Source organism: Rhodococcus sp. OK519, assembly GCF_003051005.1.
Classification (GTDB): Bacteria; Actinomycetota; Actinomycetes; order Mycobacteriales; family Mycobacteriaceae; genus Prescottella.
Genome location: NZ_QAOW01000011.1, coordinates 1 through 91,352, shown reverse-complemented (window position 1 = coordinate 91,352; position 91,352 = coordinate 1). Strand labels below are relative to the sequence as shown.

Sequence of the window (91,352 nt, the reverse complement as noted above, 5' to 3'; positions counted from 1 at the left end):
AGTTCGGCGAGCTTGTCGAGGGCGGCGTTGGCGCCGGCGACGTAGGCGGCGTGGTGCTTGTCGTGGTGGAGTTCCATGATCTTGCCGGAGATGTGGGGCTCGAGGGCGGCGTAGTCGTAGGGCAGATCGGGCAGCGTGTAGACAGACACGTGAATCCCTTCTTCGCGGGCGTGACGCCCTGACGTGTGAGTTCGTGAATCGTGCGCGGGATTAACCCAATCTCATTGGTACACCGTGCGCAAGCAGACCGCTCAGGTGGGAATGCCCTCACAAAAAAGTTAGGGCACCCTGAAACTGGGGGATTCTCGGTGTGCCGGACATTACGGTCGACGGCTGAAATTGGAACGTGACGTGAACGGAACACTAATATCGAGCGGTGCCTTCCGTGACGCCCGCTCCATCCTCGGGGGCCTCGCGGGCGCCACGTGTGGAACTGACAGGGGCGAATCTCCTACGTGCGATCGCGGTGCTCGCCGTCGTCTATTCGCACATTTCCTTCTATCTCATCGACGATCTCGGCGACGGTTGGTGGCTGATCGACGGCGTCTACGCCGTGTTCGTCGAGGGGTTGGGCCTCAATCAGCACCTCTCGTTCGTCGGCGTCGCGATCTTCATGATGCTGACCGGTGCGGTCATCACCCGGTCTGCGATCCGACACTCGCCAGGCCGGTTCCTGCTCGACCGGATCGGTCGACTGCTCCCGGCATTCTGGGTCGCCATCGCGGCCGCGATCCTGCTGGTCCGCGCGGGTGTCAACGGCATGTTCAGCGGACAACCAGGCGTCTCGAATGGGGAGGCCGCGCTCAGTTTCGTGCTCGGCGGGTTCTTCCTCAAGCCCGAGGTCGCGGTCCTGGGGGTCGCTTGGACGCTGGTCGTGCAGATGCTGTTCTACCTGTACTGCGTCGCGATGCGGCCCGTGCTCCGGACGCGTCCCGTCGCCGTCCCGCTCGTCGGCGCGGCGGTCTGCGCGCTGGTGTTGCTCTACAACCTCTATGCGCCGCACCCGTACACGGTGCCGATGCTGTCGAAGGTGGCGGCGACGCTGCCGGCAGTGTTCCTCGGTCAGCTGATGTACCTGTGGTGGGCCCGGCTGTCGAACTGGCGATGGATCATCGTCGGCGTTCTCGCGCAGATCGAGGTGATCCGTCTCGCGACCGAAGTTCGGGTGTACTGGGCGGGCGACCGCTACCTGTGGACGATCACCGCGGTGACGGTGCTGGTGGTGGCGCTCGGACGGTGGCGCGGCAGCCCGACGCGCTGGGCTGTGATCCGCTGGACCGCGACACGTAGCTACGCGATCTATCTCGTCCACACCCTGATCCTGTACCGGGTGTACGAGAACGCGGTGGGGCCGTTGGGCCGGACCGGTGCGGTCGTCGTGTTCCTGGTCGTCACGGCGCTGGTGTCGGAGGTGCTGTACAGGTGGGTCGAGGTGCCCGCCGCACGGTGGCTGACCGGGCGCACCAGGCGCCCCGACTCGAGCGCCGAACAGGCCGACGACCCGGTGGCGACACGCGACCGCGCGTAGCATCGTCCTATGTCTTGGTTCGATGACCTCGTCGCCCGCGCCGGAACGAAATCCGTGATGGTTACACCGGATCAGGCGCTGCCGGGACGCGAGACCCCGATGTCGGTGCCCGACGCCCACTACGTCAACGGACACCCGTTGAAGCCCCCGTTCCCGGACGGCATGCAGTCCGTCGTCGTGGGTATGGGCTGCTTCTGGGGCGCGGAGAAGGAATTCTGGGAGCTGGACGGCGTCCACTCCACCGCCGTCGGCTACGCGGGCGGCTACACGCCCAACCCCACCTACGAAGAGGTCTGCTCGGGCCGCACGGGGCACACCGAGGTGGTGTTGGTGGTGTTCGATCCGGAGAAGATCTCGTACGAGGGCATTCTCAAGCAGTTCTGGGAGAACCACGACCCGACGCAGGGCATGCGTCAGGGCAACGATCACGGCACCCAGTACCGCTCGGTTATCTACACCGATTCGGACGAGCAGGCAGCGGCGGCGCGGGCCACCGCGGAGGCGTTCGGCAAGCGTCTGGCCGCTGCAGGCTACGGCGAGATCACCACGGAAATAGCGCCGCTCGACACCTTCTACTACGCCGAGGATTATCACCAGCAGTACCTGGCAAAGAACCCCGGCGGCTACTGCCCCGTGCACGCGACGGGGGTCAGCTGCCCGGTTGGATTGGGCGCCTGAGCTTTTCGATCAGAGTCGACGAACAGCGAACGGGCACAGAACGCGACGTGGGGCCGGTGCCGAAACGGCACCGGCCCCACGCGTGCAGCGATCAGGCTGCGGTCACCGGCTCTCGGTCAGCAGTGTCCGAAGCGGAGTCCGCTGCGACCTGCTCCGCGATCGCCTTGCGGCGGCGGTGCAGCGACAGGACCACGACGATGGCGAGTAGCGACGACGCAGCCGAGATCAGGTAGGCGATGCCGAAGCTGCCGTCCGTGTAGAAGCCGTAGCCCCCGACGACGGTGGCGACGTTGGAGTTGAGGACCGCGAACGCGATGACCGGTAGGACCGACGCGATCAGGGTCTGCGACGCCTGCACCATGCTCGACATCGATGCCTGGACCGACGGCGGCACCGAGGCGATCACCAGGTTCGGGATGGAGGCTGTGGTGGCGCCCATGCCGAGGCCGAAGAGCAGGATGCCGAAGAGGACCTCGACCTTGCCGACGTGCCAGAAAGAGGTGACCACGGACGCGACCAGCATCAGCGCAGCGCCACCGGCGAGTGTGAGGGTCGGGAACTTGGTGCGGAGGATGCGTCCGACGGCGATGCCGGCGACGACGCTGCCGACGCCCATCGGGATCTGGAGCAGGCCGACACCCTTGGCGTCCACGCCGAAGCCGTAGCCGAGGCCGAGCGCGGACGGCGTCATGCACATCATCGGGATGAGCGTCGCGTACAGCGAGATGGTGCCGTAGGCGAGGCCGGCCGACAGACAGATGCGGAGCATCGGGCCGTGACGGAAGAACCGCAGGTCGACGATCGGGTCGGTGGTGCGCAGTGCGATCGGGACCCAGATCGCAATGAGCGCGAAGCCGCCGAGGATCAGCAGCAGGGTTCCGCCGTCGGTCCATCCCCACGAGGGGCCGAAGCTGATGCCGGCCAGGATCGCGGCGAGGCCGCCACCGAGGAGTGCGCCACCGAGGTAGTCGAGGCGTGCGTTGTTACGGACGGGCGACTCGGGAGTGGTGAGCATGACCAGCGGGGCGAGCACCGCGAGGGAGATCAGCAGGAACCAGAAGAGGGAGCGGAAGCCCCACGCGTCGACCAGCACGCCGGTGATGAACGGTGCCGGGATCGTCATCAGGCCCATGCCGCCGGCCGCGATGCTGACCGCGAGCGCGAGGGTGTTGGGCGGGAAGACGTCTCGCATGAGAGAGAAGCCCAGGAACATGCAGGCGATGAGGACGCCGAACAGGCCGCGGCCGATCACGAGGACCAGGAAATTGGGTGCGGCCGCGGACATCAGGGCGCCGACGGCGGCGATGGCCATACAGATCAGGAACACTTTGCGCTTACCGTGAATGTCGGCGAGCTTGCCGGCCAGCGGGCAGGCTACTGCGGCGGCCAGCAGGTAGGCCGTCGTCACCCAAGCGACCTGGTCCGTCTGGAAATGTTCGCCGATCGGCATCATCGCGACCGCAGCCATCGTCGAACTGAGAGAGACGATCTCGAGGACGAGAGCGATCGAGACCAGCGACAGCACGAGCCGTGGGTTCCAGCCGCTTCCGAAGACGGCCCGCGGGCTGGTGGCCGCGGTGCCGAGAGTTCCTGACATGTAACGCCTTTCTGCGATGTGTGGTCCGAGTCACACGATGTGACGCCCATTACAGATGGTGCGGACGCGATCACAGATAGACCTCCCGTTGAACGGAACACTAGTTTTCGGGGAGGTGACGAAACGGCGAAGTGCACCCGCGGTCGCGCCGGGGGTGCACTTCGATATCGAGCTTCGGGAACGCAAACGCACTGTCGCCGTTGGCATGTCCGATTTGTGAAGTTGTTGGTCGGGCGTTCGTTTGTCGGCTCAGCCGAGCTGCGGGACGACCTCCGACGCGACCAGTTCGATGTGGGCGAGGTCGGCGAGATCGAGCATTTGCAGGTACACCCGCTGCGTGCCGACCTCGCGGTAGCGGCCGATCTTGTCGACGAGTTCGGCCGGGCTTCCCGCCAGTCCGTTCTCCCGAAGTTCGTCGACCTCGCGGCCGATCTTCGCCGCGCGCCGGGCGATCTCCTCGTCGGTCCGGCCGCAGCACAGCACCAGCGCATTGGAGTAGACGAGCGACTCGGGGTCGCGATCCGCGGACCGGCATGCCTCCCGAACGCGTCCGAACTGCGCGACGGTGTCGTCGATCGAGACGAACGGCAGGTTGAACTCGTCGGCGTAGCGGGCCGCCATTGCGGGGGTACGGCGCTTGCCCATGCCGCCCATCACGATCGGCGGGCGCGGCGACTGGACCGGCTTGGGGAGCGCGGGTGAGTCGACGATGGGGAAGTGCGCGCCCTCGTGGGTGAACGTCTGCCCCACCGGCGTCCCCCACAGTCCGGTGATGACCGCAAGCGATTCCTCGAGGCGGTCGAAGCGCTCACCGAGCGGCGGGAACGGGATGCCGTACGCGCTGTGCTCCTCCGCGAACCAGCCGGCGCCGAGTCCGAGTTCGATCCGGCCGCCGCTCATCGCGTCGACCTGCGCGACCGAGATCGCGAGCGGGCCGGGGTAGCGGAACGTCGCCGACGTGACGAGCGTGCCGAGGCGGATCGTCGACGTGTCGCGGGCCAGTCCCGCGAGGGTGATCCACGCGTCGGTGGGGCCGGGCAGGCCGTCGACGTTCATGGCGAGGTAGTGGTCGGACCGGAAGAAGGCGTCGTATCCGAACTGTTCTGCGGCCTTCGCCACCGCGAGGAGATCGTCGTAGGTCGCACCCTGCTGCGGTTCGGTGAAGATTCTCAGGTCCATGCAGTCCACTGTGCCCCACCTGCGAGTGTGACGTGCGTCGGAGTCGGGACGGATTCGTGGGAACCGAATCGCGTGCCCCCGCGTCAGATCAGATGTCGGGATGGGAGCGTCCCGACGAGGGGGGAGGGCCGGGCCGGGACTCAGGGTCCGGGACGTGGGCACGCGTCCCGGTGGGGGAGTTCCGGTCCGTGCCTGCTCGCGGCCGTCCGCAGGGGGGGTGGTCCACACAGGCTGTGGATGGCCGCGAGTCTCTCGGTGCACAAGTTGTCAGCAACTCACTCACAGCACGGCCTTGACCTGTGGATGACGTCCGCGACGACCACCCAAAACTGTGGATGAACCTGTGGAAACTGTGGATAACTCGCCAGTGCAAGTGGCGCAGGTCACATTTGAACACTCATTTCGGTAGTGTGATCTGCGCTACAGTCTCGGTCCGGTCACGAACCACGTTGTCGCGTAACGCCGGACGCGCCTCTTTCGACGGGGGCCGTGCCAGAATCGACGGTGTGACCACTCCGCACGTTCCTACCGTTCACCTGACGGATCTCCCGGTGGAATCCGATGAGACCGTCGTGCTGTTGGACGTGCGTGAGGACGACGAGTGGGCGCTCGGCCATGCGCCCACGGCGCAGCACATTGCGCTCGTCGATCTGCCCGCTCGGATGGACGAGATCGACATCGACGCCGAGGTGTACGTCGTCTGCCGACAGGGCGGGCGCTCGATCGTCGCCGTCGAGTTCCTCAACTCGGTGGGGTTCGACGCCTATCACGTCGACGGCGGCATGGTCGCGTGGCAGGTCGCGGGCCTACCGCTCACCTCGGACGGCGACCCCGGCACGGCGAAGATCTTCTAGATGACCGTCGTCCAGGTGTGCGCTCGGTGCGCGTCGCAGTGGCCGGTGGCCGGTGCACCCGCGCAGTGGTGCCCGCGCTGCCAGGGCGTCCTTCTCTCTCCCGTCGACACCCGCCGTCCGGCGCCGCCGTCGGGACGCAACTTCCGCTGGGTGGCGCGCAGCCCCTATCCGCCCGAGGTTCGGCGCCGCGGTCGCGCCTCGCGCGGGCCCACCCCGCGATACCGGTACATCCCGCGGTGGGGGCTCCTCGATCCGCCGCCCGAGGAGCGCGACGAGCGTGTCGGTCGCACCGAGGTGGTCGCCGATCTCGCCCCGACGCTGCTCGCATGCGCGGCCCTCGTGTTCGGTCTCGCGACCGTGGCCGAGTGCTTCCGGTACGGGCTCCTCGTGTTCAACCGCGTCCGTCTCGTCGACCCGCTCACCCTCGCGATCTCCGACGCGATGGTGTGGTCGACCCAGCTGTCCGCGCCGCTCGTCGCCGTCGCTGCAGCGTTCGCGGTTGCGTGCCGCCTGCGCGTCGAACGGGCCCGCGTGTTCGCCGAACGCGGTCTCGCCGACCCCCGCTCGCTGCGCGAGTTGCTCGTGGGCGTCCTGCTCCCCGGACTCAACCTCGTGATGCCCGGCGTGTACCTCACCGAGATCGTGGACGGTGATCGACGCCTGCGGCGCGCGGTCCGGCTCTGGTGGACGTCCTGGATCGCCGGGGGCATCCTCGTGGTGGCCAACGTGCTGTGGCGTAACCAGGATTCGCTGCAGGCCCGCGCCGACGGCGTGGTGCTGTCGGCGATCACGGCGGCCGTCGGACTCGTCACCGCCCTACTGGCACTGCTCGTGATCCGGCGGTTCGACGGACGCGACCTACTCGGACGGCCACACCGCGTCACGCGGTGGATCAACGCGTCCCGGCCGGAGGAGGCGATGGCGGGATGAGCCCCGATCGTCGTGGACCGCTGGTCGTCGCACACCGCGGCGCCTCCGCCTCCCGTCCCGAACACACCCTCGCCGCCTACGAACTGGCGCTCGCCGAGGGCGCCGACGGCCTCGAATGCGACGTCCGGCTCACCCGTGACGGCCACCTCGTGTGCGTCCACGATCGGCGGGTCGACCGCACGTCGTCCGGGAGCGGCGTGGTCAGCGAGATGACGCTGAGCTCGCTCGGTGAATTCGATTACGGCCACGGCGACGAGCCGGCCGGGCTGCTCACCCTGGCGGACCTCATCACGCTGGTCCTCGACTGGACGTCGCGGCCCACCAAGCTGTTCATCGAGACCAAGCATCCCGTCCGCTACGGCGGTCTGGTCGAGAGCAAGGTGCTCGCGGAACTGGCCCGCTTCGGCCTGGCCGCCCCCGCGTCCGCGGACCACTCGCGGGCGGTCGTGATGTCGTTCGCGGCGAGCGCGGTGTGGCGGATCCGCCGAGCGGCGCCGCTGCTCCCCACGGTCCTGCTGGGCGACGCGTCCCGTTACCTCGGGGGCGGTGCCGCCACCACCGTCGGCGCCACCGCGGTGGGCCCGTCGATCAAGACGCTGCGCGAGCACCCCGAGATCGTCGACAAGGCCGCCGCAGCGGGCCGCGCCACCTACTGCTGGACGGTCGACGACCACGAGGACGTGGCGCTGTGCAGGGAACTCGGGGTCAGCTGGGTGGCCACCAACCATCCGGGGCGCACCAAGAATTGGCTGGGCGGCTGAGGGAACCGGCGTGTCCGTGTAGGTTTTGGCCTCGTGGGTAAGAAGAGCAAGAGAAACAGTGGTCCCAAGCCGGGCAGCGCCCGCGTCGCGAAGCTCGAGCAGCGCCGCCTCGAGCGCGAGGCCGAGGTGTCCGCGCCGACCCGCCCCTTCGCGGGGCTGGCTGCCGAGTGCGACCTCGTCGCCCTGCGCGAGTTCGTGCCGTCCGCACTCGTCGAACTCCCCGTCCGCGATGCCGCCACTCCGGTGACCGCGGCCACCGTGTTGCCCGGTGCCGTCGCCGCGCTGGTGCGCGACGAGGCCGGCAGCCCCGGTCGTTACGTCGGGTTGCAGGTCCAGGCCCACACCGGTGATCCCGGTGCCGACCTCGGCGCCGCGGTGACGTGGGCGCAGGCCGCCGAAGCGGGCACCTCGCTGAGCTTCGCCGACCCCCAGGCCGACAGCCCGCGCCTGGCCGACGTCCTCATCGCCGACGTGCTCCCGAAGATCACCGTGCACCAGACCTTCGACTGGTGGATCCCGGAGGGTGTCCAGCCGGCAGCCGACGTCGCCGCGACCGTCGTGCAGGCGAATCAGGCGATCATGCCGACGGCGCGCCTCGAGGCCGACGGCGTCGTGGCCGCGTGGTGGGTGGACGCCGGTGAGAAGGCGCATCTGCGCTGGGTGCGTCCCGAGGACGAGGACACGCTGATGCTGGCGCTCGCTCGCGTTCACGCCGCGGGTGGTCTGCACCTCGGCGAGGGTTCGCGCTTCGCGGGCTCGTTCCGCACGCACGGCCTGCTCGTCCCGGTCTTCGATCTCGATCCGGAGATGCACGCCAACGAGTGGGCCGCGCCCACCGCAGAGCTGGGCGAGCGCCTCGCTGAGGCGCTGACCGTGGATGCTCCGCTGACCGTGGCCGAGCGCGGTGCCCGCGACGGCCTGCGCAGCCGCCAGGTCACTCTGCGCTGAGTTCATGACGACCGAAGGCCCCCGTCACGCGCTGTGAGTGCGTTCAGGGGGCCTTCGGCTTTTGTCTAGATCGTGCCGCCGGCGGCCGGTGGGGCGCCCGACGCGTCGACGCTGCTCATCTCGCGGGCGACGAAGTCCTCGAGGTCGAACAGGTTGGAGCCGGCGCGGTCGGCGATGGTCAGCAGCGTCGTCATGCGCGCGACCTCCTCGACCTGTTCCTTCAGGAACCACTGCATGAACTGCTCGCCCAGGTAGTCGCCGTCGTCGCGGGCCGTGCGGGCGAGGGCCACGATCTGCTCGGTGACCGCCTGCTCCTGCGCGAGGGCGAGGGCGATGGGCTCCCGGGCATCCTCGAAATGGCTGCGCGCCGGGTCGACCCCGGTGAGTTCGATCGCGATGTCCCGATCCAGGAAGTACTGGATGATCATCATCGCGTGATTGCGTTCCTCGTTGCCCTGCTTGTAGAAGTGCCGGGCCAGCTGGGGTAGATCTGCGTTGTCGAAATAGACTGCGGTCGCCAGGTACTGATGCGATGCGTTGAATTCGTTGCGGATCTGATCGTGGAGAAGTGCGTGGAATTTCGTCCGAAGGGAATCGTCTGCAGCACTCATGGATTCACGATATAGCTGATCAGATCGAACTGTCATCCAAGTGGAACCTAATTAAGCCTAGTATTGCCTCAATTAGCGTTGCCTATATTGGGCAGGTTGTCCGGCAGTTCCGTTTCGCTGCAATTGCCGGGGAAAATCGGCAATTGCAGCGGGCCGATTTCAGGCGTTCGCGCCGGCGATTCGGGGAGCCGTGGAGTCCGCCTTCACCGCGGAGCTCATCTCGCGGGCCACGAAGTCCTCGACGTTGAAGTAGTTGTCCCCGGCGCGATCGACGATGGTCAGCAGCGTCGTCATGCTCGCAACCTCCTCGACCTGTTCCTTGAGGAACCACTGGACGAATTGCTCACCGAGGTAGTCGCCGGTGTCGCGGGCCGTGCGTGCGAGGCGAGTGACCTGCTCGGTCACCTTCTTCTCCTGTGCGAGGGCGAGGGCGACGGGTGCGCGCACCGACTCGAACTCCGTGACGACGGCGTCGACGCCGGGCACTGTCACCGGCAGGTCGTTGTCGATGAGGTACTGGATCATCATCATCGCGTGATCGCGTTCCTCGCCGGCCTGACGATAGAAGCGCCCGGCCAGCTGTGGCAGATCGTGCGAATCGAAGTAGACGGCGACCGCGGTGTACTGCTGCGAGGCGGTGAATTCGTTACGGATCTGGGCCTGCAACAGTTGATGGAACTCGCTCGTGTGCGCCACTTCAGTCATGGCGGAAACATTACCGTCCGCATTGCCGCTGTAGTGACGGCGATGTCACTACAGCGACGAGCATCACGGTGTGCCGGTGAGCAGACTCGACGGAATCTGTCGATCATTTGCAAGCGCGTCGAAGAATTCGGACGCTCTTTCCCGATCCCACAAGAGAACGTCACCCCATCCGCCGACGACGTCGAATCCGCCGACCGGCACGGTCGTGGTCACCATCTTGCCGCGCAGCGCCCACGCGAGCCCGGCGAGATTCCACAGGTGGTCGCCGTCGTCGACCTGCAACGAATCGGCCGTTTTCGTCATCATCGGCCACAGGCGCAACGGGTTGATCAGCGTGGTGGGGGATGTCGTCTTCTCGAGCAGCGCGCTCATGAACGCTCGCTGGTTGTTCATGCGGTCCAGGTCGGCCATCGCCGTCGCCCGGCTACGGACGAAGCCGAGGGCCTCCGGGCCCGACAGATCCTGACAGCCTTCCTGCAGGTTGATGCCCGCGAGCGGGTCGTCGATGGGATAAGGCACGCACATGTTGACGCCGCCGAGGGCGTCGACGATGCCGGCGAATCCACCGAAACCGATCTCGGCGTAGTGGTCGATGCGTAGGCCGGTCGCTTCCTCGACCGTCTGCACCAGCAACTGCTCGCCGTCGGGCTCCGAGAACGCCGCGTTGATCTTGCCGCGGCCCATGCCGGGGATGTTGACGTACGAGTCCCGGGGAATCGAGACCATCGTGGTCGCGCCGCTCTTGGGCACGTGGATCAGCATGATCGTGTCGGTGCGTTTGCCGTCGATGTCGCCGCCGCCGGAGAGTTCGCGATCCTGCTCGGCGGACAGTCCGGCACGGCTGTCCGAGCCGACGAGTAGCCAGTTGGTGCCCGGGGTGTCGGCGACCCGGCCGGGATAGTCGGCGAGGGCGTCGACGCGGTTCAGCTTGGTGTCGAGGAACACCACACCGCCCACGGACGCCACCAGGAGCACGACGAGGGTGAGCGCGACGCGCCGCAGCCAGGTCCCGCGCCGGCGAGGCCGTCGCTGCTTGGGGGGCTCGGCGGGAGCGGCCGGGGGTCTCGGCGGCGGGGGGTTACGTGGCGGCGGCGGGACGCGACGCGGTTCGGCGTATGGCCGCGGCGTCTGCGTGGGCGCGTGCCCAGGGCCGCGGTGCTGGCCGCCCTGACCCTGCGAGTACGCCTCCGGCTCCGGCGCCTGCGACCAGGCGCGGGCTGGTGCCGGGCGCTGGGTGGGGCCACCGGATCGGCCGTCGCGACGGATGACCTGGGTGCCCTCGGGGTTGTGCGGGGGCCGCTGCGGCGGGGGGCCGCCGCGACGGGGCGGCGGTGGAACGTTGCGCGGCGGCTGGGGCCGACCGCGTTGCGGCGGGCCCGGCTGACGTCTGTCGGGGGTCTCGCCGTTCACGACATCCGAGAATACGCACGATAACGGCGAGTGGGGGTCACGGCAGCCACGACAGGTGCCCTCGGAGCAGTGCGTAGCCCACGAACGCGACGGTGTCGATCAGGGCGTGCGCGATCACCAGCGGCCACAGTTTGCCCGTGCGCTGCCAGTAGCGGCCGAAGATCAGACCCATCAGGATGTTGCCGAGACCGCCACCGAGTCCCTGGTAGAGGTGGTAGCTGCCGCGCAACAGCGCCGACGCCAGCAGTGACGAGTTCTCGCTCCAGCCGAGCCGGCGCAGCCGCGAGATCAGGTACGCGACCACCAGAATTTCCTCGGCAGCCGAGTTCGCGATCGCCCACAGCACCAGCACCGGCAGACGCCACCAGTGATCGTCGATGGTGCTCGGCATCACCGTGAGATTCATGTCGAGTGCGACCGCGGTGAGATAGAACGCCAGCCCGGGCAGCCCGATCAGGGCGGCGAGCCCGACACCGGGGAGGATCCCGTCGCGCAGTCCGGTCCGGCCGAGCCCGATCCGGCGGGGTCCGAGGCCGCTGCGCCACAACAGATACAACCCGAGCGCCGCCCACGCCGCGAGCTTGACGACGCCGAGTAGTTGCCGGGCCAGATCGATGAACGACTGCGTCGACCGGGACGGGTTGAGCGCGACCGCCTGCTCGGACAGGCCGCCCGGCTGCAGCGCCGACTCGAGCAGCGACAGCGCGCTGTAGACGCCGTTGAGTCCGAACGTGACCAGCAGGACGATCGTGATCTCGAACCACAGCGCGCGTCGTTCACGGGCGTCGAGCAGTGGCGCGGGCGGTGTCGGCGAGGAGGGGCGCAGCCACGAGTCGACGGTCGTGCGGGTGATCACCCCGCCGACGCTAGCCGCAATCCGCGTCAGAGGTGGTGGGCGAGCGATTCGGCGCGGGCACCGAGGCTGGGCAGCCGCAGGTCCGCGAACGGTGTCAGCGCGTTGCCGAGCCGGTTCGTCACGAACGCCACCGACAGACCGGTCTCCGGGTCCGCGAACGCGCCGGAACCGCCCATGCCGTAGTGCCCGAAGGCGCCCGAGTGCTGTGTGCGGGCTGCGACCAGTGCCGCGTGGTAGCCGAGGCGCCAGTTCATCCGGATGCCGAGCACGTAGTCGCGGGCCCGGGTCTGCACCTCGCTCAACTGGGCGAGCGTGTCGGGTTCGAGGAACCGGAGGCCGTCGACGACGCCGTCGTTCGCGAACGCCGCATACATGCGGGCCAGCGCGCGGGCGCTGAACACCCCGTTCCAGCCGGGCATCACGAAGTCGTGGATCGTCGGATCGCGCACCAGCATGTCGAAGCCCTCGGGCATGCCGGCGTCGGCGATGTCCTTCAGCCGCGGCAGCAGCGACAGCGTCATGGACGTCAGCCCCCACGGCACCCCGTACGGGTTGATGTGCGGAAACACCTTCGCGATGCGGCCCTTCTCGGACTCGGGGACCTGGAACCAGAACTCGGGGATGCCGAGCGGTTCGGCGATCTCGGTGCGCACCAGTTCCGTGAACGACTTGCCTGACGCCCGCGCGGTCAGTTCCGCGATGAGCGAGCCGTAGGTGACCGCGTGATAGCCGGGCATCCTGGTGCGCCGCGGGTCCGGGACGGCGGCGGCGAGGGCGGCGGTGACCCGGTCGTGGTCGAGCAGTGCGAGACGGCCCGGGACCAGGCCGCGGATCCGGTGCAGTCCGGCGCGATGGCTGAGCAGTTCGCGGACGGTGATCGCGTCCTTGCCGGCCTCACCGAACTCGGGCCAGTACGACGCGACGGGGGTGTCGTAATCGATGAGCCCGCGCTGCGCGAGGCGGTGCAGGACGGTGCTGGCGACGCCCTTGCCGGTCGAGAACGACAGCGTGACGGTCTCGGAGTCCCACTTGCGGATCGGCGACGCCCAGCCTGCCCACACGTCGAGGACGGGCCGGCCGTGCAGATACACGGAAAGGGCCCCGCCGCCGTCGCGGGCGCGATGGAACAGGTGGAAGAACTGGGTGGCGAGCGCCTCGAAGCGCGGGTCGACCAGCATCGTCGTCGGTGGTCGATACACCGTCTTGCCGGGCTTCCGGCGGGGCTTCCCGCCCGAGGCACGACGCGGTACTGCGGCAGTCATCTCCAGCGAACTTCCGAAGTCTGTCGAGATCGCCCGATGCGACCTCGGTGCTTACCTGTAGAACAGCCCGAGTGTGACGGTGATTCCGCGATCAGGGCCGCGCGCGCAGTCCGTTCACGAACGGGCAGCCGACGAGGACCCGCAGCGCCCGGCCCAGGGCGAGGGCGTCGTCGACCGGTTCGGTGAAGTCGAGGCGCACGTCGTGGTCGCCGCCGGCACCCTCGATCCGCAGGCGCACCCCGTACCGGTCGATGCCGAGCGGGCGCACCCGGCCGGTGCGCAGCACCGACGGCAGACGCCTGGCCAGCATCTCGACGAGGTCGGCGTGATCCTCATCGAGGTGCTGCAGCCACTCGGTCTCGACGTCCCAGAACGGGTCGGGGGTGGCGCCGAGCAGGTCTTCGACGGCGACGGACTCGGCCCCGCTGCTGTCGGCGACGACGGCCGACGCGAGGTGCAGCTTCAGTAGGGCGGCGCCGTGGCCGAGGTCGAGCAGCGCCGGGTGCGGGTTCTCGGCGGCGACGGCGTCGGCGAGCTGTCGTGCCTGCTCGTCGGGCACTGCGACGAGGTTGCCGCGCAGCCACACGAGCGATCGGACCGGTTCCCGCAGCGTGAGGGGTGCGAGGTCGGTGAGTTCGAGGAGCGCGGGCAGACCACCCGGCCCGGACTGCCAGGCCAGCGCAGTCGCCGCCGAGTCGGACGGGGCGACGAGGACCGCGGTGCCGTCGGCGCGCAGATGATGCAGGGAGGTGACGACCGGGTCGGTGCCGGCGACGGCCAGGACGGCGTCGGTGGCCCGCGCGCTCGCGCTGCGCATCCGTTCGGCGGTGGACGGTCCGGTGGTGCGGGTCATGGCGGCATCCTTCGGTTCGTGTGACGCGGGATGAAGCAGCAAGTGAGGTAAACCTAAGCTAATTCCTTGGGGGCGTCGCGGCAACCCCTCGGCTCGGAATCGAGAGTTTCCGCCGGTCCGGGCTAACGTGGTGGTGTGTCGATCCCTGTATCCCTGTCGATGCCGGCCCTTCCGTCGCGCAACAGCGCGCCGCGGCCGCTTGTCGCGGGGCTGCTCCACCAGCGGCGAGAGGCCGCCGTCCCGACCGTTGTCCGGGACGCCGTCACCACCGGTCACCCCGTCGTGGCCGCGTCGGTGCTGACGGCCGCCGTCGGAACCGACGCCGACGCCGGTGCCGTGATCGTCGAACTCGACGTCGCACCACGGGCGCTGCAGAGCGCGATCGACCACCGTGCCGTCCGCTACCACGTGGACTGCCCGCCCGAACAGATCGAGGACGCCGTCGATCTGCGCCTGTCTGCGCCGGTCGCCGTCTTCGTGACGCCCGACGACTCCGTCGCGACGCTCGCCGAATCGGCGCAGCTTCTTGCCGATGCCGGGCACAGCCCGGGCCTGATCGCGGGACAGCCCGTCGAGGCCGTCGCCGATTTCCTCGCGGTCCTCACCCACACCTCCGTCGGGTTCGTCGCCCGCGCGAACGACGGCGCCGAGGTGCTCGCGCTGCTCGCCGGCACCGTCGCGTCGCTGCGCGGCGACGACGTCCGGGCCGCTCTCGCGGCTCCGGATCTCGCGGCACTGGCCGCGCTCATCCCGGACGCCGCCGAGGCCGTGCGCGGCGTGCTGCTCGGCATCGAGGTCCCCGACCCGCACGAGGTCGACCGCGTGCTCGCCGACGCCGGTCTGCTGTAACGGAACCGGGACCGATCGCGGGAATGCGCCGGGGGCGATTGCGTAACCTCGTAGTCGTGCCACGTATCGCGTACTTCGGACCCACCGGAACCTTCACCGAGATGGCCCTCGCCCGGCTCGAGGCGGCCGGGACGTTCGCCGGTGAGGTGGAACGGATCGCCGCGGTAAGTCAGCCCGCCGCGCTCGAGATGGTGCGGCGCGGTGAAGTCGAGGGTGCCGTCGTCCCGATAGAGAGTTCGGTGGAGGGGTCGATCCGCCCGACCATGGACGCGCTCGCGCTCGGCGACCGGCTGCAGATCATGGCCGAGACCGAACTCGATGTCGCGTTCACGATCGTCGGCCGCCCCGGCGCCACCCTCGGCGACGTCCGCACCGTCCGCGCCTACCCGGTCGCGACCGTCCAGGTGCAGGCCTGGCTCGACCGTAATCTGCCGAACGCCGTGGTGGAACCGGCGGCGTCGAATGCCGGTGCCGCCGAGGATGTCGCCGCCGGTGTCGCGGACGCCGGGGTGTCCACCGCGCTGGCGGGGGAGCGGCTGGGTCTGACCACGCTCGCGTCAGGTGTCGCCGACTACGAGGGCGCCCGCACCCGCTTCGTGCTGGTCACCGCGCCCGGCCCGGCGCCGGCCCGGACCGGCAACGACCGCACCAGCGTGGTGCTGCACCTCGACAACGTCCCCGGCTCCCTCGTGCGGGCGATGACCGAGTTCGCTACCCGCGGCATCGATCTCACCCGCATCGAATCACGTCCCACGCGTAAGGAATTCGGGACCTATCTGTTCCATCTGGATTGCGTCGGCCACATCGACGACGGTCTGGTTGCGGAGGCACTCAAGGCGCTGCACCGCTTCAGTGAGGTCCGCTTCCTGGGGTCGTGGCCGTCGGCGGTGCCGGGAGGTGGCGCGCCGATGCCCGACGCGGACGACGCCGACTGGCTCGAGCGTCTGCGCCGCGGGGAGGCCGGAGCATGAGCGGGCGGCTCATCCTGGTCCGGCACGGTCAGACGGAGGCGAACGTCGAACGCCGACTCGACACCCGGCTGCCGGGTGCGCGTTTGACGGAACTCGGTAGGACGCAGGCACTATCGCTCGGCACCCGATTGGCGGCGCGTCCGCCGACCGCACTGGTGTCGTCGCAGGCGCTGCGGGCGCGGGAGACGGCGGGGTTCGTGGAGACGGAGTCCGGTATCGCACTGCAGGTGCGCGCCGGCCTGCACGAAGCGCAGGCCGGTGAGCTCGAGGACCGCTCCGACCTCGAGTCGCACAAGATGTTCGCAAAGGTGTTCCATACGTGGCACACCGGTGACCTGTCCGCGCGGATCCCGGGCGGCGAGTCGGGCCACGACCTCGTCGAACGCTATGTGCCGGTGATTGATTCGTTGCGCGAGGAGTATCTGACCGATCCCGGGATGGGCGGCGACGTGGTGGTGGTCAGTCACGGCGCGGCGATCCGCCTGGTCGGCGCCTACCTGGCGGGTGTGCCGGGCGCGTTTGCGGCGGACCGGCATCTGGAGAACACCTCGACGGTGGAGCTGGTGCCCACGGACGAAGGCTGGCGGTGCGTCCGGTGGGGCACCTACGATCCGCCGTTCGATGCGACCCCGCAGCGCCCGTGGTTCGAGCCGGAAGCGGCCGGCGCCACCGACGACCCGATGGGCTGACGACTCAGTCCAGTTGGCCGAGCAGGCCGAGGAGCGCCTGACGGAGCCGCCCGGGGTGACCGGGACTGAGCGACGTCCACCGGACGCCGTCGGCGGCGACGCTGGTGGTGCCGACGATCCTCCCGACCACGGTGTCGAACACCGTGACCGGACCGTGCATCAGGTCCGGACGGCCGTCTTCGTGGACGATGCCGACGATCTCGGTGAACGCGGGGCAGTCCGCGAACGCCGGACCGATCACGGCGGCGTCGGCGGTCGGCACCCCGATCCCCGCCAGTTCGGCCGCGGCACGTTCCGGGTCGACGAGACGGTCGAGCGCCGCGCCGAGCAGGTCCGTGGGCCGGTTGACCACCCCGAACGCGAGGGGTTCCGCCGGGCCCAGAGCGTGCACGACCGGGCCGACCACGTCGTGCCGCAGGTACTGCACGGCGATGTCGGCGCCGCCGCGCAGTGCCAGGACCGCACCGTCCTCGTCCCGCGCCAGGCAGAGTCGCGAGACGGTGCCGGCCGTGAACCGGCGTGCCGCGATCTCGCTGCGGGGCCGGGCCAGGACGCGCAGCCACCGCGCCAGTTCGGGGTGCACGGTGGCGACGTCGAGCAGTCCGGCCGCCGTGAGCATGTCGTGTGCCCGGCCGAAGGCGTCGTCGCGCGCGATCGGCGACTCGAAGCGCGGTCCGGCGTCGAGCACCACCGGCAGGACGTCGACGTCCAGTAGATGCACCAGCAGATCGAGTTCGTCGAGGGTGAGTGCCACCGACGGCAGCGCGGTGTCCACGGGGTCGATGCCCAAATCGATCACCGCCCGTCCTCGGACAGGTCGGCGCCGATCACCGACGGGATCACTGTGCGCCCGTCGGTGAAGTGCTCGAAGTTCCTCAGGTAGCCGGGCGTGCTGTGCTCGGTCTCGTCGGCGTCGACCGCCCCGAGTCGGCCGCCCATCGGGGCTGACGTGGCGCCCGCGTTCCGGGTCGCGGCCGCCGCGGCATCGGTGCGCAACGCGTCGGCCGGCGCGACTGCCCCAGTGGCGGCGCCGGCGTTCCCGGAGCCCCCTCTCGCGGCCGAACCGTCGAGTTGTCCGGCCTGGGCCCAGCCGTCGGGCAGGGCGGCACGCGCGCCACCGGTGCCGCCGCCGATCCCCGCGGGCCGGGAAGCGGTCGCGCCGGACGCACCGACGTTGCCGCGGGTGGTGCCGGAGCGCACGTCCGGGGACGATCCGTTGCCGGTGTTCAGGATTGCGGGCGCGCCCCCGCCGAGGCCGCCGAGGACGGTGCCACCGAGGTTCGCGGCGGCCGACGTGGCCGAGGAGACGGTACCGGCGACCGTGCCGATCTGCGAGGCCGCTGTCGTCACCCCGGGACTCTGCGCGAAGGCGGTGGCGACGGCCGCCACCGTCCCGACGGGGTCGGTGCGGAAGTCGTCTTCGAGCCGACGACGTGCGATTTCGCCGCTGTCCCGGGCCTCGAGTCCTGCCGTCGGCCCGTTGGTGAGTGGTGGCGGCTGGGTGAACGATTCGGGGGTTGCGACGACGCTCGATGCCGCCTCGTACGCCTCCATCACCATTCCGGCCCGGAAATCCATCGCCCGGTCGGCGGCCTCGGCTGCGGCGGCGGAGCCGTTGAGCACGCCGCCCGTGCTGTACGCCGCCGTCTTGGCGGTCTTGACCGCGGTGATCTCGGGCAGGCTCGGCATGGTCAGTGCCGCGGTGGTGTACGCGCCGGCCTGGGTGGACGCCTTGCCCGATGTCTCGGCGGCGAGTGCCGCAGACTGCTCGACCCACGCGGTGAACGGGGCGAGCTTGGCGAGTGCGGCCTCGGCCGCCAGGCCCTCCCAACCCGCGCGCAGTTCCGTCATCACGCGGTTGAGCGTGGCGCCCGCGTCGACGAGGCTTCCCGACAGCGCCGCCCAGGCGGGGCTCGCCGCACCCAGCGGGCCGGGGCCGGCCCCGGCCGTGAGCGTGGCCGAGTTGACCGTTGCACCGCGCGGCATCCAGACGACGCCGGTGACACCGATAGTCATGGTGCGTTCCTCCTCGAGATCGACTGTCGGGTGGTCGGGGTGGTCACATGCCGGCGCTGAGTGAGGTGCCGAGCGTCCGGTCCTCGTCCCGGTACGCGGCAGCCTGCGCGCGGAGCATGGCCGCGGCCGCGATCAGTTCCTCGATCCCGCGGCCCGTGGCCGGTCCGAAACTGCCCGCCAACCGGTTGAAGTAGCCGGCGGCCAGCACCGACACCTCCTCGGCGCCGGACGGCGCGACGCTGAGCGCGGGTGAGTGGAGCGCGAGGGAGGTCTGCAGGCGGGTGACGAGAGCATCGATCTCCCCGGCTGCGGCAAGGAGGACGTCCGGGTCGACAAACACGTGGTCCGACATGGCGGTGAACTCCTCGCATCGGGGACGGCGGCAACCGGAACGAGCGGGTCGATTTCGTTCCTCGATGGATTGGACGCCGGAGGAGGCCGGTCGGTTCCATGTGAAACCGACGGAAAGTGCGGGGGCGGTCAGCCCCAGCCGAGTTCGTGCAGGCGGTCCTCATCGATGCCGAAGTAGTGCGCCACCTCGTGAATCACGGTCACCATGACCTCGTGGACCACGTCCTCGTCCGTCTCGCACACGTCGAGGATCGCGTCGCGGTAGATGGTGATCGTGTCGGGCAGTGCGCCGCCGTAGTGGCTGTCCCGCTCGGTCAGCGCGATGCCGTGATAGAGCCCGAGCAGGGTCGGCTCCTCGTCGTTGCGGGGCTCGACCAGTACGACGACGTTGTCGATCGCGCGTGCCAGCTCCGGCGGGATGAGGTCGAGCGCCTCCGAGACCAGTTCCTCGAATCGGTCGGTCGTCATGGTCACCGACACATCAGGCTCCCGGAAGCGGCGCGGCGCCGGGAAGCGGGGTGGGCGCGGAGCGGCCGTCGGGTGCCGTCGGCGGCGGGACCGGGGCCTGACCGTTGATCAGGATCTCGCCCTTGGCGCTGCCGACGATCGTCGCGAAGCCGCTGCCGTCGACCTCCTTGCCGATCGAGCAGTTGATCTTGCGGCTGCCGACGAGCCAGCTGTCGAGGTCCAGGTTGTCCCAGAACAGCGTGAGCGTCTTGTCGCGCAGCACGTCGGGGGAGCCCAGGTAGCCGGTGCTGGCGTCGGTGCATGCCTTCTCGAGGAATCGGTCCTGGTCCTCGACCGACGGCATGCCGCCGGGGAACTGGCTGGCCAGGTCGATGACACCGACCACCTCGAACGCGTGCGGTTGCGTGCAGTCGACGGGATCGGACGGCACGTTCTGGTTGATGCCCACGCAGGTCGCCACGTTCCACGTCTTCGACTGGTCCTGCTGCGCCACGAGCCCCTGGATCGGGAGCAGCGCCCCGGTCACCCCGGAGAACTGCAGGCCGCAGCGGATGGTGCGCTCGCCCGCCGACCAGCCGGCCTCGCCAGGGTTGATCAGCCCGACGCTGAATTTGCCCTTGGGGTCGAACCGCCCGTTCAGATAGGTGTTGACCGCCGGGGCGCACTGCTCGTCGCGTAGTTCGGAGAAGCGCAGGACCCCGGGGAACTTGGCGCCGGGACCGAACTCGGTGCCCGGATACAGGCTCAGGTCGACGTCGGTGGCCACCTCGAACTGGTGCGGCTGTGCGCAGTCCACCTGCCCGAGGTCGCTCGCATCGGCCTCGGACCACGTGAGGCAGTCGCCCGTGGTCGCCGACCCGAAGGCATCGCCCGCGACAGCGCCGGTGGGCTGCGGCCCGACACCGTTGGTGTGCACCGGAAGCTTCTCGCCACGGTCGAAGCCGCCGGCCAGGAAGATGGTGGCGATCGCGGCCAGGACGGCGCCGATCGCGACGAGCGCGAGAGCGCGCCTGGTCACGGGCGCGGACAGGTGTCGGCCCCGCTCCGGGCGTGGAGTCGGCTGCGGTTGCTCGTCGGACATCGCCTACATAATGCCCGCATCGGGCGCGGATGCCGAAGTTTCCGCGTAGGTTCGTGCGGCATGAGTGAGCAATCTCCTGATCGGCGGGACGGTGAGGAGCAGGCGGACGTGCAGGAGTTGGCGGGCCGCATGTTCGACATGGCCCGGTCCGGCGACACGACCACGCTGGCGCAATACGTCGACGCCGGTGTCCCGGTGAACCTGACGAACGGCAGCGGCGACACGCTGGTGATGCTCGCGGCGTACCACGGCCATGCCGGCACGGTCCGTGCGCTGGCCGACCGGGGCGCGGACGTGAATCGGCCCAACGACCGCGGACAGACCCCGCTGGCCGGTGCCGTGTTCAAAGGCGAGGACGAGGTGGTGACCGCGCTGGTCGCGGCCGGAGCCGACGCGGCGGCCGGACAACCGTCGGCGCTCGATGCCGCACGCATGTTCGGACGGGACGATTATCTGCAGATATTGGGGAAGCACCCGGAGTGAGCGCGGCGTAACCAAGTAGGGTTTGTGGTCGTGATTGACCTCAAGTTCCTTCGCGAGAATCCTGACGCCGTCCGCACCTCGCAGCGCACCCGCGGCGAAGACCCCGGTCTGGTCGACGCGCTGCTCGAGGCCGACGCATCCCGCCGCGCCGCGATCCTTGCGGGCGACACGCTGCGCGCCGAACAGAAGGCATTCGGCAAGAAGGTGGGACAGGCGTCCCCGGAGGAGCGCTCGGCGCTGCTCGAGGGCTCCAAGGAGCTGGCTCAGAAGGTCAAGGACGCCGAGGCCACCCAGCACGAGGCGCAGGCCGCGATGGAGGCCGCGCATCGCGCGATCTCGAATATCGTGCAGGACGGCGCCCCCGCCGGCGGTGAGGACGACTTCATCACCCTCGAGACGGTCGGCGAGATCCCGACGTTCGACTTCGAGCCCAAGGACCACCTCGAGCTCGGAGAGTCGCTGGGCTTGATCGACATGGAGCGCGGCGCCAAGGTGTCGGGTTCGCGGTTCTACTTCCTCACCGGCTTCGGCGCGATGCTCCAACTGGGCATGCTGCAGTTGGCGGCGCAGAAGGCGATGGCCAACGGGTTCACGATGATGATCCCGCCGGTGCTCGTCCGGTCCGAGATCATGCAGGGCACCGGCTTCCTCGGCCAGCACGCCGACGAGGTCTACCACCTGGCCGACGACGACCTCTACCTCGTCGGCACCTCCGAGGTGCCGCTGGCCGGCTACCACTCGGGCGAAATCCTGGACCTGGCGAACGGCCCCAAGCGGTACGCCGGCTGGTCGTCGTGCTTCCGCCGCGAGGCCGGCAGCTACGGCAAGGACACCCGCGGCATCATTCGCGTCCACCAGTTCGACAAGGTGGAGATGTTCACGTACTGCAAGCCCGAGGACGCCGACGCCGAGCACCAGCGCCTGCTCGCGTGGGAGCGCGACATGCTGGACGCGATGGGGCTCCCGTACCGCGTCATCGACGTCGCCGGCGGCGACCTCGGTTCGTCTGCGGCCCGCAAGTTCGACTGCGAGGCATGGGTTCCCACGCAGCAGGCGTACCGCGAGCTCACCTCGACGTCGAACTGCACCACTTACCAGGCGCGTCGCCTCCACGTGCGGTACCGCGACGAGAACGGCAAGCCGCAGACCGCCGCGACGCTCAACGGCACCCTCGCGACTACCCGCTGGCTCGTCGCGATCCTCGAAAACCACCAGCAGGCAGACGGATCCGTGCGCGTCCCCGCCGCACTCGTCCCCTTCGTGGGGCGTGAGGTGCTGACGGCGCCGTAGTGCCGGATCACCAACTGAAGGGTCCCTTCGTGCGCTCCCGGCGCATGGAGGGGCCCTTCAGTCGTTCGTGGGTAGTCGTCAGCGCAGGATCAGGCAGGTGGTCGAGGCCGTCGCCAGCAGGCGGTCCTGCTCGTCGCGGACCTCGGCCCGCGCGGTGGCGGTGGTGCGGCCGGTGTGTTCCGAATAGCCGTGCACGCGAATGGGTCCGCCGTCGCCTTTGACTCCGCGGATGTACCGGACGGTGATGTCGAGCGTGGTGTAGCCGACGCCGGCAGGCAGGGTGCTCGACACCGAAAATCCCATCGCGGTGTCGATCATCGTGGCGATCACGCCGCCGTGGACGCTGCCGACGGCGTTGTACTGCCACTCCTGTGGTTCGGCAGTGATCTCGACGAACCCCTCGCGGGCGTCGGTGACGCGGAACCCGAGCGTCGACGCGGTCGGGTGGTGCGGGACGGTGCCGTCGACGAGTCCGCGGACGAACTCGAGACCGCTGAGGTTCCGGTTGGCCTCCGCAATCGGGGTCGGGTCGTTCCAGGTGTAGGTGCGCTGGCGTTCGGTGGACACGCCCCGGACGCTACCGCGCCGGCGGCCGAGGGCGGGGTAGTCGACCGACCGTGAAGAAATAGAATTGAATTCAGAATTCCGTCGACGAAATCTTTGGGCCCAATTGTTTGTTCCGTACATTCCCGCCCGCCTCCGGTCCACGGGCGGAGGGTGTGCGGTCCGCGGACGTGAAGTTCGGGGTCTTTTCGGCCACTCGGCGCCCGATAGGGCTAACTCAAGGGTGAAAGAAGGCATTCTGCATGCAAACGTTCGTTTGGCGTGATATTGGACTGGTGTCCAGTCATGTTCTGGCAGGTAAGCGCACTGGTTTGTGGTTTGGCGGCACCGACTCGGGCCGGGCCTCCTCCTCGTAGGCTACTGGCGAGTAGTCCGGTTAGATCCACAGCTAACCTTCGGCAACATTTGGACGTTTGAATCAAAAAGCGATACAGGGGCGTAATCGCGTCGTTATGGTGTACCGACCTATGCGGATTCCCTCCCCCCTATCCGCAGCTTCTTCAAAGGAAGTGTGTATGCAGAATTCGATACTCAGACGGTGCGCTGCGCCCGTAACAGGCGCAGCGCTCGTGGCAGGCGTGATGTTGGTCGGTGCCCCGGCCAACGCGGTGACCACCACGACGAACTTCACGAGTGCGTGCGTGGCCGGCAGTCTCATCGGCGATCAGGATCAGAACGTCGGTGCGTCGATGACTGTCGACGCACCCAGTCAGGTCGGGCCCGGCGAAGTCTTCACGTACCGGATTCAGCCGAATGCCTCCTCATACCCGGACAAGCAGTCCGGTGCGACCACGACCAACCTGTCCCGGCTGAAGTACGACTACGAGCTTCCGGACAACACCGAGTGGGTGAGTGGCGCGGTGGTGTCTGGTACAGCGATCGGCCTCGACAACGTGGCACCAAACGTTCTGCTTGTGAACGACTCCGGTCAGCCTGACGCGAACGGCCGGGTCATTCGACTGTCCGGAAACAACCAGACCATCGGGAATGGCCCGAGCACCAGCCAGAACTCCGAGGGTGGCATTCGAGTACCGAAGTCCAAGAAGAACCTCGATGGTTCGACCAACGGCAACGGCGAAACATGGTTCCGCCTGCCCGCCGTCGACGTCACGGTCAAGGCGTTGAACGCGGGGGTTGTCACGCCGCGTGTTCGTATCAAGGGCAACGCTGCCAATCACGGCGCTCAGGAGTCGTTCAGCACTTCGTTGGCCAAAGCCAGTTTCCTCGGTACGCAGTGGGCGCCCACCCGATGCACTCCCCGGGACACCAAGACTGCTCCGCTCAACGCAGGCGCCGGGCCGCTCGCGACGATCAATGTCGCGGCCGCGCAAGCATCGACCACCACGACGCTGTCGGCACCGGCGAACGCGGAGACCGGTGCCCAGGTCACGCTGACCGCCACCGTCGCGCCGAGTAATGCGTCCGGTACGGTCCAGTTCAAGGATGGTGCGAACGACATCGGTTCGGCGGTAGCGGTCTCGGGCGGCGCAGCCAGCCTGAACCACACCTTCACCTCGGCCGGTTCGCACTCGGTGACCGCGGTGTTCACCGCTACCGGTAGTTTCACCGGTTCGACATCGGCGGCCTCGACCGTGACCGTGTCGGATCCGACCCCGGTCGACGTGGCGACGACGCTCGGACTGACGGTTCCGCAGAACGCGGAGACCGGCACGGCTGTCGACCTGACTGCCGACGTGACCCCGTCGAACGCGCAGGGCACGGTTCAGTTCAAGGACGGTGGCGACAACATCGGTACCCCGGTGACGGTTGCCGCGGGTGCGGCGACGCTGTCGCACAGCTTCTCTGCTGCCGGTTCTCACGCAATCACCGCCGAGTTCACGGGCGCACCCGGATTCACGGGTTCGACCGCCGGTGCCCAGACCGTGAACGTCACGGTTCCTGTGGTTCCGGATGTGGAAACCGCGACGTCGGTGTCTGTGCCGCCGAGTGCGGCGACGGGCGCCTCGGTCACACTGACGGCCAACGTCACTCCGGCGACCGCGACCGGTACGGTCCAGTTCACGGAGAACGGCAACAACATCGGTTCGCCGGCGGCGGTGTCGAACGGCGTTGCGACGCTGCAGCACACGTTCCAGGCAGCCGGTGTCCAGGCGATCGGTGCCGCATTCACGGGTGACGCCGGCTTCGCGGCCTCCGTTGCCTCGCAGACCCAAAACGTCACTGTGACGGATCCGGATGTAGCGTCCACGACCTCGCTGACCGTTCCGCAGAATGCCGAGACGGGCACTGCGGTAGACCTGACTGCGAATGTCTCGCCGACCGGCGCGACCGGCACGGTGCAGTTCCAGGACAACGGCACCGATATCGGTAATGCCGTAGCAGTGTCGAATGGTGTTGCGACCCTGTCGCATGCCTTCACCGCCGCAGGCTCGCACAGCATCACCGCGACATTCAGCGGCGGCGCCGGGTTTGCCGGTTCGTCGGCCGCGGCTCAGACCGTGACGGTCACCGACCCGATCGTCCAGGACGCGGAGACCACGACGACGGTATCGGTGCCGACCACTGCCGAGACCGGAACTTCGGTGACGCTGTCCGCAGCGGTGGCTCCGGCCCCGACCGGCGGCACGGTGCAGTTCAAGGTTGCCGGTAGCAACGTCGGTACTGCGGTGAACGTTGACGGCGCGGGCCACGCAAGCATGCCGTACACGTTCAACGCAACTGGTGCATACGATGTTTCGGCTGTCTACTCGGGAACTGGCGGGTTCGCGACGTCGACCGCATCCGCGCAGTCGGTCACGGTGTCGGATCCGGCGCCGTCGGATGTGGAGACCACGCTGGGTGTCACCGTCTCGGCGACTGCTGAGACCGGTGCTGACATCGACCTCACGGCAACGGTGAACCCGGCCAATGCTCAGGGCACGGTGCAGTTCTCGGTGGATGGTTCGCCGGTGGGTGCTCCGGTGGCGGTGTCGGGTGGTACCGCGACTCTGTCGCACGCGTTCGCTTCGGCGGGTGCGAAGTCGGTGACCGCGGCGTTCACCGGTGCTACCGGGTTCGCGAACTCGACCGCGGGTGCGCAGTCGGTGACGGTGTCGGATCCGGTTGTGCCGGATACGCAGACGGCGACCACGGTGTCGGTGCCGGCGACTGCGGAGTCGGGTGACTCGGTGACCCTGTCGGCGACGGTGGCTCCGGTTCCGACCGGCGGTACGGTGCAGTTCAAGGTTGCCGGTGCCAATGTCGGTGCTGCGGTGAACGTCGACAGCTCGGGCCACGCGACCATGCCGTACACGTTCGATGCGGCCGGTTCGTACGCGGTGACGGCCGAGTTCTCGGGTACCGCCGGGTTCGCGGCTTCGTCCGCGTCGGCGCAGACGGTGGCGGTGTCGGATCCGGCTCCGCAGGATGTGGAGACGGCTCTGGGGCTGCAGGTTCCGGCTACGGCCGAGACCGGTGTGGCTGCGGATCTGACCGTGACGGTCACGCCGTCGAATGCTGCTGGCACGGTGCAATTCTCGGTGAACGGCAGCCCGATCGAGGCTCCGGTGACGGTGTCCGGTGGTGTGGCGACGCTGTCGCACACCTTCGCCACGGCCGGTGCGAAGTCGGTGACCGCGGCATTCACGGGTGCTGCCGGATTCGCGAATTCGACCGCGACGGCGCAGACCGTCACGGTGTCCGACCCCACCCCGATCGATGTCGTCACGACAACGATGCTGAGTGTCCCCGGCAACGCCAAGACCGGTGAGGCCGAAGACCTGTACGCCACCGTGTACAACTCCACAACCTCAGAGGTCGTCCCGAGCGGTGGCACCGTCGAGTTCTTCGACGGCGCAACCTCGCTCGGAACCGCTCCGGTGATCGACGGTCTCGCCACGCTGTCGCACACCTTCACCACGACGGGCACCCACACCATCACTGCGACCTTCAGTGGCACCACCGGGTTCGCCGGTTCCACCGCTACTGCGAAGCAGGTCTCGGTCACGGTTCCGACACCGGTCGACGTCCAGACGGCCACCGTCCTGACGGTGCCGGCCAATGCGGCGACGGGCACGGCGGTGGAGCTCTCGGCTCAGGTGACCGGTGCCGGCAACGTGCCGGTCAGTGGCACCGTGCAGTTCTTCGACGGGGCCACCCCGATCGGAGATGCGATTCAGGTTGTCAACGGCACGGCAGTGCTGAGCCACACCTTCACCACGGCAGGTGCCCACAGCGTCCATGTGGTGTTCAGCGGCGGCCAGGGCGTGGCGGACTCGACCTCGGGTTCGCAGACGATCCAGGTCTCCGGCGGCAGCTCGGGCGGCATCTTCGGCAGCCTGAGCGGAATCCTGGGGGGCCTGCTCGGCAACCTGAATTTCGGCTCGTAGGTAGTACCTGACGGCTGGGCGGGGTCTCGTCTCTTCACGGAGACGGGGCCTCGCCCGGGGCCGTTTGTCAACGAATCAGGTCGGGTGACCATCCGCGGTCGGGACGGGTGATCAACCAGAAGGCGACACCGATCGCCATCGAGATCACTGTGTGAGGAAAGGAATTCGAATGTCCCGAACAAGGGCACGATTATTCGTGTCGACCGTGGTGGCGGTAGCCATGAAACGCCGAAGAGTGGCAACGCCGCTGTTGGCAGGTATCGCCGCCGTCGGGCTGGCGGTGGGTGGTCTGGCCCCGGCAACCGCGGCCACCTTCCCGACCACGAACACGGCGACGCAGGACCTGATGAACTACACCAAGTCGGTGGTCGGTCCGTCGACGGTTCACCCGGGTGACCTGGTCACCTACAAGACGGTAATCAATCACACGGGCGGCACTCCCGAGAAGTGGACAACGTGGGTGCGCGACACCGCGCCGGCCGGGTTCGTGGCTCAGAGCGCAACGTTGACGTACACCGGTGTCACGAACCGGGCGACGATCAGTGGACTCGGCACCAATGTGGTCGAAGCGAAGTGCAACGGTGGTTGCTCGGCCCTCGGGGGCGGTTTCGTCGTCAAGTCCGGTCAGGGCCTGATCTTCGACGTCACCTACCTGGTGCCGGCCACCCAGCCGTTCGGGGTGTACGACAGCGGCATCAATTACTGCAATTACAAGGTCGGTGGCGGCTGTAATCAGTTTGGCGCCAACCCGTTCGGCGTCAAGGTCGAGGTCGCGGATCCGATCGTGGCCACTTCCACGACGCTGCAAGTTCCGGCTACGGCCACCACGGGGCAGCCTGTGACGTTCACGGCCACCGTGAACCCGTCCGCCGCAAATGGCCAGGTGCAATTCAAGGACGGCGGCACCAACATCGGTTCACCGGTAACCCCGGTCAACGGTGTGGCGACCCATTCGCACATCTTCCCGACGAGCGGCGGGCACACGATCACCGCCGAGTTCGTCGCAGGTAGTGGCTACTCCAGCTCGACGTCCGTCCCGCAGACCGTCACGGTCAGCGATCAGCAGACGGTGACGACCGTGTCGACGCCGGTTTCTGCACTGACGGGTGAGTCGGTCTCGTTGTCTGCCAGTGTGTCTCCGGTTCCAGCGGGTGGCACGGTTCAGTTCACGGTGGCCGGTGGCCTGGTGGGTACTCCGGTGAACGTCGACGGTTCGGGTAACGCGACGATGCCGTACACGTTCAACGCCGCTGGCCCGTTCGAGGTGACGGCGGTGTACTCGGGGGTTGCGGGTTTCGGTGGTTCGACGTCGAGCCCGCAGTCGGTGACGGTTTCGGACCCGGATGTGGTGACTTCGTTGACGCTGGATGTTCCGGCGTCGGCCGTGACAGGTTCGTCGGTCGATCTCGCGGCAACGGTGACTCCGTCGGGCGCGCAGGGTGCGGTGCAGTTCACCGATAACGGTAATCCGATCGGTGGCCCGATTTCGGTGGCGAACGGTGTTGCGACGCTTTCGCACACGTTCGGTTCTTCGGGCGCGCACAGTGTTGGCGCCGAGTTCGTCGCCGGAGCTGGTTACACGACCTCGTCGGCGACTGCGCAGACCGTGACGGTGGCGGATCCGGATGTCGAGACGTCGTTGTCGGTGACGGCGCCGGGCGCGGCCGAGACGGGTGAGTCCCTCACGTTCTCGGCGCAGGTGACGCCGTCGACGGCGCAGGGCGAGGTGCAGTTCAGGGTCAACGGTAACCCGGTGGGTACGCCGCAGGCCGTCTCCGGTGGTGCCGCGAGCCTGCCGTACACGTTCAGCGCGGCTGGCTCCTTCGAGGTGACAGCCGAGTTCGCCGGTGCCGCCGGGTTCACCAACGCGACGGCCGCTGCTCAGACCGTGGCGGTGTCCGTTCCGGATGCGGTCACCTCGTTGACATTGAATGTTCCGGCGACCGCGGTCACCGGAACCTCGGTAAACCTGACGGCGGCGGTGTCACCGGCGGGCGCTCAGGGCTTGGTGCAGTTCACCGACGGCGGGAACCCGATCGGATCGCCGGTTTCGGTGGTGAATGGTGTTGCCACACTGTCGCATACGTTCACGGCCGGTTCACACAGCATCGGCGCGTCGTTCACCGGCGGGCCGGGCTTCACGGATGCGTCGGCCTCGTCGCCGGCGTCGATCGTGGTCAGTGATCCGGATCAGCAGACGACCACCACGGTGACGGTGCCGGGCATGGCGCAGACGGGCACGGCGGTGACGTTGGAGGCAACGGTTGCTCCGGCTCCGTCCGGTGGCACTGTGCAGTTCAAGGTCGGTGGTGTCGATGTCGGTGCGCCGGTGACGGTGTCCAGCGGCACGGCGAGCCTGCCGTGGACGTTCAACGCCGCGGGTTCGTTCGCGGTGACCGCTGAGTTCTCCGGCGCTGCCGGGTTCACGGACTCGTCGGCGTCCGCGCAAAGCGTGGTCGTTTCGGATCCCGATCAGCAGACGTCGTTGACGGTCGAGGTTCCGGGCTCGGCGACGACCGGTTCACCGGTGAACCTGGTTGCGAACCTGACCCCGCAGAGTGCGCAGGGTGAGGTGCAGTTCACTGACAACGGGAACCCGATCGGTTCTCCGGTTTCGGTGGTGAATGGCGTTGCGACGCTGCCGCACACGTTCGCGGCGGGGTCGCACAGCATCGGTGCATCGTTCACGGGTGGTACGGGCTTCGCGGATGCGTCGGCGACCACGCCGGGATCGATCGTGGTCGCCGACCCCGATCAGCAGACGTCGCTGTCGGTGACTGCGCCGGCCACGGCCACGACCGGTGAATCGGTGAGCCTGTCGGCGACGGTGTCGCCGTCGAGTGCGCAGGGCACGGTGCAATTCATGATCGGCGGTGTGGCTGTCGGTTCGCCGCAGACGGTGTCCGGTGGTGTGGCATCGCTGCCGCATACGTTCAACGCCGCGGGCTCGTTCGCGGTGACCGCCGAGTTCTCCGGTGCTGCCGGGTTCACGAACTCGACGGCGTCAGCGCAGACCGTGACAGTGACGGATCCGGCTCCGGTCGATGTCGCGACATCGACGTTGGTCGGTGTTCCGGGCTCGGCGACGACGGGTACGCAGACGACGTTGTCGGTCACGGTGCAGGCGCAGTCGGGCACGGCGGCGCCGACGGGTTCGGCGCAGTTCCGTGAGAACGGCAGCCCGATCGGGTTGCCGGTGACGCTGGTGAACGGTTCAGCTTCGATCGACCACATCTTCACTTCGGTGGGGACGCGCCAGGTGTCCGCGGCGTACACCGCGGATGCCGGGTTCGTGGGGTCGACGTCGATGGATCGTCCGGTGGTGGTGTCGGCGCCGAATCCGTCGGATGTGGTGTCGTCGGTGGTGATCGCGTCGACGCAGACGCCGACGGTAGGCACGCCGTACGTGTTGAAGGCACAGGTGATCGGTGCGGCGACGTTGCCGGGCACGGTGCAGTTCTTCGACGGTGGCATCGAGATCGGTAGCCCGGTTCCGGTGGTCGACGGGTTCGCCGAGCTCACCCACAGCTTCACGCAGAGCGGACCGCGTCAGATTCATGCGGTGTACTCGGGCGGCATCGGCGTAGCGGGCTCGACGTCGGAGACGAAGACCCTCGACGTCGTGCAGTCCGGTGGAGGCGCTGGTGGTGCCGGGTCTCTGGATTTCGGGTCCCTCGGCAGCCTGAGCGGATTCCGTTTCGGATCCTGATGCCTGACGTGTGAAATATGCTGCGGCCCTCCGCGCTAGTGCGCGGGGGGCCACAGTCGTTTCTGGCCAATCCTCCTCGACCTGGACGTTTGTCCTATAGAGTTCGACTCGCATTTCAGACAGACGCGGAGTCGGGCTGCGGTTTGGCTGCAGGGGTTGGCATGGGCCCTGCAGCGCGCCCCGGGCTCTAATCTCATCGGCGCAGTGTCCCAGGTCGAGACCTGATCCGTTGAGTTGGCGGCCGACTGCCGTCGTCGAGAGGGAAGTGCATGGTTGGCAGGGAAATACGCCGAATAGTCGGCGGAGTAAGCGTTTTCGCGCTGGCCGCGGGATTCGCGGCGACAGTGGGCATCGGATCGGCCGGGGCGGCGGAGGGGTCGGTGACTTGGTCCGACGGCAACAGCAAATTCACCCGCACGGTCAGCAATTCGACTCCGTCGGTGGGGGAGACCGTCGCGGTCTCCACAAAGTTCGAGCGCACCGGTGGCGCGGTGGAGTGGATTCAGGCCGTGAAGGACCTCCACCCGGCGTGCCTGACGTATGTCAGTGGCAATACCTCCGGCCCGGAGGTCGCAGCGGACTACACCCGCGTGACGGGTAACTGGCCTGTGTATCCAAACATCAGCCCGAAGTCGCAGACCTTCACGTTCAACTACCTGGTCAACGCGAGTTGTGCCCGCGCGACTCCTCTGATGACCACGATGCACTACGGGGGCAGCCTCGGTAGCGGCACCTACTCGGACAAGGGGCCGACGATCACGGTGGCGAAGGATGCCACCACCACGACGCTGTCCGCGGTGCCGACACCAATGCTGACGGGACAGTCGGTCACTCTGACCGGCTCAGTGACCGGTGCGGGGCAGGGCAGCACGATCGAGTTCTACGACGGGACGACGAAGCTCGGGCAGGGCTTGTCGAATGCGTCGGGGGTTGCGACTTACGCGTGGACGCCGACCACGGCCGGTGCGCGCAGTCTGACGGCGAAGTTCCCGGGCACGGTGATCGCGAACTCGTCGCAGTCGGCGGCGCAGAATGTCCAGGTGAATGCGCCGGTGACCACCGGTGTGTCGGTGTCGGTGCCGGCCACGGCGGTGGCGGGTGCACCGGTGACACTGTCGGCGTCGCTGACCCCGTCGAATGCGGCGGGGACGGTGCAGTTCAAGGACAACGGGGCGAACATCGGTTCGCCGGTGTCGGTGGCGGGCGGCCAGGCGACACTGCCGCACACGTTCACGACCACAGGTGCGCACAGCATCACCGCGGATTTCGTGGCGGGGAGCGGATTCGTGAACTCCTCGGCTTCGGCGCAAACCGTGACGGTGAACGCCTCTACGTCGACGACGCTTCAAGTGCCGGCGTCCGCGTCGACGGGCACGCCGGTGACATTGTCGGCATCGGTGACGCCGGCGAATGCCGCGGGCGCGGTGCAGTTCAAGGACAACGGAACGGCCATCGGATCACCGGTCGCCGTCGCCGCCGGTCAGGCATCGGTACAGCACACGTTCGGTGCTGCAGGCTCGCATGACATCACGGCAGAGTTCATCGCCGGACCCGGATTTGCCTCTTCCGCCGCTGCGCCGCAGTCCGTCGCTGTTTCGAACCCGGATGTGACGACGTCACTTTCGCTGAGTCTTCCGGGCTCGGCGACGACGGGTTCGTCGGTGGACCTGACCGCAACGGTCAGCCCGTCCAATGCTCAGGGCACGGTGCAGTTCACCGATAACGGCTCTCCGATCGGTTCTCCGGTTCCTGTGACCAATGGATCTGCGATGCTCCCGCATACGTTTACGGGTGCGGGTTCGCACAGTGTTGCCGCGAACTTCGTTGCGGGGCCCGGGTTCGTGAACTCGTCGGCGGCAGCGCAGACGGTGACGGTGTCGGATCCTGATGTGACGACGTCGCTTTCGGTGACTGCACCAGGTTCGGCCGAGACGGGTGAGTCGGTGTCTCTGTCGGCGACGGTCAGCCCGTCGAATGCTCAGGGTGCGGTGCAGTTCAAGGTCGGTGGCGTCGCTGTTGGTTCGCCGGTGACGGTGACCGGTGGTGTGGCGTCGGTGCCGCATACGTTCGATGCCGCTGGTTCGTTCGTGGTTACTGCAGAGTTCACCGGCGCTGCCGGGTTCGTGAATTCGTCGGCGACGGCGCAGACGGTGACGGTGTCGGATCCTGATGTGACGACGTCGCTTTCGGTGACTGCGCCGGGTTCGGCCGAGACGGGTGAGTCGGTGTCTCTGTCGGCGACGGTCAGCCCGTCGAATGCTCAGGGTTCGGTGCAGTTCAAGGTGAACGGCAATCCTGTGGGTGCGCCGCAAGCCGTGTCCGGTGGTTCGGCGAGCTTGTCTCACACGTTCAACGCGGCTGGCTCGTTCGCGGTGACGGCTGAGTTCATCGGTGCTGCCGGGTTCACGAACTCGTCTGCGTCGGCGCAGACCGTGGCGGTTACCGATCCGGATGTGTTGACTTCGATGACGGTTCAGGTGCCGGGTTCGGCGACGACTGGTTCGTCGGTGGATCTGTCGGCGACGGTCAGCCCGTCCAATGCGGTCGGCACTGTTCAGTTCACGGACAATGGTGCGCCAATCGGTTCTCCGGTTGCGGTGGTGAATGGTGTTGCGACGCTTCCGCACACCTTCACGGGTACGGGTTCGCACAGCATCGGTGCCTTGTTCACGGGTGGATCCGGCTTCGCTGATGTGTCGGCGAATGCGCCGGGTTCGATCACGGTTGCCGATCCGGATGTCGAGACGTCGCTGTCGGTGACTGCGCCGGCCGCGGCCGCCACGGGTCAGTCGGTGAGTTTGTCGGCGACGGTCACCCCGCCGGGAGCCCAGGGGTCGGTGCAGTTCAAGGTGAACGGCGCTCCGGTGGGTGCGTCTCAGGCGGTCAGTGGCGGCACGGTGACCCTGCCGTACACGTTCAATGCTGCTGACACCTACGCGGTCACGGCCGAGTTCACCGGTGCTGCCGGGTTCACGAATTCGACGGCTTCGGCTCAGAACGTGACGGTTTCCGTTCCGGTTGTTCCGGACGAGAACACCACCACGACGGTGACCGCTCCCACGACCGCGGAGACCGGCCAGCAGGTGACTCTCTCGGCGGCGGTGTCGCCGGTTCCGACCGCCGGCACCGTCCAGTTCAAGGTGGCCGGAGTCGATGTGGGTGTTCCGGTCGCGGTGGACGGCAGCGGTCACGCGGGCATGCAGTACACCTTCAACGTGGCTGGTCCGTTTGCCGTGTCGGCCGTGTACTCCGGCACAACGGGTTTCGCCGGCTCGACGGCGCCAGTCCAGAACGTGACGGTGTCGGATCCAGCGCCGGTCGATGTTGTGACGTCGACGCTGGTCGGTGCTCCGGGTTCGGCGACGACGGGTGTGGAGACGACGTTGTCGGCAACGGTGCAGGCGCAGTCGGGGACGGCGGTGCCGACCGGTTCGGTGCAGTTCCGTGACAACGGCAGCCCGATCGGGTCGCCGGTGGCGCTGGTGAATGGATCTGCCTCCCTCGGCCACACCTTCACGGCGGCGGGGACACACCAAGTGTCCGCGGTGTACACAGCTGATGCCGGGTTCGAAGGGTCGACATCGACGCAGCGTCCGGTGGTGGTGTCCGCTCCGAATCCGTCGGATGTGGTGTCGTCGGTAGTGGTGTCGTCGGCCCAGTCGGCGACCGCAGGGACGTCGTTCACGTTGAAGGCACAGGTGATCGGCGCGCCGTCGTTGCCGGGCACGGTGCAGTTCTTCGATGGCGGTGTCGAGATCGGCGGACCGGTCCCGGTGGTGAACGGCGTGGCCGAGCTGGTCCACACGTTCACGTCGGACGGACCGCACCAGATTCATGCGGTGTACTCGGGTGGTACGGGTGTCGCAGGTTCGACATCGCCGATTCAGGTACTCGACGTCGTCGACTCCGGCGGCGGTACCGGCGGTAGCGGCTCGATGGACTTCGGGTCGCTGGGGAGTCTGAGCGGGTTCCGCCTCGGCGCCTGATTCCGGACGGACGAATGGCCCCTGCCTCTGTGGCAGGGGCCATTCGCCGTTTCGACGTCCCCTGGAAATCAACTGGACATTTGTCCGGCAAAACTGACACACGTTCCAGTTCGGCGGTCTATCGTGACTGACTCGGAGCGCTGTGCCCACAGCGCCTGTCAAACCGTTGTTTCAGGAGTCTGATGAGTTCCTCGTTACGGAGGCGCTGCACTGTGGCGCTCACCGGGTCCGCGTTGATCACCGGATCGCTATTGATCGCTCAGCCGGCGACCGCCGCGACCACCACGACCGATTTCACCACCACGTGTCGCGCCTCGGCGACCATCAACGTCACCAAGACTCCGGCCGCATCGGTCACCGTGAGCGCACCCGACACCGTCGCCCCGGGTGAGACCTTCACCTTCCGGATGCAGACGAATGCGCAATCCTTCCCGGACTCCGATTCCGGTGCGAGCACGACGAACCTGTCGCGCCTCAAGAACGACTTCGAGATCCCTGCGAACGCGACCTTCGTCAGCGCGTCGATCGTTCCGAACACCGCGGTGAACCTGAGCGGCGTCGCTCCGAGTGTCATCCGCGTCAACGACAACGGAGCCGCCGACGCGAACGGCACGCTTCTCAGGATCTCGGGCAACAACGAGGTCATCGGCAACGGTGCGTCGAACAGCACCAACAGCGAGGGCGGCATCTTGGCGCCCAAGCTCGAGAAGAACATCGACGGTAGCAACAACGGCAGCGGCGACTCCTGGTTCCGGCTGCCGGCGATCGACGTGACGATGGTGGCCGGTGGGTCCGGCACCGTCCAGCCCAAAATCCGCACCGGTGGGGCCGCGGGCAGCTTCAACAACGACAAGAACTTCAGCACGCAGCTCGCCAAGGCATCCTTCCTCGGCGTGCAGTGGGCTCCCACACGCTGCAGCCCGCGCAACTCCGAAGGCGCCGGACTGAACGCGGGCGCCAACCCGCTGGCGACCATCCGTATCGCCGTGCCGGACGCCGCCACCACGACGACACTGACGGTTCCGGACACCGCCGCCACCGGCGCGGCCGTTGAGCTCACCGCGGCGGTTGCGCCCGCAGGGGCGTCCGGCACCGTGCAGTTCAAGGACGGCGGGACGAACATCGGCGCGGCCGCGCCCGTGAACAACGGGTCGGCGAGCGTGTCTTATGCGTTCGGATCCTCCGGCGCGCACAGCATCACCGCGGTCTACTCGGGCGCGACCGGCTTCGCGTCGTCGACCTCGGAGGCTCGGACCGTGACGGTGACACCCCCGGTGGTGACCACGACAACCTCGGTTACGGTGCCGCCCAACGCGACCACAGGTCTCGCGGTCGATCTCGTTGCGGCTGTCAGCCCGGCCGGTGCCACAGGAACGGTGCAGTTCAAGGACGGTGCCGCGAATCTCGGTGCGCCCGTGCCGGTTGCCGGGGGACTGGCGACCCTCTCGCACCCCTTCATCACAACAGGTGCGCACAGCATCACCGCCGTCTACTCCGGCGGCACAGGATTCGGTCCGTCGACGTCGAGTGCGCGAACGGTGACGGTCTCGGAGCCCATGCCCGACGCCGTCGCGACCACCACGACGGTCTCGGCTCCCGCTACCGCGGAGGTCGGTACCCCGGTAACGATCTCGGCCACCGTGTCTCCGACGCCTATCGACGGCACCGTGCAGTTCCGGGACGGCGCGACGAATCTCGGTTCGCCCGTGTTGGTTTCCGGCGGAGCTGCAAGCCTGTCCCATACCTTCGCCCGGGGCGGATCGCATCCGATAACCGCGGTGTACAGCGGTGGCGTCGGCTCGCTGGGCTCGACGGCGACCCCGGTGACCGTGGCCGTCACGGCGTCGAGCCTCGGAACCGTCACGTTGCTCAACGTGCCCGGTGAGGCGAAGGCCGGTCAGCCGGTCGACCTGTGGGCGAGCGTGTTCGATCTCGTCGACGGAGTCCAGGTGCCCGACGGCGGCACGGTCCAGTTCCGTGACGGCGGAGCACCGATCGGCAACCCCGCCCCCGTCGTCGAAGGGTTCGCCAAGGTCACGCACACGTTCGGCGCGACCGGTGCCCACTCGATCACGGCCACCTTCAACGGAATGGGCGCATACACGGCGTCGAACGCCGACGCCCAGGGCGTCAACGTGACCCTCGCGTCGGTCGCGGATCTCGCGACGGCCACCGAACTGGTGCTGCCAGGCGGCGGCACCCCGGGAACCCCGGTCACCCTGTCGGCGCGCGTCGTTACCCCGGGGGCACCGCACGGCACCGTGCAGTTCTTCGATGGCGACAAGCCGCTCGGTGCGGCGGTTGACCTCGTCGATGGCCGGGCGAGCCTCACGCACGCCTTCACAGGAACCGGATCGCACACGATCGTCGCGAAGTACAGCGGTGCAGCGGGATTCACCGAATCATCTTCGGTCGCGGATGTGCTCGTGATCGCTGAGCCCGGCGGAACGACAGGCGCCGGCACCGGCAGCCTCTCGTTCGGCTCGTGACGGCGGAGGCCACGATGCGACAGCGAAATGCCGAGTCGGCGAGAGAAGAACGGACGAGCGTCATGACGAGTAGGACGAGGCGACTGACGGCCGCGGCAGGCGTTGCCGCGCTGTCGGTGGCCATCACTGCGACGTTGGGAGCGGGGATCGCGGATGCGGTCGCGGTGAACGAGGGCAAGTACACCTTCACCCGCACCACAGATGTCGATTCCCCACGCGTGGGTGACACGATCACCTACACCACCGTGGTGTCCAAGACCGGCATCGACGGCTACATCAACACGCTCGTCGACGTACACCCGGCGTGCTTCACCTACGTCGATGGTTCCGCCAAGGTGGCCGTCTTCAAGGTCGGCTCCGGGCAGAGCGAGTCGTCGGTGGATCCGGAGACCGGCGCCACCACGACCAAGGTGACTTCCGGGGGCTGGCTGGTCAATTCGAACAACTCGTTGACCTTGAAGGCGAGCTACCGAGTGTCCGACGCCTGCGCCATGGGCGCAGCGAACAGTGGCATGACCGCCAAGGGCACAGTGATGGGTAACGGCTTCCAGTCGTCGACGGACCAGTCCTCGATGGGTCCGTCAGTGATCGTGCGGCAGGCGACGTCGGCGACGGCGGTGACGGCCCCGGCCGGCGCCCTTACAGGTACGCCCGTGAACCTGTCTGCCACAGTCGATCCGGCGTCAGCCACCGGTACCCTTCAGTTCAAGGACGGCGGCACGAACATCGGCGCGCCGGTCTCCCTCGCGTCGGGCACGGCTTCGTTGTCGCACACCTTCAGTGCGCCGGGCACACACAGCATCACCGCGGTGTACTCGGGCGCCACGGCATACGAGGGGTCCACGTCGGGGGCTCAGACGGTGAACGTGTCGGTGCCGGACGTCCCGACCACCACGTTGCTCACGGTTCCCCCGAGCGCCCTCACCGGCACGGCGGTGACGCTGTCCGCAACCGTCACCCCGAACACGGCTTCGGGCACGGTGCAGTTCAAGGACGGAAACACGAACCTCGGTGCGCCGGTGTCTGTCTCGGGCGGCATCGCCACGTTGCCGCACGCGTTCACGACGGCGGGCGTGCACCCGATCTCCGCGGTGTTCGCGGGCGCGGGCTTCGTCTCGTCCACGGCCGGACCGCAGACGATCACGGTGACGGTCCCGGATCTGGTCACGACCACCACGGTCGGCGCGCCGGCCTCGGCGCAGACGGGCGCGCCGGTGACGCTGTCGGCGTCGATCAGCCCGGCCCCGAACGGTGGAACGGTCCAGTTCAAGGACGGTGTCACGCCGATCGGCGGGCCAGTCGAGATGGAGAACGGCGTGGCCACGCTCGAGCACACGTTCGCATCCGTCGGTAACCACTCCCTCACCGCGGTGTACTCGGGCGCAGCAGGATTCGAGCCCTCGACCTCATCAGTCCGGCCCGTGTCCGTCACCGACCCGGTGGTGTCCCCCCGGGGCACCGTGACCCTGCTCAGTGTGCCCGGAGAGGCCAAGACCGGCGGAACCACCGATCTGTGGGTCACCGTTCGGACCCCCGCCGGTGCGCTCGTCGACGGCGGCACCGTCCAGTTCCGTGACGGCGGTCAGGCGATCGGTGACGCGGTCGCAGTGAACGCGGGCGTCGCGCGCCTGCCGCACACGTTCACCGTGGCGGGTGCGCACTCCATTTCGGCGGTCTTCTCCGGAACTCCCGCCCTCGACGGCTCGACGGCAGAAATCCGGATCGTGAACGTGACCGTCCCGGCACCGACCGACGTCGAGACCGCGACGGCGCTGACCGTGCCGGCTTCGGCGGCCAGTGGCGCCACGGTGACGCTGTGGGCATCCGCGGTGTCGTCAGGTCCGGTTCGCGGGACGATCCAGTTCTTCGACGGCGCCACCCCGATCGGTGAGGCCGTGGAACTGGTCGACGGCGCCGCGACTCTGCAGCACTCCTTCACCACATCCGGTGCGCACGCGATCTCTGCGGTGTATTCGGGCGCGGAGGGGCTGAGGGGGTCCACCTCGGAGGCTCGCACCGTCGAGGTCGGTGCCACCGAGTCGACGCCCGGCGGCACGCCGGGGCTCGGCAGCCTCGCCGGGCTTCCCTTCGGTTCCTGACGGACTGGGGCGGATGTGCGAGCGTCCGCCCCTGATCCGTCTGTAGCGAAAACTGTCCGAAGTTGGACGTTTGTTCTATAAAGTCCGAATGAGTTCTGTGTGCCGACCGCGGTACTCAGGGCACTGTCGAACACCGGAGTCGGGCCGGGTTTCGACAGGTACTCAAACGCATGCGTCCTGCTCTGCGTCGGTGGACAATCCGCCCGCGCGCGCTAACGCTCTGGAAGGAGTCGGAATGGCCCGATCGGTCATGCGGCGAGCTGTGTCGAAGGTATTTGTCGGGACGTTGGCCGTTGCCGCGCTCGGTGTCGGTCAGGCGTTGCTGGGTGGTGGTGTCGCCTCCGCCGATCCGATGTCACAAACGGTGACGACGTCGAACATCAGTGCCACCAAGACGGTGGACAACCCCAACCCGTTCCCGGGCGACACCGTGACGACCACCGTCACGTTCAGTGCGAGCGGTAGCCGGTACATGCAGAACTTCACGGACTTCCCACCGGCCGACTACGTACTCCAATCGGTCAGCGGCAAAGTCTGGCGGAGCGGGCCTGTTGCCGGAGGCTTCGGCAAGGGTGGCACCTTCGACGGGACTCCGGCCCAGGACCCGGTCTCGGGCGCTGTCCGGCTCAGCTGGACCGCCAGTGGGAACTGCATCGGTGCGGCCTGCAAGCTGGCACTGCTCGACAAGGGCGCGACCCTGACGTTCACCTACAAGGTTGCGGCGAACGCTCAGCCCGGACCTCGAACCACCGGCATGGAGTTCAACATCTACTCCTTCAATGACACGCAGCGGTGGAATCCGTTGAGCGGGTTGAACCTGTCCGTTCAGCAGGCGTCCACCGCGACCAGCGCCACGGTGACGGTGCCGCCGAGCGCGAAGACGGGCGATTCCGTCCAGCTCTCGGCTTCGGTTTCCCCGGCGAACGCGACCGGCACCGTGCAGTTCAAGGACGGCATCACGAACATCGGTTCGCCCATTCCGGTGGTCAACGGAATCGCCTCGACGTCACACACCTTCGCAACGGCGGGATCCAAGCCGATCACCGCGACGTTCGCGGGTAGTGGCGGATTCTCCAACTCGACCTCGCCCGGACGCATCGTGGAGGTGTCCGTCCGAGGCCAGGACGACGTCGAGTCGAGCACGATCATGACTGCACCGCAGACCGCAACGGTCGGTGTTGCGGTGCGCCTGTCCGCACAGGTCTCGTCGACTGCCCTGACCCTGCCGGGGACGGTGCAGTTCTACGACGGGGGCACGCCGATCGGGCCGCGGCTGCCCGTCGGGAACGGTGTCGTCGCACTCGACTACGTATTCGACGTGTCGGGTGCGCACCAGATCAGCGCTGCCTACACGGGTGGTGCGGGTGTCGACGGCTCGGCGTCCGTTGCACAGACCGTCCAGGTTGCCGATGCCCCGACGCCGCCCGGGGGCGCCGGCAGTCTCGGCAGCTTGGGCAACGGAAGCTCGATGTTCGGTTCCTGACCGACAGTCGAATCGAGGCCCTCACGTGCAGCGTGGGGGCCTCGATTTACGTTTCTGCCGTTTCCGAACCGACCTGGACGCACGTCCGATACAGTAAGTCGCGTTTCGCTCGATGCACGCCGTCGAGGCGAAACGGCCAGGTGACCGGAGTCGGGCCGCACCCTGGGCGTAGAACCCGTGGGGTCGGTGGGCAGGTGAGCCGAAACCGCGGGACCGTGCTCTGGAGGGGGTCGGGACATGGCCCGGTACACGACGCCATCGGCGACACCTTTCGGATCGGCATTCATCGAGGGTCGGCGTCGAGAGGAATTGCATGTCTGACAGGAATATCCGTCGGTTCGTCGGGGGACTCAGCGCGTTCGCAGTGGCAGCAGGATTTGCGGTCACCGCCGGTGTGGGAGTCGCTGGCGCAGCGCCGGGTTCGGTGACGTGGAACGATGGCAGCAGCAAGTACACGCGTACGGTGAGCAATACGACGCCGAGCGAGGGCGACATCGTCACGGTGTCGACGAAGTTCGAGCGTACCGGCGGTGTGGTGGAGTGGATCCAGGCAGTCAAGGATCTGCATCCGTCGTGCCTGACCTATGTCAGCGGTAATACCGGTGGCCCGGAGGTTGCCTCGGATTATGTTCGGGTGACCGGTAATTGGCCGGTGTATCCGAACATCAGCCCGAAGTCGCAGACCTTCGAGTTCAACTATCGGGTCGGTGCCGACTGTGCTCGTGGTGTGCCGCTGTCGACGACGATGCACTACGGCGGTTCGCTGGGTTCGGGAACCTACTCGAACAAGGGTCCGTCGATCACGGTCAGCAAGAACACCACCTCGACGAACCTCGCCCAGATCGCGAGCGCTCAGGTCGGTCAGGCCACGAATCTGGTGGCGACCGTGACAGGCGGAGCACAGGGCGACGCGGTCGAGTTCTTCGACGGCAACACCAAGGTCGGAACGGGCAACCTCGACGCCAACGGCACTGCAACCTACGCCTGGACCCCGTCGACCCGCGGTTCGCACACAGTCATGGCGAAGTTCCCCGGAACGGTGCGGGCGAACGCCTCTCAGTCCGGACAGCAGACCATCGATGTCGCTCAGGTGGATGCAGGGTCGAACACCGCGATCGGCGCTGTCACGGGCGCTCAGGTGGGGCGGGCGTCGACCCTCGAGGCCACCGTTTCGCCGGCGGGTGCGGGCGGCACCGTCCTGTTCAAGGACGGCGCCGAGGTGCTGGCCCAGGTTGCCGTGAACGGTGCCGGCAAGGCCGCCTACCAGTGGACGCCGACAACCGCGGGTAGCCACACGATCGCCGCGGTCTTCTCGGGCCGGGACGGCGTCGTCGGATCGACCGGAACTGCAACGGTGAACGTGGCGGCCAAGCCCATTGACAACAGCGAATCGGCCACCGCGATCGCGAACATTGTCGGAGCAAAGGTCGGTGTAGCGCAGAATATCTCGGCGCAGGTGACTCCGGGGAATGCCGGCGGCACTGTGACATTCAAGGACGGCGACACCGTCATCGGGACGGCCAATCTCGACGGCAACGGCGTCGCATCGCTGAGTTGGACCCCGGCGGTCGAGGGTCAGCGCGTGATCCGGGCCGAGTACTCGGGCGCCGGAACGGTCAATGCCTCGAACGATGATCTGTCGGTTTCCGTGGCTCCCGCCACCAACGGTGGTGACGGAGGAGAAGGCGGCAGCGCCGGCTCGCTCGGCGGCGGATTCGGCTCGCTCGGCGGATAGTCCACGCCAGGATCTCACTCCTCGTCCGGCCTGAGCTCGAGGCCGGACGAGGGGTCTACCAGTCGATTGCAGAAACGGCCGGCAACGCCAGCCGTCGAGAGGGAACCTATGTCTGACAAAAGAGTTCGCTGGATGGCGGCGGGTGCTGCGGCCGCGGTTGCTGCAGGATGCGCGGTTGCGTTTGGTGTCGGTGCCGCGGGTGCGGCGTCGGGGTCCGTGACGTGGGATGACGGCAATAGTCGGTTCACTCGGACGGTGAGCAATACGACGCCGAACGAGGGAGACATCATCACGGTGTCGACCAAGTTCGAGCGCACCAGCACTCCGGTGGAGTGGATCCAGGCGGTGAAGGATCTCCATCCGTCGTGTCTCACATATGTCAGTGGTAATACTTCCAACCCGGAGATAAAGCCGGATTATGTTCGGGTGACGGGCAATTGGGATGTGTACCCGAACATCAATCCGAAGTCGCGGACCTTCGAGTTCAGCTATCGGGTGGGTGCGGATTGCGACCGTGGTGTGCCGTTGGCGACGTCGATGCATTACGGCGGGTCGTTGGGTTCGGGAACCTACTCGGACAAGGGCCCGGCGATCACGGTGAGTAAGAACGTCACGACGACGACGCTCGCTGCAGTCCCCGGCCCGGTGACGTCAGGTCAGTCCGTCACGCTCACTGCGACGGTGACCAAAGGCGCGCAGGGTGACTCGGTTGATTTCTTCGACGGTGCTACCAAGGTCGGCTCTGGTGCGTTGAACGGTTCGGGTGTTGCGACGCTGACATGGACGCCGACGACGTCGGGCGCGCGTTCGTTGCAGGCGAAGTATCTGGGTACGGCGAAGGCGAATCCGTCGGAGTCGTCGCAGCAGCCGGTGTCGGTGGTGGTGCAGACGTCGATGACGGTGTCGGCGCCGGCGACGGCGTTGACGGGTACTGCGGTGACGTTGTCGGCGAATGTGACTCCCTCGAACGCGTCGGGCACGGTGCAGTTCAAGGACAACGGTGCGAACATCGGCTCTCCGGTCGCTGTGACGAATGGTGTCGCGACGACGCAGTACACCTTCACGACGGCCGGTAACCGCAGTATCACGGCCGAATTCACAGGCGCGGGCTTCGCCACCGCGACGTCCGCTCCGCAGCCGGTGGCAGTGAACAATCCGGACGTCCAGACGACCGCCTCGCTCCAGGTACCCTCCACCGCGGAGACCGGAACGCCCGTGATTCTGACGGCCAACCTCACCCCGGCAAACGCGTCCGGGTCCGTGCAGTTCAAGGACGGCGCCAGCAATATCGGCTCGCCGGTGACTGTTGCAAGTGGCAAGGCTCAGCTCAGCCACACCTTCACAGAGGCAGGCAACCACAGCATCTCCGCCGTGTTCACGGGCAGCCCAGGATTCCTCGGATCCACGGCGCCCGCGAAGTCGGTGATCGCGACCGACCCGCAGGTTCCCGATGTCCAGACCGATACTGCCGTAACAGTTCCGGCGACGGCGCAGACCGGGTCGGCAGTGGCACTGTCCGCGGCGGTGAGCCCCGCCGATGTGTCGGGCACCGTGCAGTTCAAGGACGGCAACGACAACATCGGATCGTCGGTCTCCGTCGTGAACGGTGTCGCCGCACTGCAGCACACATTCACCGAGACAGGATCCCATTCGATCACCGCCGTCTTCACGGGCGGTGCCGGGTTCTCCGGTTCGACGTCGACGGCACAATCGGTCCAGGTGTCCGATCCTGCCCCCGGCGATGTGGTGACTTCGACGGCGCTGACCGCTCCGGCAACTGCCACCCAGGGACAGCAGATCAGCCTCTCGGCCCGCGTCACGAGTAGCGGCGCGCTGACTGGAACAGTCCAGTTCTACGACGGCGCCACGCCTGTCGGCGCAGCGGTCGCGCTCGAAAACGGTGTGGCGGTGCTCCCGCACACGTTCAACGCCATTGGTGCGCACCAGATCACGGCGGTCTACTCCGGCGGAACCGGGTCGCAGGCGTCAACGTCGGCACCCCAGACCGTCCAGGTCGCCGCGGGCGGCGGAGATGGCGGGGGAGGAATGGGTTCGCTCGGCTCACTGAGTGGTTTCGGTTCCTGACTCCACACAGTCCGCTCAATCAGTTCCAAACCTCTGCGCCCGGGGTCGGGCCGGCGTGGATGGTGCTATCCGAAGCGATCACTCGAGCCGCCGGGTTCACGAAATCCGCGGGGCCGAAGAGTGCTCTGAAGAAGGGGAAACGAAATGGCCCGATCGAAAACGCGGACAATCGTGGCCGCAGCAGCTGCCGGTGCAGTAGCTGCGGGGTTCGTAGTGACGGTGGGCGTGAGTCCGGCTGGTGCGGCGCAGGGTGTGGTGTCGTGGCAGGACGGGGGCAGTAAGTTCACGCGGACGGTGAGTAATGCGACGCCGAACGAGGGAGACATCATCACGGTGTCGACCAAGTTCGAGCGCACCAGCACTCCGGTGGAGTGGATCCAGGCGGTGAAGGATCTCCATCCGTCGTGTCTGACGTATGTGAGTGGCAATACCGGTGGCCCGGAGGTTGCCTCGGATTATGTTCGGGTTACCGGTAATTGGCCGGTATATCCGAACATCAGTCCGCAATCGCAGACCTTCGAGTTCAACTATCGGGTCGGTGCCGATTGCGCCCGTGGTGTGCCGTTGATGACGACGATGCATTACGGCGGATCGTTGGGTTCGGGAACCTACTCGGACAAGGGGCCGGCCGTCACAGTAGCCAAGAATGCCACGACGACGTCGTTGGCGGCGGTCTCAGGTCCGGTGACGGCGGGGCAGTCCGTGACGCTCACCGCAACGGTGACCGGTGGCGCGCAGGGTGATCCAGTCGACTTCTACGACGGGACCACGAAGCTGGGCTCGGGAGCCCTGAATGCGTCGGGTGTCGCGACGTACGCGTGGACACTCACATCGCCCGGTGTGCATCCGTTGCAGGCGAAGTATCTGGGTACGGCGAAGGCGAATCCGTCGGAGTCGTCGCAGCAGCCGGTGTCGGTGGTGGTGCAGACGTCGATGACGGTGTCGGCGCCGGCGACGGCGGTGACGGGTACGGCGGTGACGTTGTCGGCGAATGTGACGCCCCAGAATGCAGTCGGCGCGGTGCAGTTCAAGGACAACGGTGCGAACATCGGCTCTCCGGTGCAGGTGTCGAATGGTGTGGCAGCGCTGCAGCACACGTTCTCGGCAGCGGGTAGCCACAGCATCACCGCGGACTTCAGCGGTGCGGGCTTCGTGGGCTCGTCGGCTCCGGCACAGACGGTCAACGTCAGTGTCCCGGATCAGGCGACCACGACGACGCTGACGGTCCCGCCGACGGCGCAGACCGGCACTCAGGTGACGCTGTCGGCGAGTGTCGCGCCGAGTCCCGGCGGCGGCACGGTCCAATTCAAGGACAACGGGACGGACCTCGGTGCGCCGGTTTCGCTCTCGGGTGGCACCGCACAACTGCCGCACACGTTCTCGACGGGAGGGCAGCACAGCATCACGGCTGTGTTCTCCGGTGCCCCCGGGTTCGCCACGTCCACTGCGGCGGCGCAGGCGATCACCGTGAGCGTTCCGGATCAGGCGACCACGACGACGCTCACGGTCCCACCGACCGCCGAGCCTGCGCAGCAGGTGACACTGACCGCGAATCTCGATCCGGCGAACGCGTCCGGAACGGTCCAGTTCAAGGACAACGGCAACAACATCGGTTCCGCGGTGCAGGTGTCCAACGGTGCTGCAACCCTGCAGCACTCATTCACCTCGTCCGGCAGTCACAGCGTCACCGCGGTGTTCACAGGCAACGCAGGCTTCGTGAGCTCGACCGCCACCGCGCAGACGGTGACCGTCAGTAACCCGGTGGTTCCGGACGCCGCGACCAGCACCGCGCTCACCGTGCCGGCGACGACAGTGAAGGGAACGAGCATCACCCTCACCGCGACCGTGAATCCGGCCAACGCCGCCGGAACCGTCCAGTTCCTGGACGGACAGACACCGATCGGTGGCCCGGCCACCGTGTCGAACGGATCGGCCACGCTGCAGCATTCGCTCGCAACGTCCGGCAACCACAGCATCAATGCCGTGTTCACCGGCGGCACGGGCTTTCTGGGCTCGACGGCTGCTGCCAAGTCGATCATGGTTACCGACCCGGTGGTCGCGGACATCACCACCACCACGACGCTCACCGTTCCACCGACGGCGCAGACCGGTCAGCAGGTAACCCTGACAGCGACCCTGGATCCGGCCAACGCGGCGGGCACGGTGCAGTTCAAGGTCGGTGCCACCAACGTCGGTTCTCCGGTCACCGTCGCGAGCGGTACGGCGACGACGCAGACGACGTTTGCGGCAGCTGGAAGCCACAGCATCACCGCGGTCTTCACCGGCAGCGCCGGCTTCGAGAACTCGACGTCCACCGCGCAGACGGTGACCGTCAGTAACCCGGTGGTGCAGACGTCGCTGGCGCTGTCGGCGCCGTCGGATGCCCAGACCGAATCCGAAGTCATCCTGTCCGCGACGGTGACGCCTGCGAACGCGTCCGGCACCGTGCAGTTCCTCGTCGACGGTAACAACCTGGGTGGCCCCATCGCAGTCTCGAATGGTGTTGCCACGCTGCCCCACACGTTCGATACGGCCGGTGCGCACACCATCGCTGCCACCTTCACCGGTGCGGCGGGCTTCACGAACTCGACGGCCACGTCACAGACGGTGCAGGTGTCCGTCCCGACCCCGGACGATGTCGTCACGACCACTACCGTGACCGTGCCGCAGACGGCCACCGCCGGACAGACGGTGACGGTGTCGGCGTCGGTGACGGGCGGAACGAATCTGCCCGGCACCGTCCAGTTCTACGACGGTGACACAGCGATCAGCGGCAACATCGGCTTCGTCGACGGCATCGCGACGTTCCAACACACCTTCACCACGGAGGGCGCGCACGCGATCACCGCCCGCTACTCCGGTGGCCAGGGCGCGAAGGCGTCGACCTCGCCGGTGCAGACAATCCAGGTGTCCCCGGCCGACAACGGCGGCGACGGCGGGGGAACCGGCAGCGCCGGCTCGCTCGGCAACTTGTTCGGTTCACTGAGCGGCGTGGGCCGCTCGGGATTCGGTTCCTGACCGAAGTTCCCCAACCCGGCACGACGTGAGGCCCTCGACCCATTCGGTCGGGGGCCTCACGCCTGTTCGGGTCGGATCGATCTGTTTCACGCCATCGTCCCGACTCGCGTCGACACCGTGTGATCGCACATCATTCGTCGGGGCAGTTGGGGTGAGGCGTGGCAGGCGTTCGGAGTCGAGGGAGCGTCGGTCGAGTTCGGCAAACGTGTTCTCCTGAGCACGGTTCCGGCATGCGTCCACCCCCGGGGCTGCATGCATCGGTGCTGCTGTCCGCGGCTGTGACGCCGTCGAACGCGACGGGCACGGTCCAGTTCTATGACGGTGCGACACCGATCGGGACACCTCGGACGGTGTCCGGAGGGCGGTGTTGACCTACGCCTTCCCGACCGCGGGTGTGCGTGACGTCAAGGCCGTCTACTCCGGAGGGCCGGGAGTGACCGAGCCGCACGTGGGCGGGCGGCAAGTGGTCCCGCTCACGTGCGCCGACTACTGTTCTCACCGTGGAACCCTTCTACCGAACGATCATCGGCGTCGCCCGCGCAGTGTTCGCAGGCCAGGGACTGAAGTTCACCGTCACCGGCGAGGAGCACCTGCCCGCGTCCGGAGGTGCGGTGATCGCCATCAACCACACCGGATACATGGACTTCACGTATGCCGGTCTGCCGGCCCGCCCCGCCAAGCGGTACATCCGGTTCATGGCGAAGAACGAGGTCTTCGTCAACAAGATCTCCGGGCCCATGATGCGGGCGATGAAGCACATCCCCGTCGACCGGTCGGCGGGCGCCGACTCGTACCGCGCGGCTGTGCAGGCGCTGCGTGACGGCGAGTTCGTCGGCGTGTTCCCGGAGGCGACGATCAGTCGCAGCTTCGAACTCAAGGAGTTCAAGTCGGGCGCGGCCCGGATGGCCATCGAGTCCGGAACCCCCATCGTGCCGATGGTGATCTGGGGCTCGCAGCGCGTGTGGACCAAGGGATTTCCGAAGCGTCTCGGGCGGACCAACACCCCGATCTCCATTGCCGTCGGTGAGCCGATCGCGCCGTTCGAGCCGGCATCCGAGATGACGGCGTTGCTGCACACACGCATGGAGGAGTTGCTGCGCGGCGTGCAGGCGAACTACGACCACCCGGCGGGCGAGTACTGGGTTCCGGCCCGCCTCGGGGGCGGCGCCCCGACGCTCGAGGAGGCGAACAGGATGGACGCCGAGGAGGCGGAGGCCAAGGCTGCGGCCCGCCGCAGCAAGGACGCCGGCGGAGCGTAGATCGGGGAGCCGACCGGTGAATTAGCGCTCACCGGCGGGTACGGAGCGGCAGATTGTCGCCCGAAAGGGGCAGAATGGCCCGGTGCCCACCGAACTGCCCAGCCTCGTCGCCAGCGATGTCGACGGCACCCTGATCGACGACGACGAAAACGTCACCGCCCGGACCCGAGCGGCGGTGCGGACCGTCGTCGATTCCGGCACGCCCTTCGTCCTCGCTACCGGACGGCCACCCCGCTGGCTCGGCCCGGTCGTCGATGGACTCGGCTTCGCGCCGCTGGCCGTGTGCGCGAACGGGGCGGTGCTCTACGACGCCGACGCGGATCGCGTGATCAGCGCGTCGACGCTGTCGCTGGAGACACTCGCGTGGCTGGCCGATCTCGTCGACTACGAACTACCGGGGGCCGGATTGGCGGCCGAGCGCATCGGCGCCACCGCGCACGACACTGCCACCGCGCAGTTCGTCAGCGCACCCGGCTACGAGCACGCCTGGCTCAATCCTGACCACACGGAGATGGCGCCGGAGGACCTCTTGTCCGCGCCCGCCGTCAAGATGCTGATCCGATTGCCCGGCGCGAGCAGCGCCGAGATGGCCGCGAAGCTGCGTCCACTGGTGGGGGAGCGGGCCGACCTCACGTACTCGACCAACAACGGTCTCATCGAGGTGTCGGCCCCCGGGGTGACCAAGGCGTCCGGCCTGCGGCTGATGGCGGAACATCTCGGCACGCCCCACGAGAGCATCGTCGCATTCGGCGACATGCCCAATGACATTCCGATGCTGGCGATGGCGCGCCACGGCGTCGCGGTCGAGAACGCACATCCCGAGGCGAAGGCGGCGGCCGACGAGGTCACCGCCACGAACTCGGACGACGGTGTCGCCCGGGTGCTCGAAAGGCTCTGGAAGAGCTGAACTTCGGCGAATCCGGAAAGCCGAGAAGACAACGAAAAGGGCCTGCCTTCCACGTCTTCGTGGAGGGCAGGCCCTTTTGGTCGGACGGTCAGTTGATCGCGACCGGAGCCTCGGACACCGCGTCGGCCGGAGCCGGTGCGGGTGCTGCAGCGGGGGCAGTCGCGTCGTTGAGGATCGTGGTGACCTGGCCGGTCGCCTCGTCGAAGATCATCGAGCCGCGCTCGAAGTCGGAACGCTTGCCGCCGTCGACCGTGTACTCGTCGCTGATCGGCAGACCGATGTCACCCATCACGCCGCCGGCCGCAGTCCACGTCTGGAAGATCTTTCCGAGCATCGTGACCACACCACCGAGCGGCGAGGTGAAGATGCCGCCGTTCTGGAAGAACGCGTACACCTGGCCGGTCGCCGTGTTCAGCAGGCCGGTGATCGCGTCACCCACCATGCTGCGGTTACCGCCCATCGAGAGCCACTGGCGGGCGATGGGATTGGAGTCGGCGATCGACAGAATACCGTTGACCACTGCCGGGATCTGCGCGTTCAGGTCGAGCGACGCGGCCGGGTTGCCGCCGCCACCGCCGCCACCACCGTTGCTGGGGTTGGTCGGCGGCGTCGCGCCACCACCATTGCCGCCGCCGACAGGTCCGCCGTAGTTGGCCGCGGCGATGTTGCGGATCTGATCCATCTGGGCGTACGCCGCGCTGCCGGGGCACTCCGTGTATCCGACGTCGCGGTGCGCGAAGATCGTCGGCAGGACGACCCGCTGGCCCTGGGCGTACTTCGAGTACTGCGTGCCCTCGGAGTACATGGTGACCTGGCCCTTGGGGTTCAGGTTCGCCAGCTTCAGGCGCCACCCGAGGTACTTGCCGACAGACTCGATCGCCGCGGCCGGGGCCGGCTCGTTGACGAAGTTGCCCATCATTGCGATGCCGACGGTGTTCTCGTTGAAGCCACCGGCGTGTGCGCCCTGGACGGGGCGGTCGAGTCCGCCGAAGCGACCCTCGAAGATCTGTCCGAAGCGGTCGACGAGCACGTTGTAGCCGACATCGCACCATCCGAGCGACTTCGCGTGGTAGGCGTAGATGCCGCGGACGATGCCCGCCGACTGCTCACGCGAGTAGTTGTTGTTCTCGGCCGTGTGGTGCACCGTTGCGCCGCCGGTCGAGTCGTCGTACGTCGGGTTCTGGCAGCGGATTCCCTCGTCCGCGCCCCATGCTCGGCGGGAGATGATGTTGACGCCGTTCACCGCGGTCGGCGTCGCGATGTCCGCGAGATTCGCATCCTGCGGTCCGCTACCGGGATTGATCAGCACCGCAGCGACGTCGTTGGCGGTCAGCGTTGCCTCGCGCAGCGGCTTCGACAGCGCCGCCGGGGTGTAGCCGAGCGGCTGCGTGGAGTCGGAATCCGTCTGGGGAGCGGGCGTTTCGGTGGCCGGAGCCTCCGGTGCGCGCAGGGCCGGGTCGGTGGGATCTGCGGGGGTCGCCGGCGTCGCCGTGCCTGCGGTGCCGTCCGTGCCTGCTGCGCCGGCCGCGCCTGCTGTGCCTGCTGTGCCTTCTTTGGGTGTCACCAGGATCTGCACAGCGTTCGTCTCGCCCACGAAGACGGGCTCGGTGCCCTGCTTGCCGTTGCTGCTGCCGTCGACGAGATCCGGCGTGATCCACGCGCCCCACGAACCGTCGGCCAGCTGGGCGCGCAACTGCGTCACCGACGACTCCAGATTGGCGGCGGTGACGCCGACCATCGAGAACGGGGTGTCCTGGGTGACCTCCTTGACCGTGGCGCCGAGGGTCTCCGGGGAGGCCGTGCCCGGTGTCGGAACAGGATCGGCGATGTCGCTCGGGACGGCCGACGGGGTCATCGGCGTGAGCGAGGGAAGCTGGAGCGTCCCGCCGCCGGGGAGGGGGATCTGGGTCGGGAGCGGAAGGTCGCCGAGGCGGACGTCCGGCAGGTCGAGCCCGGTCAGTTCCTTCAGGGGGATGACGATGTCCGGGACGGAGGCGAGAACGACCTCCGCGACCTGCGTCGGAATCGACGGAGCCGAATCGCTTGCCGAGAGAACGTCCGAAGGGCCGCTGTTCAGTGCCTGAACAGCGAAGGGGGTGGCGACGGCGACTGCTGCGACTGTGGCCAGGACTATCGAGTTCTTCGGTCGACGGTGCGGCAAGGCGAATCTCCTCGTGGTAATGCGCGGGGTGTCTTCGTGCGCTGCGAGCGACCTCTCGGCCGGCCGATTCCGGGCGGTTCGGTTTCGGACTGAATCCTGGGGCTGCCCCGGGAGGAAGTCCACAGATCATCCGAGGATGTCTGCAACTTGTGATGCAGATGTTACCGCTGTGACTGCAGTTACTTCAGTGTCAGATGTTGCCAACAGCAGTCACAGTTGCCACACTAGTCGCAGAATCCTTAACGCTCAACCTTAGCTTGAGCCTTTTGGTGACTGTGCAGGTCGGGGGCCGCTGCGCTCCCGTTCCATCCCCGCCCCGGACCTCGCGCAGGCCCTGCACGGCCCATTTTCTTCCCGGACTCCAGTGATGAGGAGCGAGCCTATGGCGACCCCCCGCCTTCGCATTTCCGCAGATCGTGTGATGCGTCGCCGCCGCGTCGACGGCCGTCCGAGGCGGTCGCTCTCGCGGCTCGCCGCCTTCGGGTTGGCGCCGGCCCTGGTCGTCGGCGCCGCGGTCGGGTTGGCGGTCGCCGATCGCGGCGCGGATCCGGCAATCGCTCCCGCAGTCGCCGCCGAAACACCGATCACGTTGAGCGGCCACGGCTACGGACACGGGCGCGGCATGGGCCAGTACGGCGCCTACGGCTATGCGAAGAACTTCGGGTGGACGGCGGAACGCATCGTCGGTCACTACTACGGCAACACTCAACTGGGCCAGGTCGCCGACCCCTGGGTGGCGGTACGTCTTCTGGGCCGCGACGACAAGCGGCTCGACGTCTACTCGCAGGCCGGACTCAACGTTGCCGGTCGATACTTCGGGCCCAACTCGGCTGCACACGTCGTCCCGACGTCCGGCGGCGCCGACGTCACCGTCACCGACGGCTGCAACGGCCGCGAGATCTGGCGAGGCTCCACCAGCCATCCGTGGGTGGATCCGGTCAATCTCGGCGGGAATCGTCCGGCCAACGAGCATCTGCGACTGTGCGACGGCAACGTCCCCTTCCGCGGCGCGATGAACGCCACCCGCGACGGCAACGGCGCCTGGCGGACCGTCAATCGGGTGCTGATGGAGGACTATCTCTACGGTGTCGTGCCGGCCGAGTCGGTCCCGTCGTGGGCCGACTCCGGCGGCAAGGAGGCGTTGCGAGCCCAGGCGATCGCGGCACGCTCGTACGCCGCGGCCGAGCGCCGCTACGGGTATGCGCAGACCTGCGACACCCAGTCCTGCCAGGTGTACCGCGGATCGTCGAACGAGGACTGGCGGACCACCGAAGCAGTCCGCTCCACGACCGGAACCGTGCTGAAGCGCGGCAACCAGATCATGGCGGCCGAGTTCTCGTCGTCGTCAGGCGGATTCACCTCCGGCGGCGTCTTCCCGGCCGTGATCGACGAGGGCGACGCCGTGTCACCGAATCGCAATTGGACGCAGACCGTCACCGCCGGTGCCATCGCAAGAGGATATGGAGTGGGAGAGCTCATCTCCTTCGAGGTGATCGGCCGCAACAATCTCGGGGCCGACGGCGGCCGCGTGACCCGCGTCCGCGTCGTCGGAACGTCGCACACCGTGGAAGGGTCGGGCGACGAAGCGCGATGGAAGCTCGGACTCAAGTCCGACTGGTTCACCGTGGGAGGCGCCGGTGTGCCCGGACCGATCCCGGGTCTGCCCATCCCGCCGGGCTCGCTCGAGTCGCTCCCGCTGCCGCCGCTCCCCGAACTGTCGCCGGGTTCGCTGGAGTCGCTCCCGCTGCCTCCGTTGCCTCCGCTCGACCCGGGCTCGGTGGCGTCGCTCCCGCTGCCGCCGCTGCCCCCGCTTCCGCCGGGCTCGGCCGCACCGCTGCCGTTCGCCGCTGCGGCGGGTGACGCGATCGCCGAGCCCATCGCCGAGCCCATCGCCGCGCCCGCGGCGGGCGTCGTGGATGCCGAATCCCCGATCGACGTGAAGTACCGGGAACTCGGCGGACCGTCCGGAAACCTCGGCGAACCCACCGGGCCCGAGCTGATGCTCGTCGACGAGTCGGGCAAGTTCCGGACCTACGCCGGCGGCACGATCGTGTGGACGCCGACGCTCGGCACCCAGGTCGTCGATGCGAGCACCGTGGTGCAGCCGGTGCCGACGGAAGCCGGATAGCGCCGGACGGCACCGGACAGCACCGAATCGGGCAGGACCACCGCCATGCGCGGAGGTCCTGCCCGATTTGTTTTGTATCGCCGGGCGAATTCCGCTTGACCTTGACGCAGCGTCAACCTGCAGGCTGGGTGGACCGACACACCGAGGAGGCGACGTGAACCGGACCGGAGAGTGGTCGATCCAGCAACTCGCGCGGATCACCGGGACCACGAGTCGGACGCTGCGGCACTACGACAGTGTCGGACTGCTCACGCCCAGTCGCATCGGCGCGGGCGGCTACCGCCACTACGACCAGGCCGCGCTCGTGCGGCTGCAGCGGATCCTGTTGCTCCGCGAGCTGGGGCTGGGGCTGACCGCGATCGCGGAGGTCCTGGCCGGCGACGCGGACACCGAGTCCGCGCTCGCCGCCCACCTGGAGTTGCTCGAACAGGAGCGGGAACGGCTGCATCGCCGCATCGCGTCGGTACGCACCACGCTGGACAAGACGAGGAGAGGTGAGTCACTGATGGCCGAGGAGATGTTCGACGGATTCGATCACGCGCGCTACGAGGAGGAGGTGGTCGAGCGATGGGGGAGGGACGCCTACGACCGCGGCGACCGCTGGTGGCGCGGCCTGTCCGCCGCGGACAAGGAAGGCTTCCAGCAACGCGCGCTCGATATCGCGGCCGACTTCGGACGCGCTCACGCCGCGGGACTCGCGCCCGACGCACCCGAGGTGCGGGAGATCACTCGACGCCACTACGAGTGGGTCGTCGCGGGCTGGCAAGGACGCCGGCCCGGCGCCGACGCGTTCGCGGGGCTGGGCGAGATGTACGTGTCGGATCCACGGTTCGCCCAGAACTACGACCGGCACGGGGAGGGCACCGCGGAGTTCGTGCGGGACGCCATGCTGGCGATCGCGATGGACCTGTAGGCGCTGCGTGCCCCTGCGCCTTTTCGGTGGTTCGCGCTACCGGAAAGGCGCACAGGCGGCAGAGTCGCCTACCCTGTTTTCCGTGACTGCCCCCAGCACTGCCTCGAATGCGCCCCAGCCGTCCGCCGGTCAGTACGACCTCATCGTCGTCGGATCCGGATTCTTCGGTCTGACGATCGCCGAGAGGGCTGCGACGCAGCTCGGCAAGCGCGTGCTGGTCGTCGAGCGCCGGCACCACCTGGGAGGCAATGCGTACTCCGAGGCCGAGCCCGAGACCGGCATCGAGATCCACAAGTACGGCGCCCACCTGTTCCATACGTCGAACAAGCGGGTGTGGGATTACGTCACCCAGTTCACCGAGTTCACCAGCTACCAGCACCGCGTCTTCGCGATGCACAAGGGCCAGTCGTACCAGTTCCCGATGGGCCTGGGGCTGGTCTCCCAGTTCTTCGGCCGCTACTTCAGCCCGGAAGAGGCGAAGGCGCTCATCGCCGAGCAGTCCGCCGAGATCGAGTCCAAGGACGCGTCCAACCTCGAGGAGAAGGCGATCTCGCTGATCGGCCGGCCCCTGTACGAGGCGTTCGTCCGGGATTACACCGCCAAGCAGTGGCAGACCGATCCGAAGAACCTGCCCGCCGGGAACATCACCCGCCTGCCCGTCCGGTACACGTTCGACAACCGCTACTTCAACGACACGTACGAGGGTCTGCCCGTCGACGGCTACACCGCGTGGCTCGAGAACATGGCGAAGGACGACAAGATCGAGGTCCGGGTGAACACGGACTGGTTCGATGTGCGCGACGACATCCGCGCCGCGAACCCCGACGCGCCCGTCGTGTACACCGGCCCGCTGGACCGCTACTTCGACTACGCCGAGGGCGAGCTGGGCTGGCGCACCCTCGACTTCGAGACCGAGGTGCTGCCGACCGGCGACTTCCAGGGAACCCCGGTCATGAACTACAACGACGCCGACGTGCCGTTCACCCGCATCCACGAGTTCCGTCATTTCCACCCGGAGCGGGAGTACCCCAAGGACAAGACGGTCGTCATGCGCGAGTTCTCCCGCTTCGCGGAGAGCGACGACGAGCCGTACTACCCGATCAACACGCCCGAGGACCGGGCCAAGCTCGAGGCCTACCGGGCGCGCGCCAAGGCCGAGGCCGCAGACTCGAAGGTGCTCTTCGGCGGGCGTCTCGGCACCTACCAGTACCTCGACATGCACATGGCGATCGCCAGCGCGCTGTCGATGTTCGACAACACACTGCGCCCGCATCTCGAGTCGGGCGAGGCGCTCGCCGGGGACCTCGCGTGACGGCGTTGCTCCAGCGGATCCTGCTGCCCCGTGCCGGTGAGCCGCTCGACGTCCGCAGCCTCTACACCGAGGAGTCGGCCACCAACGCGCGCCGCGCGCACGCGACGTCGCGCACGTCGGTGTCGATCGGCGCCGAGTCCGAGGTCTCGTTCTGCAGCTACTTCAATGCCTTCCCGGCCAGCTACTGGCGTCGGTGGAGCGTCCTCGAATCGGTCCTGCTGCGGCTCGAGCTGAAGGGGCACGGCCGTGTCGACGTCTACCGCTCCAAGGCCGATGGGTCGCGAATCCACGTCGAGGGCAAGGAGTTCCGCGAGGGGGCTCTCGAGTTCGAGATCGATCTCGGGCCCTTCGAGGACGGCGGCTGGCTCTGGTTCGACATCACTACCGACACAGACGTCGAGCTGCTGAGCGCAGGCTGGCACGCGCCGATCGACGCTCCCGGTGAGGCGAATGTCGCGGTCGGTATCCCCACGTTCAACCGGCCCACCGACTGCGTCAAGGCGCTGACGGCGCTCGCGTCGGATCCGCTGGTGATGGACGTCGTGAAGAACGTCATCATCCCCGATCAGGGCACCCGCAAGGTCCGCGACGAGCCCGGCTTCGAAGAGGCCGCCGCCGCGCTGGGCGACAAGCTGACCATCCACGACCAGGGCAACCTCGGTGGCTCCGGCGGCTACAGCCGGATCATGTACGAGGCGCTGAAGACCTTCCAGGCGAGCGACGCGACGCGGAAGAGCGACGCAGCCTGTGACTTCATCCTCTTCATGGACGACGACATCGAGATCGAGCCCGACTCGATCCTGCGTGCACTCGCGATGTCCCGGTTCGCGAAGAGCCCGATGCTCGTCGGCGGTCAGATGCTCAACCTGCAGGACCGCAGTCACCTGCACGTGATGGGTGAGGTGATCAGGCGGGACAACTTCATGTGGACCGCGGCGCCGCACGTCGAGTACGACCACGACTTCTCCAAGAAGCCGCTGCGCGAGTCGAAGCTGCTGCATCGCCGCATCGACGTCGACTACAACGGCTGGTGGATGTGCATGATCCCGCGGCAGGTCGCCGAGGAGATCGGGCAGCCGCTGCCGCTGTTCATCAAGTGGGACGACGCCGAATACGGTCTGCGGGCCAAGGACGCCGGCTACCCGACGGTGACCATGCCGGGCGCGGCAATCTGGCACATGGCGTGGAGCGACAAGGACGACGCCATCGACTGGCAGGCGTACTTCCACCTCCGCAACCGCCTGGTCGTCGCGGCGCTGCACATGCCGGGCAACGGTTCCGGGCTGGTTCTCGACACCGTCAAGGCCACCGTGAAGCACCTGCTGTGCCTCGAGTACTCGACGGTTGCGATCCAGAACCTGGCGATCCAGGACTTCCTGGCCGGCCCCGAGCACGTCGCCGAGTTGCTGCCCACCGCGCTGGGTACCGTCCATGCGCTGCGCAAGGAGTACCCCGACGCCGTCGTGCTGCCGTCGTCGACGAGCCTGCCGCTCCCGTCCCGCGAGGACGTGGGCGCCGTCAGCCTCCCGACCAACAAGGTCGCCGTCGCGACTCGGCTGGTCAAGGGACTGGTCCACAACGTCAAGAAGGCGAAGCCCGCGCACCACGATCAGCCGCAGCTCAACGTCCCGACGCTCGACGCCCGCTGGTTCCTGCTCTCGCAGGTCGACGGTGTCACCGTCACCACCGCGGACGGCCGCGGCGTCGTGTACCGCAAGCGGGACCCGCGGATCGCTGCCCGACTGTTCAAGGAGTCACTGCGCCTGCGCCGCGAACTCGCGGAGCGTTTCCCGGAACTCAAGCGCGAGTACAAGGCAGCCGTGCCTGAACTGACCAGCAAGGAGAGGTGGGAACGTGTCTTCGGCATCTGAGGTCCGGATCCTGCAGACCGTGCAGGCCACGATCGGGTCCAAGCCCCAGGTGGTCCGCGCGGCACGGGGGCTGTCGCACTTCGGTGAGCACGCGCTCGGCTGGGTCGCTGTCGCCGGGGTCGGCGCCGCGCTGGACAAGCCGCGCCGACGCCGCTGGGCAGGCGTCGCGGTGGGCGCGGTGGGCGCTCACGCCGCGTCGATCGTCATCAAGCGTGTCATCCGCCGTCCCCGCCCGAACGACCCGTCCGTACAGGTCAACGTCTCGACGCCGAGCAAACTGAGCTTCCCGTCGTCGCACGCCACCTCCACCACGGCGGCGGCAGTGCTGCTCGGACGGCTCACCGGGCTACCCTTGCCTGCGGTACTGGTCCCGCCGATGCTGCTCTCACGTCTCGTTCTCGGAGTGCACTACCCGACCGACGTGCTCGCAGGATCGGCACTCGGCGCCGTGTCCGCCGCCGCTGTGCTGCGGGCCGAGCAGAAGTTTGGAGTCAAATGAGCGAGGAGCCGGCAGTCGTTACCGGGCCCCCCAAGACCCTGGCCGGCGGCATCGTCAAGGCCGTCCGTCCGCGGCAGTGGGTCAAGAACGTTCTCGTCCTCGCCGCACCGCTCGCGGCAGGGTCGGTCACCGAAACCGATGTGCTGCTTCCCGTCGCGCTCGCGTTCGTCGTGTTCTGCATGGCCGCGTCGGGCATCTATCTCGTCAACGACGCGATGGACGTCGAGGCCGACCGCGCGCACCCGACCAAGCGATTCCGGCCCATCGCGGCCGGCGTGCTGCCGGTCAACATTGCATACGCGATGGCGGTCGTCCTGCTCGCGGGCGCGATCGTGCTGTCGTTCGCCGCGAACTGGCAGTTGGCCGTCGTCATGGCCGTGTACATCGCGATCCAGCTGGCGTACTGCTTCGGGCTCAAGCACCAGGCCGTCCTCGACATCTGCATCGTCTCGTCGGGCTTCCTGCTGCGCGCGATCGCCGGTGGCGTGGCCGCCGAAATTCCGCTGTCGCAGTGGTTCCTGCTGATCATGGCGTTCGGTTCGCTGTTCATGGCGGCCGGCAAGCGCTACGCCGAGCTGCAGTTGGCGGAGCGCACCGGTGCGAAGATCCGCAAGTCGTTGCAGTACTACACCGGCACCTACCTGCGCTTCGTGTGGACGCTGTCCGCGACCGCGGTCGTGATCTGCTACGGCCTGTGGGCGTTCGAACAGGACCGCGCCAACGACACCAACTGGTTCGCCATCTCGATGGTGCCCTTCACGATCGCCATCCTCCGGTACGCGGTGGATGTCGACGGTGGCGAGGCCGGCGAACCGGAAGAGATTGCACTGGGTGACCGGGTGCTCCAGTTCCTCGCGATTGCCTGGATCGGAGTAGTAGGTGTCGCTGTCTACCTCGTCTGAGCCGACTTCTGCCGCCGACGAGACCGACACCGAGCCGCGCCCCCTGGGGGAGTGGATCTCGCGTGCGGTCTTCGTCGGCGGTGTCGCGCTGACAGCTCTCCTCTTCGCGTGGGGAGCGTGGCAGCGACGGTGGATCGCCGACGACGGGCTGATCGTGCTGCGCACGGTCCGCAACCTGCTTGCCGGCAACGGCCCCGTCTTCAACGCGGGCGAACGGGTGGAGGCCAACACCAGCACGCTGTGGACGTACCTCGTCTACACATTCGGCTGGATCACCCAGGCCCGGCTCGAGTACGTCGTGCTCGGTATCGCTCTCGTGCTCTCGACTGCTGCGATCGTGCTCGCGATGATCACCGCGAAGCGGTTGTACGCGGCGCGGATCTCGGCGTCGGGCAGCACGGTGCTGCTTCCCGCGGGCGCGCTGGTCTACATCGCGGTGGCCCCGGCGCGCGACTTCGCGACCTCCGGGCTGGAAACCTGCCTGGTCCTCTTCTGGATCGCGCTGCTGGCGCTGCTGCTGCTGCGGTGGGCGCAGTCGACCGCGCCGTCGACCGCGTCGATCCTCGTCCTGGCCTTCGTCGCGGGACTGGGTCCGCTCGTGCGGCCCGAAATGGCATTGCTGGGTGCCGCTGCGCTGCTGATGCTGGTGCTGGCGGCCGGAATCGGCTGGCGCACCAGGGTCGGCGTCGTCGCTGCCGCCGGCGCGGTTCCCGTGGGGTACCAGATCTTCCGCATGGGCTATTACGGGCTGCCCTACCCCAACACCGCGGTGACGAAGGAAGCCGGCGGCTCGGAGTGGGGCCAGGGCTTCGACTACCTGCAGAATCTGGTCGACCCCTACAAGTTGTGGGTCCCGGTCCTGCTCCTCGTCGTCGCGGCCGTCGTCCTCTGGCGAGTGCGCGGTGCGACTCCGTCCGGTGCGCCCGCCGTCGCCGAGGCCTCGCGCGTGCTCCGATTCCGGATCTGGCTCCGCAGTCCGGCTGCCGTGGTCGTGTTCGTCCTCGGCAGCGGAATCGTCTCGGCCGTGTACTCGATTCGGGTCGGCGGCGACTTCATGCACGGCCGCACGCTGTTGCCTGCGCTGTTCTGTCTGATGCTGCCCGTCGCCGTGGTGCCGGTCCGGTTCCCGGCCCGCCGCGACCGGGGAGACCGCCGCGCGACGATCGTCAGCGCCGTCTCCCTCGCGGCCTGGGTGAGTGTCGTCGGGTGGGCGCTGTGGGCAGCGGGATCGGCCGGCATGCCGAACGGCACCGTCGTCGGACGGAACGGCATCGTCGACGAGCGAGCCTTCTACTCCCTCGAAACCGGTCACGCACACCCCATTCGCGCCGAGGACTACCTCGACTTCCCGCGGGTGCGGTCCATCGCGGAGTCGATCTCCGCCACCCCGAACGGCGGCGTCGTCATCTCCGCGGGTGCGCACGACTTCATGTACGTCGTCCCGCCCCCGGGCCAGGCGCCGGAAGGCGGTGTCGGCCATACCGTCTTCTTCCCGATGCTGGGTATGGCCTCGATGAACACCTCACTGGACGTCCGGGTGCTCGACAACATCGGGTTGGCGAACCCGATTGCCGCGCACACCGATCGGCTCACCGACGGCCGCATCGGCCACGACAAGGACCTGGCGCCCGACTGGGTGGTGGCCGACGCCGGCATGGTGGGACTGCACCCCTGGATTCCACCGTTCATGGACGAGCGCTGGGTGGCCGACGCCCGCACGGCCCTGACGTGTCCGGCGACGCAGGACCTGCTCGCCTCGTACCGTTCCGAGTTGACGTGGGCGAGGTTCAAGCAGAATCTGCGTCGCTCGTTCGAGTTCGCGGATTACCGGATCGACCGCGTTCCGGCGTACGAGATCCAGCGCTGCGGACTCGGTGTTCCGCAGTCCTGATCGTCGGGCGCGACGCGCCTGACGACCGCGGAATTGTCTCTTTTGTGTAACGCAGATTTGCCCGGATTCGATGACCACCCCGTGGCGAGAAGAGCGCAGCAGGTGTCCGCGTTGTCATTTCGAGGGCATTTGTCTATGTGCACGCTGTGACATAAAGTCCTCCGAGCGCAGTGTGACCTGAAACAGGATCGTTATCTCCCGCAAGGGCGTTGCGGCCTCGTTCCCCAACGGAATCCGGTCGGCCCGCTTCCGAGCGGCGCCGCAGGCGAAGACGAGAAGAGAGCAGTATCCATGCGTTTTGATCGACAGAGGCTTACCCGGCGCCTCAAGCAGCGACTGCTCGGCGTTTCCGCCGTCGCGCTGGTGCTGCCGGTGGTCGCCGGAGTCGTCGGTACCTCGGTCGCCTCGGCCGCGCCAGCCGCGCACCGCGCGCCGGCAGGCGGCTACGAGGAAGTCTTCGTCGACTCGAGCATGGGCCCGATCAAGGTCCAGATCCAGTGGGCTGCACGCGGCGGCGACGCGGCGCTCTATCTGCTCGACGGCCTGCGGGCACGCGACGACGCCAACGCCTGGACGTTCGAGACCAACGCGCTCGACCAGTACCGCCTCGACAACCTCACCCTGGTGATGCCGGTCGGTGGCCAGTCGAGCTTCTACACGGACTGGTACGCGCCCAGTAACTTCAACGGTCAGAAGGTCACGTACAAGTGGGAGACGTTCCTGACCAAGGAACTCCCCGCCTACCTCGAGAGCCGCGGCGTCTCGCGCACCAACAACGGCGTCCTCGGACTGTCGATGGGTGGCTCGGCTGCCCTGACTCTCGCCGCCTACCACCGCGACCAGTTCAAGTTCGCCGGCTCGTTCTCGGGCTACCTGCACATCTCGGCACCCGGCATGCGTGAGGCCATCCGCATCGCGATGCTCGACGCCGGTCGCTTCAACGTCGACTCCATGTGGGGACCGCCGTGGAGCCCGAGCTGGCTGCGCAACGACCCGTTCGTCTTCGCGCCCAAGCTCGAGGGCCTGTCGATGTACATCTCCGCCTCCAGCGGCCTCCCGGGTAAGTACGACAACCCGAAGAAGGCGATCGACTACTACAACGCCGCGAACGCGATGGGCCTGGAAGCGTTGTCGCTGGTCAACACCCGCGCCTTCCAGCTCAAGCTCGCCTCGCTGAAGATTCCTGCGACTTACAGCTTCCCGGCCAACGGCACCCACGCGTGGGGCTACTGGTCCGACGAGCTGTGGAAGGCCCGCGGCCAGATCCTCAACACGCTGAACGCGTGGTGACCCACATGATGTGACGTGAGCCGCCTTCCCCACACCGCGTGTGCGGGGAGGGCGTCCTGCGTTCGGGCGCAGTTGTCTTCGCCCGGCCTGTTTCGAAAAATTTCACTTACCGCCCAGCGAGGCAACCCCGGATCGCCGCTTCTGCCATGTAGTAAGGAAGCGACGTTCTCGGCCCCGAGGTGCGCCCGCCACGACGAAGGAGAGTTGTCTCGATGCGATCAGGTCTCGAGCGGTCGTCGCGCCGCGCCGGCACCGAAGGTAGGTGGCGCAGGAGGGCGCTCGGCGTCGCCGCAGCCGCGCTCGTCATGCCGCTCGCGGCAGGCCTGACTTCGGTCGGAACCGCCGGTGCACAGTCCCTCGGCACGCCCGGAGGTAACTCGACTGTTCAGTCGGGGCCCGCGGGAACCATCAGCCAGGTCGATTGGCTCACCGATCGCCGCGTCGCGGTGTGGGTGAACTCGCCGTCGATGGGTATTCCGATCCAGGTTCAGCTGCTGCTGGCACGGGACTGGAACGCCAAGCCCGACGCGAAGTTCCCCGTCGTCTACATGCTCGACGGCATGCGCGCGCGTGACGACGAGAACGGCTGGACGATCGAGACGGACGCCGAGGCGTTCTACGCGGACAAGAACGTCAACGTGGTCATGCCGATCGGCGGCCAGTCCAGCTTCTACGCCGACTGGCTCGACCAGAACAACGGACAGAACTACAAGTGGGAGACCTTCCTCACCAAGGAACTCCCGCCGATCCTCGAGAGCCAGTGGCGGACCACGCAGACGCGTGGCGCCGTCGGCCTGTCGATGGGCGGCACGTCCGCGATGATGCTGGCGGCGCGTAACCCGGGCTTCTTCAAGTTCGCGGGTTCGCTGTCGGGCATCCTCACGACCACCACGCTCGGTATGCCGCAGGCCATCTCGTACGCGATGAGCGACGCGGGCGGCTACGACGCCGACGCCATGTGGGGTAACCCCACCAACGACGCGTGGGCTGCGCACGATCCGTACCTGCTGGCCGACAAGCTCAAGGGCGTGAGCCTCTACATCTCGAGCGGCAGCGGCACCACGGGCCCGTACGATCAGCCGTCGGGCATCCCGGGCATCAGCACCAACTACGCGGGTATGGGTCTCGAGATCCTGTCCCGCCTCACGTCGCAGACGTTCACCACCAAGCTGCGCAAGCTCAACATCCCGGCCACGGTCAACTACCGTCCGTCGGGTACGCACTCGTGGCCGTACTGGGAGTTCGAGCTGCACCAGCTGTGGCCGCAGCTCGCCACCGCGCTCGGTGTCGAGGCTGACAAGCCGGGCTGTGGCGTGGGCGGCGCGATTGCGCCGGTCGCCAACGGCAACAAGTGGATCGGCGACTGCCTCACCGGCGAGTACCCGGTCGCCGGCGGTGTCGCGCAGGACTACCGCTTCGGTCGCATCTTCTTCTCCGGCGGCACCGGTGCACACGCCGTCGCGGGTCGTGTCGGTGGCGCCTACCAGGGCGCGAACGGTCCGGCCGGCGTGCTGGGGTTCCCCACCACAGGTGAGCTCGGAACGCCCGACGGCCGTGGTCGGTTCAACCACTTCCAGAAGGGCTCGGTCTACTGGACCGGTCAGACCGGCGCCCACGCGGTGAGTGGCCCGATCAAGGACGAGTGGGTCAAGCAGGGTTGGGAGACGGGGCCGCTCGGCTACCCGAACGCAGACCAGACCAAGCTGCAGGGCAAGGACGGCCTGGCCCAGGGCTTCGAGATCGGCACGATGTACTGGAGCCAGCCGACCGGCGCGCAGGCAGTTCGCGGTCTGATCATGAAGAAGTACGGCGAACTGGGTTGGGAGAACGGCTGGCTCGGCCTTCCGGTCACCAGCGAGGTTCCCGTCAAGGATCGCGGCGCGTTCAACCGCTTCCAGAACGGCAACATCTACTGGAGCCCCGCGAGCGGTGCCTGGTCGGTGAAGAACGGCCCGATCTTCGACGCCTGGGCTTCGGTGGGCTACGAGAACGGCCGTCTCGGCTACCCGATCGGCGATCAGATCGACGTCCCGGGTGGCACACAGCAGAACTTCCAGCACGGTGTGATCAGCATCAAGGACGGTAAGACGAACATCGGCTGACGATGGTCTGACCACGCGCGGGGCGGTGACCGGATCGAACGATCCGGGCACCGCCCCGCGTCATATGTAGCCTGTTTCAAGACATCGTTTCGACACAGCAAACTCGAGGACTGACATGTCGCACTTCTCCCGTACCCGTTCCGCGCTCGCCCGCACCGTCGCGGTGAGCGCGCTGGCACTCGCGGCCGGTGGGCTCCTGGTCGCCTGTGGCGACGACGATTCGTCGGCTACGGGGAATCCGACGACCACGTCCGCCGCCGCGTCCACCACGACCAAGGCGCCCACCGCCAAGACGGGCGACACGGCGAAGGCGCCCGCGCCGTCGTCGGGTGGTGCGGGCGAGGTCGCCAGCGAGCCCGTCGAGCAGCAGCAGTCGGTCCCGAGCGGCTTCCCGGGCCCCACCGCGGTGCCGATCGATTCCCGCGGTCAGGGGTTCCTCGATGCGCTGAAGAAGGAGGGCATCACGCCCGCCAGCGACGGTCTCATCGCCGTGTCGACCGCCGACTACATCTGCGCCGCCAAGGAGCAGGGCAGCTCGAACGAGGAGATCTCCACGTTCGTCACCGCCGCCGTCGGCAGTGAAGCCACCGCCGCAGGCCAGGAGCTTTCGCCCGAGCAGGCCGGCAAGAACGCCGCGGTCTACATCCGGGTCGCTCAGGCCGAGTACTGCCGGTAGTCGCGCGTGAGTGTGAGCGGCCGCGGAACGCGGAAGTCCGGGAAGAACCGAGGGCGTAGGCGCTTCGGATTCGTCGCTGTCGTTGCGACGATCCTGGTGCTCGTCGTCCTGGCAGTCTGGTACCTGCTGGCCGGGCGGGTGCCCGAGTCGACGCCACCGACGCCACCGGGGCCGACACCACCGAGCGCGCAGCCGGCGGATTGCCCGGACGTCCAGGTGGTCTCCGTGCCCGGGACGTGGGAGTCGAACGCCGCGGACGATCCGTACAGTCCCACGGCCAATCCCGCGTCGCTCATGCTCAACGTCACCAGGCCGCTGCAGGAGCGTTTCTCGCCGGAGCGTGCCGACGTCTACACCGTCCCGTACGTCGCGCAGTTCTCCAACCCGATCGCGCTGCCGCCGGACGGTCAGGAGTCGTACAACAACTCGCGGGCGGCCGGCACCGCGGCGACGATCGACCTCATCGAGCGTCGGCACACGGAGTGCCCGCTCACGACGTATCTGCTGACCGGTTTCTCGCAGGGCGCGGTGATCGCCGGCGATGTCGCGGCGAGGATCGGCGCGGGCGACGGCCCGGTGCCGGCGGACCTGGTGCTGGGCGTCGGCGTCATCGCCGACGGCCGGCGCGATCCGGCTGCCGCACCGACCATCGGTCCGTCGGTCGGCGGCGTCGGTGCCGAACTGTCGCTGGCGGGGCTGAAGCTGCCGGGGATCACGATGACGGGCGTGCGCCCGGGCGGATTCGGGGCGCTCGCCGATCGCACGGTTCAGATCTGTGCGCCCAGCGACGGGATCTGTGACGCGCCGGCAGACGCTCTGAAGGTCGGAAACTGGCTCAGCAGCGCGTCGCGCCTGACCGAGTACTACAACAATCCTGTACACGCGATGTACAACTCGTTCGTCGTCGACGGGAACGGAACCACCGCGACGCAGTGGATGGCGAACTGGGCTGCCGACAAGATCGACGAGGCGCCCACTCCCGCGCACGAGTGACGCGCGTGATCCAGTCGTCCGAACCGACTCCTCGAGGGACCTACGAGCGGTAATGTCCGTCCTCGCGACCCGATCACGGGTTACGGGGGTGGGTCCCTATGCTTGGTGGGTTGTGCCTGTACAGGCCGCCAGGCCGCCAGCGTGAACGAGGAAGAAGGCTTTGATGGGTTCCACCGACGTCTCGGACGTCCGCGTGCCGCGCAGGTTTCGGTTCGCGGCCGGCGGCGAGGGTAATGCCGAAGAGGGTGGTGCTCGTCGATTCGTCAAGCTCGCGCAGAAGGCCGAGGAACTCGGCTACGACAGCTTCATGATCCCGGACCACCTGGGCAATCAGGTGGGACCGATCGCGGCGCTGGGCGCACTCGCGGTGGCCACGGACAAGATCCGGCTGGGAACGGCCGTCCTCGCGAACGGCTTCCGGCATCCCGCGGTGCTCGCGAAGGACGCGGCGACCATCGACGTCCTCTCGGGCGGCCGTCTCGAACTCGGTGTCGGCGCCGGATGGATGAAGGAAGAGTTCGACAAGGGCGGCATCGACTACGAGCGCCCCGGTGTCCGAATTGCGAAACTCGAAGAGTCGCTGCAGATTCTCGACACGCTGCTGCGCGGTCAGGAATGCAACTTCGAGGGCGAGCACTACCGGATCAGCGGGCTCAAGGGCAGTCCGCGACCGCGGCAGGGCCCGCGCCCGCCGATCGCGGTCGGCGCCGGCGGACCCAAGATGCTGGCGCTCGCGGCCAAGTACGCGGACATCATCTCGGTGGCCACGCCGACCAGCAAGGACGGACGACTCCTGCTGTCGGGCATCACGATGGAGAAGACCATCGAGCGGGTCGAGCGCATCCGCGACGCGGCCGGCGACCGGTTCGACGACATCGAACTCAACTGGACCATCACGATGATCCTCGTCACTGACGACCGTGAGCAGGCGGCCGAGATGGCACTGGCTGCACTCGACCAGGGTTTTCCGCCGAACGTCGAGGTAGACGTCAAACTCTCGGTCGAAGAGATCTTGAATTCGCCCTACGTGGCCATCGGGTCGTACGAGGAGATCGCGGATCAGATCCGTAACGTACGGGAGAAGACGTCGATGTCATATGTGGGCGTCTTTCCGACTCAGATGGAAGCATTCGCGCCGGTGATCCCATTGCTCCGAGGCGAGTAGACAGATGCGCATCTGTAACATGTTGCTGGTTTCGAGTCGATGGACCGACTCGTAGGCGTGTCGTCTACGTCCCGAAAGTTGCCAGTAGCTACAAAGGATGAGGGTAGCTATGAGCAACGATCAGAAGCAGGCCAGGACCGACGAAACAGAGAACGAACGATGAATCCGCGCGGCGAAGGAAGTCTGGGGCGCAACCATGTCGGTTGATGGTTGTGTGATCGCTTCGACAGGAGAAGGAATGAACGCGATGTTCGACGACTACCTCGACGAACACGGCCACATCCGGCTCATACCGGGGCACACGCTCATCGACTACGTCGACGAGCACACCCGCAACAACGCGGGCGATCTGGTGTACCGCTATGTCGATTACTCGCGAGAGCGTGACGGCGAGGCCCAGGAGTTGACGTGGGGGCAGTTCGGTCTGCGTCTTCGCGCGGTCGCGGCCCGGCTCCAGCAGGTCACCGAGTACGGCGACCGCGTCGCGATCCTCGCTCCGCAGGGCCTCGACTACGTCACTTCCTTCTTCGCCGCCATCCACGCCGGCCGTATCGCGGTTCCGCTGTTCGATCCGGACGAGCCGGGCCACACCGACCGTCTGCACGCCGTGCTCGGCGACTGCGAGCCGTCCGCGATCCTCACCTCGACATCGTCGGCGGCCGGGGTGCGTCAGTTCTTCCGTTCGCTGCCCGCCGCGAAGCGTCCCCGCATCATCGCGGTCGACGCGATCCCGGACAGCGTCGGCGACACGTGGGTTCGTCCCGCGATCGGCCTCGACGACATCGCGTACCTGCAGTACACGTCGGGCTCCACCCGGACTCCCGCGGGCGTCGAGATCACGCACCGCGGTGTCGCCACCAACGTGCTGCAGATGGTCGACTCCCTCGGGCTCAGCGAGCACTCGCGCGGCGTCACGTGGCTGCCGCTCTACCACGACATGGGTCTGCTGACGGTGATCCTGCCCGCACTGGGCGGGCAGTACATCACGATCATGAGCCCGCGCGCGTTCGTGGCGCGTCCGTACCGCTGGATCAAGGAGCTCGCGGCGATCGCCGACGGCGCCGGCACATATGCGGCCGCCCCCAACTTCGCCTTCGAGCACGCTGCGGTCCGCGGTCTGCCGAAGGAAGGCGAGCACCTCGACCTGAGCAACGTCATCGGCCTGATCAACGGCAGCGAGCCGGTCACGGTGTCGTCGATGCGTAAGTTCAACGAGGCATTCGCGCCGTACGGCCTGCCCAAGACGGCGATCAAGCCGTCGTACGGCATGGCGGAGGCCACGCTGTTCGTCTCGACCACGCATCCGTCGGACGAGGCCAAGGTCATGTACGTCGACCGCGACCAGCTCAACGCCGGGCGCATGGTCCAGGTCGACCAGGACGCGCCGGGCGCCGTCGCCCAGGTGGCCTGTGGCGCCATCGCGCGCAGCCAGTGGGCGACGATCGTCGATCCGGACACCGCGTCGGAGCGTCCCGACGGGTATGTCGGTGAGATCTGGCTGCACGGCGACAACATCGGCCAGGGCTACTGGGGTCGCGAGCGCGAGACCGCCGAGACGTTCCACAACAAGCTCCTCGAGCGGTTGCCGGAGAGCTCGCACGCCGAGGGCGCGCCGGACGACGGCAACTGGCTGCGCACCGGCGACTACGGCGTTTTCGTCGACGGCGAGCTGTACATCACCGGTCGCGTCAAGGACCTGGTGATCGTCGACGGCCGCAACCACTACCCGCAGGACCTCGAGTACTCGGCCCAGGAAGCCAGCGCCGCGCTGCGCCCCGGCTTCGTCGCCGCGTTCGCTGTCCCGGCGAACCAGCTGCCGCCGCAGGTGTTCGAGAACTCGCACTCCGGACTGGTGTTCGACCAGGACGACGCGTCCGAGCAGCTGGTCATCGTCGCGGAGCGCGCGCCGGGTGCCGGCAAGGCCGATCCTCAGCCGATCGCCGACAACGTCCGTGCGGCCATCTCGTCGCGTCACGGCGTCACCGCCCGCGACGTCCTGCTGGTTCCTGCCGGTTCGATTCCCCGTACGTCCAGTGGCAAGCTGGCCCGCCGTGCGTGCAAGGCGGCATACGTCGAGGGGACGCTGCGCGGCGGTCACGTCCAGACCGCTTTCCCCGATAGCGTTTCCGACTAGTCCCTTCCTGACGGATAGCTTGGTGATTTGATGGCTGAACACGAGATGACGGTCGCGCAGCTGCGCGAATGGATGCGTAACTGGATCGCTGCGGCAACCGGGCAACCGGTGTCGGCGATATCGGACGATCGACCCCTGGAGGAGTTCGGACTCTCCTCCCGCGACGCGGTCGCGTTGTCGGGGGAGATCGAGGATCTCGTGGGAGCCACGCTCTCCGCCACGATCGTGTACCAGCATCCCACCATCGCCTCGTTGGCCACCCGCATCATCGAGGGCGAGCCGGAGCTGCCCACGGACGCCGAGGACGCCGGGTACTACCGCGGTGGTGTCCCGGCCGGGCAGTCGCACGACATCGCGATCGTCGGCCTGGCTACCCGGTTCCCGGGCGCCGGTCACACCCCGCAGGACATGTGGAAGCTGCTGATCGAGGGCCGCGATGCGGTCACCGATCTGCCCGAGGGCCGCTGGGCGGAGTTCACGGCCGATCCCTACGTGGCGGCCGCCGTCGAGAAGGCCGCCACCAAGGGTGGCTACCTCGACGACGTGCAGGGCTTCGACGCCGAGTTCTTCGCGATGTCGCCGCTCGAGGTCCAGAACGTGGATCCGCAGCAGCGTCTGGCTCTGGAGCTGACGTGGGAGGCGCTCGAGCACGCGCACATCCCGGCGAGTGACCTCAAGGGTCGCGAGGTCGGTGTGTTCCTCGGCTCGTCGGCCAACGACTACCAGCTGATCGCGGTGAGCGATCCGGCGTCGGCCCACCCGTACGCGCTCACCGGCACATCGACGGCGATCGTCGCGAACCGTGTCTCGTACTTCTACGACTTCCGCGGGCCGTCGATCGCGCTCGACACCGCGTGCTCGTCGTCGCTCGTCGCCGTACATCAGGCGGTGCGCAGCCTGCGTTCGGGCGAATCCGAGATCGCGCTGGCCGGCGGTGTCAACATGCTGCTCGCGCCGCCCGCGACGCTCGGCTTCGACGAGGGTGGTGTCCTCACCGAGGACGGCAAGATCAAGGCCTTCTCGTCCGATGCGAGCGGCATCGTCCGCGCCGAGGGCGGCGGTGTCGTCGTGCTCAAGCGTCTCGAGGACGCCGAGCGTGACGGCGACACGATCCTCGCGGTCGTCGCCGGTACCGCCGTCAACCAGGACGGCCGCTCCAACGGTCTGCTCGCCCCCAACCCGGATGCGCAGGCCGACTGCCTGCGGCACGCGTACCGCGACGCGGGCATCGTTCCGACCGGCGTCGACTACATCGAGGCGCACGGCACCGGCACGATCCTCGGCGACCCGATCGAGGCGGACGCGCTCGGACGCGTCGTCGGCCGCGGTCGCGACGACGACAAGCCGGCGCTGCTCGGCTCCGCGAAGACCAACTTCGGTCACCTCGAGGCCGCCGCAGGCGCTGCGGGCCTGATCAAGGTCGTGCTCGCGATGCAGGAGGACGTCATTCCGGCGTCGCTCAACTACGCGGGCCCCAACCCGTACATCCCGTTCGACAAGGCGCACCTGCAGGTGGTCCCGGAGGCGACGGCGTGGCCGCGCTACACCGGTCAGGCCGTCGCGGGCGTGTCCGGTTTCGGTTTCGGTGGCACCAACGCGCACGTCGTCGTGCGCGAGTACAGCAAGGTCGAGACCCCGGCGGAGACCTCCCCCGAGGTCGACCTGGACAACGAGAACACCACCATCGAGGCCGAGGCCGAGCGGATGCTCGCCGAGGCCGCCGCCTCCGTCGGGCTCGACGAGGCGTCGGACGCCGTCGAGATCGCGGAGACCGCGGTCCTGCTGGCCGTGTCGGCGTCGATGCCGTCCCGCCGTCGTCGCGCCGCCGAGGACCTGGCCAACTGGCTCGAGACCGAGGAGGGCAGCCGCACGCCGCTCGCCGCCGTCGCGCGCACCCTCGCCAAGCGCAACCACGGCCGCTCCCGCGCTGTGGTCATCGCGAAGGACCGCGCCGAGGCCGTCACCGGCCTGCGCGCCGTCGCCGCCGGCAAGCCCGCCCCGGGCGTGCTGACCGCCGACGCCCCCGCCGCGAAGGGCCCGGTCTGGGTGTTCTCGGGCTACGGCTCACAGCACCGCAAGATGGCCAAGCAGCTGTACATCGAAAACTCGGTGTTCCGCGCGGCCGTCGACGAGGTCGACGTGCTGATCGAGGACGAGGCCGGCTACTCCATGAAGGAGAAGTTCCTCGACGACTCGATCGACTACGACGTCGAGACGTCGCAGGTCGGCATCTTCACGATCCAGGTGGCGCTCGCGAAGACGCTGCGCCATCACGGTGCCGATCCCGCGGCGCTGGTCGGACATTCGATGGGCGAGGCCGCCGCCGCGTACGTCTCGGGCGGACTGTCGCTCGAGGATGCCGTCCGCGTCATCTGCTCGCGTTCGCGTCTCATGGGCGAGGCCGAGGGGCTGCTCGAGGGCGACGCCATCCGTCTGATGGCGCTCGTCGAGTACAGCTCCGAGGAGATCGAGAAGGTCCTGCCGGACTTCCCGAACCTCGAGGTGTGCGTCTACGCGGCCCCCACCCACACCGTGATCGGTGGCCCCGAGCCCGAGGTGAACGCGATCGTCGCGCGCGCCGAGTCGGAGGAGAAGCTGGCCCGCGTCCTGCAGACGAAGGGCGCGAGCCACACGTCGCAGGTGGACCCACTGCTCGGTGAGCTGGCGGCCGAACTGGCCGGCATCGAGCCGCACACGCTGAAGGTCGGCCAGTATTCGTCGGTCGATCAGGACGCGTTCTACCCGGCGGGTCACGCCCCGATCCACCCGGTCGATTACTGGACCAAGGGTCTGCGGCACAGCGTGTACTTCACGGGCGCCGTCAAGGCCGCGGTGGACGCCGGCCACACCACGTTCGTCGAACTCGCACCCAACCCGGTGACGCTGATGTCCGTCGCCGCGACCGCGTGGGCCGCCGGGATCGCCGACTCGCAGCTGATCCAGACGCTCAAGCGCAAGGAGGACGAGCCGCTCGGCGTGCTCACCGCCCTCGCGCATCTGTACGTCCACGGGCACGCCGTCGACCTGTCGTCACTCCTGCCGGCCGGCGACTTCGCCGACCTGCCGCGCACCGCGTTCCTGCGCAAGCGGCACTGGATCGACGCGCGCGTCTCGTCGGCGGGCAACACCCGAGTTCCGGGTGCGCACGTCGCGCTGCCCGACGGCCGCCACGCCTGGGAGGTGCAGGCGTCCGCCGTCACCGACCTCGGGGCGCTCGTCACCGCCGCCGCGACGCAGCTGTTCGCGGACGTCGCGCTGACCGGTGCCGTCGCGCACGGCGACGTGCCGTCCGCCGGGACCCTGACCACGACGCTGGTGCCGCACCTCGGTGGCGCGTCGGTGCAGGTGCATGCCAAGGGGCAGGCGAGCGGAGCGACGGGGAATGCGCTCGGCAATGGTTTCGCGTTGCTGTACGACGCCGTCGTGTCGTCGGGTGAGGCGCTGCCGGAGCCGGTTGTCGCCGCACCTGCCGCGCAGTCCCGTGTATCCGACGACATAGCGGACGAACCTGCTGAGGTTTTTGCGGACCGTTGGGATCCGACGAGTTCCCAGTCGCTCGAGGATCGGTTGACGATCGTCGTGGCGGAGTCGATGGGTTATGCGCCGGAGGATCTGCCGGCGGAGATCCCGTTGATCGAGTTGGGTCTGGATTCGCTGATGGCGGTGCGGATCAAGAATCGTGTGGAGTACGAGTTCGACATTCCGCAGCTGCAGTTGGCGGCGGTGAAGGACGCGTGTCTGCAGGACGTCGCGAAGTATCTGCGGTACGCGGTGGAGAACCGCGAGGAGGTCGCGGCGATGGCCGCGCAGCAGCAGGTGGAGAAGGATGCCGGGGAGACCGTTTCGGCGGCGGCCCCGGAGATTCCCGATGCTGCTGTGGTCGAAGATGCCGCGGCTGAGTCCGGCGAGGTCGATGTGCCGCCGCGTGATGCGGCGGAGCGGTTGACGTTCGCGTCGTGGGCCGTGGTGACCGGTAAGGCGGCGAAGGGCATCTTCGGGACGCTGCCGATCCTCGACGACGAGTCGGCGGAGAAGTTGGCGGCGCGTCTGACGGAGCGGTCGGGCGGCGAGATCACTGTCGACGACGTGCTCGACGCGGAGACGATCGAACAGTTGGCCGAGACGGTGCGTCAGCATCTCGAGGACGGGTTGAAGATCGACGGTCTGGTGCGGACGTTGCGTCCGCGGGCCGAGGGCTCGGATGCGGTGCCGGTGTTCGTGTTCCATCCGGCGGGTGGGTCGACGGTGGCGTACGAACCGCTGCTCAAGCGCCTGCCGTCGCACACCCCGATGTTCGGCCTCGAACGTGTCGAGGGCCCCATCGACGACCGCGCCGCGGCGTACGTGCCGCTGATGCGGGAGATCCAGGGCGACGGCCCGTACGTGCTGTGCGGCTGGTCGCTCGGCGGTGTTCTCGCCTACGCGGTGGCCCGCATCCTGCGCGAGCAGGGCGCCGATGTCCGGATCGTCGGATTGCTCGACACCGTCATGGCGGGCGAGCAGGTCGAGGACACCCCGGAGGAGATCCGTAAGCGCTGGCAGCGGTACGCGGCCTTCGCGAAGGAGACCTACGGTGTCGAGGCGCCGCTGCCGTACGACAAGCTCGCGGCGGCCGAGAGCGACGAGGAGCAGATCGGGATCCTCATGGACCTGCTGAAGCTGAGCGGCGCGAAGATCCCGGGCGGCATCATCGAGCACCAGCGCACGTCGTGGCTCGACAACCGGGCCATCCAGACGACGAAGCTCGAGCCGTACGACGGCGACGTCGTGCTGTACATGGCCGACAAGTACCACGAAGGCGCGATCGAACTCGAACCTGCGTTCGCGACCCGTCAGCCCGACGGCGGCTGGGGTGAGGCAGCGCAGAACCTCGAGGTCGTCTACATCGGCGGCGACCACATCCAGATCGTCGACGAGCCCTACATCTCCAAGGTAGGCGCGGACCTGTCGAACAAGCTGACCGAGATCGAGAAGCGGAGCAACTGAGTGAGCACCACCACCGCGGAAAAGCTTGCGGAACTACACGAAAAGCTCGAGCGGTCGAAGGCCCCGGGTAACCCCAAGGCGATCCAGAAGCGCAAGGACAAGGGCCTGCCGACGCCGCGCGAGCGGATCGACATGCTGCTCGATCCGGGGACGTTCGTCGAGATGGGACAGCTCGCTCGCCAACCCGGCGACGAGTCCAACCCGTACGGCGACGGTGTCGTCACCGGTCACGGACTGGTGGACGGCCGTCCGGTCGCGGTGTTCGCACACGACCAGACCGTGTTCGGTGGTGCGGCCGGCGAGATGTTCGGCCGCAAGGTCGCGGCCATCGGGGACTTCGCCATCAAGATCGGTTGCCCGGTCGTCGGCATCAACGAGTCCGCGGGCGCGCGCATCCAGGACGCTGTGACATCGCTCGCGTGGTACGCCGAGATGGGTCGCCGTCAGGAGCCGCTGTCGGGCATGTGCCCGCAGATTTCGATCATCCTCGGCAAGTGCGCGGGCGGTGCGGTGTACGCACCCATCAACACCGACATCGTGATCGCGACCGAAGAGTCGTACATGTTCGTCACCGGCCCGGACGTCATCAAGTCCGTCACCGGTGAGGACGTCAGCCTCGACGAGCTCGGTGGCGCCCGCAACCAGGCCGAGTACGGCAACATCCATCACGTTGCGGCCGACGAGAAGGCGGCGTTCGAGTACGCCCGCCAGTACCTGAGCTACATGCCGTCGAGCTGCACCGAACAGCCCCCGATCATCAACCCGGGTCTCGAACCGGAGATCACCGAGGACGATCTGTCGCTCGACACGTTCATGCCGGATGCCGACAACTCGGGCTACGACATGCACGACGTCCTGCTGAAGATCTTCGACGACGGCGAGTTCCTCGAGGTTCGCGCGGAGTCCGCGCGCAACATCATCACCGGCTACGCGCGCGTCGACGGCCGTCCGGTCGGCGTGGTCGCGAACCAGCCGATGCACCTGTCGGGCGCGCTGGATGCGGCGGCGTCGGACAAGGGCGCGCACTTCGTGCGGGTGTGCAACGCGTACGACATCCCGCTGGTGTTCGTCGTCGACACCCCCGGCTTCCTGGTCGGTGTGGAACAGGAGAAGGTCGGCGTCATCAAGCGCGGTGGCCGCTTCCTGTTCTCGTACGTCGAGGCGACCGTTCCGAAGGTCACCGTCGTCGTGCGCAAGGCGTACGGCGGCGCCTACGCGGTGATGGGTTCCAAGCAGCTCGGCGCCGACGTCAACCTGGCCTGGCCCACTGCCCGCATCGCGGTCATGGGTGCCGAGGGTGCTGTCAACCTCATCGGTCGGCGTCAGATCGAGGCCGCCGGCGACAACGCGCCAGCGGTCCGCGCGCAGCTCATCAACTTCTACAACGAGCACGTCGCGACGCCGTACATCGCGGCCGAGCGTGGCTACGTCGACGCGGTCATCGAGCCGTCGACCACCCGCCTGGAGATCCGCAAGGCGCTCCAGTTGCTCCGCGGCAAGACGATCTTCAAGAACCCGCGAAAGCACCACTTGCTTCCGTTCTGACGCTTTCGTCTCCCAGCTGAAGGGACCCTTTGTGCGCTCACAGCGCATGAATGGGTCCCTTCAGCTGTTCAGTGGGCCGACCGTGGCCGCATTCGGAGCTGTGGACGCGGCCGCTCGCCTGTGGATGGATGCACGCCTGTGGATAAAGCTGAAGGGTCCGTTCATACGCTGGGAGCGCATGAACGGACCCTTCAGCTGAAAGGACCGAACAGACTTACGGCTCGTACACCCGCATGGTGCCGGGCGACCAGAAGCCGGACCGGTTCACCTGTTCCGTCTCGACGGGCACGGTGGTGGCGTCGGGGTAGAACCGGTCGTACCGCTCGAGTGAGCCCCAGTCGCGGCCCCAGTCGTGGTTCAGGTAGGTCGGGACGGTGGTGGCGCTGGCGAGCATCTCGGTCCAGCCGAGCGGGCCGCCGTTTTCGAGGGACTGCCAGGTGTCGGTGGAGCTGACCGCGAGGGGCCGGTCCGGCAGGATCCGGAAGGTGGGCATCTCGGCGACACCGTTGAGGTGGTTGAACGGACGCTGGCAGGGGAACTGCAGTCCGACGGCCCAGTCCAGCAGAACGGGCTGCTCGGTACCGACCACGCTGCCCAGCGACTCGAGCGTGGGCACGCGCGGCGGTGTGAAGGCGAGCCACTGGTCGCCGGTGAGGTTGGGGTCGCTGGCGCTGATCCGCACGACGTCGGTGTCGGCGGGCAGTTCGTCGATGGGGACCCGCAGGTTTCGCCATGACGGGGCGGGGCCGATGTCGCGGGGCACGGCGGTGCCTTGGATGTCGACGGTGCCGTTCGGCTGCCGCTTGCCGTATTCGACGACGAGGGACTGGCCGTAGTTGGTCTGCCCGGTGATCTGGTCGACGGACCAGATGCGGCCGGCGGCCGACAGCACGACGAGCGGGGCGTCGTCGCTGCGTTCGGGCAGCTGGTACCAGCTGGACACGACCGAGGCCTGCTGCTGGATGCCGTCCTGGTAGCTGCCGAGGATGGGCGTGCGGGCCGGATCGAGCCCGAACGGCAGTTTGACAGTGCTGCCGTTGACGCCGAGCGCGCCGACGCCGCCGGTGGTGCCGGAGCCGCCGCCGGTTTCGAAGCTGGGGCCGATGCTCTGACTGTCGGTGTTGCCCATGCCGGCCTTGACCTCGACGAAGTCGGCGGTCAGGTCGTCGGGCACGCCGTTGGGCGTGAAGCCGACGGGCTTGGCGCCTGCGAGCGGATCGTTGGGGTCGGCGAGCGGCTTGGCGGGGTCGGCGATCGGGGTGAGGGCGCCTGCGTTGGGGTCCTTCTCGACCAGCACGTCCTCGGCGAGGCCGCACGTCTTGCCGGCGAGGGCCTCGATATTGGAGCGCCCGAGCGAGTACGCGGGGTACTGCGTCACGGCGCCCTTGAGCATCGACAGGACCTCGAACAGCACCATGACGCCGGCGATGACGGTCAGCGGTGCGGCCGCGAACTTGCGGATCCGTCGACCCTTGGGGGTGCCGGGCTTCGCGGGCGGCGGCGCATAGCCCTCACGCAGGTACTGCCATGCGACGAGCGCGACGGACAGACCGAACAGCACCAGGAAAAGGGTGCTGGATTCGCGCCCGCTGAGCTGGACGGTCTTGTCGAACCACGGCACGCCGTAACTGGAGACGTACCAATAGCCGTTGATACCGGAGAACGACAGCGCCAGGACGAACAGGAGTCCGGCGAGGAACATGCTCCGGTTGCGGCGGGACCGTAGTGCGCTCGCAGATACGACGACGGCGGTCAGGGCGGCCAGGGAACCGGCGATGCCCGCGTAGGCCCCGAAGTGGTGGGTCCACTTCGTGGGGTTGAACATCATGAAGAACATCGTTCCGAAGACGATGCCCATCAGCCGCCACGACGGTCCGGTGGCGACGCCGGGGATCCGCTTGCGACGCAGGAACACGAACAGCACGGTGAACAGGCACAGCAGCATCGTCAGGAACGCGAAACGGCGCGCGAGCGAGCCGTCGGTGGTCTGGACGAACAGGAAGTAGTAGCGCTGGTAGTCCTGGAACCATTCGAGGTTCGGGCCGATGATCGTGCGGACCCGGGTGGCCTCCATGACGGTGGAGAAGGTCTGGTCGGCGAACACGACGACGAGCACTAGGGTCCCGGCCGCGGCGAGCGGCAGCAGCTGCGAGAACGTGCCGACTCTCTTGCGGCGCCGGACGATGAGCCGGGTGATGGGGCGCAGGCCGGCCAGCAGCGCCGCGATACACATCAGACCGGTGGGGGCGGCGGCCAGCGTGAACGCGCCGACGAGGGCGGCGATCGCGGCGGGCAGCAGGCGTCTCGTGCCGATGGCGCGTTCGATCGAGCACCAGGTGAGCAGTGCACCGACCGCGACGATCGGTTCCGGGCGCAGGCCGTTGTTGTAGGGCAGCCAGAAAGCGAGGAACACGAGCCCGCCGGTCCACAGGGCGACCTGGTTGTGGCGCACCGCGCGGCCGAGGCGCGGCATGACCTCGCGGCTGATCACCATCCAGCACAGGATCGCGGCGAGGAGCGCAGGTAGGCGCATCCACGGGCTGGCGGTGGAGATCTTCGCCATGAGCGCGAGGACGTCGTAGTACCAGCCGAACGGCGCCTCGGGGACGCCGAACCAGCGGAAGTAGTTGGCCATGTAGCCGGAGTGCTCCGACGCGCGGGCCATGGTGAGCAGGTAGCCGTCGTCGGCGGTGTTGGCGCCGAAGAAGTGCCAGCCGACGAGGGTGCCGACGACGACGCCGTCGACGCCGGTGATCTTCCACCAGCGGGCGGGCAGGAAGCGGCGGGCGCGGCGGCCGTCGGTGCCGTCGAGTCGGTGCAGCGCGACGAGCGACACGAGGGTGGCCAGGACGGCGCCGATCATCGCGATCAGCTTGACCGGGCTCGGGCTCGACGAGAACCGCGAGTCGATGTCCATCGTGAACTGCAGGCCGGGCACGTTCTTGCCGTCGAGATCGCTGAAGATGCCGACGATCTGCGGACGGTAGTCGAACGGCATCTCGCCCTTGACGGGCTTGCCGTCGTCGTCGGTGAGGCCGACGAACTCGGCGGTGGTGCCGTCGACATCGGACTCGATCGCGATCGCGCTGCAGCCCGACTCGACGTCGGCGCGTGGCGCGGTCGCGATGATGACGTTCCGGTTGAGGACGTCGACGGACTCGCTGGACACGCGCACGAACATCGCGTTGACGGGCGCGTTCTCACCCTGGGCAGGCGCGGTGGAGAGCAGGATGCCGCCGGCCTCGGGCAGTTCGGCGACGGCCCGACACGGGATCGACGCCGACAGCGAGACCGGCACCTGCGACATCAGCGGTGCCTCGACATCGGCGGCGACGCCGTTCTCGGGCCACGACACCGTCGCCGCGGTCTGGGTGACCGGGAGGAACGGCGTCGCGAGGGCCAGCAACACGCCGAGCAGGCCCGTGACGACTGCAATCAACCGAGCGTTGCGGACATCCGCGTTGCTGGGTCGAGAAGCCGGGGGCGGAGCACTGGCCTCGGGTCCGGGCACGGGGGCTGTCACAACGTCGGGCACGTTTGTCGATCGTAGGCGAGATGTTTTCGTTACCCGAACCAGGTCGGTGCCTCTCAGCGACTTCACAGGCTGGTCAGGCGGGTGGCGTCTCCCGGATCGGGCCCGGGGACCACAGCCCCGAGCGTGTGACCTGCTCGACGTCGACCTGCGCGGGCTGCGCCGATTCGACGATCGGGGCGAATCGTTCCAGCGAGCCCCAGTCCCGGCGCCAGTCGTCGTCCAGGTAGGTGGGGATGGTCTGGGCGGTCAGCAGCAGCGAGGTCCAGCCGAGCGGGCCGCCGCCGATCGCGTCCTGCCACGCATTGGTGGCCTGAGCGCCCACCCGGTCGGGGAGGATGCGGTACTCGGGGATCTCGGCGACGCCGTCCTGGTGGGCGAACGGACGCTGGCACGGGAACGCCAGGCCCACAGACCAGTCGATCAGCACCGGGGCGGTGCTTCCGACGACGGACTGCAGCGTCCGCATGTGCGGCACCCGCGGCGGGGTGACGGCGAGCCACTGGTCGGGTGCGAGTCCGGTGTCGGAGGCGACGAGTCGGACGGTGTTCGCCTCGGCGGGCAGCTGGTCGAGCGGCACCCGCAGGTTCCGCCACGACGGTGCCGGACCGATGTCGATCGGGGCGACGCGGCCGAGGACGTCGACGCCGCCGTCGGCGGTGCGGGTGCCGTATTCGACGTCGAGCACCTGCCCCTCGGTGACGACGCCGTCGGGGTCGACGGAGTGGATGCGTCCGGCGGCAGCGATCGTGAGGATCGGGGCGTCGTCGCTGCGCTCGGGCAGCCCGTACCAGCCGGTGACGAGGTCGGACTTCTGCTGAGCCCCGGACTGGTAGCTGCCGAGGACCGGCGTGGTCGCCGGGTCGAGGCCGAACGGCAGGGACACGCTGCTGCCGTTGACGCCGGTGGACGCTTCGGTGCCGCCGCCCGTCCCGGCTCCGGTTCCGGTGGTGCTCTGGCCCGAGTCGGAGTCGGCGTCGACGGAGTTCGCGCCGCCGGTCGCGACGTTCTCCTTGTCCGCAGTGAGGTCGCGGGCCACGCCGTTCGCAGTGAAGCCGGTCGACTCGGTGGCGCCGAACGCGCCTGCGCCGGCGAGATCCTCGGGCGGCGACGCGAGTCGCAGCACTGAGGCGTTGGTGTCGTCCTCCACGAGGACGTAGTCGGCGAGTGCGCACGAGTCGCCGGTAACCGACTGCAGGTTCGCCTTCGCGATCGAGTACGACGGGTACTGCGCGACGGCGCCCTTGAGGAGCGAGAGCACCTCGAACAGCACGACGACGGCCGCGGCCAGGGTGAGTGGGGCGGGCGACCAGCGTCGGATCCGGGCGAGCCTGCTTCCGTTGCCGAGCGCGGCAGTCGAGTTCTCGGAGTTCTTGTCTCTCTCGTACGGCTCGCGGATGTGGTACCAGGCGGCCAACAGCAGCGCGAGGACGGTCAATGCGAGGAACCCGGTGGCGAAGGACTTGCCGCCGATGGACGGCGGCTTGTCCCACCACGGCACGCCGTAGCTGGAGACGTACCACCAGCCGTTGGATCCGGTGAACGACATCGTGAGGATGAACAGGACGGCGGCCGCGAACAGTGTGCGGTTGCGCTTGGAGCGCAGGCTCGCGCCGGCCACCGCGACGGCGGTCAGGGCAGCGGCGGATCCCGCGAGCCCCGCGTACACGCCGAAGTGGTGCGTCCACTTGGTGGGGGTGAAGCTCATCAGCAGCAGCGACGCGAAGATGATGCCGAGGATGCGGCGGGACGGGCCCGTCGCGGTGCCCGGAATCTTTCCGCCGCGGCGCAGCAGCATCATCACGCACACGATCAGGCAGAGCAGCATGACGAAGACGCCGAAGCGTCGGGCCAGCGAGCCGTCGGGGGAGATGTTGAGCAGGGCGTCCCAGCGCACGCGCTCGTCGAACCATGCGACGTTGGGGCCGACGGCGGTGCGCACGCGGGTCGCCTCGAGCACCGAGGCGAGGGTCTGGTCGGCGAACACTGCCACCAGCACGACGGTGCCGGACGCGAGGACCGGTGCGATCAGGCTGAGGAACCAGGTCTTGCGGGCGCGCCGGACGGCGATCTGCACGATCGACCGGGCGCCGGCGATCAGTGCGGCGATCGCGATCAGGCCGGAGGGTCCGGCGGCGAGCGAGAACGCCGCGATCAGCACGGCGACGGCGGCGGGCAGCATGCGTCCGGTCGCGATCGCGCGTTCGATCGAACACCACGTGAGCAGCGCGCCGAGCGCGATGATCGGTTCGGGGCGCAGGCCGTTGTTGAACGGCAGCCAGAACGCCAGGAACACCAGGCCGGCGGTCCACATCGCGATCGCGTTGCGGCGCACCATGCGGCCGAGGCGCGGAATCACCTCGCGGCTGATGATCATCCAGCAGAGGATTCCGGCGATCAGCGCGGGCAGACGCATCCAGATGCTGGTGGTGCTGACCTTCGTGAACAGCACGAGGACGTCGTAGTACCAGCCGAACGGCGCCTCGGGGACGCCGAACCAGCGGAAGTAGTTGGCCATGTAGCCGGCGTGCTCGGAGACGCGGGCCATGTTGAGCAGGTAGCCGTCGTCGGACGTGTTGGCGCCGATGACGTGCCACAGCAGTAGTCCGCCGATGACGACCGCGTCGATGCCGGTGAACCGCCACCAGCGGGCGGGCAGGAAGCGGCGTGCGCGGCGGCCGTCGACGCTGTCGAGTCGATGCAGCGCCACCAGCGAGACCAGCGTCGCGAGCACCGCGCCGATCATCGCGACCAGCTTGATCAGCGTGGGGCTCGACGAGAACCTGGAGTCGATGTCGGCGCGGACGTCGAGGCCCGCGGGCGGGGCGCCCGTCAGATCGGTGAAGACACCCACCACCTGCGGCCGGACGTCGCCGGTCACGGTGGTCGCCTCCTGGTCGGGGAGTCCGGCTACGGCGGCGGTGGTGCCCTGCGGATCGGACGTGACCACGATCTCGGTGCAGCCCTGCAGCGTGTCGACTGGCAGTGACAGCAACTCGGTGTCGCGCAGGATCGCCCGCAGGCGGGCAGGTTCACTGCCCGATGCGGCGTCCACCTTGATGACGAGGCCGTCGGCCTCGGCGCGGCCTGCCGAGGTCGGGGTCGTCGCGACGAGTGCGCCGCCGCTTTCGGGCAACTGGCCGACGGCGGTGCACGGGATGCTCACATGCAGTTGCTGCGGCGTGTACGAGATGAGCGGGGCCTCGACGCTCGTGAGGCTGCCGTTCTGGGGCCAGCTGATCGAGGCGGCGTCCTGCTGCACGGGCAGGAACGGCGTCGCGATCGCCAGGATCGCGCCGAGCAGGCCGGTGACGATCGCGACGAGGCGGGCGTTTCGCACCTCCTTCGCGGGGGCGCTCGAGTCGGCCGAGTTGGGGGCGGTCACGTCGTCTGGCACGAGAGTCGACTCTAGGTGAGCCGGCGGGTCACGTCAGATTCCGCACGTCCCAGACCCACACACCGTCCACCCAGCGGCCGTCGACGCCGAGGAGTCGTTCGAGGGTGGTGTGCAGTGCCTGCTGGTTCTTGCCCGGTGGCAACACCACGACGTCGGCGTTCCAGAACCGCAGGTCCTCGAGCGTGGTGGCGCGGGTGGCGTCGTCGATCGTCGGAGCCACCCCGCTGCCCTGCGTCTTGGCGAGCAGCAGTGCGGTGGGACGGTCGTCGGGTCCGTACTTACCCTTGTCCTCGGGGCCGGCGGGGCCGACGAAGTAGCCGCCGGCAATCGGATACCCGAACCGTTCCTCCGTCTGCCACAGCAGTGCCTTCGCGTCCTCGGGCCGGGGGAGCGGAACGGTGACGACGGACCCGTCGGACACGTAGGAGCGCCAGGTGCCGTCGGCGAAGAACGCCGGCACCGGCGCACGATGGGCGACCTCGAGGGGCGCCGGCGCCAGCGGCAGCAGCGAGACGGCGAGCCAGCCCAGCCACAGCAGGGTGGTGGAGCGTTGCCCGACTCGTCCGGTGGTGATGGCCCGATCGGTGCCGAGGGCGAGCAGGATCGCGATCGCGGGGATGCAGCCCATCGCGAAGCGGGATTCGAGAACCGATTCGAGGAGCGGCAGTTTCGCGAACCATGACCACGGCAGTGTGATCCCGGTGTCGGTGTGCGCGACGGTCAGTTCCACGCCGAGCGAGAGGACACCCATCACGGCGACGGTCGCGGCGGCTGCCCGGGCCATCGGCACGCGCCACAGCCACACCGCGGTCATCGCGACGAGCAGTAGCAGCGGCCACCCGAAGAACGCGTTCTCCTCGGTGGCGTTCATCGACAGCCCGGCCGCGGATCCGGGATCGCCGGCGAGGGACTGGGTCGGGAATCGGGTGAACGCGTTGGCGTCGTTGCCGACCGAGCCGTGCTCGATCGAGTGATAGCTCTGCGGTCCGAGGAACTGCCACCACAGCGGGACCGCGACGATCGCGAGCGCGACGACGCCGGCGACGCACAGGCCCTTGAATCCGCGGCGCACGGCGGCGATCGCCGCGCCGGGTCGCGATGCGCCGTAGGCGATCCCGAAGATCACGAAGGCCATCGAGTAGATCAGCAGGGGTTCCTCGCCGAGGAAAATCTGGTAGGCGACGGCCAATCCGAGGGCGACGCCGTTGCGGATCGGGCGTTCGCCACTGGCCAGACGGATCACCAGCAGTGCGATGAACGGCAACAGGAACAGCGCGACGAAGTTGGGGTGGCCGTTGGTGTGGGAGATCATCGCCGGCGCGAAGCCGCAGAAGACGCCGCCGACCGCTGCCGCGAACCTGGACTGCGCGACGTGGCGGGACAGCACCCAGTACCAGGCGGTCGCGGTCCCGGCCAGGCCCAGCGTCAGCGCGAGCGTGAATGTCACGGTGGGCCCGAAGATCAGAGTGATCGGGGCGAGCGGGATGCTGACGCCGAACATCGCGGTGTTGGCCATCAGGTTCACGCCGAGCGGGTAGTTCTGCAGCGTGCTCGACAGCGGATTGTCGAAGTTGGCGAGCGAGTGCGCGGTGACCGCGAAGAACCACTCCCACATCGTCTGGTCCTGGCCGCTGCGGACCAGGTAGCCGTCGCCGAGGTGCTTCCACTGCCGTCCGAGGACGAACACGGCGAGGGTGAGGAACGAGGCGGCGGCGGCGAGGTCGGTCGGTGCGAGCCGGATCCTTCGTGCCCGGGTGGCGACCGACTGCGCCGCTGTAGTCGTCGTGGATCCGGACGAGGTGGTCCCGTCTGACAGTTGCAGAATCTCGCTCACATCGCCCCTTCCGTGTTGCTGGACGGAGGGGGCGAGGCGCCGCGCAGCCGTCGGTAGGCCGGAGGCGAGAATACCGCAGCTAGCTGGGTCCTAGCTGTGAGAAGCGGTGGCGCCCGGCGGCACACCGGGCATAGGGGACGTCCGGGTCACGATCCGGTCGGCGTTCGCAATAGTGCAACCGGGGGGTTGCGCATGATCGTCGTTGCTGCAATCCTGGAGTTGCAGGTAGAAGTCGAACCGGAGGGACGGAACCCATGGATGTGCTGGACCGAATCGAACGGAAAATCGAGATCGACGCCCCGGCAACGCGGGTGTGGAAGCTGATCAGCGAACCCGGCTGGTACATCAACGACGAGCGGATCGTGGAACACCGGATCGAGCGACGTGGGGAGTTGGACGTCGTGCACGATCCGGCGCACGGCGAGTTCGCGTTCGCGACCGTCGAACTCGACGAACCCCGGTATGCGGCGTTCCGTTGGCTCGTCGAACCCGGCGCCGCGGACGGGCCGTCGACGCTGGTGGAGTTCAGGATCGTCGAGACCTCGCCGGGGAGCGTCGTACTGACGGTCGTCGAGACCGGCTTCGCATCGCTGCCGGAGGGGGAGAAGGAGCGGCGCAGTCGGTACGACAGCCACGTCGAGGGCTGGGGCATCGAGATGAGGCTCGCCAAGCGTCATGTGGAGGCGGCGGTGGATGCGCGCTGACGAATCAGCCGCTGCGCCGGTCGTGTTCGCCGCGCTGGCGGACGACACTCGTTGGGACATCCTGCTGCGACTCGGACGTTCCCCGGCGTCGGCATCCGCGCTGGCGCGGGAGTTGCCCGTGTCGCGGCAGGCGATCGCGAAGCACCTCGCGGTGCTACAGGAGGTGGGACTCGTGGAGGCCCAGCGTGACGGCCGTGAGGTGCGGTTCGTCGCGGTCGGTGCGCGGTTGAACGAAGCTGCCGCTCAGTTGGAGCGCATCGCGTCCGGGTGGGACCGCCGTCTCGAGCGGATCAAGATGCGCGCCGAGACGCCCGATCCGGACTGACCGCGTCGCCGTCGAGGGCGGCGGCGATGTCGTCGAGGGAGATGTCGAGGACGTGCGCGACGGCGGTGATCGTGAAGAACGCCGGTGTCGCGATGCGGCCCGTCTCGATCTTGCGGAGGGTCTCGACGGAGATCCCCGCGTCGAGCGCGACCTGCACCATCTTCGTCTCGCCTCGCGCGGATCGCAGCAGTTCACCGAGTCGTCGCCCACGTTCGAGTTCCTCCGCCGTCAGCGGCACGCGCACCATGATGACTATAGTAATACCGGTATAATTATTTGAACCGGAAGGTGTCAGTCGTGGTCGAACTCAAGACCCAGGTGGAGATCCAGGCGATGCGGGCGGCGGGGCGGGTCGTCGCCGACGCGCTCGCCGCGGTGCGCGCGAATGCGAGCGTGGGGGTGAGTCTGCGCGAACTCGACGCCGTCGCCGCGCGCACCATCGCCGACTCCGGTGCCAGCCCGGTGTTCCTGAACTACCGACCGAGCTCGGCGCCGTACCCGTTCCCGGGCGTCATCTGCGCCTCCGTCAACGACGCCGTCGCGCACGGAATCCCGTCGGACTACCGGTTGCGTGACGGCGATCTGGTGAGCATCGACGGCGGCGCGACGCTCGACGGCTGGTGCGGCGACGCGGCCATCAGTTTCGTCGTCGGCACCGCGGATCCCGCCGACGAGGCGCTCATCTCGGCCACGGACGAGGCGCTCCGACGCGGCATCGCCGCCGCTCAGCCTGGAAACCGTCTCGGCGACATCGGTGCCGCGATCGGCGCCTACACCCGACGCCTCGGCTACGGACTGCTCGCCGATCACGGTGGTCACGGCATCGGCCGCGTCATGCACGAGGATCCGCACGTGGCCAACGAGGCGCGCGCCGGCAAGGGCATGCGGTTGCGTCCCGGACTGGTCCTCGCGATCGAGCCGATGCTCATCGCCGACGGCTCCGACGACTATCGCCACGATCCCGACGGCTGGACCCTGCGATCCTTGTCCGGCGCCCGCGCCGCGCATAGCGAGCACACCGTCGCGATCACCGACGACGGCCCGGTGGTGCTCACGACACGGCACTAGGCTGCACGTATGCCGGATTGGACGCCGATCTCCGACGCGCTGCGCCGCGCCGGGGTGCGGGACGTCCGCGACGACGGCACCACCCGGGCGATGTATTCGTCGGACGCCTCGCTGTACCGGGTGCCGCCCACGACGGTGGTGTTCCCGCGCGCGATCGACGAGGTCGCGACGGTGCTCGACGTGTGCCGCACACGGGGTGTCCCGATCACCGCGCGCGGCGCGGGGACGTCCGTCGCGGGCAATGCGGTGGGGTCGGGTGTGGTCGTCGACTTCAGCCGTCACCTCGGCCGGGTGCTCGAGGTCGACCCCGAGGCGCGCACCGCGGTCGTCGAACCCGGCGTCGTGCACGCCGCGCTCGAGGGCGCGGCGGCCCCGCACGGGCTGCGCTTCGGGCCCGATCCGTCCACGCACAACCGCTGCACCGTCGGCGGCATGATCGGTAACAACGCTTGCGGTGCAAGGACTCTCGGGTACGGCCGGACCTCCGACAATGTCGTGGGGCTCGAGTTGCTCACCGGCGTGGGGGAGGCGCTGTCGTTGCCGGCGGCGACCGACTCCCCGCCGCTCGATCGTCTACGCGCCGTCACCCACACCGGATTGGCCGCCATCCGAACCGAATTCGGCCGCTTCGGCAGGCAGGCATCCGGGTACTCACTCGAGCACCTGCTGCCGGAGAACGGCTTCGACGTCGTGAAGTTCCTCGTCGGCAGCGAGGGCACACTCGGGATCGTCACGCAGGCCACCGTGAATCTGGTGCGGGATCCGGCGCACCGCGTGCTGGTCGCGCTGGGCTACCCCGACATCGCAGCCGCCGGTGACGACTCCAAGGCGGTCCTCGGGTTCCGGCCCACCGCGTGCGAGGGCATCGACTCGCGCCTGGTCGACGTTGTCCGTGAACGGCGTGGGCCGCAGGCCGTGCCCCCGCTGCCGCGCGGGGCGGCGTGGCTGTTCGTCGAGATCGCGGGGGAGTCCCGCGACGACGTGCTCGACCGGGCGCAGGCGCTGGCCAAGGGTTGCGGTGCGATCGACGCGCTCGTCGTCGACGATCCCGCGCGGGCGGCGGCGCTGTGGCGGATCCGGGAGGACGGCGCCGGTCTGGCCGGACGCAGCCCGGCCGGCAAGCCCGCCTACGCGGGGTGGGAGGACGCCGCCGTCCCGCCCGACCGGATGGGCCCCTACCTGCGCGACTTCGACGCACTGCTCACCGAATTCGGTCTCACCGGCCTGCCGTACGGGCATTTCGCCGACGGCTGCCTGCACATTCGCCTGGACCTGCCGCTGGATCGGCCGTCCGGCACCGACGTCTTCCGACGCTTCCTCGTCGCCGCGGCTGAGTTGGTCGCGCGCTATGGCGGCTCGTTGTCGGGGGAGCACGGCGACGGCCGCGCCCGCAGTGAACTGCTACCGCTCATGTACTCGCCCGACGCGCTGCGCCTCTTCGGCGCCGTCAAACACGTCTTCGACCCCGACAACATCCTCAACCCCGGAGTCCTTGTCGACCCCCGCCCGGCCGTCGCCGACCTGCGTGTCCCGCAGACACTGCCGCTGCGCCGGAACCTCGCGCTCGCCTACCGGGACGACGACGGCGACTTCGCCCAGGCCGTGCACCGCTGCACGGGTGTCGGGAAGTGCCGCGCCGACATCACCGGCTCCGGTGGCGTCATGTGCCCGTCTTATATGGCGACGCGGGAAGAGAAGGACTCGACGCGCGGACGCGCCCGCGTCCTGCAGGAGATGGTGAACGGCGGTCTCGTGCGCGAGGGCTGGCGTTCGCCGGAGGTGCACGACGCCCTCGACCTGTGCCTGTCGTGCAAGGGCTGCGCGTCGGACTGCCCGACGGGCGTCGACATGGCCTCCTACAAGGCGGAGGTCCTGCACCAGAGCTACAGGAAGCGGCTGCGCCCGGCCTCTCACTATTCATTGGGGTGGCTGCCGCGCTGGGCCGCGATCGCCGGACGGGCGCCGCGCCTGGTCAACGCGATGACCCGACTTCCGGGTGTCGCCCCGACCGCGTTGACGCTCGGGGGAGCGGACCGACGACGCCACGTCCCGCAGTTCGCGACGACGACCTTTCGACGTTGGTTCGCCGCGACCGCCGCCGAGCGGCGCAACACGGGCGACCCGGTCGTCCTGTTCGTCGACACCTTCACCGACCACTTCACGCCCGAGGTCGCAATGGCGACGGTCCAGGTACTGGAGGACGCCGGATTCCGGCCCCGCCTCACCCCGAAACGGCAGTGCTGCGGTCTGACGTGGATCACCACCGGCCAGCTCGACGCGGCCCGCCGCATCCTCGGTCGCACCGTGACGGCGCTGGCGGAAGAAGGAGTGCCGATCGTCGGGATGGAACCGTCGTGCACGGCGGTACTGCGCGCCGACGCCCTCGAACTGCTCGGCACCGACGACGCCCGGGCCGTCGCCGACTCCACGCGCACCCTCGCCGAACTGCTCACCGGCCGCGACGGCTGGCAGCCCCCGGACCTGTCCGGGACCACCGTCCTCGCGCAGCCCCACTGTCACCACCACGCCGTCATGACGTGGAACGCGGATGCAGAGTTGCTGACGCGTGCGGGGGCACAGGTCCAACGCCTCGGCGGGTGCTGCGGGCTCGCCGGCAACTTCGGCGTGGAGAAGGCGCACTACGACGTGTCCGTCGCCATCGCGGAGCACCAACTCCTGCCGACCATCGAGAGGACGACCCCCGAGACCGTCGTGCTGGCCGACGGCTATTCGTGTCGGACGCAGATCACCGATCTGGCTCGACGTGAGGGCGTTCACCTGGCCCAACTCCTGGCCGATCAGGCAAAACGCGGCTGAGGCACAATCCAGGCATGCTCTCGACACCGGTCCTCGTCACGATCGTCTCCGTGTGCATCGGATTCGTACTGTTCGTCCTGGCTGCGAGCGGGGCGAGGGGACAGTGGGACAAGCGTCTGGTGATCGGCCTGCTGATCGCAGCGGTGCTGTGCCTGACGGCCGTTCCTCTCTCTGTCGCCCTGAGCGCGGCAGTGTGACGCCGATGAGCACCAGCTGGCCGAGTGAATGGCCGACGACGCCTCGTCAGATCGCCGTCGCGACCGATGCCGCGATCACCGCTGCCCGCGCCGCCTCCGGTGAGCAGTTCGCCGAGGAGATCGAGAACCTGACTGCGCTGCCGTTCGAACAGGTGACCCTGGTGCACGCCGGAGTCGTGCGGGCGCTCCTCGAAGACCTCCACCCCGACGGCTTCTCCGGCGACGACATCCAGGACGCGCTCACTCGCGTGGCCGGTGCGGCTCTCGTTTGGCTGCCCGGTCTCGATGTCTCCGCGCTCGCCGCAGTCCTCACGGGTTCCCTGGGACTGACCGAGATGACCGACGACGCCCAGCGGATCGGCCAGGCCGAATACGTCCGCAGCGCGATACTGGTCATCGCCGACCTCCTCTCCGCAGCCGACGTATCGCCACACAGGTATCTGAAGGCTGCGATCGGGGAGATCGCGCGGGCGGAGACCGTCGAGATGCCCTGACGGCCACCTTTCGGCGCCGCCGGAGGACTGGATGTACCGAATGTCGACACTGCATGCGGCCTTCACGGCCTCTGACCAGGCGATTTGGTGTTCTGCGCAAGGTTCGCGTAACTTATTCCAAGTCAGAGCGACACGGACACCGACCCGGACGCGATCTTCACAGGTCAGCGAGGGAAAACGAGGTTGTACGGGGAGCGCCTGATACTCCTGGAAGTTGCTTTTCTTCTCTCGTGTAGGGTTGTGGAGCGCCTTCGGGTGGCCGAGAAAGTGTCGGATTTGCTTCCGGTGTGGGATCGGGTTAGGCTGGAACGGTTGCCCCGGAGCGAGAAATCTTAGGGTTTCGAGTGATGGTGTGCGCGTGTTCTTTGAGAACTCAACAGTGTG

Annotated in this window: 62 protein-coding genes and 1 pseudogene; 43 read left to right on the top strand and 20 right to left on the bottom strand. The window is 68.0% G+C overall.

The window, feature by feature from the left end; translation table 11 throughout:
* Positions 1-149: pseudogene (locus tag C8K36_RS22540) on the bottom strand (superoxide dismutase); the annotation flags it as partial.
* Positions 150-427: 278 nt separating this feature from the next.
* Here C8K36_RS22540 and C8K36_RS22535 point away from each other — a divergent pair.
* Complete coding sequence (locus tag C8K36_RS22535; protein WP_258195557.1) at positions 428-1,528, top strand: acyltransferase family protein; 1,101 nt, start codon at positions 428-430, stop codon at positions 1,526-1,528.
* 9 nt (positions 1,529-1,537) lie between these two features.
* Positions 1,538-2,206, top strand: a complete 669-nt coding sequence (msrA, locus tag C8K36_RS22530; RefSeq protein ID WP_107987185.1) for a peptide-methionine (S)-S-oxide reductase MsrA — start codon at positions 1,538-1,540, stop codon at positions 2,204-2,206.
* A gap of 91 nt (positions 2,207-2,297) precedes the next feature.
* Here the strand turns inward: msrA and C8K36_RS22525 are convergent, their stop codons facing one another.
* Positions 2,298-3,803 carry an MFS transporter gene (locus C8K36_RS22525; protein ID WP_107987183.1) on the bottom strand — a complete coding sequence of 502 codons (1,506 nt, stop codon included), beginning with the start codon at positions 3,801-3,803 and terminating at the stop codon, positions 2,298-2,300.
* A 249-nt stretch (positions 3,804-4,052) separates the two neighbouring features.
* The gene (locus C8K36_RS22520; RefSeq protein WP_107987209.1) at positions 4,053-4,982 is read right to left on the bottom strand and encodes an LLM class F420-dependent oxidoreductase; all 930 of its coding nucleotides are present in this window, start codon (positions 4,980-4,982) and stop codon (positions 4,053-4,055) included.
* A gap of 506 nt (positions 4,983-5,488) precedes the next feature.
* On the opposite strand from C8K36_RS22520, the gene C8K36_RS22515 reads away from it, so the two are divergent.
* Genes C8K36_RS22515 through C8K36_RS22500 form a run of 4 tightly spaced genes read left to right on the top strand, consistent with a single transcriptional unit; the run spans position 5,489 to position 8,475 of the window.
* Complete coding sequence (locus C8K36_RS22515) at positions 5,489-5,836, top strand: rhodanese-like domain-containing protein (protein WP_107987181.1); 348 nt, start codon at positions 5,489-5,491, stop codon at positions 5,834-5,836.
* Entirely contained in the window at positions 5,837-6,766 is a 930-nt protein-coding gene (locus C8K36_RS22510; RefSeq protein ID WP_107987179.1) for a DUF4328 domain-containing protein, read from the top strand.
* Positions 6,763-7,527 (top strand): glycerophosphodiester phosphodiesterase, encoded by a 765-nt coding sequence (locus C8K36_RS22505; protein WP_107987177.1) that lies wholly within the window; start codon positions 6,763-6,765, stop codon positions 7,525-7,527. Before C8K36_RS22510 ends, C8K36_RS22505 begins: the two co-directional genes overlap by 4 nt.
* A 33-nt stretch (positions 7,528-7,560) precedes the next feature.
* Positions 7,561-8,475 (top strand): DUF5926 family protein, encoded by a 915-nt coding sequence (locus tag C8K36_RS22500; RefSeq protein ID WP_107987175.1) that lies wholly within the window; start codon positions 7,561-7,563, stop codon positions 8,473-8,475.
* Between the two features lie 65 nt (positions 8,476-8,540).
* On the opposite strand, the gene C8K36_RS22495 is transcribed toward C8K36_RS22500, so the two are convergent.
* From C8K36_RS22495 to C8K36_RS22470, 6 genes are all read right to left on the bottom strand, one after another.
* Positions 8,541-9,086 (bottom strand): ferritin, encoded by a 546-nt coding sequence (locus C8K36_RS22495; RefSeq protein ID WP_107987173.1) that lies wholly within the window; start codon positions 9,084-9,086, stop codon positions 8,541-8,543.
* 159 nt (positions 9,087-9,245) lie between these two features.
* A complete protein-coding gene (locus C8K36_RS22490; RefSeq protein WP_107987171.1) occupies positions 9,246-9,791 on the bottom strand; it encodes a ferritin in 546 nt (181 codons plus the stop codon).
* 63 nt (positions 9,792-9,854) lie between these two features.
* On the bottom strand, positions 9,855-11,201 hold the full coding sequence (locus C8K36_RS22485; RefSeq protein WP_420910929.1) for an LCP family protein: 1,347 nt from the start codon (positions 11,199-11,201) through the stop codon (positions 9,855-9,857).
* A 37-nt stretch (positions 11,202-11,238) separates the two neighbouring features.
* Complete coding sequence (locus C8K36_RS22480) at positions 11,239-12,057, bottom strand: CPBP family intramembrane glutamic endopeptidase (protein ID WP_107987169.1); 819 nt, start codon at positions 12,055-12,057, stop codon at positions 11,239-11,241.
* A gap of 26 nt (positions 12,058-12,083) precedes the next feature.
* Positions 12,084-13,319: a serine hydrolase domain-containing protein gene (locus tag C8K36_RS22475; RefSeq protein WP_107987167.1), complete on the bottom strand. Its 1,236-nt coding sequence runs from the start codon at positions 13,317-13,319 to the stop codon at positions 12,084-12,086.
* Between the two features lie 91 nt (positions 13,320-13,410).
* Positions 13,411-14,172, bottom strand: coding sequence for a DUF2470 domain-containing protein (locus C8K36_RS22470; protein ID WP_107987165.1), 762 nt, complete (start codon positions 14,170-14,172; stop codon positions 13,411-13,413).
* Positions 14,173-14,307: 135 nt separating this feature from the next.
* Between C8K36_RS22470 and C8K36_RS22465 the strand changes: the two genes are divergently transcribed.
* The 3 genes from C8K36_RS22465 to C8K36_RS22455 are packed head-to-tail and all read left to right on the top strand — an operon-like array spanning position 14,308 to position 16,681.
* Entirely contained in the window at positions 14,308-15,021 is a 714-nt protein-coding gene (locus tag C8K36_RS22465; RefSeq protein WP_107987163.1) for a hypothetical protein, read from the top strand.
* Positions 15,022-15,077: 56 nt separating this feature from the next.
* Entirely contained in the window at positions 15,078-15,992 is a 915-nt protein-coding gene (gene pheA / locus C8K36_RS22460) for a prephenate dehydratase (protein WP_107987161.1), read from the top strand.
* Positions 15,989-16,681 carry a histidine phosphatase family protein gene (locus C8K36_RS22455; RefSeq protein ID WP_107987159.1) on the top strand — a complete coding sequence of 231 codons (693 nt, stop codon included), beginning with the start codon at positions 15,989-15,991 and terminating at the stop codon, positions 16,679-16,681. Before pheA ends, C8K36_RS22455 begins: the two co-directional genes overlap by 4 nt.
* Before the next feature lie 4 nt (positions 16,682-16,685).
* On the opposite strand, the gene C8K36_RS22450 is transcribed toward C8K36_RS22455, so the two are convergent.
* The 5 genes from C8K36_RS22450 to C8K36_RS22430 form a co-directional block, all read right to left on the bottom strand.
* Positions 16,686-17,480 carry an ESX secretion-associated protein EspG gene (locus C8K36_RS22450; protein ID WP_107987157.1) on the bottom strand — a complete coding sequence of 265 codons (795 nt, stop codon included), beginning with the start codon at positions 17,478-17,480 and terminating at the stop codon, positions 16,686-16,688.
* On the bottom strand, positions 17,477-18,697 hold the full coding sequence (locus tag C8K36_RS22445) for a PPE domain-containing protein (protein WP_107987155.1): 1,221 nt from the start codon (positions 18,695-18,697) through the stop codon (positions 17,477-17,479). The genes C8K36_RS22450 and C8K36_RS22445 overlap by 4 nt, the downstream gene beginning before the upstream one ends.
* Positions 18,698-18,740: 43 nt before the next feature.
* A complete protein-coding gene (locus C8K36_RS22440) occupies positions 18,741-19,049 on the bottom strand; it encodes a PE family protein (protein WP_107987153.1) in 309 nt (102 codons plus the stop codon).
* Between the two features lie 128 nt (positions 19,050-19,177).
* On the bottom strand, positions 19,178-19,528 hold the full coding sequence (locus tag C8K36_RS22435; RefSeq protein ID WP_181319686.1) for a metallopeptidase family protein: 351 nt from the start codon (positions 19,526-19,528) through the stop codon (positions 19,178-19,180).
* A gap of 1 nt (position 19,529) precedes the next feature.
* The gene (locus tag C8K36_RS22430; protein ID WP_107987151.1) at positions 19,530-20,597 is read right to left on the bottom strand and encodes a septum formation family protein; all 1,068 of its coding nucleotides are present in this window, start codon (positions 20,595-20,597) and stop codon (positions 19,530-19,532) included.
* Between the two features lie 60 nt (positions 20,598-20,657).
* Here C8K36_RS22430 and C8K36_RS22425 point away from each other — a divergent pair, with 60 nt between their 5' ends.
* Both C8K36_RS22425 and serS read left to right on the top strand, forming a co-directional pair.
* The gene (locus tag C8K36_RS22425) at positions 20,658-21,080 is read left to right on the top strand and encodes an ankyrin repeat domain-containing protein (protein ID WP_107987149.1); all 423 of its coding nucleotides are present in this window, start codon (positions 20,658-20,660) and stop codon (positions 21,078-21,080) included.
* Between the two features lie 30 nt (positions 21,081-21,110).
* Entirely contained in the window at positions 21,111-22,370 is a 1,260-nt protein-coding gene (gene serS, locus C8K36_RS22420; RefSeq protein ID WP_107987203.1) for a serine--tRNA ligase, read from the top strand.
* A 78-nt stretch (positions 22,371-22,448) separates the two neighbouring features.
* Here serS and C8K36_RS22415 read toward each other — a convergent pair whose 3' ends face one another.
* Positions 22,449-22,937 carry a PaaI family thioesterase gene (locus tag C8K36_RS22415; RefSeq protein ID WP_107987147.1) on the bottom strand — a complete coding sequence of 163 codons (489 nt, stop codon included), beginning with the start codon at positions 22,935-22,937 and terminating at the stop codon, positions 22,449-22,451.
* A gap of 566 nt (positions 22,938-23,503) precedes the next feature.
* On the opposite strand from C8K36_RS22415, the gene C8K36_RS22410 reads away from it, so the two are divergent.
* The 11 genes from C8K36_RS22410 (at position 23,504) to C8K36_RS22355 (ending at position 50,032) form a co-directional block, all read left to right on the top strand.
* A complete protein-coding gene (locus tag C8K36_RS22410) occupies positions 23,504-27,262 on the top strand; it encodes an Ig-like domain-containing protein (protein ID WP_258195556.1) in 3,759 nt (1,252 codons plus the stop codon).
* A 220-nt stretch (positions 27,263-27,482) separates the two neighbouring features.
* Complete coding sequence (locus C8K36_RS22405; protein WP_258195555.1) at positions 27,483-30,971, top strand: Ig-like domain-containing protein; 3,489 nt, start codon at positions 27,483-27,485, stop codon at positions 30,969-30,971.
* A 380-nt stretch (positions 30,972-31,351) separates the two neighbouring features.
* Positions 31,352-34,957, top strand: a complete 3,606-nt coding sequence (locus C8K36_RS22400) for an Ig-like domain-containing protein (RefSeq protein WP_258195554.1) — start codon at positions 31,352-31,354, stop codon at positions 34,955-34,957.
* Between the two features lie 182 nt (positions 34,958-35,139).
* On the top strand, positions 35,140-37,446 hold the full coding sequence (locus tag C8K36_RS22395) for an Ig-like domain-containing protein (protein ID WP_107987141.1): 2,307 nt from the start codon (positions 35,140-35,142) through the stop codon (positions 37,444-37,446).
* A 62-nt stretch (positions 37,447-37,508) separates the two neighbouring features.
* The gene (locus C8K36_RS22390; RefSeq protein WP_258195553.1) at positions 37,509-39,545 is read left to right on the top strand and encodes an Ig-like domain-containing protein; all 2,037 of its coding nucleotides are present in this window, start codon (positions 37,509-37,511) and stop codon (positions 39,543-39,545) included.
* Between the two features lie 235 nt (positions 39,546-39,780).
* Complete coding sequence (locus C8K36_RS22385; protein WP_107987139.1) at positions 39,781-41,028, top strand: Ig-like domain repeat protein; 1,248 nt, start codon at positions 39,781-39,783, stop codon at positions 41,026-41,028.
* 313 nt (positions 41,029-41,341) lie between these two features.
* Positions 41,342-42,763: an Ig-like domain-containing protein gene (locus tag C8K36_RS22380; RefSeq protein ID WP_107987137.1), complete on the top strand. Its 1,422-nt coding sequence runs from the start codon at positions 41,342-41,344 to the stop codon at positions 42,761-42,763.
* A gap of 255 nt (positions 42,764-43,018) precedes the next feature.
* Positions 43,019-44,848 (top strand): Ig-like domain-containing protein, encoded by a 1,830-nt coding sequence (locus C8K36_RS22375; RefSeq protein WP_258195552.1) that lies wholly within the window; start codon positions 43,019-43,021, stop codon positions 44,846-44,848.
* 171 nt (positions 44,849-45,019) lie between these two features.
* A complete protein-coding gene (locus C8K36_RS22370) occupies positions 45,020-47,866 on the top strand; it encodes an Ig-like domain-containing protein (protein WP_258195551.1) in 2,847 nt (948 codons plus the stop codon).
* Between the two features lie 500 nt (positions 47,867-48,366).
* Positions 48,367-49,125 (top strand): lysophospholipid acyltransferase family protein, encoded by a 759-nt coding sequence (locus C8K36_RS22360; protein ID WP_107987129.1) that lies wholly within the window; start codon positions 48,367-48,369, stop codon positions 49,123-49,125.
* Between the two features lie 82 nt (positions 49,126-49,207).
* Positions 49,208-50,032 (top strand): HAD family hydrolase, encoded by an 825-nt coding sequence (locus tag C8K36_RS22355; RefSeq protein WP_107987127.1) that lies wholly within the window; start codon positions 49,208-49,210, stop codon positions 50,030-50,032.
* An 88-nt stretch (positions 50,033-50,120) separates the two neighbouring features.
* On the opposite strand, the gene C8K36_RS22350 is transcribed toward C8K36_RS22355, so the two are convergent.
* Positions 50,121-52,193: an N-acetylmuramoyl-L-alanine amidase gene (locus C8K36_RS22350; RefSeq protein WP_107987125.1), complete on the bottom strand. Its 2,073-nt coding sequence runs from the start codon at positions 52,191-52,193 to the stop codon at positions 50,121-50,123.
* Positions 52,194-52,575: 382 nt separating this feature from the next.
* Here C8K36_RS22350 and C8K36_RS22345 point away from each other — a divergent pair, with 382 nt between their 5' ends.
* The 15 genes from C8K36_RS22345 to C8K36_RS22275 all read left to right on the top strand — a co-directional run bounded on the left by C8K36_RS22345 (position 52,576) and on the right by C8K36_RS22275 (position 76,600).
* Entirely contained in the window at positions 52,576-54,321 is a 1,746-nt protein-coding gene (locus C8K36_RS22345; protein WP_107987123.1) for a SpoIID/LytB domain-containing protein, read from the top strand.
* 154 nt (positions 54,322-54,475) lie between these two features.
* Complete coding sequence (locus C8K36_RS22340; RefSeq protein ID WP_107987121.1) at positions 54,476-55,234, top strand: MerR family transcriptional regulator; 759 nt, start codon at positions 54,476-54,478, stop codon at positions 55,232-55,234.
* An 82-nt stretch (positions 55,235-55,316) separates the two neighbouring features.
* Entirely contained in the window at positions 55,317-56,546 is a 1,230-nt protein-coding gene (gene glf / locus C8K36_RS22335; RefSeq protein ID WP_107987119.1) for a UDP-galactopyranose mutase, read from the top strand.
* Positions 56,543-58,417, top strand: coding sequence for a glycosyltransferase (locus C8K36_RS22330; RefSeq protein ID WP_107987117.1), 1,875 nt, complete (start codon positions 56,543-56,545; stop codon positions 58,415-58,417). The genes glf and C8K36_RS22330 overlap by 4 nt, the downstream gene beginning before the upstream one ends.
* Positions 58,401-58,916: a phosphatase PAP2 family protein gene (locus tag C8K36_RS22325; protein WP_107987115.1), complete on the top strand. Its 516-nt coding sequence runs from the start codon at positions 58,401-58,403 to the stop codon at positions 58,914-58,916. The genes C8K36_RS22330 and C8K36_RS22325 overlap by 17 nt, the downstream gene beginning before the upstream one ends.
* A complete protein-coding gene (locus C8K36_RS22320) occupies positions 58,913-59,818 on the top strand; it encodes a decaprenyl-phosphate phosphoribosyltransferase (protein WP_107987113.1) in 906 nt (301 codons plus the stop codon). Before C8K36_RS22325 ends, C8K36_RS22320 begins: the two co-directional genes overlap by 4 nt.
* The gene (gene zomB / locus C8K36_RS22315) at positions 59,796-61,709 is read left to right on the top strand and encodes a flagellar motor control protein ZomB (protein WP_107987111.1); all 1,914 of its coding nucleotides are present in this window, start codon (positions 59,796-59,798) and stop codon (positions 61,707-61,709) included. The genes C8K36_RS22320 and zomB overlap by 23 nt, the downstream gene beginning before the upstream one ends.
* 291 nt (positions 61,710-62,000) lie before the next feature.
* Positions 62,001-62,999 carry an alpha/beta hydrolase gene (locus C8K36_RS22310; RefSeq protein ID WP_107987109.1) on the top strand — a complete coding sequence of 333 codons (999 nt, stop codon included), beginning with the start codon at positions 62,001-62,003 and terminating at the stop codon, positions 62,997-62,999.
* A gap of 212 nt (positions 63,000-63,211) precedes the next feature.
* Entirely contained in the window at positions 63,212-65,101 is a 1,890-nt protein-coding gene (locus C8K36_RS22305) for an alpha/beta hydrolase-fold protein (protein ID WP_107987107.1), read from the top strand.
* Positions 65,102-65,216: 115 nt separating this feature from the next.
* Positions 65,217-65,777, top strand: a complete 561-nt coding sequence (locus C8K36_RS22300; protein ID WP_107987105.1) for a DUF732 domain-containing protein — start codon at positions 65,217-65,219, stop codon at positions 65,775-65,777.
* A gap of 6 nt (positions 65,778-65,783) precedes the next feature.
* Positions 65,784-66,770: a cutinase family protein gene (locus C8K36_RS22295; RefSeq protein ID WP_181319685.1), complete on the top strand. Its 987-nt coding sequence runs from the start codon at positions 65,784-65,786 to the stop codon at positions 66,768-66,770.
* Between the two features lie 163 nt (positions 66,771-66,933).
* Positions 66,934-67,935 carry an LLM class F420-dependent oxidoreductase gene (locus C8K36_RS22290; RefSeq protein ID WP_107987103.1) on the top strand — a complete coding sequence of 334 codons (1,002 nt, stop codon included), beginning with the start codon at positions 66,934-66,936 and terminating at the stop codon, positions 67,933-67,935.
* A gap of 238 nt (positions 67,936-68,173) precedes the next feature.
* Positions 68,174-70,069: a long-chain-fatty-acid--AMP ligase FadD32 gene (gene fadD32 / locus C8K36_RS22285; RefSeq protein WP_107987101.1), complete on the top strand. Its 1,896-nt coding sequence runs from the start codon at positions 68,174-68,176 to the stop codon at positions 70,067-70,069.
* 45 nt (positions 70,070-70,114) lie between these two features.
* Positions 70,115-75,055 (top strand): polyketide synthase Pks13, encoded by a 4,941-nt coding sequence (gene pks13, locus C8K36_RS22280; RefSeq protein WP_107987195.1) that lies wholly within the window; start codon positions 70,115-70,117, stop codon positions 75,053-75,055.
* Positions 75,056-76,600, top strand: coding sequence for an acyl-CoA carboxylase subunit beta (locus tag C8K36_RS22275; protein WP_107987099.1), 1,545 nt, complete (start codon positions 75,056-75,058; stop codon positions 76,598-76,600).
* Between the two features lie 214 nt (positions 76,601-76,814).
* On the opposite strand, the gene C8K36_RS22270 is transcribed toward C8K36_RS22275, so the two are convergent.
* The 3 genes from C8K36_RS22270 to C8K36_RS22260 all read right to left on the bottom strand — a co-directional run bounded on the left by C8K36_RS22270 (position 76,815) and on the right by C8K36_RS22260 (position 85,363).
* Complete coding sequence (locus C8K36_RS22270; protein ID WP_107987097.1) at positions 76,815-80,135, bottom strand: arabinosyltransferase domain-containing protein; 3,321 nt, start codon at positions 80,133-80,135, stop codon at positions 76,815-76,817.
* Between the two features lie 73 nt (positions 80,136-80,208).
* Positions 80,209-83,529 (bottom strand): arabinosyltransferase domain-containing protein, encoded by a 3,321-nt coding sequence (locus C8K36_RS22265; RefSeq protein ID WP_258195550.1) that lies wholly within the window; start codon positions 83,527-83,529, stop codon positions 80,209-80,211.
* Positions 83,530-83,557: 28 nt separating this feature from the next.
* Positions 83,558-85,363 carry a glycosyl transferase gene (locus C8K36_RS22260; protein WP_107987095.1) on the bottom strand — a complete coding sequence of 602 codons (1,806 nt, stop codon included), beginning with the start codon at positions 85,361-85,363 and terminating at the stop codon, positions 83,558-83,560.
* A 254-nt stretch (positions 85,364-85,617) separates the two neighbouring features.
* Between C8K36_RS22260 and C8K36_RS22255 the strand changes: the two genes are divergently transcribed.
* Both C8K36_RS22255 and C8K36_RS22250 read left to right on the top strand, forming a co-directional pair.
* Positions 85,618-86,067, top strand: a complete 450-nt coding sequence (locus C8K36_RS22255; RefSeq protein WP_107987093.1) for an SRPBCC domain-containing protein — start codon at positions 85,618-85,620, stop codon at positions 86,065-86,067.
* A complete protein-coding gene (locus C8K36_RS22250) occupies positions 86,057-86,392 on the top strand; it encodes an ArsR/SmtB family transcription factor (protein WP_107987191.1) in 336 nt (111 codons plus the stop codon). The genes C8K36_RS22255 and C8K36_RS22250 overlap by 11 nt, the downstream gene beginning before the upstream one ends.
* On the opposite strand, the gene C8K36_RS22245 is transcribed toward C8K36_RS22250, so the two are convergent.
* A complete protein-coding gene (locus C8K36_RS22245; protein WP_107987091.1) occupies positions 86,358-86,639 on the bottom strand; it encodes a helix-turn-helix domain-containing protein in 282 nt (93 codons plus the stop codon). The genes C8K36_RS22250 and C8K36_RS22245 overlap by 35 nt on opposite strands.
* A 50-nt stretch (positions 86,640-86,689) precedes the next feature.
* Here C8K36_RS22245 and map point away from each other — a divergent pair, with 50 nt between their 5' ends.
* From map to C8K36_RS22225, 4 genes are read left to right on the top strand one after another with little or no spacing between them, the layout of a single operon-like run.
* Positions 86,690-87,460 carry a type I methionyl aminopeptidase gene (gene map, locus C8K36_RS22240; RefSeq protein ID WP_107987089.1) on the top strand — a complete coding sequence of 257 codons (771 nt, stop codon included), beginning with the start codon at positions 86,690-86,692 and terminating at the stop codon, positions 87,458-87,460.
* 9 nt (positions 87,461-87,469) lie between these two features.
* A complete protein-coding gene (locus tag C8K36_RS22235) occupies positions 87,470-90,277 on the top strand; it encodes an FAD-binding and (Fe-S)-binding domain-containing protein (RefSeq protein WP_107987087.1) in 2,808 nt (935 codons plus the stop codon).
* 14 nt (positions 90,278-90,291) lie between these two features.
* Positions 90,292-90,474, top strand: coding sequence for a hypothetical protein (locus tag C8K36_RS22230; protein ID WP_107987085.1), 183 nt, complete (start codon positions 90,292-90,294; stop codon positions 90,472-90,474).
* Positions 90,475-90,479: 5 nt separating this feature from the next.
* Complete coding sequence (locus C8K36_RS22225) at positions 90,480-90,968, top strand: hypothetical protein (protein ID WP_107987189.1); 489 nt, start codon at positions 90,480-90,482, stop codon at positions 90,966-90,968.
* The last annotated feature ends 384 nt before the right edge of the window (positions 90,969-91,352 follow it).

Coding starts and splice junctions, on each gene's coding strand:
- C8K36_RS22505 (WP_107987177.1), top strand. CDS start 6,763: ATGAGCCCCGATCGTCGTGGACCGCTGGTCGTCGCACACCGCGGCGCC.
- msrA (WP_107987185.1), top strand. CDS start 1,538: ATGTCTTGGTTCGATGACCTCGTCGCCCGCGCCGGAACGAAATCCGTG.
- pks13 (WP_107987195.1), top strand. CDS start 70,115: ATGACGGTCGCGCAGCTGCGCGAATGGATGCGTAACTGGATCGCTGCG.
- C8K36_RS22300 (WP_107987105.1), top strand. CDS start 65,217: ATGTCGCACTTCTCCCGTACCCGTTCCGCGCTCGCCCGCACCGTCGCG.
- C8K36_RS22235 (WP_107987087.1), top strand. CDS start 87,470: ATGCCGGATTGGACGCCGATCTCCGACGCGCTGCGCCGCGCCGGGGTG.
- C8K36_RS22455 (WP_107987159.1), top strand. CDS start 15,989: ATGAGCGGGCGGCTCATCCTGGTCCGGCACGGTCAGACGGAGGCGAAC.
- fadD32 (WP_107987101.1), top strand. CDS start 68,174: ATGAACGCGATGTTCGACGACTACCTCGACGAACACGGCCACATCCGG.
- C8K36_RS22440 (WP_107987153.1), bottom strand. CDS start 19,049: ATGTCGGACCACGTGTTTGTCGACCCGGACGTCCTCCTTGCCGCAGCC.
- C8K36_RS22255 (WP_107987093.1), top strand. CDS start 85,618: ATGGATGTGCTGGACCGAATCGAACGGAAAATCGAGATCGACGCCCCG.
- C8K36_RS22245 (WP_107987091.1), bottom strand. CDS start 86,639: ATGGTGCGCGTGCCGCTGACGGCGGAGGAACTCGAACGTGGGCGACGA.
- C8K36_RS22230 (WP_107987085.1), top strand. CDS start 90,292: ATGCTCTCGACACCGGTCCTCGTCACGATCGTCTCCGTGTGCATCGGA.
- C8K36_RS22430 (WP_107987151.1), bottom strand. CDS start 20,597: ATGTCCGACGAGCAACCGCAGCCGACTCCACGCCCGGAGCGGGGCCGA.
- C8K36_RS22525 (WP_107987183.1), bottom strand. CDS start 3,803: ATGTCAGGAACTCTCGGCACCGCGGCCACCAGCCCGCGGGCCGTCTTC.
- C8K36_RS22250 (WP_107987191.1), top strand. CDS start 86,057: ATGCGCGCTGACGAATCAGCCGCTGCGCCGGTCGTGTTCGCCGCGCTG.
- C8K36_RS22510 (WP_107987179.1), top strand. CDS start 5,837: ATGACCGTCGTCCAGGTGTGCGCTCGGTGCGCGTCGCAGTGGCCGGTG.
- C8K36_RS22405 (WP_258195555.1), top strand. CDS start 27,483: ATGAAACGCCGAAGAGTGGCAACGCCGCTGTTGGCAGGTATCGCCGCC.
- C8K36_RS22385 (WP_107987139.1), top strand. CDS start 39,781: ATGGCCCGATCGGTCATGCGGCGAGCTGTGTCGAAGGTATTTGTCGGG.
- C8K36_RS22475 (WP_107987167.1), bottom strand. CDS start 13,319: ATGACTGCCGCAGTACCGCGTCGTGCCTCGGGCGGGAAGCCCCGCCGG.
- C8K36_RS22395 (WP_107987141.1), top strand. CDS start 35,140: ATGAGTTCCTCGTTACGGAGGCGCTGCACTGTGGCGCTCACCGGGTCC.
- C8K36_RS22225 (WP_107987189.1), top strand. CDS start 90,480: ATGAGCACCAGCTGGCCGAGTGAATGGCCGACGACGCCTCGTCAGATC.
- C8K36_RS22390 (WP_258195553.1), top strand. CDS start 37,509: ATGACGAGTAGGACGAGGCGACTGACGGCCGCGGCAGGCGTTGCCGCG.
- C8K36_RS22470 (WP_107987165.1), bottom strand. CDS start 14,172: ATGACCCGCACCACCGGACCGTCCACCGCCGAACGGATGCGCAGCGCG.
- C8K36_RS22290 (WP_107987103.1), top strand. CDS start 66,934: ATGGGTTCCACCGACGTCTCGGACGTCCGCGTGCCGCGCAGGTTTCGG.
- C8K36_RS22310 (WP_107987109.1), top strand. CDS start 62,001: ATGCGTTTTGATCGACAGAGGCTTACCCGGCGCCTCAAGCAGCGACTG.
- C8K36_RS22520 (WP_107987209.1), bottom strand. CDS start 4,982: ATGGACCTGAGAATCTTCACCGAACCGCAGCAGGGTGCGACCTACGAC.
- C8K36_RS22445 (WP_107987155.1), bottom strand. CDS start 18,697: ATGACTATCGGTGTCACCGGCGTCGTCTGGATGCCGCGCGGTGCAACG.
- C8K36_RS22305 (WP_107987107.1), top strand. CDS start 63,212: ATGCGATCAGGTCTCGAGCGGTCGTCGCGCCGCGCCGGCACCGAAGGT.
- C8K36_RS22345 (WP_107987123.1), top strand. CDS start 52,576: ATGGCGACCCCCCGCCTTCGCATTTCCGCAGATCGTGTGATGCGTCGC.
- C8K36_RS22380 (WP_107987137.1), top strand. CDS start 41,342: ATGTCTGACAGGAATATCCGTCGGTTCGTCGGGGGACTCAGCGCGTTC.
- C8K36_RS22495 (WP_107987173.1), bottom strand. CDS start 9,086: ATGAGTGCTGCAGACGATTCCCTTCGGACGAAATTCCACGCACTTCTC.
- C8K36_RS22490 (WP_107987171.1), bottom strand. CDS start 9,791: ATGACTGAAGTGGCGCACACGAGCGAGTTCCATCAACTGTTGCAGGCC.
- C8K36_RS22425 (WP_107987149.1), top strand. CDS start 20,658: ATGAGTGAGCAATCTCCTGATCGGCGGGACGGTGAGGAGCAGGCGGAC.
- C8K36_RS22320 (WP_107987113.1), top strand. CDS start 58,913: ATGAGCGAGGAGCCGGCAGTCGTTACCGGGCCCCCCAAGACCCTGGCC.